An 83,325-nucleotide genomic window follows, 5' to 3' on the forward strand; every position below is an offset into this window, starting at 1 on the left:
GGCGGACAAGTTCACCGAGGCCGGCGTCCCGATCGTCGGCGACGACATCAAGTCGCAGGTCGGCGCGACCATCACGCACCGCGTGATGGCCAAGCTGTTCGAAGACCGCGGTGTCCGCCTCGAGCGCACGATGCAGCTCAACGTCGGCGGCAACATGGACTTCAAGAACATGCTGGAGCGCGAGCGCCTCGAGTCCAAGAAGATCTCGAAGACGCAGGCCGTCACCTCGCAGATCCCGGACCGCGAGCTGGGCGAGAAGAACGTCCACATCGGCCCCTCGGACTACGTGGCCTGGCTGGACGACCGCAAGTGGGCGTACGTCCGCCTCGAGGGCCGTGCCTTCGGCGACGTCCCGCTGAACCTGGAGTACAAGCTCGAGGTGTGGGACTCCCCGAACTCCGCGGGTGTCATCATCGACGCCCTGCGTGCCGCGAAGATCGCAAAGGACCGCGGCATCGGCGGCCCGATCCTCTCCGCCTCCTCGTACTTCATGAAGTCCCCGCCGGTTCAGTACTTCGACGACGAGGCCCTGGCCAACGTCGAGAAGTTCATCAAGGGTGAGGTCGAGCGCTAAAGCGCCGCTCGCTTGTCGATCGAGGGTCCCCGAGGCACTGCCCGGGGGCCCTCGTCGTATGTGAGTCTTGCTGCCATGTCCGTCGTACGTGATCTGCGCGTACTCCTGCGCCTGCGGAACTTCCGCCGCCTGCTCACCGTCCGGCTGCTCTCCCAGTGCGCCGACGGCACCTATCAGGTGGCCCTGGCCACGTACGTCGTCTTCTCCCCGGAGAAACAGACCTCGCCCAGCGCGATCGCCTCCGCCATGGCGGTGCTCCTGCTCCCGTACTCGCTCGTCGGGCCCTTCGCCGGAGTGCTCCTCGACCGCTGGCAGCGCCGCCAGGTCTTCCTGTACGGCAACCTCCTGCGCGCCCTGCTGGCCTGCGGAACCGCCCTCCTCGTCCTCGCCTCCGTACCGGACTGGCTCTTCTACGCCTCCGCCCTCTCCGTCACCGCCGTCAACCGGTTCGTCCTGGCAGGACTCTCGGCCTCCCTCCCCCGTGTCGTCGACGAGGAACGGCTCGTGATGGCGAACTCGCTCTCGCCCACCGCGGGCACCCTCGCCGCGACCGTCGGCGGCGGCCTCGCGTTCGGTGTCCGGCTCCTCGCCGACGGCTCCGACGCGGTCGTCGTGGCCTTCGGTGCCGCCCTCTACCTCTGTGCCGCCCTCGCCTCTCTGCGGATGTCCCGGGAACTCCTCGGCCCCGACGCCGTCCCCGTGCCCCGACCCCTCACCTCGGCCCTGAAGTCGACGGCCCGCGGCCTGGTCGCGGGGATGCGGCACCTCGCCGAACGACGCCCCGCCGCCCGGGCGCTCACCGCGGTGGCCCTCATGCGCTTCTGTTACGGCGCCCTGCTCGTCACCGTGCTCATGCTCTGCCGCTACGCCTGGAGCTCCACGGACTCCGACGGCCTCACTCTCCTCGGTCTCGCCGTCGCCGCGTCCGGGGCCGGCTTCTTCACGGCCGCCGTCCTCTCACCCTGGGCGGTCGGGCGGTTCGGGCCCTTCGGATGGATGACCGTGTGCACGGCTGCGGCCGCCGTCCTCGTGCCGGTCCTCGGGCTGACCTTCACCCCGACCCCCTTCCTCGTCGCCGCCTTCGTCCTCGGGCTCATCACCCAAGGGGCCAAGATCGCGACGGACACGGTGGTCCAGACGGCCGTGGACGACCTCTATCGAGGCAGGGTCTTCTCCCTCTACGACGTGCTGTTCAACGTCGCTTTCGTGGGCGCGGCAGGGGTGGCGGCGCTGATGCTGCCACCCGACGGCCGGTCACCCCTGCTGGTCGTGCTGGTGGCCGTGATCTACGCGGCGATCGCCCTGGCCCTGCGCCGGCAAAGCCGGAAGGGGTGGTGTTTCACGTGAAACACCACCCCTTCAGAGCGTCGACCGGGTCCGTGTTTCACGTGAAACATCGTCCCGTGCGGGCGCCGTACCGACTCAGTCGCGCGCTGCCCACCATTCCTTGAGCGCGGCGACTGCCTGGTCGTGCTCCATCGGCCCGTTCTCCAGCCGGAGTTCCAGCAGGAACTTGTAAGCCTGGCCGATGGCCGGCCCCGGCCCGATGCCCAGGATCTCCTGGATCTGGTTGCCGTCGAGATCGGGGCGGATCGCGTCCAGCTCCTCCTGCTCCTGGAGCTGGGCGATGCGCTCCTCGAGACCGTCGTAGGCGCGGGAGAGCGCGCCCGCCTTGCGCTTGTTCCGCGTGGTGCAGTCCGAGCGGGTCAGCTTGTGCAGTCGCGAGAGCAGCGGCCCGGCGTCACGGACGTAGCGCCGCACGGCCGAGTCGGTCCACTCACCGGTCCCGTAACCGTGGAAGCGGAGGTGCAGCTCCACGAGGCGCGAGACGTCCTTGATCATCTCGTTGGAGTACTTGAGCGCGGTCATGCGCTTCTTGGTCATCTTCGCGCCGACCACCTCGTGGTGGTGGAAGGAGACCCGCCCGTCCTTCTCGAAGCGGCGCGTGCGCGGCTTGCCGATGTCATGGAGCAGGGCGGCGAGGCGCAGCACCAGGTCGGGCCCGTCCTCCTCCAGGTCGATCGCCTGGTCGAGCACGGTCAGCGAGTGCTCGTAGACGTCCTTGTGCCGGTGGTGCTCATCGCTCTCCAGACGCAGCGACGGCAGCTCGGGCAGCACGTGCTCGGCGAGACCCGTGTCCACGAGGAGCCCGAGGCCCTTCCGGGGGTGCGCCGAGAGCAGCAGCTTGTTGAGTTCCTCACGGACGCGCTCGGCGGAGACGATCTCGATCCGACCCGCCATCTCCTTCATGGCCGCCACGACCTCGGGAGCGACCTCGAAGTCCAGCTGCGCGGCGAACCGTGCGGCCCGCATCATGCGCAGGGGGTCGTCGGAGAAGGACTCCTCCGGCGTACCCGGCGTGCGCAGAACCCGGGCGGACAGGTCCTCAAGACCGCCGTACGGGTCGATGAACTCCTTCTCGGGGAGGGCCACGGCCATGGCGTTGACCGTGAAGTCACGCCGGACGAGGTCCTCGTCGATGGAGTCGCCGTAGGAGACCTCGGGCTTCCGGGAGGTCCGGTCGTACGCCTCCGAGCGGTACGTGGTGACCTCGATCTGGAAGCGCTGGACAGTGTCTCCGACGCGGGCGTCCTTCTGGCAGCCGACGGTCCCGAAGGCGATGCCGACCTCCCACACCGCGTCGGCCCACGGTCGGACGATCTTCAGTACGTCCTCGGGGCGGGCGTCGGTGGTGAAGTCCAGGTCGTTGCCGAGCCGGCCGAGCAACGCGTCCCGCACCGAGCCGCCGACCAGCGCGAGGCTGAACCCGGCCTCCTGGAAACGGCGGGCGAGGTCGTCGGCGGCAGGGGACACACGCAGCAGTTCACTGACCGCGCGGCGTTGCACCTGGCTCAGTGCAGTCGGGGTGTCTTCGTTGGCGTTCGGCACAACAGAAAAGGGTACGTGCCCCGGCTCACCGCGATGCCCCCGTTTTCCGCCGGGCGGGGGCGCCCGGCGGCTTCTCCCCGCCGGACGGGGGCGCGCGGTGGTGCCGATGGCGATCGGTCGAAGATCGGCTGGAGCACTCCCCGGCACTTGCCCCCGGCGTGCCTCGTTACCATGCCTGGACACAGCAACCGGGAACCACCGACACCACTGGCACCAGAGACAACGACGAGGACGGGCGAACGCGTGGCCGAGGCGGCAGAAATCCAGGGAACCGGTCCCTCACCTGCCCGCCGATGGCTGCGGCGCACGATCACCGTCGCCTTCGGGGCGCCGCTCCTCGCCGGCCTGCTTCAGGCCCCGGTCGTCGCCGCTCCGACGGCCGCCGAGGACGGCACCGGCTCCAGGACCGTCGATGTGTCACTCGACACGCTGGCCCCGAGCGCTCCCGTCGCGGGCGACACCGTCACCGTCACCGGCACGGTGACCAACCGGGGCAAGAAGACCGTCACCGACGCGACCGTGAACCTGCGGGTCGGACCGAGGATGACGAGCCGCAGCGAGATCGATCAGGTCACGGGGCGCACCGGCTTCCGGAGCGACAGCGACCCCGCTCCTCTCGAGGACGCTCCCACCGTCAAGATCCCCCGGCTGGGAGCCGGCCTCAGCACCGACTTCTCGCTGTCCGTCCCCGTCTCCGAGCTCGGACTCGACGAGGAGGGCGTCTACCAGCTGGGCGTCTCCCTCACCGGCCAGACCTCGGACCGGCAGTACGACCGGGTGCTCGGCATCGAGCGGACCTTCCTGCCGTACCAGCCGGAGGCCACCGAGAAGAAGACCCAGGTCGCCTACCTCTGGCCGCTGATCGCCTCGGCGCACGTCTCGGCACAGACGGCCACGGACGACCAGCAGACCCCGGTCTTCGAGGACGACGACCTGGCGGCCGAGCTGAGCCCGGGCGGGCGCCTGGACCAGCTGGTCTCGCTGGGCAAGAACCTGCCGGTCACCTGGGTGGTCGACCCGGACCTGCTGGCCTCCGTCGACGCCATGGCGAACGGCTACCGCGTCAAGGACGGTGACCTGGCCGCCCCCGGCAGGAACCAGGCCCTCGCCGAGCGGTGGCTGGACGCGCTGGAGAAGGCGGTCCAGGGGCACAAGGTCGTCGCCCTGCCCTTCGCGGACCCCGACCTGGCCTCGCTGGCCCACCGGGGCAAGGACGTCCCCGGCTCCCTCGGACACCTCCAGTCGGCGACCGCCCTGGCGGGCATGACGGTCGAGACCGTCCTCCACGTTCAGGCGTCCACCGACTTCGCCTGGCCCGCCGACGGAGCCGTGGACCCCTCCATCGCGGCGGTCGCGACCTCGGCCGGCGCCGACAAGGTGATCGCCCGCAGCGACAGCGTCCGCGACGACCTCCCCTACACGCCCACGGCCGCCCGCCCCCTCGGCAACGGCAGCACCACGGCCGTGGTGAGCGACGCGCTCCTGTCCACCGCCTTCGACGGCGACATGGTCCGCGCGGAGAGCTCCACGCTCGCGGTCCAGGAGTTCCTCGCCCAGTCCCTGGCGATCACCCTGGAGCAGCCGGAGGACCAGCGCAGCATCGTGGTCGCCCCGCAGCGGATGCCCAGCGTCGCCCAGGCGCAGGCCATGGCGACCGCCCTGGAGGGCCTCTCCGGCCGGCGCTGGACCCAGCCGACCGACCTCCTCGCGGCCGCCGCGGCCAAGCCGGACCCGGATGCCTCCACCACGGTGCCGAGCGGCTCCCGCTACCCGAAGGAGCTGCGTGACCGGGAGCTTCCGGTCCAGGCCTTCCGTGACATGAAGACCACCCGGGACGAGCTGGACGACTTCAAGGTCATCCTGACCCAGCCGGAACGCGTCGTGACCCCGTTCGGCAACGCGATCAACCGCGAGATGTCGACCTCCTGGCGGGGCGAGGCCCGGGCGGCCGCGATCTACCGGAACAACGTCCTGGACTACCTGCAGACCCTCACCAAGGGCGTCCAGCTCGTCGACAAGTCGGACCTCACGCTCTCCGGCCGCAGCGCGACGATCCCCGTGACCGTCCAGAACAAGCTGCTCCAGGGCGTGGACAACCTGCATCTGCGCCTCACCTCCGCCAACAAGAACCGGCTGGAGCTGAACGGCGACAGGTACGCCGAGCTCCCGGTGAAGATCGGCGGCGGGCACAGCCAGTCGGTGAAGTTCACCGCCTCGGCGAACGTCAACGGCCAGGTGCCGATGACGGCCCAGCTCTACACCGAGGACGGCACCCCGTACGGGCAGCCGATGGACTTCACCGTGAGGGTCTCCGAGATCACTCCCACGGTGATGCTCGTGATCGCCGGCGGTGTCCTCCTCCTCGTTCTCGCCGGCGTGCGCATGTACAGCCAGCGCAAGCGGGTGGCCGCCCGGAACGCCGAGGCCGAGGCCGCCGAGGCCGCCGAGCACGGCACCGCTTCGGAGCCCGGTCGGGACGAACCCGGCGAGGAGGAGTCCCCCGGGGACGAACCCGTGCAGCCGAGTGACCCGACACCGGACACCGGACCCGAAAGCGGCGACCCGTCGGGCCCGGGTGAGAAAGTGGACCGTTGAGCGATGTCGTGGCCGGTCGGCCGGGGACGATGAGGTGGGGTAACCATGAACGCGCCGTACGACGGTGACCGCGGCCAGGGCCCGGGCGGCCCGGCGCCGTCCGGTGGGACGCCCGCCGTGCCTCCCGGTGCCGGCCACCCGCCGGTGCCGCCCCCGCAGCAGGGCGCCCCTGCCCCGCAGGGACAGGACCCCTATGCCCAGCACCCCCAGGGCCAGGACCCCTACGCGCAGAACCCGTATGCCCAGGACCCCTACGTCCAGGACGCCTACGCCCACGACCCGTACCGGGCCCAGGACATGTCCGCGCAGGACCCGGTGGCCGAGGCGCTCTACGACCGCGCCTCGCACCCGCCGCCCCCGCCCGGCACCTACCAGGACCCGCACGCGCTCTACCAGCAGCCCGCCGCGCCGCAGCACGCCCCCGACCCCCGGGTGTGGGCGCAGACCCCGGCGCCCGAGCCGGACGGCCCCTCGCGCCACCTGCCGTACGGCGACGACGCGCGCACGGTCCAGTTCACCGGCGTCGACGACCTGGTGACCCGGGCCGGCGAGGAGACGCCCGAGCCGGACGCGTTCGCGCACCTCTACCGGGACCAGCAGGCGTCCGGCCAGGTGCCCCCGCCCACCCCGGAGCCGGACCCGCTGCCCGCGCCCGCCCCCAAGAAGTCCGGCCGTGCCTCCGGACTGCTGAAGTCGAGCGCGGTGATGGCGGCCGGCACCCTGGTCTCCCGGCTGACCGGCTTCGTCCGCAGCCTGGTGATCACCGGCGCGCTCGGCGCGGCCCTGCTCGGTGACACCTTCACCATCGCCTACACCCTGCCGACGATGATCTACATCCTCACCGTCGGCGGTGGCCTCAACTCGGTCTTCGTCCCCCAGCTCGTCCGCTCGATGAAGAACGACGAGGACGGCGGCGAGGCCTACGCCAACCGTCTGCTGACCCTGGTCATGGTGGCGCTCGGCCTCATCGTGGCCCTGGCCGTCTTCGCGGCGCCGCTGCTGATCCGGCTGATGTCGAACACCATCGCCGACGACGCCGCGGCCAACAGCGTGGCGGTGACCTTCGCCCGCTACTGCCTGCCCACGATCTTCTTCATGGGCGTGCACGTGGTGATGGGCCAGATCCTCAACGCCCGCGGCAAGTTCGGCGCGATGATGTGGACCCCGGTCCTCAACAACATCGTCATGATCGTCACCTTCGGCCTGTTCATCTGGGTCTACGGCACCTCCGCCGAGTCCCACATGGGCGTGGAGACCATTCCGGACGAGGGCATCCGCCTGCTCGGCGTCGGCACCCTGCTCGGTCTCGTCGTCCAGGCCCTGGCGATGATCCCGTACCTGCGCGAGACGGGCTTCCGCTTCCGTCCCCGCTTCGACTGGAAGGGCCACGGGCTCGGCAAGACGGTCAAGCTGGCCAAGTGGACCGTCCTCTTCGTCCTCGCCAACCAGGCGGGCGTCCTGGTCGTCACCCAGCTCGCCACCGCCGCCGGTGAGGAGTCCGGGAAGAACGGTGCCGGCTTCCTCGCCTACTCCAACGCCCAGCTGATCTGGGGCATGCCGCAGGCCATCATCACGGTCTCCGTCATGGCCGCGCTGCTGCCTCGGATCTCCCGTGCCGCCCACGACGACGACCCCGGCGCCGTCCGGGACGACATCTCGCAGGGCCTGCGGAACTCGGCCGTCGCGATCGTCCCGGTCTCCTTCGCCTTCCTGGCGCTCGGCGTCCCGATGTGCACCCTGCTCTACGCCTCCAGCGGCGTCGAGGCCGCCCAGGGCATGGGCTTCATCCTGATGGCCTTCGGCCTCGGCCTGATCCCCTACTCCGTCCAGTACGTCGTGCTCCGCGGCTTCTACGCCTACGAGGACACCCGGACGCCCTTCTACAACACGGTGATCGTCGCCGCCGTCAACGCGGCGGCCTCGGCGATCTGCTACGTCGTCCTGCCCGCCCAGTGGGCGGTCGTCGGCATGGCCGCCTCGTACGGGCTCGCCTACGCCGTCGGCGTCGGCATCGCGTGGCGCCGGCTCAGCAAGCGCCTGGGCGGCGACCTGGACGGCACCCACGTGATGCGGACCTACGCACGGCTCTGCATGGCCTCGGTGCCCGCCGCGATCGTCTCCGGCGCCGTCGGTTTCGGTCTGCTGAAGCTGCTCGGCGAGGGCGCCCTGGGTTCGCTCGCCGCCCTCGTGGTCGGCGGGGCGGTGCTCCTCGGCGTCTTCTTCGTCGCGGCGAAGCGCATGCGGATCGCGGAGCTCAACAGCATGGTCGGCATGGTCCGCGGACGTCTGGGACGCTGAACCGGCGATCCCGCACAACCATCGGCGGGAACCGCGTGTCGTGCATAGCGTCCGACTGTGGGCACAATTGGCTTGGCTGTTGGATGTGGCGCAATGGATGGGGAGGCAGGAACGACGGTGGCGGAACGTAGCACGGCTGCCGTCGACGTGGCCGACAACAGCGGTGACGACCCGCTGACCGCCAAGGCGGACACGGCCGCGACCGACGGGGTGGCGGAAGACCAGAAGACGGCGGAGAAGACCGCCGAGGCCACGGAGAACAAGGCGGTCGAACGACAGAGCGGCGAACAGCCTTCCATCACGGCACCCGAACTGCACAGCGGCCACAAACTGGCCAGACGCTACCGGCTGGAGGAGTGCGTCACCCGTCTGGACGGGTTCAGCAGCTGGCGTGCCGTCGACGAGAAACTGCGCCGCGCGGTCGGGGTCCACCTGCTGCCGGCCGACCACCCCAGGGCCCGGTCGGTCCTGGCCGCGGCCCGCTCCTCGGCCCTCCTCGGCGACCCCCGGTTCGTCCAGGTCCTCGACGCCGTCGAGGAGAACGACCTCGTCTACGTCGTGCACGAGTGGCTGCCCGACTCCACCGAGCTGACCGCGCTGCTCGCGGCCGGCCCCCTGGAGCCCCACGACGCGTATCAGCTCGTCAGCCAGGTCTCCCAGGCCATGGCCGCCGCCCACCGCGAGGGCCTCGCCCACCTCCGGCTCACGCCGAGCGCCGTGCTGCGCAGCTCCACCGGCCAGTACCGGATCCGGGGCCTGGCCGTGAACGCCGCCCTGCGCGGCATCACCGCCGAGCGTCCGCAGCGCACGGACACCGAGGCCATCGGTGCCCTGCTGTACGCCGCGCTCACCCAGCGCTGGCCGTACGAGAGCGACGCCTACGGCCTCTCCGGACTTCCCAAGGGCGTCGGCCTGCTCCCGCCGGACCAGGTCCGTGCCGGCGTCCACCGGGGCCTCTCCGAGATCGCCATGCGCGCGCTCGCCAACGACGGGGCCACGGCCTCACGTCAGGAGCCGCCCTGCACCACTCCGGACGAACTGGCCAAGGCCGTGGCGGCGATGCCCCGCGTCAAGCCGCCGGAGCCGGAGTTCCCGCTTCCCGCGCCGCCCGAGTACCAGCGCACCACGTATCAACAGGGCACGTACGGGCGTCCCCAGCCCCGCCCCCAGGCCACACAGCCGGTCGTCGTCCCGCCGCCCCCGTTGCAGAGCCGCACCGGCAAGGCGCTGAAGTGGGCCGTCTCGGCGCTGCTCATCGCCGCGCTGGGCCTCGGCAGCTGGCAGATCGCGGACCGGCTGCTCGGCCAGGACAAGCCCACCGAGACGCCGATAGTGCAGCCCTCGGTCGACGAGAAGCCCGCGCCCTCCAAGCCGATCGCCATCTCGTCCGCCCAGGACTTCGACCCGCCCCCCGGGGGCAACGGCGAGGAGTACCCGGAATCCGTGACGAACGCGTTCGACGGTGATCCGGGCACCTTCTGGCACACCAAGAACTACACCACCGCGCACTTCGGCAATCTGAAGAGCGGCGTCGGCATAGTGCTGGACCTGGGCTCGGCCCAGAAGGTCGGTTCGGTCGACCTGTCGTTCGTCGGGCGCACCTCGGTGGAGGTCCGCACGGCACCTGAGGACGCCTCCTCGCCGCCGTCCACGGCCGAAGGGTTCACCACCCAGGCGTCCGGAGCCGACAGCGAGGTGAAGCTGAAGCTCACCAAGCCGGTCAAGACCCGCTACGTTCTGGTCTGGCTGACGGAGCTGCCCCTCACCGACGGCGAGTTCCGCGGCCAGCTGACCGAAGTCAAGGTCATGAGCTGACGACCACAGGGGAGGGGGCTCACCGTTGGACCGACCGATAGACGACGCCACGGACGACCAGGAACTCCTGGGACGCCATGTCGCCGGGGACCCGGACGCCTTCGGTGAGCTCGTGCGGCGGCACCGGGACCGGCTGTGGGCGGTGGCCTTGCGGACCCTGGGGGACCGCGAGGAGGCCGCCGACGCCGTCCAGGACGCTCTGCTCTCCGCCTTTCGGGCCGCCCACACCTTCCGTGGCCAGTCGGCGGTCACGACCTGGCTCCACCGCATCACGGTGAACGCCTGCCTCGACCGGGCGCGCAAGACCGCTTCCCGCAGGACCTCGCCCGTCGACGACACCGACCGCTTCGAACAGCTCCTCGACCCCCACGAGTCGGCCGAGGCACCCGTGGAGCGCCAGGACCTCCACCGCCAGCTGCTCTCCGCGCTCGACGCGATCCCCGAGGACCAGCGGGCCGCCCTCGTCCTGGTCGACATGCAGGGATACCCCGTCGCCGAAGCGGCCCGTATCCTCGGCGTTCCCACCGGGACCGTGAAGAGCCGCTGCGCACGCGGACGGGCACGCCTCCTTCCGATGGTCACTCATCTGCGCGCCGACACCGTGGGTAACGAGGCCACCGAAGGGGGAAGGAACCGGACGCCGGGGACATCCGTCCCACCGGTGTCGGGGCCGACGGATACCGGACCGACAGATCCAGCTGCTGTGAAGGGCGGAGGTGGGCGCACGTGACTTCCACGGCCGGCAGGGCCGACACCACACAGCACCCGGACGTCTCGGAGATCTCCGATCTGACCGAGGGGCTGCTCTCGCCGACCCGTTCGGCGGCCGTACGACGGCATGTGGACGGCTGTCCCCTCTGCGCCGACGTGCGGTCCTCCCTGGAGGAGATCCGGGGCCTTCTCGGAACCCTGCCGGGGCCGCCCCGCATGCCCGCCGAGATCGCCGGGCGGATCGATGCCGCCCTGGCCGCCGAAGCCCTCCTCAGCGCCACCACCCCGGAGCGCGACACCCCCGTTTCACGTGAAACATCGCCCTCCTCGGCCGAGACCGCTCCCCCCGCACCGCCCGCCCCGGTCGCGGACCGCCCCGCCGGACGCCCTCGGGCCGGCACCGGCCCCGGACGCCCCGGGAGGCCCCGCCGGCGCCGGATCGCGCTGCTCTCCACGATCGGCGCCGCCTTCGGAGCCGTGGTGCTCGGAACGAGCCTGTACCTCAGCCAGGCGGGCAACATGAGCGCCAGTGGTTCGGCTGACACCAAGAAGGCCGACACACTCGCGAGCGCACCCCTCAGTCCCTTCTCCGGTGCGCCCGTCGAGGACCGCGTCCACGCCCTCCTCACCGAGAACCGCGCACCCAAGACCCCCCAGGGGGTCGGGCCCGAATCCATGTCCGCCGAGGCCGAGGGCGACACGTCCCAGCGCAACAAGGACAACGCCGTTCCCGGCTGTGTCCTGGCAGGTGCCGGCCGCGGCGACGGCGTACTCGGCTACGAGCGCGGCGAGTACCAGGGAACACCCGCCTACCTGCTCGTCCTGACGGATCCGGCGGACAGCACAAGGGTCCAGGCCTACGTGCTCGACGCCTCCTGCGCCGAACGGCCCACGGAGAGCGGAAGCCCGGCCGCCGACCTCCTCTTCAGCAGCACGTACCCTCGCTCCTGACCTCTCTCTCCGCCCGGCCGCGGTGCCGCGCGGCGGTCTCGGGAATGCACGCCCCTTAGGATCCGTTGGGTGGGGTGAGAGCGACCGAGACAACCGCCCCCGTAGGCAGTGGCAGTCTGCAGAGACGAGGAAGAAACCCGTGAGCGACGTCCGTAACGTGATCATCATCGGCTCCGGTCCCGCGGGTTACACCGCTGCGCTCTACACGGCCCGAGCGTCGCTGAAGCCCCTGGTCTTCGAAGGTGCCGTCACCGCCGGTGGCGCCCTCATGAACACCACCGAGGTCGAGAACTTCCCCGGTTTCCGTGACGGGATCATGGGTCCGGACCTGATGGACAACATGCGGGCCCAGGCCGAGCGCTTCGGCGCCGAGCTGGTTCCGGACGACGTCATCGCCGTGGACCTGACGGGTGACATCAAGACCGTCACCGACACCGCCGGCACCGTGCACCGCGCGAAGGCCGTGATCGTCACCACCGGTTCCCAGCACCGCAAGCTCGGCCTCCCCAACGAGGACGTGCTCTCCGGCCGCGGTGTCTCCTGGTGCGCCACCTGCGACGGGTTCTTCTTCAAGGACCAGGACATCGCCGTCGTCGGCGGCGGCGACACCGCGATCGAGGAGGCCACCTTCCTCTCGCGCTTCGCCAAGTCCGTCACGATCGTCCACCGCCGGGACACCCTGCGTGCCTCCAAGGCCATGCAGGAGCGCGCCTTCGCCGACCCGAAGATCTCGTTCGCCTGGGACAGCGAGGTCACCGAGATCCACGGTGAGCAGAAGCTCAGCGGTCTGACCCTGCGCGACACGAAGACCGGCGAGACCCGCGAGCTCCCCGTCACCGGCCTCTTCATCGCCGTCGGCCACGACCCGCGGACCGAGCTCTTCAAGGGCCAGCTGGACCTGGACGAGGAGGGCTACCTGAAGGTCGCCGCCCCGTCGACGCGCACGAACCTCACGGGTGTCTTCGGCGCCGGTGACGTCGTCGACCACACCTACCGTCAGGCCATCACGGCCGCCGGCACCGGCTGCTCCGCCGCACTCGACGCCGAGCGTTTCCTGGCCGCCCTCGCCGACAGCGAGAAGCTGGCCGAGACCCCCGCGGTCTGACCCCTTCTCTCTCCCCATCCACACCCCGCGAAATAAGGAGGCTGCCGTGGCCGGCGCCCTGAAGAACGTGACCGACGCAGACTTCGACGAGGTCGTCCTCAAGAGCGACAAGCCCGTCCTGGTGGACTTCTGGGCTGCCTGGTGCGGCCCGTGCCGTCAGATCGCCCCGTCGCTGGAGGCCATCGCCGCCGAGCACGGCGACCAGATCGAGGTCGTGAAGCTCAACATCGACGAGAACCCGGCCACGGCTGCCAAGTACGGCGTCATGTCCATCCCGACGCTCAACGTCTACCAGGGTGGCGAGGTCGCGAAGACCATCGTCGGCGCCAAGCCGAAGGCCGCCATCCTGCGCGACCTGGCGGACTTCGTCGAGCCCACCAAGGCCTGATGCTCCGTCGCTGTTTCACGTGAAACGGCCCGCCCCCGACAGGGGGCGGGCCGTTCTCGTCTTCTGAAGCTAGAGGGGCCGCAGGGCGGGCTCCTTCTGCACGGCGCCGAGGAGACGGTCCAGGGCCATCTCGACGTCCTCCTTCCAGGAGAGCGTCGTCCTGAGCTCCAGCCTCAGCCGAGGGAAGGCATGGTGCGGCCGGACGGTCTTGAAGCCCACCGCGAGAAGATGGTCGGCCGGCAGCACACAGGCAGGCTCCTTCCACCGGGCGTCTCCGAACGCCTCGATCGCCTTGAAGCCCCGCCTCATCACGTCCTTGGCCACGGTCTGCACCATCACCCGCCCCAGGCCCTGTCCCTGATAGCCCGGCATGATCCAAGCCGTCATCAGCTGGACGGCGTCCGCCGCCACGGGACTCGTCGGAAAGGCCGTCGAGCGCGGCACGTAGGCTGGGGGAGCGTAGAGGACGTAACCGACCGGCACCTCGTCGACGTAGACCACCCGGCCACAGGAACCCCACTCCAGGAGAACGCCCGAGATCCAGGCCTCCTTCTCCAGCTCCGGGCGCCCCGCCTTCACCGCCGCCTCACCGCTGACCGGGTCGAGCTCCCAGAAGACACAGGAGCGACACCGCTTGGGGAGATCCGGAAGGTTGTCCAGGGTGAGCGGTACGAGCCGACGCCCCACGGCTGCTCCTCGTTTCCCTTGCCATCGAGCACGGATACGCCTCTTGGAATCGTATCGATCGGACGATCGGGGCGATACCGCTCACAGGCAAAGGGCGGGCCGCGTTCCGGTGAAGACCGGAGCACGGCCCGCCCTGGGCGGCCTCGGAGGAACGGGAGGGGTCAGCCCTCGGCGTCCTGCTCCGCGTTCGTGCGGCCCAGGACCCGCCCCTCACCGGGAGCGAGGGTCGAGAGGATCCGCTCCAGATCGTCCATGGAGGCGAACTCGACGACGATCTTGCCCTTCTTCTGCCCCAGGTCGACCTTCACGCGGGTCTCGAAGCGGTCCGAGAGCCGGGTGGCGAGGTCCGTGAGCGCGGGCGAGACCCGGGCGCCGGCACGCGGCCCCCTCGGCTTGGCCGCGGACGCGGGCTCCTCGGAGCCCATGAGGCTCACGATCTCCTCGACGCTGCGCACCGAAAGGCCCTCGGAGACGATCCGGTACGCCAGCTTGTCCTGGGCCTCCGGGTCCTCGACACCGAGCAGAGCCCGCGCGTGCCCGGCGGAGAGCACGCCGGCGGCGACCCGACGCTGCACCGGCAGGGAGAGCCGCAGCAGTCGCAGCGTGTTGGAGATCTGCGGGCGGGACCGCCCGATCCGCTCCGCGAGCTGGTCATGGGTGCAGCCGAAGTCCTTGAGCAGCTGCTCGTAGGCGTGGGCCTCTTCGATCGCGTTCAGCTGGGCCCGGTGAAGGTTCTCCAGGAGCGCGTCCAGGAGCATCTTCTCGTCGTCGGTGTCCCGGACGATCGCCGGGATCCGCTCGAGGCCCGCCGTCGTCGAGGCCCGCAGACGACGCTCACCCATGACGAGCTCGTAGCGGTCGTCCTCGATCTTGCGGACGACCACGGGCTGGAGCAGGCCGACCTCCTTGATGGAGGTGACGAGCTCCGCCAACGCGTCCTCGTCGAAGACCTCACGCGGCTGGTGCCGGTTGGGGATGATCGCATCGATCGGAAGCTCGGTGAAGTAGGCACCGGCCGGAGGCTCCGGCATGGCCACCGGCTCGGGTTCGTTCCACGTCGGGGCCGACTCAGGGGCCTGCGGGCTCCGCGGCAGCGTCGCCAGCTTCGCGGCGGCCACCCCGCGCTCGATCTGCCGTTCCTGGGGAGCAGCGGGGATCAGCGCACCGAGCCCGCGCCCCAGTCCCCTACGTCGCTCACTCACTGGATCCCCTCCGACATGCTGCGCTGGCTGTTCTGGTGCCCTACATGGGCGTGCTGCGGTTCATAGTGCACGGCGGCCCCCCGCAGGGCGATCTCACGGGCCGCCTCGAGGTACGACAGGGCGCCGCTGGAGCCCGGGTCGTAGGTGAGGACCGTCTGCCCGTAACTCGGTGCCTCCGAGATGCGGACGGACCTCGGAATGCTGGTCCGCAGCACCTCCTCGGCGAAGTGGCTGCGCACCTCGTCGGCGACCTGCGAGGCGAGCCTCGTCCTGCCGTCGTACATGGTGAGCAGGATCGTCGAGACGTGGAGCGCCGGGTTGAGGTGCCCCCGTACCAGGTCGACGTTCCGCAGGAGCTGCCCGAGGCCCTCCAGCGCGTAGTACTCGCACTGGATCGGGATCAGCACCTCTGCGCCCGCCACCATGGCGTTGACCGTGAGGAGGCCGAGCGAGGGCGGGCAGTCGATCAGGATGTAGTCCAGCGGCTGCTCATAGGCCTGGATCGCCCGCTGGAGACGGCTCTCACGCGCCACCAGGGACACCAGCTCGATCTCCGCGCCGGCGAGATCGATGGTGGCCGGAGCGCAGAAGAGACCCTCGACGTCCAGGACCGGCTGCACCACATCGGAGAGCGGCTTGCTGTCCACCAGGACGTCGTAGATCGAGGGGACCTCGGCGTGGTGGTCGATGCCGAGTGCCGTCGAGGCATTGCCCTGCGGATCCAGGTCGATGACCAGGACGCGAGCACCGTGCAGCGCCAGGGAGGCGGCAAGGTTGACCGTCGTGGTCGTCTTGCCCACGCCGCCCTTCTGATTGGCGACCACCATCACGCGCGTCTCGGCCGGGCGGGGAAGTCCCTCACCGGCACGACCCAGCGCCTCTACTGCCAGCTGGGCAGCACGACCGATGGGGGTGTCGTCCATGGGGGGCGGTGTTTCACGTGAAACATCCTCCCCCACCGATTCGGTTCGGGGACCGGGGACCGGATCGGTCATCGGTCCCGCGATGTTGGCGTCGGACCGCAAGGATTCACTCTCCTCGGCTTCAGGCTCGCGATGAGGAGAGCCTGCCATGCTTTCGGGGTCGTGAACCAGCGAGGTCGGGGGTTCTGTGGGTGAATCCACCTCTGTGGACAACTCCGTAACCCTCACGGGTGGCTTCACGCGGGGTCGACGGTCCCGGGGCGTGGCAGCCGCGCGACCGCGGCCGATGATTCCCTGCAGCAGTGAGCGACGTTTCACGTGAAACACCATGCCGCCGCCGGCCGGCCGGGACCGCTCGACACTCCGAAATGGTACGTATGGGACGTTCAGCGGCGCCGACGGGTCTTGCTCGTCCGGGCGGCCTTGGCCCGCTTGGCCGCGAACCGCACACCACCGGGGCTCTCGCCGACCTCCACCCGCACGACCGTGGACAACGGATCGACGATGCCCTCGCCCACCTGAAGCACCGAGGTCTCCACCACACCGAGCCGGGAGAGCGCGGCGCGAGCACCGTCGAGCTCCTCCTGCGCGGTGTCGCCCTTGAGCGCCAGCATCTCTCCGTACGGACGCAGCAGGGGAACGCCCCAGCCGGCCAGCCGGTCGAGCGGCGCCACGGCGCGGGCGGTCACCACGTGCACGGGCGTGATCTTGCCGAGCATCTCCTCCGCGCGACCCCGCACCACGGTCACGTGGTCGAGGCCGAGCAGCTCGACGACCTCCTGAAGGAAGTTCGTCCTGCGCAGGAGGGGCTCCAGGAGCGTGATCTTCAGATCGGGCCGGACCAGGGCCAGGGGGATGCCGGGCAGACCGGCGCCCGAACCCACGTCGCAGACGGTGACGCCCTCGGGGACGACCTCCGAGAGGACGGCGCAGTTCAGCAGGTGACGCTCCCAGAGACGCGGGACCTCGCGCGGGCCGATCAGACCGCGCTTCACGCCCGCGTCCGCGAGCAGCTCCGCGTACCGCACGGCCTCCGGGAAGTACTCGCCGAAGACTGTCCGCGCCTGCTCCGGCGCCTCGGGGAGCTCCGCTGCCTCCGTCACGGGAACCGTCCTTCCGTACCGCACGCCTCGCGTGCGAGCGCACTGTGGTGGCTGACTATCAAGGCTGACAAAGATCGGCCCCGCCTGCGAACAGACGGGGCCGACACTACGTGAGGGGTCAGGCCGGGAGCACAACGACGAAGCGCTGCGGCTCCTCGCCCTCGGACTCGCTGCGCAGACCGGCGGCGGCGATCGCGTCGTGCACGACCTTGCGCTCGAACGGCGTCATCGGGTCCAGCTTGACCGGCTGGCCGGTGGACTTCACCTCGGACGCGGCCTTGGCGCCCAGCTCGGCGAGCTCGGCGCGCTTCTTGGCCCGGAAGCCGGCGATGTCGAGCATCAGTCGGCTGCGGTCACCGGTCTCACGGTGCACGGCGAGCCTGGTCAGCTCCTGAAGCGCCTCCAGGACCTCGCCGTCGCGGCCCACGAGCTTCTGCAGGTCGCGGCTGCCGGAGTCGCTGATGATCGAGACCGCGGCCCGGTCCGCCTCGACGTCCATGTCGATGTCGCCGTCGAGGTCGGCGATGTCGAGCAGGCCCTCGAGGTAGTCAGCCGCGATCTCACCCTCCTGCTCCAGGCGGGTCAGGGTGTCGCCACCCTCGGCGGCGGCGGAGGTGGTGCCTTCCGTCACGGATGGACTCCTTCTTGCTTCTGGGAGGCTTACTTCTTGGAGGACGGGTGCTTGGGCCGCTGCTGGCCCTTGCGCTGACCGGACTTGCCCTGGCGGTTGCCGCCCGAGGTGGCGCGGCTGCGGCCGGAGGACTGACCCTGCGTGTCGCCCTTGCCGGGGGTCTCCGGCTTCTTCTCCAGCGAGGTCTTGGGCTCGGCGTCCGAGCCGGCGTCCTCGGTGGCCTCCGCCGCCTCGTCGGCCTCGGAGCCCTTGGTCTGCTGGGCGGCGGCCTGACGCTGGGCCTTGGTCTGGCGCTTGGGCTGCTGGCGCCTGGCGGCGGCACCGCCCTCGGCCTCGGCCGCGATCGTGTCGCTCTTGATCACGGTGCCGTCCGCCTGGGCGGCGAAGCCGGCCTTGGAGAGGCCCGCGAAGAAGCGGCGCTCGTTCTCGTTGCGGTCGCTGCCCTTGGCGACGATCACCTTGACGACGCTCTTCCGGCGGCGGCCCTTGACCTCACCGCTGTGCGTGATGCTCTTCAGCAGGCGCTGGAGGTAGGCGTCCTGGGCCTTGCTACCGGGAGTCGGGTTCTGGTTGATCACGTACATCTGCTGACCCATGGTCCAGACGTTGGTGGTCAGCCAGTAGACGAGGACACCGACGGGGAAGTTGATGCCCATCACGGCGAAGATCACCGGGAAGATGTACATGAGCATCTTCTGCTGCTGCATGTACGGGGTCTTCACCGAGAGGTCGACGTTCTTCATCATCAGCTGGCGCTGGGTGAAGAACTGCGAGGCCGACATCAGGACGATCATGACCGCGGTGACGATGCGCACATCGGTGATCGAGGCGCCGAGGGCCTCGACCTTCTCCGCGCTGTCCGTGAACTTGGCGGCCAGCGGAGCACCGAAGATGTGGGCCTGACGGGCGCTGTCGAGCAGCGACTGGTTGATGACGCCGATCGTCTTGCCCTCGGCGATGTGCGAGAGCACCGAGTACAGGGCGAAGAAGAACGGCGACTGCGCCAGGATGGGAAGGCACGAGGAGAGCGGGTTGGTGCCCGTCTCCTTGTACAGCTTCATCATCTCTTCGGACTGACGCTGCTTGTCGCTCTTGTAGCGCTCCTGGATCGCCTTCATCTTCGGCTGGAGCGCCTGCATGTTCCGCGTCGACTTGATCTGCTTCACGAAGAGCGGGATCAGGCAGATGCGGATCAGCACCACGAGGGACACGATCGAAAGTCCCCAGGCCCAGCCCGTGTCAGGGCCGAAGATCGCCCCGTACATCTTGTGGAACTGGACGATCACCCATGAGACAGGTGTGGTGATGAAGCTGAAGAAATTGGCAATCGTGTCCACTAATCAGGCTCCTTGAGCATTGGGCGAGGTCTCGGCGGCCGGGCTCGTCTCGGTGGGGGACCCGCCCTCGTCACCGCGCAGCGCGTTCCGCAGCATCTCGTGCCAGCGGGGGCGCTTGCGCGGGGGGACGTGATCCACGCCGCCGGGCGACCACGGGTTGCACCGCAGGAGGCGCCAGGCGGTCAGGGCCGTGCCCTTGATCGCGCCATGCCGGTCGATGGCCGTGAATCCGTAGTGGGAACACGACGGGTAGTACCGGCAGACGGGGCCCAGAAGAGGGCTGATCGTCCACTGGTACAGCTTGATGAGAGCCAGCAGCGGGTACTTCATCGCGTGCCCCCTCCCAGCAGCCGCTGGAGAGCGGCGTCCAGGTCTCGGGCCAGCTGTGCGTGGTCGGCGTCGCCGGCTCCGGGCAACGCCCGTACGACCACCAGGCTACCGGGGGGCAGCGCGGCAATGCGGTCACGGACGAGATGGCGCAGGCGTCGCTTCACCTGGTTGCGTACCACCGCACCGCCCACGGCCTTGCTCACGACGAAACCCGCACGCGTCGGGGGAGCGCTCTCCCCAGGCGCGTGCGGGTCCGTTGCACCGCTGCGTAGGTGGACGACGAGGAGCGGGCGACCGGCCCGGCGACCTCGGCGTACCGCGGTTGCGAAGTCCTCGCGCCGCCTCAGCCGATTCTCGGTAGGCAGCACGTCATGACCTGTTTAAGTGGATCAGGCGGACAGGCTCGCGCGACCCTTGGCACGGCGGTTCGCCAGGATGGCGCGGCCGGCACGGGTGCGCATGCGCAGGCGGAAGCCGTGGGTCTTCGCGCGACGACGGTTGTTCGGCTGGAAGGTGCGCTTGCTCACTCGGGGGCTCCAGAAATGATTCGTAGATGGCGGGACATCGCCTGGCTGTCACCGTGCGCCCACGAGTAGCTCGCAATACGCCCGAGTGCACCGCTTCACGATCATTGACCATGATCTTTGCCCATCGGAGGCAGGCGGCAGCAGCCATCGACAACTCGACCTGGTTACGGTACGCGCGGCTACGCCATCCGGTCAAACCGACCTGTCGGCACCCCCCATTGTGCACAGGCTGTGGACAACAACTTGAACCGCGTCATCCGCCCCGACTACCGTGGACGACCTCCACAATCTTTATTCCGTTCTGTCCTCACCTGTCCTCGACGGACCCGTCCTCATGGACTTCGACCCACTGTCCCCGTGCACCACACCATCGTGGGACCTGCGAGAAAGCGTGCCCTGTGGCTGACGTACCTGCCGATCTTGCCGCAGTGTGGCCACGCGTCCTCGAGCAGCTCCTCGCCGAGGGACAGCAGGGGATCGAGCCCAAGGACAAACAGTGGATCGAGCGCTGCCAGCCGCTCGCCCTGGTCGCGGACACGGCCCTGCTCGCCGTGCCCAACGAGTGGGGCAAGCGGGTCCTGGAGGGCCGGCTCGCCCCGTTGATCAGCGAGAACCTGAGCCGTGAGTGCGGCCGCCCGATCCGGATCGCGATCACCGTCGACGACTCCGTCGGCGAGCCGACCCCGCCGGCGCCCCTGGTGCAGCAGCCGCAGCAGTCCCGCTACGACGAGCGCGCACAGCCCGAGCCGTACGAGAAGTACGAGGGCTACGGCCACCGGCCGATGCCCGACGACGGGCTGCCCACCGCACGCCCCGCCTACCCGGACTACCAGCAGCAGCGGCCCGACCCCGGAGCCTGGCCGCGCACCCAGGAGGACCTCTCCTGGCAGCAGCCGCGGCTCGGCGGCTACCAGGAGCGCGCCCCGTACACCGGCCCGGAGCAGTCCCGGCAGACCCGCTACGACGAGCCGGCCCGCGGCTACGAGCAGCAGCGGCCCGAGCGCGCCGAGCTGCCCGACCCGCAGAACCACGGCCCGCGTCCCGGCCCCCGCCCCGGCGGCGTCCCGGTCCCCGGTCCGGGCGGTGTGCCGGGCGGCGGCCACGGCTCGCCGTCCTCCTCCGGGCAGGGCGCCGGCGCTCCGGGCGAGCAGCACGCGCGGCTGAACCCCAAATACCTCTTCGACACGTTCGTCATCGGTTCATCGAACCGGTTCGCGCACGCGGCCGCCGTCGCGGTGGCCGAGGCGCCGGCGAAGGCGTACAACCCGCTCTTCATCTACGGGGAGTCGGGCCTCGGCAAGACCCATCTGCTGCACGCGATCGGACACTACGCGCGGAGCCTCTACCCGGGCACGCGCGTGCGCTACGTGAGCTCCGAGGAGTTCACCAACGAGTTCATCAACTCGATCCGCGACGGCAAGGGAGACGCCTTCCGCAAGCGCTACCGCGACGTGGACATCCTGCTCGTCGACGACATCCAGTTCCTGGCGAGCAAGGAGTCGACGCAGGAGGAGTTCTTCCACACCTTCAACACCCTGCACAACGCGAACAAGCAGATCGTGCTCTCCTCGGACCGGCCGCCCAAGCAGCTGGTCACCCTGGAGGACCGGCTCCGCAACCGCTTCGAGTGGGGCCTCACCACCGACGTGCAGCCGCCGGAGCTGGAGACCCGCATCGCGATCCTCCGCAAGAAGGCGGTGCAGGAACAGCTCAACGCCCCGCCGGAGGTACTGGAGTTCATCGCCTCCCGGATCTCGCGGAACATCCGTGAGCTGGAGGGCGCGCTGATCCGGGTGACGGCCTTCGCGAGCCTCAACCGGCAGCCGGTGGACCTCGGACTCACCGAGATCGTCCTCAAGGACCTGATCCCCGGCGGTGAGGACAGCTCGCCGGAGATCACGGCCCCCGCGATCATGGCGGCCACGGCCGACTACTTCGGGCTGACGGTGGAGGACCTCTGTGGATCCTCGCGCAGCCGCGTCCTGGTGACGGCCCGGCAGATCGCCATGTACCTGTGCCGTGAGCTCACGGACCTGTCGCTGCCGAAGATCGGCGCGCAGTTCGGCGGCCGCGACCACACGACGGTGATGCACGCGGACCGGAAGATCCGTGCCCTGATGGCGGAGCGGCGCTCCATCTACAACCAGGTCACCGAGCTCACCAACCGCATCAAGAACGGCTGACGCCGGGCCTCCGGGCCTCCAGGGCGCCCAGGGACACCTCCCTGGGCGCCTTTCGCCGTTCCCGGAGGCGCCTTCGACCGTTCTCGAAGGCGCCGTCTACCGCTTCCGGGAGCACCGTTCACCGCTTCCGAGAGCACCGTCCACCGCTTCCGGGGGCGCCCTTCGCGGCTTCTGGGGACGCTCTTCGCGGCTGCCGCCGTCCCCAGCCGACCCGAGCCTGTTCGATTACCGCGTTCCGGTGGCAGGTTCTCCACAGATTGCGGGATGATCACCCGTCCACAGGGTGGGGACTGTCGAGTTATCCGGATTGTGTCCACAGGGCTGCCTGGTGACAGGTCATCACGGCAGGTCAGACCCTTGTGGAATTGTTGGCAAACGATTTCCACAGGCTGTGGATGAATCCTTCGTCCACAGGGCGGCTCGAGGGTTGTCCACCGGCCGCCCACAGGGAGGAGTCGGTTGCCCACAGCTTCTCCACACCGCTGTCCACTGTTCGGCAACGAAACACGTCTGCTCACTGAGACGAGTGAAAGCGGTCACACCAAGGGAGACGTTTGGGCTGTGGGGAACCTGGGGAAAGCTGGGGACAGCACTGGGGAGAACTCCCCGTGGCCTGTGTACCGGCTGTGCAGAACTTTCGAGTGTCCACAGAGACCCCTGGTTGTCCACGGGCTCCGCCCACAGGTCCGGTGGACAAAAAACTGGGCTTGACCTGGGGAAACGACGTTATCCACGGTTTCCACAGGCCCTACTACTACTCCCACATAGAGTTAGCCCGGAATTCGCTTCGAAGTGGGACCTGTGCACAACTCGGCGCCGGAGCTCCGTCGCGCTCTCGTCTCGACTTGACCCCGAGCAGCACCGAGTGTCGGTGGCGTGCGTCAGACTGGTTCCCGCAGTCGACGAAGAGCCAGCAACAGCAGGAGGCGGTTCCGGTGAAGATCCGGGTGGAGCGCGATGTACTCGCGGAGGCGGTGGCCTGGGTGGCCCGCAGCCTTCCGGCCCGTCCGCCGGCGCCCGTGCTCGCGGGCCTTCTCCTGAAGGCCGAGGACGGCGCCCTGAGCTTCTCGAGCTTCGACTACGAGGTCTCGGCGCGGGTCTCGGTCGAGGCCGAGGTGGAGGAGGACGGCACCGTCCTCGTCTCCGGCCGGCTGCTCGCCGACATCTGCCGCGCCCTCCCCAACCGTCCCGTGGAGATTTCCACAGACGGTGTACGGGCGACCGTGGTCTGCGGCTCCTCCCGCTTCACTCTCCACACCCTGCCTGTGGAGGAGTACCCGGCGCTGCCGGAGATGCCCACCGCGACCGGCACCGTCCCCGGCGAGGTCTTCGCCTCCGCCGCCGCGCAGGTGGCCATCGCGGCCGGCCGTGACGACACGCTGCCCGTCCTCACCGGCGTGCGCATCGAGATCGAGGGCGACACGGTCACCCTGGCCTCCACCGACCGCTACCGCTTCGCGGTCCGCGAGTTCCTGTGGAAGCCGGAGTCCCCGGACGCCTCCGCGGTCGCCCTGGTGCCCGCGAAGACCCTCCTGGACACGGCCAAGGCGCTCACCAGCGGCGACACGGTGACCCTGGCGCTCTCGGGCTCCGGCAAGGGCGAGGGCCTCATCGGCTTCGAGGGCGCGGGCCGCCGCACCACCACCCGCCTCCTGGAGGGCGACCTCCCGAAGTACCGGACGCTCTTCCCCACCGAGTTCAACTCGGTCGCGGTGATCGAGACCGCCCCCTTCGTGGAGGCCGTGAAGCGTGTGGCCCTGGTCGCCGAGCGCAACACCCCGGTCCGCCTGAGCTTCGAGCAGGGCGTGCTGATCCTGGAGGCCGGCTCCAGCGACGATGCACAGGCTGTGGAGCGCGTGGACGCGCAGCTGGACGGCGACGACATCTCGATCGCCTTCAACCCGACCTTCCTGCTGGACGGCCTGAGCGCGATCGACTCCCCGGTCGCCCAGCTCTCCTTCACGACCTCCACGAAGCCGGCGCTGCTGAGCGGCAAGCCCGCGCTCGACGCGGAGGCGGACGAGGCCTACAAGTACCTGATCATGCCGGTGCGGCTCTCCGGCTGACGCTCCTCCCGGGGGCGTCGCCTGAGCGGCTGACCCCACAGGTGTGCACCCGGGTGCGGGCGTAGGCTCGGACCCGGGTAAACCGCACACGACGCTTAAGGAATCTCTGATGGAGCTTGGTCTCGTCGGTCTCGGCAAGATGGGCGGCAACATGCGTGAGCGCATTCGCCGCGCAGGCCACACCGTCATCGGATACGACCGCAACCCGGCGCCGGCCCGGGGCCACGTCCCCGGCCGGTGAGGCGGTCCCGCGGCTCGTGGACCTGCGCCTCGCCACGGGCGCGGGGAGGGGTGGGGGTACGCGGACCTTCCGGAGGGCGGCACCGCATGGCGGCGGTCGACGGCACGGTCGACGCGCCGGCACGGCCGACGGGCGCGGGCACCGGCGACGGTACGGCCGACGTGCGACGGTGTCGCGGCCGCCGACAGCTGTCGGCGGCGCTCGGACGGGCGACGGCTCAGGCCGGTACCGGGCCGTTCGGGGCCTGCGTCGCGGGCGGCGGAGCGGCGGGCGCGCCCAGCGGGGGCGCGGGGTGCTCCGGCGGGGCCGGCTGGTGGACGAGACGGAACCGGTGGTGCTCCCGGCCGAGCACCCGCCCGGTGGAGTCGGTGAAGCGGCCCGTGACCTCGTAGACGCCGCAGTTCGCCCGCCCGACGGGCAGCCGCTCGGGCGGCAGGTGGACCTCGTACGGCCCGCCCTCCCGGTATCCGCCGAGCGTGGTCCTGGCGGTGCCGACCACCCTCCCGGCGTATCTGCGGGTCTCCTCGAAGACCAGTCCGTCGATCGCCTCGCCCACGCGGAAGGCGAGGGCGACGCTCATCGTCCCGCCCTCCGGGACCTCGACGGGGTCGCCGTCCCCGTCCAGGGGGAGCACGGCCGTCCCCCGCTCCTCCTGGGCCAGGCTCACGCGCATCAGCTCGAAGGGTGACATGACGTTCTCACGTCCTCTCGGCGGTGTCCGGGCGGACGATGACGACGGGACAGGGCGCGTGCAGGGCGCACTGCTGGCTGACGGAGCCCAGGAGCAGGCTGGTGAACCCGCCGCGGCCCCTGCTGCCCACCACGAGGAGTTCCGCGCCCGCCGCCGCCTCCGTCAGCACCTCGGCCGGGTTGCCGGGCACCACGTGCTCGCGCAGCCGCACGTCGTCGGCTCCGACGAGGACGGTCTGGATCTCGTCGGCCAGCGCCCGCTCCGCCTGGACGCCGTCGAAGCCGGCGTCCACCGGCGGGGCCGACCAGCCCGCGGCTCCGGGCAGCTCGTGCGCCGCCACCGCGTCCACGGTAGCCCCGATCAGCCGGGCGTGGCGTACCGCCCACCGCAGCGCCTCGTAGGAGGCCGGGGACCCGTCGATCCCGACCACCACGCGGCGGCCCTGCCCCTTGGCGTCCATGCTCGGCTCCTTCCTGCTCCCCGGCGGCTACCCCGGGCGCGAAGCCGTAGACCCCGTGGCGGACCGGACGCGCTCCGGATGTCAGAAACGGGTGAAAAGGGGCAGGAGTGAAGTAGGAGATTTCGGCCACGGAGGCATCCGGCGTCAGCGGTGTCCGGATTCGTGCGCGAGGAGGCGGGTGAGCCCCATGGAGGCTGTGGGCCGAACGGAAGGGGCGAGGGCCTCGCGGGAGGACCGCCTCCTGGTGGTGAGCCGGCACGGCGGACCTCCCGGGACCGTCCTCCTGGCACTCGACGGCGAGCTCGACCACGACACCGTGAGACCCCTCCGGAAGGCGCTGGAGGAGAGCACGGGGGCCGTGCGCGTCGTGGTCGACTGCGCGAGGCTGCGGTTCTGCGACTCGACCGGTCTGAACGTGCTCCTGCGGACGCGGCTGCGGCTGCTCACCGCGGGAGGGAGGGTGGACCTGGCCGGGCTGCGGTCGCCGGTGCGCCGCATCTTCGAGATCACCGGGGCGCTGAAGGTCTTCCGGGTGTACGCCGACGCCGACGCCGCCCTCGCGGACACCGGCGCCGGGAGCTGACGCCGGGAGGGCACGGAAGACGCGAGGAAGATTCCGCGCCGCGCGATTCGGCGGGCCGCCGCGGGGAAGCAGCCCTTCATGACCGGCCCACCCATCCGGCATGCGACCGCTCGTACCCGCCGCTACGAGCTGGCGGAGGGCGACGGAGTGGTGCGGAAGTGCCGTGATCTCGCCCGGCGGGCCCTGAGCGAATGGTTCGGGGCCGCCGGGGAGCCGGGGCGGGTCGCCGTCGAGGACGCCCTGCTGCTGGTCTCCGAGGTCGTCACCAACGCCTTCACCCACGGTGGCGTCCCGTACGAGCTGCGGCTCGACGGCATCGACGGCCGGCTGTGGGTGCAGGTCAGCGACACGAGCCCGGTACGGCCCCGGCCCCACGGGCGGCACCACCCGAGCCTCCCCTCCGGACACGGGCTCTACCTCCTGGAACGGCTGGCGGCGGCCTGGGGCTGCGTCCCCCGGGCCCACGGCAAGGCCGTCTGGTTCGAGGTGGAGGTGACGGGACGGCCCGACTCGCCGGATGAGGCCTAGAGTGGAAGGTGATGCGGGATCCCGGCGCATCCTGCGCGGGACCCGCGCCCCTCTTCCTGTGCGAGGTCGTTCATGACAGAGCACGGTTCCACTCCGGAGGCGACGGCTCCGCAGACGGAACTCGGCGAGGACGGCCTCGGGCAGCTGCTCGCCGGGCTGACCGCCGTGCGGGAGGGGGACCTGTCGGTCCGGCTCCCCGTCGCCGCGGACGGCATCCTCGGCGAGATCGCCGGCGTCTACAACGACATGGTCGGCCACCTCTCGCTGGTCACCTCCGAGGTCACCCGGGTCGCCGACGAGGTCGGCGCCCAGGGGCTGCTCGGCGGCCGGATCCGCGAGCCCCGCTCGCGCGGGGTGTGGCGCGAGCTCACCTCCGGCGTCAACACGATGGCCGACAACCTCACCTCCCAGGTCCGGTCCATCGCCCAGGTCGCCACGGCCGTCGCCGGCGGAGACCTCACGCGGAAGATCCGGGTGGACGCGCGCGGCGAGATCCTGGAGCTGAAGGAGACCATCAACACGATGGTGGACCGGCTGTCCTCCTTCGCCGAGGAGGTCACCCGGGTCGCCCGCGAGGTCGGCACGGAGGGCAAGCTCGGCGGCCAGGCCGAGGTGCACGGCGTCTCCGGCACCTGGAAGGACCTCACCGACAACGTCAACTCCATGGCCGACAACCTCACCAACCAGGTGCGGAACATCGCCCAGGTCACCACCGCCGTCGCCCAGGGCGACCTGACCAGCCGGATCGACGTCTCGGCGCGCGGCGAGATCCTCGAACTCAAGACCACCATCAACACGATGGTCGACCAGCTGTCCTCCTTCGCCGCCGAGGTCACCCGCGTCGCCCGCGAGGTCGGCACGGAGGGCAAACTCGGCGGCCAGGCGGAGGTGGAGGGCGTCTCCGGCACCTGGAAGCGGCTGACCGAGAACGTCAACGAGCTCGCCGGGAACCTCACCCGCCAGGTCCGCGCCATCGCCGAGGTCACCAGCGCCGTCGCCGAGGGCGACCTGACCCGGTCGATCACCGTCGACGCCCCCGGAGAGGTCAGGGACCTGCGCGACAACATCAACTCGATGGTCGAGTCGCTGCGCGCCACCACCCGGGCCAACGAGGAACAGGACTGGCTCCAGACCACGCTCGCCCGGACCACGGGCCTGCTGCAGGGCACCCGGAGCCTGCCCGAGATCGCCGAGCTGATCATGGCCGAAGTGCCGCCGCTGATCGGCGCCCAGTACGGGGCCTTCTTCCTCGCCACGGACGGCGAGAAGGGCACCGAGCTCGTCATGACCGCCGCCTACGGCTCCCCGGACGACCCGGACGACCCGCCGCGCCGCTTCCGGCTCGGCCAGTCCCTCGTCGGGCAGGCCGCCCGGGACCGGCGCCCCCTCGTGGTCGAGCGCGTGCCCCCCGGATACACCACCATCGCCTCCGGAGTGGGCTCCGGCGACCCGGGCATGCTGGTCGTCCTGCCCCTCGTGGTCGAGGAACAGGTGCTCGGCGCCGTCGAGTTCGCCTCGCTGTCCCCCTTCTCGCCCCTCCGGCGGGAGTTCCTCGACCGGTTCACGGTCAGCGCGGGAGCCGTCCTCAGCTCCCTGGTCGCCAACCTCCGCACCGACGAACTCCTCGGCCAGTACCGCCAGCTGGCCGACGAACTGCGCTCCCGGTCCAAGGAGTTGCAGATCGGCCAGCAGGAACTCCAGCGCTCCAACGCCGAGCTGCAGGAGAAGGCCGCGCTCCTGGCCGACCGCAACAAGGACATCGAGTCGAAGAACCTGGTCATCGAACAGGCGCGCCAGGAGCTGGAGGCCCGGGCCCAGCAGCTGTCCCGCACCTCCATGTACAAGTCCGAGTTCCTCGCCAACATGAGCCACGAACTGCGCACCCCGCTCAACAGCCTGCTCATCCTCGCGCGGCTGCTCGCCCAGAACGCCGAGGGGAACCTGACGGAGAAGCAGGTCGACTACGCCGAGGTCATCCACTCCGCCGGCTCCGACCTCCTCCAGCTGATCAACGACATCCTCGACCTGTCGAAGGTCGAGGCAGGCAAGATGGACATCAGGCGGGAGCCGTTCCACCTGAGCCAGCTGATGGAGTACCTGGAGGCGACCTTCGGGCCGGTCGCCGACGAGCGGCACCTCCGGTTCACCGTCACCCTGGCGGACGACCTGCCCGAGGCGCTGAACAGCGACGAGGCGCGCATCCGTCAGATCCTGCGCAACCTGCTCTCCAACGCGCTGAAGTTCACCGAGGAGGGCAGCGTCTCGCTCACCGTCGAGCACGCGTCCTCCGCCGAGATCCCGCCGACCATGGCCGGGACCGGACACGTCCTCGCCTTCCGGGTCGCCGACACCGGCATCGGCATCCCCGCCGAGCAGCTCCAGCACGTCTTCGAGGCCTTCCAGCAGGGCGACGGCACGGCCGTCCGGCGGTACGGGGGAACCGGCCTCGGGCTGTCGATCAGCCGGGAGGTGGCCGGCCTCCTCGGCGGGGCCATCCAGGCGCAGAGCGTCGCGGGGCAGGGCAGCACCTTCACGTTCTACCTGCCGGTGCCCCGGCCCGCGGAGCTCGCCGCGGCCGGGGCGGCCTCCGCCGCGCGGGCGCTGACCGCCCCCGGCTCCTCCGCCGTCCGGCCGGACGGCGTCGGCTCCCCGGACGGGCTGGCGGGCCGGACCGTGCTCGTGGTGGACGACGACGCGCGCAACGTGTACGCCCTCACCGCCGTCCTCGAAGGACGCGGCCTCCACGTCCTCACGGCCGACGGCGGCCGTGCGGGCCTCGACGTGCTCGCCGCCCACGACGAGGTCGAGCTCGTGCTGATGGACGTCATGATGGCCGGGATGGACGGCTACTCGGCCATCGAGGCCATCAGGCGGCTGCCGGACCGCTCGGGCCTCCCCGTCATCGTGGTCACCGCGAAGGCGATGCCGGGCGACCGCGCCCAGGCCCTCGCGGCGGGCGCCGACGACTACGTGTCGAAGCCGGTCGACGAGGAGGAACTGACCGACAAGATCCGCAGCTGGCTCGCCGGCTGAAGCGCGCCCGTCCGCCGCGGAGAAGCCCCGGCGGCGGGCGTCAACGGGCCGGCGGCCGGCCCCGGACCCGTACGGCGACGATGCTGGTGTCGTCGTCGGTGTCCCCCGCCGCCGTGGCGAGCAGGGCGTCGACGAGCGTGTCCGGCGCGTGGCCCGCGAGCCGCTCCGCGTCGCCGGCGAGCCGCGCCAGGCCCTCGTCGAGGCCGTCGTGGCGGCGCTCGATCAGCCCGTCGGTGTACAGCAGCAGGGTGTCCCCGGGGCGCAGCCCGATCCGCTGCTCGCGGTAGGCGTACGAGGGCACCGCGCCGAGCAGCAGGTCCCGGGGCGGTTCGAGCAGCCGCGCCCGGCCGTCCCTGAGCAGCACCATCGGCAGGTGTCCGGCGCTCGTCCAGAGCAGGCCGCGGTCCTCGGCGTCGTACAGGGCGCAGACGGCGGTCGCGGTGACGCCGCCGCCCGTGCGCAGGGTCACCTCGTTGAGCCACTCCATCAGCCGCCGGGGCGAGCGGCCGGTGAAGGCGAGCGCGCGCTGGGCGTTGCGGAGCGCCACCATGCCCGTGACGGCGTCGATGCCGTGGCCCGCGATGTCGCCGACGGCCACGAGGATCTTGCCGCTGGGCAGCGCGAGCACGTCGTACCAGTCGCCGCCGACCCGGTACTCCTTCGCCGCCGGCCGGTACCGGGCGGCCACCACCAGGTCTCCGGGCATCTCCTGGAGGCCGGGCACCTCGGGCACGATCGCCTGCTGGAGCTGGAGCGCCAGCTGGTGGCGCAGCTCCGACTGGTCGTGCAGCGCGGTGAGGTGGTCGAAGGTCGCGGTGAGCGCGGCCTCGGTCCTCCGGCTGTCCGACACGTCCTGGTACACCCCGGCGAGGCCGGTGACGGTGCCCTCCGCGATCAGCGGCTCGGCCGCCACGCGCACATGGCGTACGGTGCCGTCGGGGAGCACGACCCGCAGGACCGCCTGCCCGCCCGTCTGCCGCTCGGTCACGGCCGCCACCAGGTCGGCGAGGGCCTCGTGGTCGTCCGGGCGCACCCGGTCGCGCAGGCCCGCGAACGGCACCGGCGGCTCGTCCCGCGCCATGCCGAAGATGCCGTACGCCTCCGGTGACCACACCGTCCCGCCGCCGGTCAGGCTGTCCTGGAAGGGCGCCACGCTCTGCAGCCGGGCGACCGCCCGGGCCGCGGCGAGCCCGGTCTCGCCCACGGTGTGCCACATCACCACGGCGTGCCGCCCGCCGGCCGGCAGCACCCGCACGTCGAGGAGCGGCGGGTCTCCCGGCCCCGCGGTCACCGGCAGCCGTGCGGCCCGCTGGGTGCGCGCGGTCCCGGCGGCGCGGCGCGCCATGCGCGCCAGGTCGGCGTGGACGAGGGGGAAGGCGCGTGCCAGGGAGGCGGCGCCCCCGGGCGGGACGCCCCCGAGCGCGGCGGTCGCCTCGTCGTTGAGGTGCTCCACGGTCGGCTCCCCCGACGTGTCGGACACGGCGAGCAGCATCGCCGGCTGGGCGAGGGAGTCGAGCACGTCGACGAGGACGGGGGCGGTCGGCGGCGAGTCGGGGCTGTCGAGCACGGTGCCGGCCACGCCCATGAGTCCGGTGAGGGCCCGGCGGGCCGTCGCGTCGAGCGCCGTCGGGCCCGGCCAGCCGACGAGGGCGAGGCCGACGGTCCTGTCGCGCCGGCGCAGCGGGAGCAGGGCGCGGGCGGCGCGGGCGGCGGGCCCCGGGAGGAGTTCGCCGGCGGGCGGCCCGTCCTCCAGCCAAACGGGCGCGTTCTCGGCGAGGACGGTACGGAACGACTCGGGGGCGGCGGGCGGGATCCACTGCCAGGCGGCGGCCTCGGCGGCTCCCGTCCCCGCGGAGCCGGCGAGCCGCAGGCAGCCGTGGTCGACGCACCGCCACAGCCAGAGGGCGTCCGCGCCGAGCGGGGCGAGGCCCTGCTCCAGGAGGGTCCGTGCCGCTTCGCCCACCGTGTCGGCGGTCTCCGCGGCGGCGGCCGTCCGGCGGGCCCGGCGCGCCTCGGAGGGACCGCCCCAGGCCCCGCCCTCCTCCTCGGGGTCCGCGTTCTCCGGAGGGACCACCGGCGCAGTCCCGCCGTCGCCCACGGCCGCGCTCACGATGTCCGCGGCGAGGTCCTCCACGGACAGGCCGGTCGCCTGCGCGAGGGCGGAGAGGTACTCGGCCGCTTCGGAGGAGGGCAGCCGCAGCTGGGCGGTGAGCACGCCGGCGGCGAGATCGAGCAGGTGGCGTCGGACGAGCTGGTCGCGCAGCCAGCGGTTCTCGGCGGCGAGTGCGGGGAGGCCGCGGTCCGGCCGGACGACGGACGGGGATCCCCTGGAGTCTGCGAAAGCGGTCAAGTGGGCCTCCGTCCCGCCTGGGTGCGGGCGTCCGGAGTCTGCGGGTGGGTCCGATCCGGATTCTACTCGCGCGTTCACGTTCGCGTTCGGGTCCGTGACCGCTCGCGGGCGGCGGGGTCAGGCGGCGGGGGTCTCGACGAGTTCGTCGCGGGTCATGGTGGAACGGCCCCGTGTCCCGGCGTCCGCGGCCTTGTCGTACAGGCTCGGCCTTCGAGTGGCCCCGGAGGTCCTGGACGGGCTTCCGGGCCCGGCTCGGGGCGGACTTCCGGATCCGGCCCCGGGCGGACTTGCGTACCCGGCCCCGGGCGCCCTCCCGGCCCTGACTCCGGTCCGCGGCCGGGTCTCCGGGAGCCGCCGCGCGCGGGGTCCACGCCGGCGCACAGGGCCTCCACGAGGTCGATGACGTCCGTGGACCCGGCCGGCTGTCCGGCCTCTTCCACGGTCTCCCCGGCCCGCTTCGCCTCGATCGGCGCGACGGCCTTGTCCCGAAAGGCGTCCCTACTCCTCGTAGAACCCGACCGCCAGGCCGACCGGCTCGAACGCCGGGTTTCCCTTCCGCATCGGCCGTGTCACCGCCCTCGCCTGTCCCGTCCTCAGTCGGCCGGCTCGCCCGGCGCGGGGTGCCCGGGGTGGACCGTGCCGTCGCGCGCCCCGCCCCGGGGGGCCGAGCCGGCCTCGTCGGTGTCCGGCGGGTTCCCCTCGTCCTTCCCGTCCGGCAGGGGAACGGACAGCGGGTCCTCCGCCATGGCCTGCTGGTCCTCGGGATCCCGGGGAAGCGGCTCGTCCGGCCCCGGCTTCCGATGTTCGCTCATCCTGATCGCCTCTCTTCCGGCATCCCGCTCTCCTCGCTTCCGGCCCCCCTTCACAGGGGCGGCGGAACGCCTCCGTCGAGTCCGGCCTCTCCCTCCTCGCTGAGCGGCATGAGCGCGATGCACTCGGCGTCGATCCGGTCGGCGACCTCCGTCAGCGCGCCGACCAGCGCCTCGACCGTCTCCGGTTCGAGGCCCGAGTCCTCGTCGTCGGCCGAGGCCGTCCAATGGGACGCGAGGTGCCGCAGCAGGAGGGTCACTTCGTCGGCGGGCAGCAGGAGGGGACCACCGGGGACGTGGACGAGGGACATCGACGCGTTCATGGGGAACCGACCTCCGCGGTAGGGGACGAGCCTCAGGGCGTCAGGTCCGCGGGGGCCCCTTCCGGGGCGTCCGCGCGGACGATGACGACGGGACAGGACGCGTGCACGGCGCACTGCTGACCGACCGAGCCCAGGAGCAGGCTCGCGAAGCCGCCCCGGCCGCGGCTGCCGACGACGAGCAGCTCGGCGCGGGCCGACGCCTCGACCAGGACCTCGGCGGGGTTGCCGCGGACGACGTGCCGCTCCAGCGGCGGCACCTCGCCGATCAGGGAGAGCACGGAGTCGAGTTCTTCGGACAGCTCCTTCACGGCCTGTTCCTCGTCGAACGTGGCGTCCACGGGCGGCGCCGACCATCCCGTCGCGCCGGGCACCTCGTGGACGCCGACGACGTCCAGGGTCGCTCCGGTCCGACGCGCCTGCCGGACCGCCCACCGCAGCGCCGCGTACGACGAGGGCGAGCCGTCGACACCCACGACCACGCGGGAAGTGCCGTCGCTGGAGTCCATGACCGTGCCTCTTCTCCCGATCGGGCCCGAGGGGCGGACGGGACGCCGGTCCCGTCCTCTCCTCCCGGCCGACTACCCGGTGCCCGGCCTCGTACGCCTGGTGCCGTCCGTGCGCGTGCCCACGCGTGAGTGCCGGACCGTGCGGGTAGACGCGGAGCCGGAGGAGGGTGGGGCGGCGGAGGAACGCGCCGGACGCGGGGGCGGTCAGCGGAAGGACGTACGACCATGCTGTTCCTGCTGGGCCTGCTGCTCCTCGGGGCGACCGGCGCCTTCATCGGGCTGGTGATCTCGGAGAACACCGGAGGCCCCGACCGGACCGTCATGATGCTGGACAACCGGATCGCCACGATGGACGGCCTCGCGATCTTCCTCGCCGGCATGGCGCTGGCCGTGATCGTCGGCCTCGCCTGCGCCATGATGGCGGCGGGCGCCGCACGGGCCCGCCGCCGCCGGGCCCTCGGACGCCGCGTCCACGAGCCGGCGGAGCCGCGCTCCCGTCCGGGGGACGGCGGTCCCCGCGAAGAGCGGGACACGGCGTCCCGTACGGAGGACGACACCGGGGCCGCCGGGGGACGGCGCCCCCGCCGCCACCACTTCCGCTTCGGGCACTGACGACGTCCTCGTGCACGCCCTCCCGCCCCGGAAGGCGGGGGCGGCGCGAGGCCCGGCACGGTCGGAAAGGACTCGGTCATGACCGCACCACCCACCACCCCCACCACGCTCGGCCCCGACAGCGACCTCTCCCGGGTCTTCGAACTCGCCCAGCAGCTACGGGTGGACTCGGTGCGCGCCAGTACGGCCGCGGGCTCCGGCCACCCCACCTCCAGCCTGTCCGCGGCCGATCTGATGGCGGTCCTGATGGCCCGCCACCTCCGCTACGACTGGACGGCGCCCGACCAGCCGGACAACGACCACCTGGTCTTCTCCAAGGGGCACGCGTCGCCCCTGCTGTACGCGATGTTCAAGGCCGCCGGGGCGATCGGCGACGACGAGCTGATGACGACGTACCGCCGTTTCGGCCACCGCCTCCAGGGCCATCCCACGCCCGAGCTGCCCTGGGTGGACGTGGCCACCGGCTCCCTCGGACAGGGCATCGGCTACGCGGTGGGGATCGCGCTCGCGATCCGGGACCTGGAACGGCGGTCCTCCCGGGTCTGGGTGCTGTGCGGTGACAGCGAGACGGCCGAAGGCTCCGTGTGGGAGGCCCTCGACAAGGCCGGGCACCACCGGCTGGCCAACCTCACCGTCCTGCTCGACGTGAACCGCCTCGGCCAGAGCGGGCCCACCGAGCTGGAGTGGGACACCGACGCGTACGCCCGCCGCGCCGAGGCCTTCGGCTGCCGGGCGATCGAGGTCGACGGCCACGACCTCGAAGCGATCGACCTGGCCCTGGCCGAGGCCGCCGACGGACGGGCGCCCACCGTCGTCGTCGCCAGGACCGTCAAGGGCCGTGGCGTGGCGGAGGTGGCCGACAAGGCGGGCTGGCACGGCAAGGCGCTCCCCGAGGACCTGGCCGAACGCGCCGTCGCCGAACTCGGCGGTGCCCGCGACCTGCGGGTGCGCGGCCCGCGCCCGCCCGCGCACCCCGCTCCCGCCCACCCCGACGGCCGCCGTGCCGTTCCGGTGGAGCTGCCCCGCTACGAGGTCGGCGACGAGGTCGCCACCCGGGTCGCCTTCGGCGCCGCCCTGGCCGCCCTCGGTGCCCGCCCCGAGGTCGTCGCCCTGGACGCCGAGGTCGGCAACTCGACCCATGCCGAGGAGTTCGGGAAGGCCCACCCGGAGCGGTACTTCCAGACGTACATCGCCGAGCAGCAGATGATCGCCGACGCCGTCGGCATGGCCGTGCGCGGCTTCCGCCCGTACGCCACGACCTTCGCCGCCTTCCTCACCCGCGCGCACGACTTCGTCCGGATGGCCGCCGTCTCCCGGATCACGATGGCGCTGTGCGGGACGCACTGCGGGGTCGAGATCGGCGCGGACGGCCCTTCGCAGATGGGCCTGGAGGACCTCGCCATGATGCGCGCCGTCCTCGGCTCCACCGTGCTGTACCCCTCGGACGCCACCTCCGCGGCCGCCCTGACCACGGCCATGGCCGACCTGGACGGGATCTCCTACCTGCGCACCACCCGCGGGGCCTACCCCGTCCTCTACGACGGTGACGAGACGTTCCCCGTGGGCGGCTCGAAGACCCTGCGCGAGGGCCCGGACGACCAGGTCACGCTCGTCGGCGCCGGCGTCACCCTGCACGAGTGCCTGGCGGCCGCCGAGGACCTGGCCGCCGACGGGGTGCGGGCCCGGGTCGTCGACCTGTACTCCGTCAAGCCCGTCGACATGGACACCCTCGCCCGTGCGGCCCGGGAGACCGGCGCGCTCGTCGTCGTCGAGGACCACCATCCCGAGGGCGGGCTCGGCGAGGCCGTCCTGTCGGCCCTCGCCGTGGGTGCCGGCCGGCCCGCCCCGCCGCCGCACGCCTTCGTCCACCTCGCCGTCACGGAGCTGCCCGGCTCGGGCACCACCCCCGAGCTCCTCGACGCGTGCGGCATCTCCCGCACCCAGATCGCCGGGGCCGCCCGGGCGCTGGTCGCGCGGTAGGCACCCCCGGCCTCCCGCCTTCGGTCTCCGGTCGTGAATTCCTCCTTTCCGATCATTTCTGTCGGTTGGGCGGGCTCTGCGTGTTATCACCCCCGCACGGTCCGCCGTACGCGACCATGACGGACGCCGAAACCGTCACGATGAGCGGAAGAAGGACCCACGTGCCCGGCAGCGAGAGCGAGAACCCGGCGATCCCCTCGCCCACCCCCACCGAGACCCGGCCCAAGACCAACAGGGACTGGTGGCCGAACCAACTGGACCTGCAGGTACTCCACCAGCATTCGCCCCTCTCCGATCCGATGGACGCGGACTTCGACTACGCGAAGGAGTTCGCGGACCTCGACGTCGACGCGCTGAAGCGGGACGTCATCGCGGTGATGACGGACTCCCAGGACTGGTGGCCCGCCGACTACGGCCACTACGGGCCGCTCTTCATCCGGATGAGCTGGCACGCCGCGGGGACGTACCGCATCGCGGACGGCCGGGGCGGCGGCGGCCAGGGAGCCCAGCGCTTCGCCCCGCTCAACAGCTGGCCGGACAACGCGAGCCTCGACAAGGCGCGCCGGCTGCTCTGGCCGGTCAAGCAGAAGTACGGGCGGAAGATCTCCTGGGCCGACCTGCTGGTCTTCGCCGGCAACTGCGCCATGGAGTCCATGGGGTTCAAGACCTTCGGGTTCGGTTTCGGACGCCCGGACGTCTGGGAACCCGAGGAGATCTTCTGGGGTCCCGAGGACACCTGGCTCGGGGACGAGCGCTACAGCGGCGACAGGGAACTCACCGGCCCCTTCGGTGCCGTGCAGATGGGCCTGATCTACGTCAACCCGGAGGGCCCCAACGGCAACCCGGACCCGATCGCCGCCGCCAGGGACATCCGGGAGACGTTCGGGCGCATGGCGATGAACGACGAGGAGACCGCCGCGCTCATCATCGGCGGCCACACCTTCGGCAAGTGCCACGGCGCGGTCAGCCCCGAGTACATCGGCCCGGAGCCCGAGGCCGCCCCCATCGAGCAGCAGGCCCTCGGCTGGCGGAACTCGTACGGCAGCGGCAAGGGCGCCGACGCGCTCACCAGCGGACTCGAAGGCGCGTGGACGAACGAGCCCACCAGGTGGGACAACGGCTATCTGGACAACCTGTTCCGGTACGAGTGGGAGCTGACGACGAGCCCCGCCGGCGCCCACCAGTGGACCCCCAAGGACGCGGCGGCGAAGGACACCGTGCCCGACGCGCACGACCCGTCGAAGCGGCACGCCCCGATGATGCTCACGACGGACCTCGCGCTGCGGATGGACCCGGTCTACGCGCCGATCGCGAAGCGCTTCCACGAGAACCCCGACGAGCTCGCGGACGCGTTCGCCAAGGCCTGGTACAAGCTGCTGCACCGTGACATGGGCCCGCTCTCGCGCTACCTCGGCCCGTGGATCCCCGAGCCGCAGATCTGGCAGGACCCGGTCCCCGCCGTCGACCACCCGCTGGTCGGGGAGGCGGACGTCGCCGCCCTCAAGTCCAGGATCCTCGACTCCGGGCTCTCCGTCTCCCAGCTGGTCACCACCGCCTGGGCGTCGGCCGCCAGCTTCCGCGGCACCGACAAGCGCGGCGGCGCCAACGGGGCGCGGATCCGGCTCGCGCCGCAGAAGGACTGGGAGGTCAACTCCGGTCCCGAGGTGGCCCGGACGATCGAGACCCTCGACGGGATCCGCCGGGACTTCACGGGTGCGTCCGGTGCGCGGATCTCGCTCGCGGACCTCATCGTGCTCGGCGGCTGCGCGGCCGTGGAGCGGGCCGCGCGGAACGCCGGGTACGACCTCACGGTCCCGTTCGCGCCGGGGCGCACCGACGCCTCGCAGGAGCAGACCGACGTCGAGTCGTTCGCGGTCCTCGAACCCCGGGCGGACGGCTTCCGCAACTACCTCCGGGCGGGAGAGAAGCTGTCGCCGGAGACCCTGCTGCTCGACCGCGCCAACCTGCTGACGCTGACCGCCCCCGAGATGACGGTGCTCGTCGGCGGCATGCGGGCCCTCGGCACCGGGTTCGGGCAGTCGTCGCACGGGGTCTTCACCGACCGGCCGGAGACGCTGACCAACGACTTCTTCGTCGGGCTCCTGGACATGGGCACGGAGTGGAGGGCCTCGACGTCCGACGAGAACGTCTTCGAGGGCCGCGACCGTGCCACGGGCGAGGTGCGGTGGACCGCCACCCCCGTCGACCTCGTCTTCGGTTCGCACTCCCAGCTGCGGGCCCTCGCGGAGGTGTACGCGTCCGCGGACGGGGGCGAGAAGTTCGCGCGCGACTTCGTGGCCGCGTGGGACAAGGTGATGAACCTCGACCGGTTCGACCTGCGCTGAGCACGGCGCCCGGCCGGCCCGCGGGCCGGCCGGGCCTCCTCGCCCCTGGTCCTGCTACGCGTCGGCGCCCGGGACCCCCAGCGGGTCGTCCGGGGCGTTCTTCCACTCCCTCGTCCGGGCCGCCGTCAGGTGGTGAGGAGCCGGTTGAAGAACGAGCGGTACTGGCGCAGGGCCGTGCGCAGGTCCTCCGTGTCGACGTCCTCGCCTTCGCTCCACTGGCCTTCCAGGTCCTTCTTGCGGTCGGCGAAGGTGGCGGCGAGCCTCCGGATCACCTCGGTGACCAGCTCGTCGGCGTCGTGCACGGCCCCGCGGGGGTCGTCGACGAACCGGCCCTGCACCTCGCGCCAGCGCGTGCGGAACGCCTCGTCGGCCTCGGCGTCCAGGAGGCGCGGCAGCTCCTCCCCGGTGCCGGGTCCCGCGTCGGCGGCGGGTCCCGCGTCGGTATCGGACCCCGTGTCGGTGTCGGACCCCGTGTCGGTGCCGGGTCCCGTCACATCAGTACCGGCCCCCACCCCAGTACCGGCCCCCGTCGCATCAGTACCGGCTCCCACCTCGGTACCGGCCCCCGCCTCGCGCAGCTCGGCGCCGCGCCGCCCGGCCTCACGCGCCTCCGCCTCACGCGTGTCGGCGGCGGTGTTCCCGCGGATGTCCTCGTCGGCGTGCGTACCGGCCGGGAGGTCGGTGCTCTCGCCGGGGTACATGGGCGGCGCGTCGGTGCCGTCGGCCCGTGCCGGTGTGTCGTACTCGCGTCCCATGGCGCGTCCTCCTGGTCAGCTCCGGCCCTGTCCGGGCGCGTCGCCGTTCGAGAGAAGCTCGTCGAACAGCGCCCGGTAGTGGACCATCGCGCCCCTCAACTGCTCGGTCGTGGCCTGCCGCGAGAAGCTCAGGGCGTTGATCTCGTGCGCCGCCTGATAGTGCTCCAGGGTGCGGCCGTGCTCCACGGAGAGGTCCCGCATCTGCTGCTCGAAGCCCTCCGTGGGATAGCCCCGCTCGCGCATGAGCGAGGTCACCAGCGTGTCCGCGTCGTGCACCGCGCCGTCGGGACGGTCCACGAACTGTTCCTGCACGCTGCTCCACTGCTGGGCGTAGCGCTCCCGCGCCCCGCTCGACAACGGCTTGATGTCCAGGTCCTCGTGGCGCTTCTCCCGCTCCCCGAGGTCGTGCTCGGCGGCCCGCCTGCTCCCGGCGTCCTCGACGGCGCGGTCGTACTCGGGTCCGAAGCGCTCCTGCAGCCGACGGCGGCGCCGCCGGTCCAGGGCGATGGCCAGCACGATCAGCGCGATCACCACCACGACGGGTATGACGATGGCCAGAATCGTTCCTGTCGACATCGGCCTCGCTCCCTCGGCTCTCGGCTGTGTCCACGGCGGCTGCCCAGGCGCGCCGGACTGAAACGGCCGCCGGGTGCCGGGCGTCTGCCTGGTGGTGTCGACACCAGGTGCGGCACACCCTCCCTGGGGCCGCCGGACGCTGCCACTGTCGTCGCATGACCCAGCACACCACTCTGATCACCGGCGTCACCACGGGGATGGGGCGCGCGCTCGCGCTCGATCTGGCGCCCCGCGGCGGCACCCTCCTCCTGCACGGCCGGAACGCCGAACGGCTTGAGGCCGTGGCCGCCGAGACCCGGGCCGCGGGGCCCGGCACCACGGTCCGCACCTATCTCGCCGACCTCTCCGACCTGGACCAGGTGCGTGCGATGGCCGCCCGGATCAGGGCGGCGGAGCCGCACCTCGACGGGCTGGTCCACAACGCGGTGGCGGGCGGCGGCTCGCGGCCGCTCACCCGGGAGCTGAGCAGCCAGGGCCATGAACTCCGCTTCGCGGTGAACCACTTGGCACCGTACGCGCTCACCCGCGCCCTGCTGCCCCTGCTCACCGCCTCGGCTCCGGCGCGGGTCGTCAACGTCGCGTCGATCGGGCAGGAGGCCGTCGATTTCGACGACGTGATGCTGGAGCGGGGCTACGAGGGTCTGCGCGCCTACTGCCGGAGCAAGCTGGCCATGATCATGGCGACCTTCGAGCTGGCCGCCGAGCTGGAGGACACCGGCGTCACGGTGAACGCCCTCCACCCCGCCCACCTGATGGACACGCCCGCCGTCCGCGCCTACGGCCTCACGCCCGTCACCACCACGGAGGAGGGCGTCCGTCCCACCGTACGGCTGCTCCTGGACCCGGAGCTCGCCGGTGTCACCGGCCGTTACTTCGACCGGTTCACCGATGCGCGGGCCCACGAGCAGGCGTACGACGCCGAGGCGCGCGAGCGGCTGATGAGGCTGACGCACGAGCTGACGGAACGGGCCTGGCTTCCCGATCCGGCCTGATCCGGGGGCGGGCCCCGGGCGGCGTCCGGACGGCCGTCACTCCCTTGGACGGCGCACCGCGCCGCGGCGGTCACCACGCAGCAGACTCGCTCGGAGTGATCCCCCGTGAAGGAAGGGAAGCATGGCCGAGAAGCCCACCATCGTCCTGGTCCACGGTTTCTGGGGCGGCGCCGCCCACTGGGCGAACGTCATCGTCGAGCTGAACAAGCGCGGCCACGACAGGATCCGCGCCGTCGAGAACCCGCTCACCTCCCTCGCCGACGGCGCCGAACGCACCCGCAAGATGATCAAGCAGGTCGACGGCCCGGTCGTCCTCGTCGGCCACTCCTACGGCGGCGCGGTCATCACCGAGGCCGGCGACCTGCCCAACGTGAAGGCCCTCGTCTACATCGCCGCCTTCGCACCGGCCGAAGGCCAGAGCCCCGGCCGGATCAGCCAGGAGAACCCGCCGGCCGCCTTCGACAACATCGCCCCCGACTCCGACGGCTACCTCTGGATCAAACAGGACAAGTTCCACGAGAGCTTCGCCCAGGACCTCGCACCCGACGAGGCGCTCGTCATGGCCGTCACCCAGAAGGCACCGCTCGCCTCCACCTTCGGCGACAGCGTCACCGCACCGGCCTGGCGCAACAAGCCCGTCTGGTACCAGGTGTCCACCCAGGACCGCATGATCCACCCGGACAACGAGCGCCGCATGGCCCGGCGCGCCAACGCCCGCAAGATCGTCGAACTCGACGCGAGCCACGCCTCCCTGGCCTCCCGGCCCGTGGAGGTCGTCGACCTGATCGAGGAGGCGGTCCGCGAGACCGTCGGCTGACCGGGCCGCACACCGGTGTCGCCGCCGTGCACCCGCGCGGCGGCGGCGTGCGGGCCTGACGGGTGACGCTCGCGCGGGTCGAGGGCACCCCGGGCCGCCGCGCGGCCCCCACCGGCCAATACTCCGGCCATGAGACCACCTCGCGCCAAGACCGGACCTCTCCGGTCCGCTTCCCGGTCACGCCGTGCCGCGGTCACCGCCGTCGCCGCGCTCCTCGCCCTCTGCGCCCCGGCCGCGGCGGCCGGCGCCCCGGCGACCGACGCCCGCCCCCACCGGCCCTGCGTGGGCTCCCGGGTGCCCGACCGCGGTCCGGCGCGCGACGTCCTGCGGATCGCCGAGCGGGCCAAGGCGGAGATGGACCTCAAGTCCGTGATCCTGCGGGTCACCGTCGACGGCCGCGAGGTCGTCACCACCGCGCTCGGCGAGTCGATGACGGGCGTTCCGGCCACCCCCGCCATGCACTTCCGGAACGGGAACATCGCGATCAGCTACATGGGCACGGCGCTGCTGCGACTGGTCGACCGGGGCGTGGTGCGCCTCGACGACCCCGTCGCGCGCTGGCTGCCCGGCCTCGAGGACGGCGACCGGATCACCCTGCGGATGCTGGCCGCCTCCACCACCGGTCTCGTCGACTACGTCCGGCTGCCGGAGTTCCAGCGGGCCGTCTCCGCGAACCCGTTCCGCCAGTGGACCGCCGACGAGCTGGTGCGGCTGTCGACGGGCAAGGAGCGCTGGTACGAGCCGGGCACCAACTGGAGCTACTCGCACGCCAACTTCGTCCTCCTGGGCGCCGCCCTGGAGAAGATCACCGGCACGCGCCTCGACGTCCTGCTCCGGCACGAGGTCCTGGGCCCGCTCGGGCTGCGCGAGACCCGCAACGGTTTCACGCCCGACATCCCCGCACCCGTCCTGCACGCCTTCACGTCCGACCGCGGGACGTACGAGGAGTCGACGTTCTGGAACCCCTCGTGGACCACCGCCCCGGGCGCGGTGGAGACCACCGACATCTGTGACCTGGCGAGCTCCGCCGCCGGCATCGGCTCGGGCCGGCTGCTCTCCCCGTCGTCCTACCGGGAGCTGCTGGACCCGGGGACGGTCGGTCTGGGCCACGCCACCGCCAAGTGCCCGGCGACGGTCTGCCTCGCGCAGACGGAGGCCACCCACTACGGCCTGGGGCTGCTCGTGCTGGGCGACTGGGTGTCCCAGCACCCGTTGTTCTTCGGGTACTCGGCGTCCCAGGCGTACCTGCCGTCCGAGCGGCTGGCCGTCGCGGTCTCGACCACGAACGGCCCGGCCGCCCCGTCGGGCCACTCGGCCCACACGATCGCCCAGCGGATCGCGGCCGCGCTGGCCCCGGCCCATCCCATTCCCGACTTCGGCTGACGGCCGCCTCAGACCGCCGCCGGGTCCGCGTCCGGCGTGTGCCCGGCGGTCTCGGCGGCCTCCGCGGCGGTGTGGAAGGAGGCGAAGGTGAAGGCGCGCGGGGACGGACCGTGCGCCCGCAGGTCCGCCAGCCGTTCGACGGCCTCGTCGACGGTCGGGACGTGCCCGGCGGGGACCCACCAGAGCACCAGGTGCGCCTCGACGTGCCGGTGGAACCAGTCACGGCGCTTCCGCATGACCTCCAGGTGCCCGCTGCGGTAGGCGAAGTCCCACAGGGCCTCCCGGGTCTGCCAGACCGACAGGTTGACGATGACGTCGTCGCCCAGCGGGCGCAGTCCGGTGGCGTCGGCCTCCCCCTCGCCCATGAGCCGCCACACGAAGCCGGGGGCCTCGTCGGCGGCGGCGTTGACCGGGTCGAGCATCTCGACGAACGGCGCCACGCGCGGGTCGTCGAGGGGGTGGAGGAGCCTGGAGACGTTGAGCTGGGCGAGGTGGGCGGAGTGCCGGGCCGTGGTCATGGCCTCATCCCAGCACGCGCCGCTTTTCTATGTCAATCTCCATTGTTTTTAGAAGCCTCGACCACCACGCAGCACTCCCCCGGCCGCGCGTCCATGCGGGCGCCGACGGGTCCCCCCGCGCCGAGCAGCCCTTCGAGGAGCGCGAGGTTCATGCCGCAGACGAGCGGCGGAAAGCTCTCGGCGACGGAATGGAAGGGACAGTTGCGCATCCGGACGACATCCGTCGCCGCCCCCTCGGTGTCCTCCCGGTACGGCTCGTAGCCGCGCGCCGCCAGCGTCTCCACGGCCTCTTCGAGGCTCCCGCAGGGTCCCGCCGAGCCGCGCAGCGCCTCGCCCCGGCGGCGCGCCGCCGCGCAGAGACCGGCGTCGAGCCCGGCCTGCTCGGCGGCCTCCGCGAGCAGCTCGGCGGCGGTGCGGTAGTCGCGGGCGGGCAGCGACACCGTCCGCTCGCCACGGGCCCGCACGTACACCTTGGCGGGACGGCCGGCCCCCGGCCCCGACCGTCCCGACAGACGGCGGCTGCCGCTCTCGAGCAGCCCGGCACCGGTCAGCCTGTCCAGATGGTGCGCGGCGAGGGTCCGTGCCACCCCCGTCGCCTCGGCGGCCTCGTTGCGGCCGACCTCGCGGCCCTGGGCCACCACGTACTCGTACAGGCGGCGCCGTACAGGATCCTGCAGCACCGCGATCGCGTCGATGTCCTCCACGGGACCAGTCTAGGAACAACACGGATTGGCGATAGAAGGACGGACCGCTCGGGCCGGGACCGGACCACCGCGACGCGGCGCAGCGCCGTGAGGACGGCGTCCGCGACGCGACCCGGTGTCCGCCGGGGGAGGAAGCCGTCCCGCGCCGGCCGCGCGGTCGCGTGTTACGTTCGCGCCTCGACGGACGACCGGGAGCGTGTGGTGGCGGAAGCGACGAGGCCGGAGCCGGACGCGGGGCCGCGGCTCCGGAGGCAGCCGCGGCAGGCCCGCAGCCGGGCCAGGGTCGAGGCCGTCCTCGGCGCGGCCGACCGGATCCTGGCCCGGGAGGGGTACGAGGCGCTGACGATGCGGCGGATCGCCGAGGAGGCGGGCGTGCCGGTCGGCAGCATCTACCAGTTCCTCCCCGACAAGGGCGCGGTGGTGGACGCGCTCGGCCGGCGGTACCTGGAGGCCTTCGAGACGGCCGTCGACGAGCTCGTCGAGCGGGCGGTCGGGGGCGGACTGACCGATCTGGTGGACACGATGGTCGACGTCTGCACCGAGCTGTTCCGGTCCCAGCCGGGCGGCATGGCGCTGTGGGCCGGCCGGCACCTCAGCCCCGAGCTCGCCCGTGCCGACGAGGCGAGCAACGAGCTCATCGCCGAGGGCCTGCGGCGCATCGTCGAGCACCTGACCGGCGTGGCCGGCGGCGAGCGGGTGCGGCGGGCGGCCCGGATGGCGGTGTGGGCCGCCAACGCCGTGCTGCACGAGGTGTTCAAGGGCGACGGCGAGCCGGACCTGGAGACCGTGGACGAGCTGAAGCGGATGCTGAACCGCTACTGGGAGGACCTGCGCGACCGGCTGACGACCGAGGAGGGGTGCCCCCCGGGGAGCGCGGGATCCGCCCCGTCCCACCCATAGAACGTGAACACACGTTCATGTTACGGTGCGGCCCACCTCGGACGGCAAGCCGGCAGTGAAGGCAGGTGCCCGTGACAACCAGCGCCACCGATCCCACCCGACTCCCCCCGCTCCCGGCCGACTTCGTCTGGGGCGCCTCCACCGCCGCGTACCAGATCGAGGGCGCCGCGGACGAGGACGGCAAGGGGCCGTCGATCTGGGACACCTTCGTGCGGCGCCCCGGAGCCGTCCGCGACGGCCACACCGGCGACGTCGCCTGCGACCACTACCACCGGTTCGACGAGGACGTGGCGCTGATGCGCCGGCTCGGGCTCGACGCGTACCGCTTCTCGGTCTCCTGGCCCCGCGTCCTGCCGGCCGGCGCGGGCAAGGTCGAGCCGCGCGGCCTCGACTTCTACGACCGGCTGGTCGACGCGCTGCTCGACGCCGGGATCGAGCCCACCCCCACCCTCTTCCACTGGGACCTGCCGCAGGCCCTGGAGGACGAGGGCGGATGGCTGAACCGGGGGACCGCGCACCGGTTCGCCGAGTACGCGGCGGTGACGGCGGACCGGCTCGGCGACCGGGTGAAGCGGTGGATCACCCTGAACGAGCCCTTCGTGCACATGTCCTTCGGCTACGGCTTCGGCGTCCACGCCCCGGGCCGCGCCCTGCTCCTCGACGCGCTGCCCGTCGCGCACCACCAGCTGCTCGGCCACGGCCTCGCGACCGCGGCGCTGCGGGCCGCCGTCCCGGACGCCTCGGTGCTGATCGCCAACAACTGCACGCCCGTGCGGCTGCGCACGGACGCCCGGTCGGACGCGGACGCGGCGGCGGCCTCCGCGTACGACGCCCTGCACAACCGTCTCTTCAACGACCCGGTCCTCCTGGGGAGTTACCCGGACCTTTCGGCCTACGGCGTGACCGAGCCGAGCTGGGGGGGAGTGGTGCGCGACGGCGACCTCGCCACCATCGCCGCGCCGCTCGACGGACTGGGCGTCAACTACTACAACCCGAGCTGGGTGACCGCCCCGGCCGATCCGGCGGCGGGTCTGCCCTTCGATCTGACCGAACCTCAGGAGACGTACGGGAGGACCGCGTTCGGCTGGCCGGTCGTCCCCGACGGGCTCACGGAGCTGCTCACCGGTCTCGAGGCCCGTTACGGCGGGGTCCTTCCGCCGGTGTGGATCACCGAGAACGGCTGTTCGCAGCCGGCCGGCACGGACGACCGGGAACGCGTCGACTACCTCGCCGGACACATCACCGCCGTCGCGGACGCCGTGGCCCGGGGGGTGGACGTGCGCGGCTACTTCACCTGGTCGCTGCTCGACAACTTCGAGTGGGCCGAGGGCTACCACCAGCGTTTCGGCCTGGTCGAGGTCGACTTCGCCACCGGACGCCGCACGCCCCGGGCGAGCTTCGCGTGGTACCGCGACCTGATCGCCTCCCAGCGGACCCGATCGTCCTCATGACCCGGGCCCGCGCGGAGGACGCGGCGGACGGGACCGGCCACGCCGCCGTCCTCGCCGAGCCCACCGTCCCGGTCGGGGCCGGGTGGACGGCGGGCCTCTCGCTGGCCACCCTCGCCGTCTTCATGGCCTTCATGACGCCCATCCAGATCCTGCTGCCGCTCCAGCTGGCGCACATCGACCCGCACGGCAAGAACGCCGCGCTGTCGCTCGTCACCGGCCTCGGCGCGCTCGTCGCGGTCCTCGCCAACCCGCTCGCCGGGGCGTGGTCGGACCGGACCACGAGCCGGTACGGCCGCCGCCGGCCCTGGATCCTCGGCGGCGCCCTCGCCGGGGCGGCGGGCCTCGCGGTGACCGCCGCCCAGCACACCGTGGCGGGGGTCGCCGTCGGCTGGTGCCTCGCGCAGGCGGGCCTCAACGCGATGCTGGCCGGCGTCACCACCCCGATCGCCGACCGGGTGCCGCTCGGCCAGCGCGCGCAGGTCTCCGGCTGGACGGGCCTCACGCAGTCCGTCGGCCTGGTCCTGGGCGCGCTGATCACCACCCTCCTCGTCACCGGCGTCCGGTCCGGCTACGTCACGCTGGCCCTGCTCACCGTCGCGCTCGCCCTCCCCTTCGTGCTGCGCCAGACCGAGCCGGCCCTGCCGCGGGCGCTGCGCCCCGCCTTCGACGCCGGCGCCTTCGCCCGCTCCTTCTGGCTGAGTCCCCGGCGGCACCCCGACTTCGGCTGGGCGTGGCTCACCCGGTTCCTGATCAACCTCGGCAACGCCCTGGGCACCCTCTACCTGTTCTACTTCCTCGCCGACGCCGTCCACTACGGCGACCCCGGCACCGGCGTACTGATCCTCACGGTGGTCTACACCCTCTGTGCCGCGCTCACGGCCGTTCCCGTGGGCGTGCTGTCCGACCGCGCCGGCCGCCGCAAGGGCTTCGTCGTCCTCTGTTCGCTGATCATGGCCGCCGCCGCGCTGCTGCTCGCCCTGCTCCACACCTGGCCGTCCGCGCTCGCCGCCGCGGCCGTCCTCGGGGCGGGGTACGGCATCTACCTCGCCGTCGACCAGGCCCTGGTCACCGAGGTCCTGCCCGCGGCCGCCGACCGCGCCAAGGACCTCGGCGTCATCAACATCGCCAATTCCGGCCCCCAGGTCCTCGCCCCCGCCCTCGCCTCGCCGGTCATCGCCCACCTCGGCGGTTACACCGGTCTGTACGTGACCGCGGCCCTGGCCATCCTCCTCGGAGGCCTCCTCGTCGGCCGCGTCCGGGGCGTGGCCTGACGCCTCCCGGCAGGACCGGACCGCATCCCAACTGCTGAAATTATTCATTCAGAGTATTGATCCCTGTTGGCCCCTATGCGAGATTCGGCGCACCGCAGTGCGGGACGACGGCTGCGGTCCGTCCGGATCCACAGGAATCGCTGCCGGGAGAGGTCTTCGAGATGCCGGTCCGACACACACCCGGGGAACGACTCGCGATGGAGAGGCGCACCATCGAGGTCATCCCCGACGCCGAGCGGCACGGCACGCCGCGCAGCCAGTTCACGCTGTGGTTCGGCGCCAACATGCAGATCACCGCGATCGTCGACGGCGCGCTGTCCGTCGTCTTCGGCGCCGACGCGCTGTGGGCGATACCGGCGCTGCTGATCGGCAACGTGCTCGGCGGCATCGTCATGGCGCTGCACTCCGCGCAGGGCCCGCGCCTCGGCGTTCCGCAGATGATCTCCAGCCGCGCGCAGTTCGGCGTCCACGGCGCGGTCCTGCCGCTGCTCCTGGTGATCCTCATGTACCTCGGCTTCGCCGCGACCGGCAGCGTCCTGGCCGGCCAGGCCCTGTCCGAGCTGCTGCACGTCGACGACACGCGGGTCGGCATCCTCGTCTTCGGCGTGCTGACCGCCGTGGTAGCGGTCACCGGCTACCGGCTCATCCACGCCGCCGGCCGGGTCGCCACCGTCGTCGGCGTGCTCGGCCTCGGCTATCTCCTCGTGCGGGTGTTCACGCAGTACGACGTCGGCGCGCACGTCGGGCTCAAGGGCTTCGAGACGGCGACGTTCCTGCTCGCCGTCGGGCTCGGCGCCGGCTGGCAGCTGACCTTCGGCCCGTACGTCGCCGACTACTCGCGCTACCTGCCGCGCGACACCAGCACGCGCGCGACCTTCTGGTCCACGTTCGCCGGCTCCGTGATCGGCTCCCAGTGGGCCATGACCCTCGGGGCGCTCACCGCGGCCGTCGCGGGCAAGGCCTTCCTCCCCGACCAGGTGGGCTTCCTCGGCGGCCTGGCCGGGCCCGCGGCCCTCGCCTTCCTGATCTACCTGGTGATCGTGGTCGGCAAGCTGACCGTCAACTGCCTCAACGCGTACGGCGGCTTCATGTCGATCCTGACGACCGTCACCGCCTTCGACGGCCGCTCGCGGATCTCGGCCGCCGCCCGCGCCGCCTACATCGTCGGCTTCACCGCCGTGTCGGTCGGCATCGCGCTGGCCGCCAGCGCCGACTTCCTGAACAACTTCAAGAACTTCGTGCTGCTGATCCTGATGGTGTTCACCCCGTGGAGCGCGATCAACCTGGTCGACTACTACCTGGTGTCCCGCGAGCGCGTCGACATCCCCGCCCTGTACGACCCGGACGGCCGCTACGGGCGCTGGAACGTCACCGCGCTGACCTGCTACCTCGTGGGCGTCGCCGTGCAGATCCCGTTCCTGGCCACGAAGCTGTACACCGGCGCGATCACGAAGAGGCTCGACGGCGCCGACATCTCGTGGATCGTCGGCCTGGCCGTCACCGCGGCGCTGTACTGGCTGTGGGTGCGGCGCACCGCCGACCCGCCCGCCGAGACCGTGCATCCGGCCGCCGACGGCGACCGGCCGACGGCGACCGTGGGCTGACCCGTACTCACCTCACCGGCACGACATCCGCCCACAGGGCGGCGGCGTCGGGCGAGAGCGGCGTGACCGCTCGGCCCGGCGCCTCGTCGTCCTCGTCCCACCACACGCCCTGCCCCGCGGCCAGCGGGCCTTCCCCGGCACCCGTCCGCCACTGGCCGCGCAGCACGTGGACCACCCCGGCGCGGCCGACGGCCGGCACGACGGGCCCGGTGACCCGGTCCACCCGGACCGCCGCGCGGCCGCGCCGCACCATGATGTTGAGGACCCGGCACGCGCCGCCCCGCAGCTCGGCGGCGAGTTCCAGGTCGCCGGGGAACGCGAGGGGCTCCTCCGCGCGCGCCGTCCGGTCGAAGACGCCGGGCGCCGTCAGCCGCACGCCGTCGCCCGCCAGGAGGGTCAGCGTCCGGTCCACCCCGGGAAACGCCGAGAACGGCCCGTCCCGGTCGATGTCGGCGACGCTCGCACGCCACCGGAACTCCTCGGCGCCCACCGGCCACGAGACGATCTCCCGGGTGGCGCCCCCGCCGTTGCGCCACCGGCCCGCCGTCAGGGTCTCGACATCGAAGCGGTGCATGGGGACTCCCGGGCTGCGTGCGGTACGGGTGCGGGTCACCCGTGCGGCCAACGATAGAGAGGGCCACGGACCGCATCCGGGCGGGTTCGTCCTCGCCCGGCCCGACGAACGGCCGGGGCCGTTCCGGATCTCTCCGGAACGGCCCCCCGGTCCGCGGCTTCGGAAAGCCGGGACCGACCCGCCGCGGCCGCGTCAGACGCCGGCCCGGCGCCTTCCCCGTACGCGGCGCGGGTACGGGAAGAGCCGCGGAGGGCGCTTCGCGGCCACGTCCTCCATCCAGCCGAAGGTCAGCACCAGCAGTCCGGTCAGGGGGATCGCCACCAGCAGCGGGAACCACTGGCTCATCAGCAGCCACTGGAAGTGCTCGTAGAAGAAGCCGACGGACCAGAGGGGGTCGATCAGCGGGATGGCGGCCACCAACGCGACCTGGTGCCAGAGGTAGACGCTGACCGCTCGTGAGTTGAGCAGGCTGATCAGGCCGTTCCAGCGTTCCAGCGGTCGGGGCCACTGTTCCCAGGAGGGACTGACGTGGAGCAGGAGGGCGACGAAGCCGAAGGACCACAGGGCCTGGGCGATCGGCCAGCTCTCGATGTCGGTGTGCACGGTCGGATCGACCGGTCGGGTCTGCAGGTACCACCAGCCGGCCACCATGATCAGCGGCGCGACGGACGGCAGGACGTACTGCGGGATCTTCTTGAGCAGGCCCTCCTGGTGGGCCATGCCGAGGATCCAGCAGGAGCCGAACATGGCGAAGTCGCTGAGGTTCTCCCAGACCCGGCCGTAGAGGAACTCCTGGTCGATGAAGAACGTGTTCAGCACGATCGTCAGCGCGATCGGCGCGGACAGCGTCACCACCGGCATCCGCCGCAGCGCCCACAGCAGCAGCGGTGAGAGCAGGACGTACCAGAGGTACGCGCGGAGGTACCAGAGCGGGACGACGACCTGCACCGCCCAGCCCTGCCCCACGAGATGGTCGAAACCGTTCAGTGATTCGGCGTACGGCGGAGTGCTCAGCGGCACGAGCCAGAACAGCAGCTTGCCCCACCACCAGTTGGGATGGCCCTCGGCCTCGGGCCCCCAGCCGTCGACGATCTCGAGGGTGAGGACGACCGCGCCGAACAGCCACATCGGCGGCAGCAGCCGGCGCAGACGGCCCCGGATGACGCCCAGGGCGGGACGGCTGAGCGAGCGTGTCATCAGCGACCCGGCCAGCGCGAACATCACGCCCATCGACGGGAAGACGACGGGCAGCCAGAACCAGCCGAAGTTGTGGTAGATCACCACACGGACCAGCGCCAGCGCGCGCAGCAGGTCGAGATAGCGGTCCCGGCCGCCCTTGCGCGGGGACGGTGTCGACGGCTCCGGCTCCGGCCGGGACTCCCGCCGCAGAGCGGTGGGGATCCTCAGCTGGACGGTGTCCTGGTTTCCCCTGAACTCGAAGGATGCGGTCATGGTCAGGCCTCCACCGGTGCGGCGACCTCGCCGGTGCGCCGGAGCTTCTGCCAGCGCAGCCGGCCACCGGTCAGCGCCGTGATCGTGGACTGCAGCAGGACGATGTACATCAGCTGTCGGTAGACCAGTTGCTGGATCGGCAGGCTGATCAGGTGCAGGGGCTTCTCGCCGTCGAGCCGGAAGGCGTACCAGGACAGCACGGCCTGGAGCAGGATGAAGCCGCCCCAGCTGGCGAGGGTGATCGGGGCGTCCGCGAACAGCACGCCGTACAGCAGGAACATGTCGACCAGCGGCGCGAGCAGCGGGGCGACCACGCCGAACATCACGACGAGGGGCAGCCCGAGCCGGCCGAAGCGCCCGGCCGGGCCGCGGGCGGTCACGGCGCGGCGGTGCTTCCACATCGCCTGCATGCTGCCGTAGCTCCAGCGGTACCGCTGGGACCAGAGCTGCTGGATGCTGGCGGGGGCCTCGGTCCAGGCGCGGGCGCGCTCGGCGTAGACGATCCGCCAGCCGTCGCAGAGCACCGCCATGGTGATGTCGGTGTCCTCGGCGAGGGTGTCGTCGCTCATCCCGCCGACCCGCTGCAGGGCCTCCTTGCGGAAGGCGCCGACCGCGCCGGGGATGGTCGGGATGACGTTGAGCATGTCGTACATCCGGCGGTCCAGGTTGTGGCCGAGGACGTACTCGATGTGCTGCCAGGCGCCGATCAGGCTGTCGCGGTTGCCGACCTTGGCGTTGCCCGCGACCGCGCCGATCCCCGGGTCGCCGAAGGGCTGGACCAGCTCGCGCACGGTGGACGGTTCGAAGACGGTGTCGCCGTCCATCATCACGATGATGTCGTGCGACGCGGCCGCTATGCCGGTGTTGAGCGCGCTGGACTTGCCGCCGTTGACCTTGCGGATCAGCCGGACGAACGGCAGGTTCATCTCCTCGACGATGTCCGCGGTGCCGTCCGTGGAGCCGTCGTCGATGACGATCACTTCGATCGGATGGTCACTGGCGATCAGGGAGTTGAGGGTGTTCGCGATGCACTCGCGCTCGTTGTACGCCGGGACGAGGACGGTGACCGGCTCGGTGACGGGTGGTCCCCACGCGTCCCGCCGCCGGGAGCGCCGGGCGTGGAGCGGCGCGAGGACGAGCATCAGCGCGAACCGGCCGAAGTTGAGGAAGCCGACGACGGCGAGCAGCGCGACCAGCGCCGGCAGGGTGAACACGGCGGCCTCGCTGGCCCAGATGAAGCACTTGCCCGCCCACAGCTGGTAGCCGTGCACCGGCACGGTGGCGTTGGTGGCGCCGAGCGCCTCGGAGACGGTGGCGAAGCGGTACCCCTCGCCCTTCAGCTTCACGATGATCTGCTCGAGCGCGGCGAGGGTCTCGGTACGGTCGCCACCCGCGTCGTGCAGCAGGATCAGCTCGCCCTCGCCGGGCTTGCGCGGCATCGCCGCCTTGACGATCGCGTCGACGCCGGGCCGCTTCCAGTCGTCGGTGTCGCGGTCGATGAACGCGGTGAGGTAGCCGTGGGAACCCACGTACTTGATCACCGGGTAGTTCCAGTCGTCGAGCGCCGAGGCGTCGGAGGAGTACGGCGGGCGGAACAGCGCGCTGTGGACGCCCGCGACGCCGGCCAGCGCCAGTTGCGTCTGCGCCAGCTCCCAGCTGATCCGGGCGTTGGACTGGTACGCCAGGTCGGCATGGGTGAAGGTGTGCACGCCGATCTCGTGGCCGCCCGCGACGATCTGCCGGATCAGTTCCGGGTGGCGCGTGGTCATCGCGCCGGTCACGAAGAAGTCCGCGCGGACGTCGTGGGCCGCGAGCACGTCCAGGATCTTCGGGGTCCACTCCGGCGAGGGGCCGTCGTCGAAGCTCAGGACCACGGTGCGCTTGGGGATCCGATAGCTCACCGGGTTCTTGTTCTTGTCGCCGCGGGCGTCGATGACCGGGCCGCCCTTGAGCAGGTTCTCCGGCACGGTCGTCTTGTCGACCGAGGTCGCGACCCGGGTGTCGTGGAACGCCTCGTTGGTGGCGAGGCCGCGCAGGACGAGGAGGCCGAGCAGGCAGGCCAGCAGGGACAGCGGCATGAAGAAGCGCAGCGGCGGCGCAGCCAGTCGGCGCGGTCTCAGCAGGGACTGCCGACGACGCTGGTGGCGGGACAAGGGCGCTCCTGGAAATGGGTGGTGCGGACGATCAGACACGCCCGGCCGGCCCACAGGCGTTGCTCCGGTCGGCACGATGGTCGCGGTATGTCATGGAATGTCGCGGCGTTCGGCGCGATGGCCGAACTTTTCGGGCGGGGCGTCGCGGAGCGCGCCCTCTAGAGCCAGGAGGGCGACAAGGGTCCCCTGGCGGGCAGGTACGAGGGCTTCGGCGGTATCTCCATCGCCGGGGCGTCCGACTGCATGCCGATCAGGCTGCTGCCCATGGCGGCCGCCAGGACCGCGCCGATCACGGAAACCGGCCAGCCGAAGCGCCGCAGCAGACGGCTGCGGAGGCCCGACTGGTCGACGAACACCGGTGCCGGAGCGGGCTCCTCGAAATACGATTCGGCCACGCCGGGCTGTGCCGGGTATATCGATCCGCGTTCGAAGGGCGTGGCGACTTGGCGCATCTTGTGTGGCCTTTTTGTGCAGGGACGTAGACCGCCGAAGCGTAGAGCGGACCGTAGCGCATGACCTGAATCGATTGGGGCGTGATGCACCTTTTTGACATGATCCGTTCGAACTCCGTAATCGGATCGGTATGTCGACGGGGGCGCTCCGGCCCGCGGACGGAGGAGTCGCGCACACGTGGCGGGTTGGCCAGAACCCTTCGCTAGGATGACCCCCCGAATCATGTGATCAGTGATTGATCCTCGTGCAACGGGCGTGTCCGAATACCGCCTTTACGCCCCAAGGAGCCCGTGTGAGCCAGCCCCGCCGCACCTCTCGTCGCCGCGCGTGGGCCGTGCTCACGCTGCCCGCCCTCCTGTGCGTACTCGCCGCGTGTTCCGCCGGCTCCGCCGCGTCCGGCGGGGGCGCCGACGCCGCCCCGCCCGCGCAGGAGGCCCCGCCGACCCCGTCCGGACCGCCGGGAACCCTGTTCGACAACTTCCACTACAGCGGCGCCGACGACCCCGCCCTCGCCGACCACGGCTGGGAGATCCGCACCGGCGGCGGCGGCCCGGGGATCAAGGACACCTGGTCCGCCGACGGCGCCGGCTTCCCCTCCGACACGACCGCCCAGGGGGGCAGGGTCCTGCGGCTGCGGTCCACCACCGACGGCACCGAGCAGGGCACCCGGCAGGTCGAGGTGCAGACCACCGGCAAGAACTTCTTCACGGGGACCTTCGCCGCCCGGGTCCACTTCGGCGACGAGCCCACGAGCGGCCGCGACGGCGACCACGTCGTCCAGACCTTCTTCCCGATCTCCCCCGCGGACTCCTCCGAGAACTACAGCGAACTCGACTTCGAGTACCTGCCGAACGGCGGCTGGGGTTCGGTGGGTCCGCAGCTCGACAACGTCAGCTGGTACAAGGCCGACCCGCCGGACCGGGTCCACAGCACCCTCAAGCGGCGCCTCGCGGGCTGGCACACCCTGATGATCACCGCCATGGACGGGAAGGTCACCTACTCGCTGGACGGCGAGAAGCTGTTCACCAGCTCCGGCAAGTACGTGCCGCGCGAGAAGATGGACATCCACTTCAGCAACTGGTTCATCGACCTCCCCTTCACCGGTGGCCCGCGCACCTGGGACGTGAAGGTCAACTGGGTCTACCACAAGGTCGACGAGGCCGTCTCCCCGGCGGACGTCCAGAAGACGGTGGACGGCTTCTACAGCGCCGGCACCGACTACGTCAACACCGTGCCGAAGGCCTGACCGCGCCCGCAGAACCGTTCCTCCCCCGTCCTCTTGTCAGCGGGTTCAACCCTCCATACCTTTGTGCAGCGAGTTCCCGGCTCAGCGGGCCCACCGGCCCGCCTGGGCCGTTTCCCCGCTCCTCAGCGCACGACAAACCATGGAGGCGTCACATGCCCTTAGCCGTGCCGGGTCTTCTGGAAGCCGACGGAATCCGCGATGCGGGCCCGCTGGAGATCGACGACGAGGCGATCGCGTTCGAGGACGACGACCGCAGCGACCGCGAGCACACCGCGTGTCTCGCCGACCCCTGGGTGACCGCCACCACCCGCTTCGCCTGCGACCTGAACTCGTAGCGGTGGCCGTCTCCATCGCCGGCCGCAGCGGCTGGTCGGACGACACCTGGTCGTATCTGAACGATCCGCGGATGCCGGCGATGGAGCACGGCTGGAAACTGCACGTCTCGGCGCGCCCCGGCGAACTCGACGCCGTGACCCGGCTCGTGCTCCCGGTACTGTCCCGGCACGTCTGCCACGCGAAGTTCGCCCGTGACCCGGAGACGCTGCGCCGCCTCAACTCCGGGGTGGTGAGCGCCGGAGCCGTCGGCAAGGCGATCACCGTCTACCCCGTGGCCGACGCCGTGGTCGAGGTCGCCCGGGAACTCGCCGCCGTACTGCGCGACCGGGAGGGCCCGCGGATCGTCAGCGACCGGCGGGTCGACCCGAGGGCCCCCGTCTACTACCGCTACGGCCCCTTCACGGGCGACTACCGGACCGGCCGCAGCGGGCGGCTCGAGTCCGTCATGACCGGGCCGGACGGCCGGATCTTCGACGGCCTGGCCGTCGGCCGCTACCGGTGCCCGCCCTGGGCCGAGGACCCCTTCGCGAGCGGCCCCGGACCCGGCGACGAGCAGTCCGCGCCCCGCTTCGGCGGCGGACGCTACACGGTCACCGCCGGCATCGCGCGCGCACCCCGGGGCAACGTCTACCGCGCGGTCGACCTCACCCTCCGGCGGCCGGTGGTGGTCAAACAGGCGAGGGCCTTCATGGGCGAGGACGAATACGGTACGGACGCCCGCCACCGGCTGCGCAACGAGCGCACGGTCCTCACCGCGCTCGACGGCGTCACGGGCGTGCCCCGCGCACTGGACTACTTCGCCCACGAGTCGGACGAGTACCTGGTGATGAGCAGCTGCGGCGACCGGGACCTGCGCGGGGAGGTCCTGCGGAACGGCCCCTACCGGGACGACGGCACCGGTCCGGCGCGCGCCCTGTCCGCCCTCGCCTCCCGGCTCCTGCGCGTCCTGGACGCGGTCCACGGCCGGAAGGTGGTCGTCCGCGACCTCAAGCCCGACAACGTCGTGCTCGACGACTCGGGACCCGGTCACTGCCACGTGATCGACTTCGGGATCAGCGAGTGGGACGGCGCCGGCCCGGGAGGATCGACCCCCGGATACAGCGAGCCGGTTCTGCACGCGACCGGACCGGCCGCCCCCGCCGACGACCACTACGCCCTCGGCGCGACCCTCTTCTTCGCCGCCACCGGCCTGGACCCGGTGATCGTCGACACCGACCACGAGGTCAACCGGGACAGGACCCTGGCCTGCCTGGCATGGGCACTGCCCGGGCGCGCCCACCGGGACATCCGGTCGTCGATCACCGGCCTCCTGAGCTTCGACCCGGTCGTACGGACCGCCGCCGCCGACCGCCTGCGCACCGGCACGGCCGGAACCGCACGCCGGCCCGCGCGTCCCCGGATCGACAGCGACCTCCTGGACGAGATCGTCGAGCACACGACCGCGTACTGCGTCGGTGAAGCGCACGCGATCGTGGACCCGGTGCGGGCCGCGCGGCTGAACGTCCCCACCTCGATCGACGTCTACGGCGGCAGTTCGGGACTCGGCCTCGAACTCCTCCACCACGCGCACCGGCCCCAGGTGCGTTCCGCCGTCACCGCGCTGGCGCGGTGGACGGCGGAGCAGTCCAGGAACCTGCCGCCCGGCTTCTACACGGGACGCACCGGCGTCGAACTCTTCCTCGCGGAGGCGGAGTCGGGTACGGACACGGACGCGGACGCTCGGCCCGGGCACCCCGTCCTGCCGGAGCGCGCCCCGGACGGCGGGCCTCCGGAGGCGGACCTGATCGCGGGCGCCGCCGGAATCGGCCTCGGCCGGCTGCTGCTCGCCCGGCACGCCCTCCGGGCCGGTCACCCGCACGCCGCGGACCGGCACCTCGCCGTCGCCGCCGACTGCGACCGGATGCTGGCGTCGGGCACCGCACGGCTGACCCCGACGGGTTCGGAGACGGCGGGCGGCGCCGCGCTCCGCGAGGGCATCGCGCACGGCGAGGCGGGCGTCGCCTGCTTCCTGCTCGAGTACGGCGGCGCGACCGGGGACCCGGACGCGATCAGCCGCTCCGAGAAGGCGGCCGCGCGTCTGGCCGCCGTGACCCCGGACGTCATCGCGGCGGCCGCCGAACCGGGGGCGACACGCCGCTACGGTTCGTGGTGCCGGGGCCTGGCCGGCATCGGGACCGTGCTCGTCCGGGCCGCCGAACGCCTCGACGAGCCCGCGTACCTCGATCTCGCCCGGCGGGCCGCGCGCGCCTGCGCCGCACTGGCACCGCGGATGCCGCTGGTCACGCAGTGCTGCGGACTGGCCGGGGTGGGCGATCTGATGGTGGACGTCGCGGAGGCGTCCGCGTCCGAGGAGTTCCGGGACGCGGCCGAGACCGTCGCCCTGCTCATCCTGAGCCGCAGCGGCGGCACGTGGTCCCGGCCGGTGTTCCCGGACACCGGCCTCACCCGGCCGAGCGCCACCTGGGCCGGCGGCTCCGCGGGCGTGCTGGCCTTCTTCAGGCGGCTGCGCGACGGCGGCGGTCCGCGGCTCGGCCTCGTCGCCTGACCGTGCCGCGGGCGTCGCGGCTCTCTCCCCCCGGGCCGGGGTCCGTCCCCGGTCTCCCTCCGCCCGGAGGAGCATGACCGACCCGGCCCTGGTGACGGCGGGACCGGACTGCGGCAGGCCGGCCCGGCCTGCGGTGGGGCGGCCCCGAAGGAGCCGCCCCACCACCGAGGCGTCCGGGACACGCGGCTCAGAGCCGGGGGCCCAGCTGCCCACAAGCCGTGACGAACGAGATCAGTTCGTTCACCTTGTCCGACTTGGCGTCCACCGCGCGGTTGACGACCTTCACCAGGTGGTCATAGGCCTCGGTGTGGTCGTACCGCGCCGTGTCGGCGATCTTCAGGGCCCAGCGCCAGTACCCGCGAATGGTGTCCGCGAGCGGCATCCGGAACTCGGCGATCACTTCGCGGATCGGGTCCACCACCGCGTCCCCGTGACGTTCCAGGTAGCGCCCGACCATGTCCGCGAAGAACGAGAAGTGCCGGGCCTCGTCCCTGCTGAGCCGGACCAGGACCTCCTTCAGGACCGGATCGCCGACGACCTGGCGCAGGTGCTGGTAGTAGATCTGGGTGGCCTTCTCCTGCACCAGGGGGTAGACGAAGAACTGGACCGCCTGCGAATAGGGCAGTTCGAATTTCTTCCGTCCCTCGTCGGCCAGCGAGGCCCAGAGGTCCTGCTGCTCGGCGATGCCGGTGGCCAGCTGGTAGCGGGCCAGTGCACGTGCGTGGGTGTCCTCCTCCTGTGCCCAGCGGACGGTGAAGTGGTACAGCTCCCGGTTGTGGATGTACGTCTCGCGATCGACGCTGTCGTCCACCGGGAAGTTCTGCTCGTACAGCGCGAAGTAGCCGGGCAGGTGGTCCTCGATGATGGTGACGAACTGCACCGCCGAACGCTCGCCATCGGTCAGCCGGCCGGCGTCGGCCCGGGACCAGTCGAAGCTGAAGTCGGTGTCCCAGCGCTTCGCCGGGGGCGAGGTGCGCAGGAAGGCGCCGACCGCCGCGTCCACGTCCGTGGCGGGCAGCAGCGGTCCGCCGACCTGGGCGGGCCTCCACCTGGCGGGTATGGCGTCGGTCTCCGTCAACGTGCCCTCCATCAGCGGGATTTGGCGAGGGTCAGTGCGTAGTGCTTGGTGGTGTAGCCCCATCCCGCGTTGGCCGTCTTGAGATAGCGGGTCAGCTGCTCGGACAGGCCGGGCTCGATCTCGTCCAGGCGTGCCGCGTTGCGCTCCACGTTGGCGAGCCAGTCCTCGATCGTGCGCCAGTAGCCCTCGGTCAGGTCGTCCACGGCGACGACCGAGAACCCGGCGTTCTCCGCGCCGCGTACCAGGTCGGAGAGCGGACGCATGTCGCCCCAGCCGAAGATCGAGTCCCGTACGAACACGGAGTTCTCGCGCTCGGCGAACTCGGCGCGCTTGGCGTCGTTGCGGTAGCAGCTCTCGGACACGTACATGCGGCCGCCCCGCTTGAGCGCCGCCCAGGCCTTGCGGTAGACCGCGTCCAGGTCGGGCATGTGGACGATCGACCCGAGCATGGTGATCGCGTCGTAGGAGCGCGGTTCGAGCTCCAGGTCCTCGATCTGCCCGATGCGGGTGGTCACCTGGCCGGTCAGGCCCATCGCGGCGGCCTGCTCGGCGATGTAGGCGTGCTGGTTGGGCGCGGGGCTGATGCCCGTCGTGGTCGCGCCGTACTCGGCCGCCATGAAGAGGATCAGGGAGCCCCAGCCGCAGCCTATGTCGAGCAGTCGACCGCCCTGCCGGATGCCGAGCCGGTCGGCGACGTAGTGCAGCTTGTTCTGCTGGGCCTGGTCGAGGGTGTCCTCGTCGGTGCGGTAGATCCCGGCGCTGTACTTGCGGGTGCGGTCGAGGTACAGCTCGAAGACCCTGGGGTCCTGGTCGTAGTGCTGGTTGGTCTTCGGTTCGGCCGGTTCGATGTGGTCGACGGTCATGGGCGGTCAGCCCCGCTCGGCGATGAGGGCGGCGACGGCGTCGGCCACGTCGTCGATCGTCTTGAAGCCGAAGACCTGGTCGTCCTCCAGCTCGATGTCGTACGCGCGCTCGATCCGGGCGACGGACCGCAGCACCTTGACCGAGTCGGCGCCCTCCACCGAGGTGAGGTCGCGGTCGGGGGTCAACTCGGCGGCCGGGCGGCCGAACTCGGCGGCGACCAGGTCGGTCACGGTGCTGATGATGTCGCTCTTGGTGGGGGCCTGGGACATGCTCGTTCTCTCCTCGTACGGTGTCTCTGCGGAAGGGTCGTGCTCGGCGCCGGCCGTGCTCGGTGGTCAGTCGTCGCGCAGCGCGGACAGCGCCTCGTCCACCAGCCGGGCCTCGTCGTCGGACATCGCCATCCGGGCCTTGGTCTGCTCCGGCGTCACCGGCTGGTAGGAGCCGGTGACGAAGACGACGGCCTGCCCGGCGGCGTCGGTGATCTGGGCGTGTGCCGTGTGCGGGCCCTTGTCGCCCGCCACCGCGTCGGTGCTCGCCGTGCAGCGGTACGTGGCGCCGATCCGGAGGGGCTCGACGTAGCGGGTGCGCATGCTGGTGGTGAAGACCGAGACGCCCAGGCGGAGCACCAGCAGATTGCCCATGATCTCGTCGCAGACCGTGGCGGACATCCCGCCGTGCACCACGCCCGGGTAGGACTCGAAGGTGCGGTCGAACTCGAGGGTGCATTCGATGCCGCCGTCCGGCGTGTGCCGGAACTGGAGCCGCAGACCGCGCTCGTTGGCCGGCGAGCAGCCGAAGCACTGGTAGTCCGGCAGGACCCGCCAGGGCAGCTCGACCGGCTCGCCGCCCCGCGGGTCCGCCTCCGTGGTGGGCGCGGTCACGCGGCGATCACCTCGGCCAGCGCGCGGCGGACCTTGCCGTTGCTCGACAGGTCCATGTCCACGATGGTGCCGAACACCTTGCGGATCTTCCCCTGGAGCTCCAGCAGCTCGTCGGCGTCGGCGATGCGCTCCAGGAACAGCTCGAAGGCGGTGTCGATGGTCTCGTGGTCCTCCAGCTCGGTCAGCTCGCTCTTGAAGATGCCCACGGGGTGCTTGATGCGCTTGTCCGAGGTGTAGACGTAGAGCGTCTCGAGGACCGAGGCCGTCTCCTCGGGGTGCCGGAGCAGCCGCTCCTTGCAGTAGTGGATGAACTCGCGGGCGTGCCCGGCCTCGTCCCGGCTGGCGTTCAGGAGAAGGGTGTTGAGGACCGGCTCGTCGACCGCGCTCGCCACCCTGCGGTAGATGTGGTTCACCGTCAGCTCGGAGATGATGTTGGTGGCCAGGGTCGCGGACGGGGTGATGCCCGGGGCGTACGGGGCCCGCATGGCCGCCACCGCCGCGTCGTCCACCTTCTCGCCGATGGCGTCGAGCCAGGCCTTGAACATGTAGTGGTGCTGGACCTCCTGGTTGCCCCAGACCACGGCGAAGGTCGAGAAGTCGTAGTCGTCGACGAACTCGTTGAGGAAGCCGTGCACGGCGGCGATGACGTTCGACTCGCCCATCACGGCGCTCTTGGCGATCGTCACGTACTCGGGCTTGACCTTGTCCTTGTCGACGGCGGAGAAGTCGATGTCGGTCAGCTTCCAGTGGTTGCGCTCGTACTGCGTGAAGACGTCGTAACTGTGCATCGGTTCATCCCTTGGTCGTGGCAGTGAGCTGCGGCGGTGAGCCGGTTTCAGCGGCCGTTCGCGAAGTCGCTCCTGGCGGCGAGCCGCTGGAGCTTTCCGCTGGTGGTACGCGGCAAGGTGTCCGGGGCCACGAGCACGACGTGCAGGTCGTGCAGGCCCAGGGCCTTGCGGACCAGGGCGCGCAGGCGCTCGGCCGAGGCGGGGTGCTCCGCCTCGGGGCGGTCGGTCTCCGCGACGAGGACCATGAACTCCCGCTCGCCGTGCCGCTCCTGGCCGCGGTCGCGCTCCTGGTGGACGAAGGCCACGCAGCGGCGTCGGTGCACGGCCTCGTCGGTCCGTACGGCGCTCTCGACGTCGTCCGGGTAGTAGTTGTCGCCGCGCAGGATGAGCATCTCCTTGCGGCGCCCGGTGATGTGCAGTTCGCCGTCGGCGAGGTAGCCGAGGTCGCCGGTGCGCAGCCAGCCGTCGGCGGTGAACGGCTGGGTCAGGGTGCCGGCGTCGTCGACGTACCCCGCCGTGACGGACGGGCCGCGCAGCTGCACCTCGCCGACCGACCGGTCGTCGAGCGCGACGCCGCCGTCGCTGTCCGGATCGGCGATCCGGAGGTCCATCCCGAGCACCGGGCGGCCGACGCCGACCAGGCCGCGCGCCCCCGGTGCCGTCCGCTCGACCGGTACGGCGACGCCCCGCTCGGCGAGCGCCGCGCGGTCCACCCAGTCGAAGCGCGGACCGCGCCCGAGCGGTGGGAAGGTCACCGCGAGCGTCGCCTCCGCCAGGCCGTACACGGTCAGCATCACGCGCGGGTCGAAACCGGCCGGGGCGAAGTGCCCGAAGAACGTCTCGAGCGAGTCCACGGCGATCGGTTCGGCTCCGTTGAACGCCACCCGCCAGCGGGACAGGTCGTACGACGCGGCCTCGTCGGCCGGCACGGCCTCCACCAGGTAGTCGTAGGCGAAGTTGGGCATCGGGCTGACGGTGTAGCCGCCGTCGGCGAACTGCCGCAGCCAGCCCGCGGGGTCCTTGACGAAGGCCGAGGGCCGCCAGATGGTGCAGGGCACGCCGGTCAGGATGCCGGTGAGCGTGCCGAACAGGCCCATGTCGTGGAAGAGCGGCAGCCAGCTGGAGTTCCTGTCGGCGGGCGTGAGCCTGATCCCGTCGCGGATCGCGCGCAGGGTGGCGAGGACGTTGGCGTGGGTCAGACGGACGCCCTTGGGGTGCGAGGTGCTGCCCGAGGTGTACTGGAGGACGATCTCGCACTCGGCGGCCACGTCCGCGCCGCTCACCTCGTCCGCCTCGTCCTGTCCGCCCTGGGCCAGGATCTCGGCCGCCCCGAGCACCCGGCGGCCCGGGAGCGCCTCCTCGATGAAGGGCAGCATCTTGGCGAGGCGGCTCGAGACCACCACGTCCTTGATCCCGGCGTCGTCGAGCACGCCGACCAGCCGGGCGGCGCCCTCCCGCGAGTGCATCGGCAGCGGACACACGCACGCGCCGAGGCGGCTGAGCGCGAAGAGGATCAGCAGGAAGTCCGGCTCGTTGGTGGACAGCGCGCCGACGCGGTCTCCCCTTCCTATGCCCAGGCCTTGCAGGTGTGCCGCGATCCGCCGGGACCGCGCGCTCAGTTCGGTCAGGCTCAGCGCTGTCCTGTCGGCCGGGAAATCAACGGTGACCTCCCCGTGTTCGACGGCGATCTCGTCAAGGGCGGTGTGCAGTGTCGGTTCGTCCATCGGCTTCCCCCTCTCGTACGACGGCGTACGACGGCATGCGTCACCAGGACGTCCATGCCGCCCGTACGGCGTTGATGTCGATGCCACTGGTGTCGTCGTCGACCAGTGGCCTTGCGTGTGTCGAGGTGCTGGGGCGCAGCTCCCAACGGCCGTCGGTGCCGGTGTGGTGCGGCGTCCACCAGGAGAGGCGGACGGCGGCGGGCACCGTTGCCGCGGTGACCGCCAGGTGACGGCCGCCGAGGTCCACCACGCGCGTGCGCAGTCCGGCCGGCCGGCCGCGCCAGGTGGCCTCGGCCCACTGCCGGCCGGGGTGGCCGGTGAAGTGGATCGTGGAGAGTCCGGCGCGCAGCCCGTGTCCGAGCGCCTTGGCCACGCTCTCCTTGGCCGCCCACAGGCGCCGTGCCCCGTCCGGTTCGGAGAGGAGCGCGCGATCGGCGCCGCCGCAGAAGCGGTCGGCGACCTCGCGCAGCGCGTCCTCTCCGGTGTCCTCGACGTCGATCCCGCACGGGCCGGTGCCGAGCACCAGCGCGAGCAGCCCGCTGTCGTGACTGACGTTGAAGCACGGCCACCGCGTCGGCGTCCCGGCGGGCCGTGGGCGGCCGTCGGCGTCGGTGACGACGGACACCCGGTGCGCGGGCAGGCCGGTGGCCCGGCTCAGGACGGCCCGGACGAGCAGCCGGGACGCCTGTGCCTGGGTGCGCCTGCGGCCCGGAGCGTACCGGTCGCGCAGCGCCGCGCGCTCCGGCTCGGGCAGCTCGGGCGGGCCCTGTTCCGCCGCCGCGTACACGGCGGACAGAGCCGCGAGGTGGATGTGGAGGGATGGGGCATGGTGCGGTCCGGCGCCCGTTGGTGGTGCCATGTGGTCCCCGCCGGCGGTGCCGTGGACTATGCCGGTGTCCGACCGCCGGCCGTGGCGGGCAGCGTGGCAAGTCCGCGGAACTGCAGGTTGTCGGCGCGCCAGTGGTACGGGCGGGCCTCGTCCAGTGCGAGTTCGGGCACCCGGCTGGTCAACTCCCGCAGGACGCAGGCCCCTTCCAGTCTGGCCAGGCCGGCCCCGATGCAGAAGTGCACGCCGGTGCCGAGCGCCACGTGCCCGGTCTCGGTGCGGGTCACGTCGATGCGGTCCGGGTCGCTGAAGTGCGCCGGGTCGCGGTTGGCCGATCCCCTTACCAGGTAGACCAGTTGGCCTTCCTTGATGGCCGTGCCGTGCAGTTCGATGTCGCGGGTGACCAGGCGGTGGGTGAGCTGCACCGGGCCGTCCCAGCGGAGGATCTCCTCCACGGCGGCCGGGATGAGCTGCGGCTGGGCCTTGATCAGCTCCCACTGGTCCCGCTGGGTGAGGAGCCCGCGCAGCCCGTTGCCCATCATGTCGACGGAGGTCTCGTACGTGGCCACCAACAGCAGCAGCAGGTTCGAGCAGAGCTCCTCGTCGCCGAGCCGCTCGCCGTCCTCCTCGGCCTGCACCAGGCGGGAGATCAGGTCGTCCTTGGGGTCCCGTCTGCGCTCGGCGATCACCGCGCCCAGGTAGTCCATCATCTGCTGCAGCGACCGGACCGCCGGACCTTGCGTGCCGAGCAGGTCGGGGGCTCCGCCGAGGAAGATCTTGATGGTGTCGCACCACTGGGTGATGAGCGCACCGTCCTCCTCGGGAAGGTCGTAGAGGGCGAGGAGCACACCGGCCGGCACCGCGTAGCTGAGGTCGGGGATCAGGTCGAAGCCGTCCGCCTTCTCCAGCATGGCGTCGACGAGCCGGGTCACGATCCCCGCCACCCGCGGTTCGAGCAGCCGTACGTCGCGCGGGCTGAAGCCCTGGTTCATCAGCTTGCGCACCCGGGTGTGCTGGGGCGGGTCGAGCATCCACATCCACTGCTCGGCGAGCGAGAGGAAGCGCCTCATCGCGGGAGAGGGATCGGCCCCGCCACGGGCGGCGAGGAGGTGGATGCGCCGGGACGAGAAGGTCTCGTGATCGCGCAGCGCCGCGTTCACGTCGTCGTAGCGGGTCAGCAGGAAGCCGTTGAGCTGGTCGTCCCAGTGCACCGGATCGTGCTCGCGCAGCAGCGCGTACGTGGGATAGGGGTCGGCGAAGACCTCAGGGGTGAGCAGCTTGAGGCCACTGGTGGGGAGTTCGACGGACATGGGTCAACTCCCCTCGTCCGCAGGGGCGTTCAGCAGGCCGTCGGCCATCGTGCGGGGCATCTCGGCGATGCCGGTGCCGGTCAGCACGGGAGTGCCGGCGCCGTTGACCACGCTGATCTCGCAGGTGATCAGCGCCTGGTCCGCGGGCGGCTCCACGGCCTCGGCGGAGTCTTCCCCGGCGTCGGTCCCGGTGGCGCGGACGGTCGCCGTGACGGTGTCGCCCGCGTAGACCGGGGCGAGGAAGGTGAGGGAGAGGTCCCTCATGTGCACGCCGGGCTCGGCGAGCAGGGGAACCACGGAGAGGGTGAGCGCACCCTGGGCCATCCGGCGGTCGCCGTGTCCACCCATGTGGTGCGCGCCCAGGTCGCCGGTGAGGCGAGCGCAGACGTCGATGTCTTCGGCGCGTAACGTGCGCGTGTTGGTGCGGGTGGTGCTCACGGCAGAACCATCCGTTCTCTCGAAGCGCTGTGCGTGACGATCGCTGCGGGTTACGCGCTGACGATGAGGCCCTTGCTGCGGCCGGTGATCACGACCTCGTCCCCGCACCGGATGCGTGCGTCGAAGGCGATCTTGGTCATCCCGTCGGTCGGCTCCAGGCGGGTGACCTCCAACTCGGCGACGATCTCCTCGTTGCGCCCCAGCGGCCGGGTGGCCCGCCAGTCCATGCGCTGCGAGAGGTAGTCGAGGTCACCGCCGAGCTTGGTCAACGGCGCGACGGTCAGTACGTACGGCAGGTGCTCGGGCAGCGATTCGGTCGGCGCGCCCGCCAACTCGTAGTAGTCGTGCACCTCTTGGTCGGTGTACTGCTTGGCCCAGGTCAGCACGGTGCCGACGGAGATGTCTCCGTGGACGGCGTTCTTGATGGCGATGGACGACAACATCCCCTCCAGTACGGGAGACCGACGTGGCGAAAGATGGCCGGTCGCTACCTACTGGTAGGTAGCGGCCCGTTCGAATCATGCCTCACGGGGCGGTCGCGCGTGAAGGCGTTCCATGATTGTGCCCTGCGTCACATGTGGCCTGATCGCTGCCGCGCCGGGACCGCTCGCACCGGACCGGACCGGGGACGGCCGGGGCGAGCCGGATCGGCCTCAGCCGACGAAGTGGAACGCCGGCCGGGGGTGCATCAGGAAGTCGTGGTGGGAGATGTTCCACGCGTACGCGCCCGCCAGGGCGAACGCCACCCGGTCCCCCGCCCGCAGCCCCGGCGCCGGAACGTGCCGGGCGAGGAGGTCCTTGGGGGTGCACAGCTGGCCGGTGAGGGTGACCGTTCCGGACCGGGCGGCGGGCCGGGGCCACGGGTGGGGCCAGGCGTCCACGGGCAGCACCGAACAGGGCTGGTCGTGGCCCTTGGTCGCGGGGGTGCGCAGGTGGTGGGTGCCGCCGCGCACCACGGCGAAGTCCTCGCCGTGGCTGCGCTTCACGTCCAGGACCTCGGTGGCGTACCAGCCGCAGTACGCGCTCAGGGCACGGCCCGGCTCGATGCGCAGGGTCAGGTCCGGGTGGTCCTCCACGAGGCGGGCGAGGCCCTTGCCGTAGGTGGACCAGTCGAAGCGGCGGTCGGGGGTCGTGTAGTCGACGTGCATGCCGCCGCCGACGTTCACCTCGGCGAGGCGGACGCGGTGGCGGCCCGCGAGCTCCGTGGCCCAGCCGACCACCGACCCGGCGACGCCGATCTGCTCCTCCGCCTCCAGGCCGCTGGCCAGGTGGGCGTGGACGCCCAGGAGCCGCAGGTGCGGGAGCGTACCGCCGGTCAGCAGGGCGACGGCGGTGTCGGCGTCCGAGGGATCGAGGCCGAACGGGGTCGGCCGGCCGCCCATGGCGAGCGAGCTGCCCTCCAGGGAGGCGGCGGACAGCGGCAGGTTGAAGCGGAGGAGGACGCCGACCGGTGTGTCCGGTGCCCGGCGGGCGGCCAGATCGGCGAGCACGCCCAGTTCGTGGAGGCTCTCGACGTGGAAGCGCTCCACGCCGAGGTCCAGGGCCGCGCTGATCTCGGCCGGGGTCTTGCCGGGGCCGCCGAAGGCCAGGGGCCGTCCTGGAACCGCGCGGTTCACGTGGGCCAGCTCGCCGCCCGACGACACCTCGTAGCCGTCGGCGTACGGCGCGAGGGCGGCGAGCAGCTCCGGTTCGGGGTTGGCCTTGGCGGCGTAGTAGAGCTCGACGCGCTCGGGCAGCGCGGCCCGTACGGACGCGGCGTGCTCGCGCAGCGCCGCCAGGTCGTAGACGTAGGCGGGCAGGCCGTCGGAGGGCAGGTCGAGGACGAGGTCGCGCACCGGGCGGGTGAGGGCGGTCATCGGGCGTTGCTCCACGAGTCGTCGGCGGCCTCGGACAGCACGTCCTCGGCGAGCGGGGAGGGCAGGCGGACGTAGCCGGCCTCTCGGTCGGCCTTGCGTTCCCAGCGGGTGAGGAGGTTGGCCTTGGCCGGCAGCGGCACGCCGGCGAGGAGGGCGGCGAGCCGGGGCGGACGGCCGTGGCGGTCGGCGTACTCCTGGAGCGTGGCGCGGACCTGGGCCCACAGGGCGGGCTCGGTCTCCGGGCACAGATCGGCGACGGCGGCCAGCATCTCGGCGATGTGGTTGACGAACAGGCAGTACGCGACGCGGTCCCAGCCGCGCTCCGCGTCGTACGTCAGGGGACCGGCCACCTCGGCGGGCAGCGTGGCGAGGGTCTCGGCGTGGTGCTCGGGCACCAGCTTGGTGCCCTCCAGGTCGCGGAAGACGACCTGCGCGGGCATGCCGTCGTCGTCGACGCAGACGACCACGTTCTGCAGGTGGGGCTCCAGGACCAGGCCGTGGTCGAAGTAGGCCGCCAGGACGGGCGGGACGAGGAGCCTGAGGTAGGCGGTCCACCACTCCAGTGCGGCGCCGGGGCCGGCGCCGTCGAGGAGGCGGGAGATGTGGCCGGGGCCGCTGGGGTACTCGTCGGCGACGGCGGCGGCGAGGAGGGGGGTGGTGCCGGGCAGGATCCGGGCGGCGAGCCCCTCGCGGACGATCACGCCGAAGCCTTCGAGCAGGGCGCGGTCGGGGACGCCGTCGGGTCCGGGCAGGGCCAGGCTGCGGTAGGCGGGCTCGCGGAGCATGGCGCTGCCGGGGAACCGGTCGGTGAGCCCGTCGAGGACGGGGGCGAGGAGCCGGGTCAGGGCCACGGCGCCGGTGAGCTCGTAACTGGCGTTCTTCCGCAGGCAGTTGGTGATGCGGACGTTCAGGCTGAACTTGAGGAAGGTGTCGCCGTCGTAGAGGGTGCGCACGGAGGCCGTGGCGGCGAAGGGGTCGCCGCCGGTCCCCAGGTCCAGGACGTCGCCGCGGTCGAGTGCGGCACGCAGGCCGGGGTGGTCGCTCAGCATCTCGTACTGCCACGGATGCGCGGGCAGCAGCCGGTAGCCCTCCGGCACGCCGTCGGCGAGCCGGTCCAGGGGCGCGAGGGCGGCCGGTCCCGCGGTCTCCTCGATGACCAGGCTCTCGCGGACGGCGAGGTGGCGCAGCGGGAAGACGGCGCCGACCTCGGGGGCGTACGCGAGCCAGGAGGCGGCGTCCCCGGTACGGGCTTTGGGGGTGGGGTGGAAGCGGTGCCCGAAGAGCAGGGACTGCTCCGAGGCGAGGTAGGTGTCCCGGGCCGCCGCGCCGCTCGCGCGGGCGTCGAGCGCGGCCGTGACGGCCTGGTGGCTGGAGGCGATCTGGTCGAGGAACTCGTCGTTGCGCACGCCGGTGCGCAGCGACAGCTCGTCCTGGACGTGTTCGGCGAGGCGCCGCCAGTCGATGTGCTCCCAGTCGCCGTCGCGCTGCTCGTGGACGGGGCCGGTGAAGCGGTGCGCGCCCAGCAGGGACGTACGGCGCAGCGCCACGCGGAGCAGCACGCCGCGGCGGGGCAGGCGCAGCAGCAGGTGGCCGTCGCTCGCGGCCGTCTGGTGCTCCGGTCCGGACACCTCGCGCAGCAGGCAGTTGAGGAGGGTGTGCGCCACGGCCGTGTCCGCGTCGGGGAGTCCGGCCGGGGCGGCGGGGCGGCGGGCGGCGCCCTGGGTTCGGGGCAGCGACATCAACGGCTCCAGCGGTGGCGGAGGGCGGTCACGACGGGGAAAGCGGTGGGAACGATCGTGGCCAGGGCCACGGCGGTGCCCGTGAGGACCGGGGCGGCCGGTCCGAAGAAGCTGTTGCCGACGGCGGCGGCGATGCCCGCCGCCACGGCGCCGGCCTTCGAGAAGAACTCGAGCGAGCCGAACATGCTGCCGGGAGCTCGGCCCTTGGCGCAGTCGGCGGCCAGCACGGAAAGGCAGACGAGCCCCAGGGTGAGGCCGGCTCCGAGCACGAGGCGTACGGCGGTGAGGGCGGCGAGCGAGTCGGCCGCGCCGTGTCCGGCGAGACCGAGCGCGATGCAGAGGAAGCCGACGGCCAGGCCGAGCCGGGGACGGGGGTGGAACGCCTTGTGCACCGCCATCGCCGTGGCCAGGTAGCACAGGTGCGGCAGGGCGAAGAGGACTCCGGAGACGGCCGGGGAGGTGCCGGGAAGCCGTTCCTCGATGAGCGAGACGAGGTAGGGGAAGGAGATGACGGTGGAGAAGACGAACGCGAACTCCAGGGCGTAGAGGCCCCGGAGGGAGGCCGCCGGTGCCGTCTCCGCCTCCGGTGCCGGGGCCGCCTCCGTGTCCCCGTCCGTCTCCGGTGCCGACGCCCGGGTGCGCCGCCCGCTCCGCGACTCCGGCAGCGCGCAGATCAGCAGGGCGGCGGTGAGCGGAAGCACCGCGAGCAGGGCGTACTGCCGGTGCGGGGACAGCCAGGGCGACAGGGAGCCGACGACGATCGGCGCGACGACGAGGGCGGCGCGCGCCGCGCCCTGCATGAGGGTGAGCGCCTTCGACAGGGCCGGCCCTTCCAGCGCCGCGCCCAGGTAGCCGTTGGACGCGGCGAACGTGCCGCCGAGGATGCCCTGGAGGACGAGCGCGGCGGTGAAGGTGACGATCGAGTCGGACCAGCCGGCGAGGAGGAACGACACGGCGAGCCCGAGCTGGGCGCGCAGCAGCAGCCGCTTGCGGCCGTAGCGGTCCGCGAGACGGCCCCAGAAGGGCGCGCCGACGGCGCCGAAGACGGTCGGGACGATGTAGAGCACGCCGGCCCAGCGGGCGGTGGGATCGCCGAGTCCGGGCAGGATCTGGGTCAGGAAGGGCGGCAGGCCGAGGGCGGCGAAGGACGCCACGAAGTAGCACCCGGCCACGGCGTGCACCTGACGACGGGCGAGTAACGGCGCGTTCGTGACGGGCACGACGGACACGCCCGTACGTTTCGTCGGGGCCGATGTGGTGCTCATCGACCTTTCTCCCTCAGGTAGTTGGGACCGGTTGTGTAGTGCTTGTTGATGTCGGCGGCGCCCGACCGTTCCTTGGACAGCAGCGTTCCGGCGGTGACCATGGCCTTGACCGGGAGTTCCGGCGCGTCCAGGAGGTGCGCGCGGAGTACGGCGCCGGGCTCGCCGGGACCGGTTCCCAGCCGTTCGACGGCTTCGGTGAGCCGGTCCCGCACCAGCGCCAGCAGTGTCGGAAGCGGGGCGCGGCCGTACCGGGCCAGGCCGAAGGCGTAGGCGCCCGCGCACAGGTGGACGGTGATGGTGGTGAACAGGTCGGTGACGGCCCGGTCGTCGTCGCCGAGGACGCGGGGGTCGTCGAACGCCGCCGGGCCGGTCGCGTCGGCGCCCAGGGCGTCGGTCAGGCGGCGGGTGTTGATGCGCGGGCCGTCGTTGTCCTTGAGCAGCAGCCGGAGCCGGCTGCCGCCGTCCGTCTGCCGGTCGAGGACGAGCGAGATGTTCTGCTGGTGCGACTCCAGGGCGATGCCGTGGCCGAAGAGCGTGGTCTGCCAGTCGAGCAGCAGGCTGAGCACGGCGTCGAGCAGGGCCACCGGGTCCCCTCCGTGGAACCGGTCCGCGAGGTGATCGATCACCAGCCGGCCTCCGGGGGCCTCGCTGAGCAGCGCCGCCATGGGGACGACGACGGAGTCGTCGAGGCCGGCCGGGTAGCGGCGGCACAGGACGGCGAGGAGCTCGTGTCCGGCGTGTGCGTACACCGTCTCATCGGCGTGCAGGATCGTTTCCCGGAACCGTGGCTCCCGGGCGATCACGGTTTCGAGGAGTCGCTGACCCGCCGCGCCGTCCACGAGTGTTCCGGGCTTGATGGTGCGTCGGTTGCGCAGCCCCAGGGTGGCGGTGGCCAGTGGCAGCTTGAGGTGCAGGGACGGTTCTTCGGCCAGGGCGACGGTCCGCATGGAGAGCGTCGGCACGACCTCCAGATACGGGCGGGGGGCGAGCACCGCGCGCTCGTGCAGGCCGGACGCCCGCAGCGCCTCCTCCAGCGGCGCGCCCGCCGTCAGCGGATGGACGGGCAGCGCGAGATGGGTGCGGGCGAGCCCCGGCAGCCCCAGGTCGGCCGGCGAGGGCCAGCGGGCGGGCAGGCGTCCGACGCCGTCCGGAACCGTGACGGCCTCACGGGGGACGGCGACCCAGCGCAGGGCGAAACGGGGGTGGAACTCGGGTGCGTAAGCCCGTACTTGGCCGTCGTCCAGGCCCGAGCGGCCGCGTGCCGTCGGATACACGGGATGGTCGAGACGGGCGGCGAGGGCGTCGTGCGCGAGCCCGCCGGCGTAGCCGGTCCAGCGGGCCGGGTCGTCGCCGTAGAGGCCGGTGAGCCGGGCGGCGGTCTCCTCGCGGGTCCGCTCGTGCAGTCGCATGGTGGCGAGGGTCTGCCGGCACTCCTCGGCGTACGCGTCGAAGCCGGGGTGGTCGACGGGCTCGGCCAGGGCCTTGAGGGCGGCGAGGACCGTGTCGTACGTGGTGAGCGTGCTGCCGTCCGACTCCCGGACGAGCAGCGGGAGCCGGGCCGCGTGGGTGCTCTGGAAGCCGTCCTCGGTGACGGGCATCAGCAGGGCGTCGGCGTCCTCGGTGGCGCGGCGCAGCCATGGGCCGTCCGTCCGCCGGACGAGGGTGCTCCGGCTGCGCAGTCCGACGACGTCCTCGCGCAGCAGTGCGGACAGCACCCGCAGCAGGAGCTCCCGTTCGGCGGTGCCCCGGTCGCGGGCCGCCTCGGCGAGGCTCGTCACGGCGCGATCTCCCAGCGCTGCGCGGCCAGGAAGTCCGCGGCGACCCGGTCGACGGTCGCCTGGTCGGTTCCGGTGGCCCGCAGCACGCCGAGGTAGTCGCGGTTGGTGTGGTGGAGCTCGTGCCGCTCCCCGATCCCGCGCAGCGGGCGGTAGGTCAGCTTCACGCCGTCGACGTCGAGGTCGACGGGGCCGGGGGCGGACCGAAGCGTTCCGGCGGTTTCGGCGCAGGGGTACTCCAGGCGGGCGGCGCCGTCGGCGCGGGCCCCGAGGTCGGCGGGGAGCGGCTCGCCGAGGTGGGTGCGCAGGATGTGCTCGAAGAGCGGGATGCCGAGGAGCTGGGCGAGCAGCAGGTCGCACTGGTCGCCGATGGCCCGGTAGTTGACCTCGATGAGGCGGGCGCGGCCCTCGTGGACGACGAACTCGGTGTGACAGGCGCCGAAGCCGACGCCGAGGGCGTCGAGCTGGGCGAGGACCTGCTCGACGACGGGCTCGGGGTGGGCGGGGACGAAGGTCAGCCGCTCCTCGACGAAGTACGGCGGCGGCGACAGCTCGGTGTGGAATCCGCCGAGGACATGGCGGAGGCGCCCGTCCCCCAGCGTCTCCAGGGTGTACAGCTCGCCGGCCAGGAACTCCTCCACCACCAGCGTCACTTCGGGGCGCCGGGCCTGTATCTCCTTGCAGCGGACGAGGAGTTCTTCGGCGTCGTGGACGAGGACCACGTCCTCGCTCGCGACTCCCTCGCGCGGCTTGACCACGCACGGGTAGGGCACGTCGAGCGGGGCGAGCGCGGAAGGGTCCTGGCCGGCCGGGAGTTCGGCCGACCGGACGGTGTCGGCACCGGTCAGCGCCAGGTGGCGGCGCATGTGCGCCTTGTCCTTCGTGCGCAGGGCGGCCCGCCAGTCCTTGGCGGGCAGGCCGAAGTACTCCGCCGCCAGCGCGGCCTGCGTCTGCAGGTGGTCGCTGTTGGTGAAGACCGCGTCCGGCCGCTCACCGGTGGGGATCCGGGTGATGACGGCGCGGAAGTCGCGCACGTCGCACTCCAGGACCTCGATGTCCGGGCAGGCCCGGCGGTGGGGGTCCGGCTGGTCCGTCAGAACCGTGACGTCGAGGCCGAGCCGGGCCGCCGCGGGGAGGAACCCTTCGGTGACCGAGTCGGTGGGGTTCAGGGCGAGCAGGTACAGCCGCATGGGAATGCCGGGGCCTTCCGGAGAGGGGAGGGTGCGGGGCACGTCCGCGCGCACACGCGGCCCGTGACGCCGAGTTTAGGTTAGGCAACCCTAAGGAATCAACCCGCCCGGCGGCAACGACGGTGAGAACGCGCCCTTTTGGCGTGTCGATCTCTCCCTGCCCCAGCCGACGCTAAGGTAAGCCTGACCTCACTTAGTTGCGCAAAGGAGCTCCGATGAGCGAGGCCCCGGGGGCGTGGACCTCCGCGACGGGCACGGCCGAGCGCCGCACCCCCGCCGAGGCGTGCGCCCTCACCGGCACCTACCGGCGCGTCATCGCCGTCTGCGACGCGCTCGACGCCCGGCTCGTCGATCCGTACGCGCCGGACGATGCCGCCGCCCTCATGCCCGACGGGTCCCGACTGGCCGGCGACCCGGACGTGCTGGACGCCTTTCTCGACGCCTCGGCGGCCCGCATCACCGCCCGGCACGGCCACGCCCCGCGCAGGGACGTCGCGGCCTCGCGGGCGCTGCACGACTACCTGTGGTCCGTCAGCCTGCTGATGAGCGGCGCCTGGTACCGGGACCGCCGCGTGCCGCGCATCTCACCGCGCGACGTCCGCGTGGACCTGACGACGGGCGCGATCGGCGTCGTCCCCCGTCAGGAGTTCGCCTGTCTGCCGGACGACCCGGCGGCCACGGACGCCGCCGCCCGGATCGTGGGCCACGAAGAGGAGTTGCGCGCCGAGTTGCGCGCCGCCGTCGTCGATCACGTGGGCCCGCTGCTGGCCGCGATCGGCCCGTCGGTCCGGCGCGGACCGCGCGCCCTGTGGGGCATGGTCGCCGACGACCTGCTCTCCGGTCTCTGGTACCTCGGCCGGATGACGAACCAGGAGGAACGCGCGGTGCGGGCGGCGACCGAGCTGCTCCCGACGGCGATCCCGCCCTTTCCGGGAGGTGCGGACTTCCGGCGCCTCACGGGCCGCGACGGCCGCCGCCACCCGACCCGCACGCGCCTCGGCTGCTGCCTGTACTACACGATCGAGCCGGAACGCGCCTGCCTGACCTGCCCGAGGACTTGTGACGCCGAGCGGCTGCGCCGGCTCGAGGAAGAGGACTGAGCTCCGCACCGTACGGACGGCACACGCGCACGGCGGACCTACGGCGGACCTACGGCGGAAGGCCGGTGCCCGCGGTGTCGATCCACCGCCGGCACCGGCCCGCCCGGTCTCGGACCCCGATCACTTCGCCGGGTCGACCTCGAAGATCTTCGCCATGTCATCGAGCATCAGGTCGGCACCCTGAAGCGATACGGAGGTCATCCAGACGGCGTCCTCGACCTCGTGGACGTTGCCCTTCTCCACCGCGTGCAGGCGCTTCCACAGCGGGTTGGCGAGGAACTTCTTCTTCCGCTCCTCACCGCCCGAGAACGTGGTCATGAAGATGTGGTCCGCGTCGGCCTGGGCGATCTGCTCCTCGCTGATCTCGATGTTGAACTCCTTCTGGTCCTGCTGGTTGGCGGGACGCGCGAGGCCCATGTCGGTCAGGACGATGCCGCTGAACGTCTTCGGCAGGTAGATGCGCGTCGGACCGTCGAGGAAGCGGACCAGGGAGTAGGTCTGCTTGGGGTTCTTGGCGTTGATCGCGTCACCGATCTTCTTGGCTCGCGTCTCGTACGCCGTCAGCGCGGCCTTGGCCTTGGCCTCCTCACCGAGCGCGGTGCCGAGGAAGGTGACGTTCTCCTTCCAGATCGGACCGGTGGTCTCCACGAAGACGGTCGGCGCGATCTTGCTCAGCTGGTCGTAGAGGTCCTCGTGCCGCACCGTCGCCGACACGATGAGGTCGGGCTTGAGGGCCGCGATGGCCTCGAGGTTCGGGCTGTCGAGGGGGCCGACGTCCTTGGTGTCCTTCACCGCGTCGCCGAGGTAGGGCGGGAAGCCCTTCTGGTCGCGGTACGAGCCGATGCCGCCGACCAGCGGGGCGTCCAGCGCGACGACGGCCTCGACGAGGCTGTTGTCCAGCGCCACCACGCGTCGGGGCTTCGACTTGATCTCCGTCTTGCCCTTGTGGTGGGTGACGGTGCGAGGGAAGCCCGCGTCGGAGGTCGCGGCCGGCTTGTCGGCGGCAGGCTTGTCGTCGCCCTTGTCGCCTCCGCAGGCGGCCACGGAGAAGGCCAGGGCGGCGGTGAGCAGGGCAGCGGCGAACCGGCCGGGCCGGCGGCGCTGGGCGAGGGTGTTCATGGGTCTCCCATACACGGACTGTTGCGACAGGCAGGACGGAACAATCGCCCAACTGACGCTTAGGCAAGGCTTACCTATGAGGGCGTTGTGAGAATAGCGCCTGTGCGTGACCGGATCCATACGGTGGGGTACTCGTACCCGCAACCGTTAGGCATGCCTTACCTTGTGCAGGTGTCTGTGAAGCCCGTCGCCGAAGGTGCGGCCGCCGCGCCCCCGTTCGCCCCACCGCCCGGCCGGAGGCCACCGCGCGTCGCCGCGCGTGCCGTCGTCGCGGTCCTCCTCGTCACCGCGCTCGTCGCCGCGGCCTGCGCCTCGCTCGCCATCGGCACCAAGTCCGTGCCGCTCTCCGACGTCCTGCACGCGATCGGCGGCGGAACGGAAGGCGACGCGGTCGTGATCCGTGAACTCCGCATGCCGCGAACCTTCCTGGGCCTCCTGGTCGGGCTGGCGCTCGGCGCCGCCGGGGCCGTCGCCCAGGACATCACCCGCAATCCGCTGGGCGACCCCGGCCTCATCGGCATCAGCGCGGGGGGATCGTTCGCCGTCGCGGTCGGCATCGGGGCCTTCGGACTGACCAGTTCGTACGAGTACATATGGTTCGCCTTCCTCGGCGGAGCGCTCGCGGGCCTGGTCGCCTACGCCGTCGGCGGCACCGGCTACGGCGGCGCGACGCCGGCCAAACTGGCGCTGGCCGGCGCGGCCGTCACCGTCCTCCTCGACGCCGGCACCAACACCCTGGTCCTGCTCGACGTCCGCACCCTCGACCAGTACCGCTTCTGGGCCGTGGGCTCGCTCGCCGGACGCGACGCACAACTCGGCGTGGAACTCGTGCCGTTCATCGCCGTCGGCCTGCTGCTCGCGATCGGGCTCAGCGGCCGGCTCAACGCCCTGGCCCTCGGTGACGACCTCGCCACCACCCTCGGCACCAAGGTCCGCACCACCCGCCTCCTCGGTGCCGTCACGGTGATCCTGCTGACCGGCGCCGCCGTCGCCGCGGCCGGGCCCGTCACCTTCATCGGGCTGGTCGTCCCCCACGTCGTCCGGGCGTTCACCGGGCCGGACGCCCGCTGGCTGGTGCCCTGTTCGGCGCTCGGCGGCGCCACGCTGATGCTGAGCGCCGACGTCGTGGGGCGCATGGTCGCCCGGCCCGGCGAACTGGAGGCCGGAGTGGTCACCGCGATGCTCGGCGCCCCGTTCCTCGCCGCGCTCGTCAAGCGCGGCAAGCTCAAGGAGCACACCCGATGAGCACCCCGCAGACGGCCGTTCCGCGTCCGGCCGCCCTCCGCGTGGAAGTCGGCCCGTTCGGCGCCGCCGTCCGCCTCCGCGTACTCCTCACCGTCGTCGTGCTGGTCCTGGTGGGCTTCGCGGGCCTCGTCGCCTCGGTGTCGCTCGGCACCTACGCCATCCCCGTCGGCGACGTGCTCGGGGCCGTCCTCGGCACCGGCGACGGCGCGGCCGACCTGATCATCCAGCAGCTGCGGCTGCCCCGCGCCCTCACGGCCCTGCTGGTCGGCGCGGCGTTCGGCCTGGCCGGCGCGGTCTACCAGGCCGTCACCCGCAATCCGCTCGCCAGCCCCGACCTCATCGGCATCTCGGCCGGTGCCGGCGTCGGCGCGGTCGGCGCCATCCTGTTCGGCGGCGTCACCGCCGCGGGGGCCGCGACGTTCGGCGCGGTGCCCTTCGGAGCGCTGGCCGGCGCGCTGCTCACCTCCGCCGTCATCTACCTGCTGGCCTTCCGGGACGGCACCGTCACCGGCTACCGCTTCGTGCTCGTGGGCATCGCCGCGAACGGCGCTCTGGTCGCCCTCACCCGCTGGATGCTCGCCCGCGCCGACATCGACCAGGCGTCGCGGGCCATGGTGTGGCTGACCGGCAGCCTCAACGGACGCGGCTACGAGCACGTCCAGTGGGCCGGGATCGCCCTGGCGCTCCTGCTTCCGCCGACCATCGCGCTAGCCCGCCCGTACCAGCTCCTCCAGTACGACGACGACACGGCCCGCAGTCTCGGCGTCCCGCTCCGGCACGCCCGCGTCGCCCTCCTCGTCCTCGCCACCTGCCTGACCGCGCTCGCCACCTCGGCGGCCGGCCCGATCGCCTTCATCGCCCTCGGCGCACCGCAGATCGCCCGCCGGCTCGCGGGCACCCCGGGCATCCCGATGGTGTGCAGCGCCCTGACCGGCGCCGTCCTGCTCGTCCTCGCCGACCTCGCCGCCCGGACCGTCCTGGACCCGACCGAGCTGCCCGTCGGCGTGCTCACCGGCGCCGTCGGCGCCCCCTACCTGCTGCTGCTCCTCGCCCGCACCAACCGGGCCGGAAAGGGAGGCTGACATGACCTCACAGCTCACCGACGCCGTCGCCGCCCTCGCCGGCACCGGACTGCGCCTCGGGTACGGCGACCGCGTCGTCGCCGAGAACCTCGACCTGGCCATCCCGTCGGGCAAGGTCACCGCGCTCGTCGGCCCCAACGCCTGCGGCAAGTCCACCGCCCTGCGCGCCCTCGCCCGCCTCCTGAAGCCGGCCGGCGGCACCGTCCACCTGGACGGCGAGGACATCGCCGGCATGTCCGCCCGCGACTTCGCGCTGCGCCTCGCCCTGCTCCCCCAGGCCCCCAGCGCCCCCGACGGCATCACCGTCCGGGACCTGGTGGCCCGCGGCCGCACGCCGCACCAGCGCTGGTGGCGCCAGTGGTCCTCCGCCGACGAGGCCGCCGTGGACGCCGCCCTGGCCGCCACCGGAGCCATGGACCTGGCGACCCGGTCCATCGACGAACTCTCCGGAGGCCAGCGCCAGCGCGTCTGGATCGCCATGGCCCTCGCCCAGGACACCCCCGTCCTGTTGCTCGACGAGCCCACGACCTATCTGGACCTGGCCCACCAGGTCGACGTCCTCGAACTGGTCGCCGAACTCAACCGCACCGAAGGCCGCACGGTGGTGATGGTCCTCCACGAGCTGAACCTCGCCTGCCGCTACGCCGACCATCTCGTCGCCATGCGCGACGGCCGCGTCATCGCCGCCGGTTCCCCCTCGGACATCGTCACCCCGGTCCTGGTGCAGGAGGTCTTCGGCCTGCGCGCCGCGGTCATCGCCTGCCCGGTCGCCGGCACACCCCTGGTCGTACCGGAAGGCGGCCGCCGCACCGAGCCGGTGTGACGCCGCATCACCACACCCCTGCGAGGGGCAGGGCGCCCGCGCGGTGCCCCTCGCAGGAGTACGGCGGCTCAAGGCCGCCGGGTACGGGCACCTGACCCGACGCCGCCCCCTCCCCCGCCCCGGCGTGCTCAGCGCACCCCGGCCCCTGCCCGGTCCGATCGCGGTCGTCCACCGACGCGGTCGAGGCGAGTCGGTCCCCGACCGGTCCCCGAAAACGATCGAGGGGCCGTTTCAGATCTCTCTGAAACGGCCCCTCGATCTGCGACTCTTTCGAGTCGGGACGACAGGATTTGAACCTGCGACCCCTTGACCCCCAGTCAAGTGCGCTACCAAGCTGCGCCACGTCCCGATGCGCGTCTCCGCGGGGTTTCTCCCGCGTCGCCGTGCAGGGAAAACATTACCTCACTCCGGAGGGTGGGATGACGCACGGGCTGTCACGGCCTCCGGGACGAGGAGGTCGACGCCGCAGGTGGCGGCCAGGGCGGTGGCTTCGGTGAGGGCATCGGCGGAGTCGGTGGCGTGGGCGAGGTCGAGGCGGGCCCGGGCTTCCTCGTAGCGGGACGGCGACGCGGCGAGGTGCTCGACGGCCCGCTCCAGGAGGCGGCGGGACTCGGAGGGGTCGGCGAAGAGGGCCAGGCAACGGAGGGCCTCGCCGAGGGCGGTGTGCGTGCCGAGGCGCTCCGCGTGGGCGTGGGCCTCGCGGGCTATCCGGGCCGCGCGGTCCGGGTCGGTGGGTGCGAGGGCGCGGGCGAGGTCGAGCGGCCAGGGGGCCCAGACGATGTGGTGGCGTCCCCGGACGGTCAGTGCCTCGGCGGCGCCCTCCAGGGTGGACACGGCCTCTTCGACGCGGCCTTCGGCGAGCAGCAGCCGGCCGAGGACGCTGGGGCCGTCCGGCAGCACGATCGCACCCGGCCACGGCGGGCCGAAGGAGTACCGGTCGGCGACGGCGCGCGCCTCGGCCGTACGGCCCCGGGCGACGAGGGTGTCGATGAGGAGGCAGGCGGTGTCCCAGTGGACGGGGAGGCCGTCGCCGACGCGGTCGGCCAGCCGGAGTCCCTCCTCCAAGTGGTGCTGGGCGGTGGGCAGGTTGCCCCGGCGCCGGTGGACCAGGCCCAGGAGGGTGTGGGCGAAGGCGAGGTGGGCGCCGCTCCAGCCGGAGATCTCGAAGGCCCGGACCGCCTCGGTGAAGAGGGCCTCGGCCCGGTCGGGGCGGTCCGCGAAGGCGTAGGCGATGCCGGTGAGGGCCGGGATCTCGAAGCCCCATTCCTGATCGGTCCAGCTGAGGCCCCGGGCGGGTGCGCCGTCGACGAGGGCGCGGTCGCAGAGCCGTACGACCTCGGCGGCGGGCTCCCCGCGCATCATCGCGTCGAAGCCGCGGATGGTGATGAGGGCCCGCTCCGAGTTGTCGGCCCCGGTGAAGCCCGCGGTGAGTTCGGCGAGGCGGCGGGAGCGGTCCGGGCCGTCCGCCTCGGCGGCCTGGAAGCCCTCGTACATGAAGTGCGCGACCTGGAGCCGTCGTCGGCCGGTGCCGGGCGGTGTCCGGGCGTGCTCGACGGCGGCGGCCCGCGCGGCCTCCTGGAGCTGGTTGTTGTGGGCGAGGGCCTGGGCGAGCCGGAAGGTCGCGTCGATGCGCAGGTCGTCGTCGAGGCCGGGCAGGTCGAGCGCGGAGCGCAGGTGGTGGACGGTGGCGGCGGGCGCGGTGAGCAGGGAGGCGCAGCCGAGCTCGTACAGGACCCTGGCGTACGTGTCGGGGCCGGGCGGCTCGATGAGGGCCCGTTCCAGACAGCGGCGGGCCGCGTCGGGGGCTCCGACGGCGAGGTGCTCGACGGCGGCGGCCCGCAGTCCGCTCACGACCTCCTGGTCGTCGTCGGGGTGCACTTCGAGGAGGTGGCGGGAGACGGCGGCCGGTCCGCGGCCCGCCTGGGCGAGCGCCCAGGCCGCGCGCCCGTGCATGGCGGTCCGCCTCGCCGCGGGCACGGAGCCGTACACGGCCGTCGCGATGAGCGGATGCGTGAACTCCAGCGGCGGGACGGGCACGAGTGCCAGTCCGTTCCGGCCGGTCGTCGGGGCCGTCACGATCCTGGCGGCCCGGAGGCGTTCGGTGTCCTCGGCGATCTGCTTCGCGCTCATTCCGGTGAGCGCCGCGAGGAGCTCGGGCGTGCTGTCCGTGCCGAGGACCGCCGTCGCCCAGGCGAGCTGGGTCGGGCCGCTGCCGAGCTCCTCCAGACGGGCGACGAGTCCGCCGCCGCGGGCGCCGGCGCCGAGGTCGCGGAGGAGGCCCGCGGAACCGGCGACGGGTTCGAGCATCCGGTCGCGCGCCTTGGCGAGCAACTCGACCGTCTCGTACGGGTTGCCGGAGGTCACCGTCCACAGTTCGTGACAGAACGGCTCGTCCGCGTGCCCGCCGAGGGCGTCCCGGGCGAGCTCGGCGGTGGCTCCGGAGGTGAGGGCGTGCAGGCCCAGGGTGAGGACGGCGCGGTTCGCGAGCGCGGCGAGCGTCGCGGACGCGCCGGGGCCGCGCGGCTCGCGCACGAAGGGACGGTGGGCGAGGACGACGAGGGCGGGCAGCCGGCCGTCGTACCGGTTCCGGGTGAAGGCGTCGAGCCAGGCCAGGGACTCGGCGTCGGCCCAGTGGACGTCGTCCACCAACAGCACCGGGGGCCGGTCCCGCAGCCGGGCCGCGAGGCGGTCCAGGAGCCGGGCGAGGCCGAGCAGCACGCCCTGCGGGTCGGCGGGCGCGTCCGAGGACGGCGGGGCGATTCCGAGCGCCGGGGCCAGGAGGTCGAAGTGGTCGCCGAAGAGCTGTCGCACCTCGTCGGCCTCGAAGCCGTCCAGGGCGGGCTGGAGCAGCTGACGGGTGAGGTGGAAGGGGACGGAGGTAAGGGTCTCGCCGCCGCGGGCGGTCAGGACGGTGCACCGGTCCCGGGCGGTGCGGTGGATCTCGGCGAGGAGCGCGGTCTTCCCTATGCCCGCATCGCCCCGGTAGACGAGTATGCCGCCGCGTCCGGGGCCGCCGGCCCTGGCTCCGGCGACGAGTTCGTCGACGGCGTGGGCGGCCGCGGCGAGCTCCGCTCCGCGTTCGAGCAGGCCGCCCCGCTCCGCGTCGGAGGCGTCCGGCGCGAACGACGTTGCGGGCGGCGACTGTTCGGGATCCGTCGGCACCGGTGACTCACTCCCCACACACACGAACTGTTGGTCATGACGCTACCGGTACCGCCACCCGCGCGGACCGGAACAGCGCCGGACCGACGAGCCTAGCGCTCGTGATCGTCCGGGGGGCGACAATGGACGGGTGAACCGGACAACGGGTGACCAGGTGGGGCGTGGCGGGGCCGGCGGCAGGGACCGCGACGAGGCGGGGCGCGCCCGGAGCGCCCGGCCGCGCGACGGACTCGGCCGTCCGCTGCCCTACGGGGCGGAGGGGGTGCCACGGCAGCCCGAGGGGGTCGTGCGCGGTCCTGACGAGACCCTGCGCGAGGCGCAGCGGCTGCTCGACGCCGGGATGCCCTTCCACGCCCACGAGGTCTTCGAGGACGCCTGGAAGTCCGGCCCGGAGGCGGAGCGGGACCTCTGGCAGGGGCTCGCCCAGCTCGCCGTCGGCCTGACGCACGCGGCCCGCGGCAACACGGCGGGCGGCGCCCCGCCCCCCCCCCCCGGGGCGCCCCCCGCCCCCCGGCGGCCCGCCCCCGGGCGGGGGGGCGGGGGGGGCGCCGCGC

72 protein-coding genes, 1 tRNA gene and 2 pseudogenes are annotated in these 83,325 nt (G+C 72.1%); 33 read left to right on the top strand and 42 right to left on the bottom strand.

The window, feature by feature from the left end; all coding sequences use genetic code 11:
* Positions 1-574, top strand: a pseudogene (locus K7G60_RS18240) (inositol-3-phosphate synthase); the annotation flags it as partial.
* Positions 575-649: 75 nt separating this feature from the next.
* Positions 650-1,921, top strand: coding sequence for an MFS transporter (locus K7G60_RS18245; protein WP_225801987.1), 1,272 nt, complete (start codon positions 650-652; stop codon positions 1,919-1,921).
* 75 nt (positions 1,922-1,996) lie between these two features.
* Here K7G60_RS18245 and K7G60_RS18250 read toward each other — a convergent pair whose 3' ends face one another.
* Entirely contained in the window at positions 1,997-3,463 is a 1,467-nt protein-coding gene (locus K7G60_RS18250) for a CCA tRNA nucleotidyltransferase (RefSeq protein WP_225801988.1), read from the bottom strand.
* A gap of 243 nt (positions 3,464-3,706) precedes the next feature.
* On the opposite strand from K7G60_RS18250, the gene K7G60_RS18255 reads away from it, so the two are divergent.
* From K7G60_RS18255 to trxA, 7 genes are all read left to right on the top strand, one after another.
* Entirely contained in the window at positions 3,707-6,058 is a 2,352-nt protein-coding gene (locus K7G60_RS18255) for a DUF6049 family protein (RefSeq protein WP_225801989.1), read from the top strand.
* 45 nt (positions 6,059-6,103) lie between these two features.
* Positions 6,104-8,356, top strand: coding sequence for a murein biosynthesis integral membrane protein MurJ (gene murJ, locus K7G60_RS18260; protein WP_225801990.1), 2,253 nt, complete (start codon positions 6,104-6,106; stop codon positions 8,354-8,356).
* 117 nt (positions 8,357-8,473) lie between these two features.
* Positions 8,474-10,171: a protein kinase family protein gene (locus K7G60_RS18265; protein WP_225801991.1), complete on the top strand. Its 1,698-nt coding sequence runs from the start codon at positions 8,474-8,476 to the stop codon at positions 10,169-10,171.
* Positions 10,172-10,196: 25 nt separating this feature from the next.
* On the top strand, positions 10,197-10,901 hold the full coding sequence (sigM, locus tag K7G60_RS18270; protein ID WP_263986049.1) for an RNA polymerase sigma factor SigM: 705 nt from the start codon (positions 10,197-10,199) through the stop codon (positions 10,899-10,901).
* The gene (locus K7G60_RS18275; protein ID WP_225801992.1) at positions 10,898-11,833 is read left to right on the top strand and encodes a hypothetical protein; all 936 of its coding nucleotides are present in this window, start codon (positions 10,898-10,900) and stop codon (positions 11,831-11,833) included. Before sigM ends, K7G60_RS18275 begins: the two co-directional genes overlap by 4 nt.
* 139 nt (positions 11,834-11,972) lie before the next feature.
* The gene (gene trxB / locus K7G60_RS18280) at positions 11,973-12,938 is read left to right on the top strand and encodes a thioredoxin-disulfide reductase (RefSeq protein WP_225801993.1); all 966 of its coding nucleotides are present in this window, start codon (positions 11,973-11,975) and stop codon (positions 12,936-12,938) included.
* Between the two features lie 46 nt (positions 12,939-12,984).
* On the top strand, positions 12,985-13,326 hold the full coding sequence (gene trxA, locus K7G60_RS18285; RefSeq protein WP_225801994.1) for a thioredoxin: 342 nt from the start codon (positions 12,985-12,987) through the stop codon (positions 13,324-13,326).
* Between the two features lie 69 nt (positions 13,327-13,395).
* Here the strand turns inward: trxA and K7G60_RS18290 are convergent, their stop codons facing one another.
* The 9 genes from K7G60_RS18290 to rpmH all read right to left on the bottom strand — a co-directional run bounded on the left by K7G60_RS18290 (position 13,396) and on the right by rpmH (position 20,066).
* Positions 13,396-14,013: a GNAT family N-acetyltransferase gene (locus K7G60_RS18290; protein ID WP_225801995.1), complete on the bottom strand. Its 618-nt coding sequence runs from the start codon at positions 14,011-14,013 to the stop codon at positions 13,396-13,398.
* A gap of 161 nt (positions 14,014-14,174) precedes the next feature.
* Positions 14,175-15,215 carry a ParB/RepB/Spo0J family partition protein gene (locus K7G60_RS18295; RefSeq protein ID WP_225801996.1) on the bottom strand — a complete coding sequence of 347 codons (1,041 nt, stop codon included), beginning with the start codon at positions 15,213-15,215 and terminating at the stop codon, positions 14,175-14,177.
* Entirely contained in the window at positions 15,212-16,288 is a 1,077-nt protein-coding gene (locus K7G60_RS18300; RefSeq protein WP_225801997.1) for a ParA family protein, read from the bottom strand. Before K7G60_RS18300 ends, K7G60_RS18295 begins: the two co-directional genes overlap by 4 nt.
* Positions 16,289-16,524: 236 nt before the next feature.
* Positions 16,525-17,241: a 16S rRNA (guanine(527)-N(7))-methyltransferase RsmG gene (rsmG, locus tag K7G60_RS18305; protein ID WP_225801998.1), complete on the bottom strand. Its 717-nt coding sequence runs from the start codon at positions 17,239-17,241 to the stop codon at positions 16,525-16,527.
* Positions 17,242-17,359: 118 nt separating this feature from the next.
* A complete protein-coding gene (locus K7G60_RS18310; protein WP_225801999.1) occupies positions 17,360-17,872 on the bottom strand; it encodes a R3H domain-containing nucleic acid-binding protein in 513 nt (170 codons plus the stop codon).
* A gap of 29 nt (positions 17,873-17,901) precedes the next feature.
* Positions 17,902-19,209 carry a membrane protein insertase YidC gene (gene yidC, locus K7G60_RS18315; RefSeq protein WP_225802000.1) on the bottom strand — a complete coding sequence of 436 codons (1,308 nt, stop codon included), beginning with the start codon at positions 19,207-19,209 and terminating at the stop codon, positions 17,902-17,904.
* Positions 19,210-19,212: 3 nt separating this feature from the next.
* Positions 19,213-19,539, bottom strand: coding sequence for a membrane protein insertion efficiency factor YidD (yidD, locus tag K7G60_RS18320; RefSeq protein ID WP_225802001.1), 327 nt, complete (start codon positions 19,537-19,539; stop codon positions 19,213-19,215).
* A complete protein-coding gene (gene rnpA, locus K7G60_RS18325) occupies positions 19,536-19,907 on the bottom strand; it encodes a ribonuclease P protein component (protein WP_225802002.1) in 372 nt (123 codons plus the stop codon). The genes yidD and rnpA overlap by 4 nt, the downstream gene beginning before the upstream one ends.
* 21 nt (positions 19,908-19,928) lie before the next feature.
* Positions 19,929-20,066 (bottom strand): 50S ribosomal protein L34, encoded by a 138-nt coding sequence (gene rpmH, locus K7G60_RS18330; RefSeq protein WP_015659252.1) that lies wholly within the window; start codon positions 20,064-20,066, stop codon positions 19,929-19,931.
* Between the two features lie 398 nt (positions 20,067-20,464).
* Here rpmH and dnaA point away from each other — a divergent pair, with 398 nt between their 5' ends.
* From dnaA to K7G60_RS39175, 3 genes and pseudogenes are all read left to right on the top strand, one after another.
* Entirely contained in the window at positions 20,465-22,249 is a 1,785-nt protein-coding gene (gene dnaA / locus K7G60_RS18335) for a chromosomal replication initiator protein DnaA (RefSeq protein ID WP_225802003.1), read from the top strand.
* A 935-nt stretch (positions 22,250-23,184) separates the two neighbouring features.
* The gene (gene dnaN, locus K7G60_RS18340; protein WP_041130169.1) at positions 23,185-24,315 is read left to right on the top strand and encodes a DNA polymerase III subunit beta; all 1,131 of its coding nucleotides are present in this window, start codon (positions 23,185-23,187) and stop codon (positions 24,313-24,315) included.
* Between the two features lie 43 nt (positions 24,316-24,358).
* Positions 24,359-24,541 (top strand): annotated as a pseudogene (locus K7G60_RS39175) (NAD(P)-binding domain-containing protein); the annotation flags it as partial.
* Between the two features lie 232 nt (positions 24,542-24,773).
* On the opposite strand, the gene K7G60_RS18350 reads toward K7G60_RS39175, so the two are convergent.
* Entirely contained in the window at positions 24,774-25,247 is a 474-nt protein-coding gene (locus K7G60_RS18350) for a rho GDP-dissociation inhibitor (RefSeq protein ID WP_225802004.1), read from the bottom strand.
* A gap of 7 nt (positions 25,248-25,254) precedes the next feature.
* The gene (locus tag K7G60_RS18355; protein ID WP_225802005.1) at positions 25,255-25,707 is read right to left on the bottom strand and encodes a universal stress protein; all 453 of its coding nucleotides are present in this window, start codon (positions 25,705-25,707) and stop codon (positions 25,255-25,257) included.
* A gap of 187 nt (positions 25,708-25,894) precedes the next feature.
* Between K7G60_RS18355 and K7G60_RS18360 the strand changes: the two genes are divergently transcribed.
* The 3 genes from K7G60_RS18360 (at position 25,895) to K7G60_RS18370 (ending at position 29,851) form a co-directional block, all read left to right on the top strand.
* The gene (locus K7G60_RS18360; RefSeq protein ID WP_225802006.1) at positions 25,895-26,290 is read left to right on the top strand and encodes an STAS domain-containing protein; all 396 of its coding nucleotides are present in this window, start codon (positions 25,895-25,897) and stop codon (positions 26,288-26,290) included.
* A gap of 78 nt (positions 26,291-26,368) precedes the next feature.
* A complete protein-coding gene (locus K7G60_RS18365) occupies positions 26,369-26,818 on the top strand; it encodes an ATP-binding protein (RefSeq protein WP_225802007.1) in 450 nt (149 codons plus the stop codon).
* A 72-nt stretch (positions 26,819-26,890) separates the two neighbouring features.
* Positions 26,891-29,851 (top strand): HAMP domain-containing protein, encoded by a 2,961-nt coding sequence (locus tag K7G60_RS18370; protein WP_225802008.1) that lies wholly within the window; start codon positions 26,891-26,893, stop codon positions 29,849-29,851.
* Between the two features lie 40 nt (positions 29,852-29,891).
* Here the strand turns inward: K7G60_RS18370 and K7G60_RS18375 are convergent, their stop codons facing one another.
* The 4 genes from K7G60_RS18375 to K7G60_RS18390 all read right to left on the bottom strand — a co-directional run bounded on the left by K7G60_RS18375 (position 29,892) and on the right by K7G60_RS18390 (position 33,839).
* On the bottom strand, positions 29,892-32,201 hold the full coding sequence (locus K7G60_RS18375) for a SpoIIE family protein phosphatase (protein ID WP_225802009.1): 2,310 nt from the start codon (positions 32,199-32,201) through the stop codon (positions 29,892-29,894).
* 593 nt (positions 32,202-32,794) lie between these two features.
* Positions 32,795-33,013 carry a hypothetical protein gene (locus tag K7G60_RS18380; protein WP_225802010.1) on the bottom strand — a complete coding sequence of 73 codons (219 nt, stop codon included), beginning with the start codon at positions 33,011-33,013 and terminating at the stop codon, positions 32,795-32,797.
* Between the two features lie 50 nt (positions 33,014-33,063).
* Positions 33,064-33,333: a DUF6213 family protein gene (locus tag K7G60_RS18385; protein WP_225802011.1), complete on the bottom strand. Its 270-nt coding sequence runs from the start codon at positions 33,331-33,333 to the stop codon at positions 33,064-33,066.
* 32 nt (positions 33,334-33,365) lie between these two features.
* The gene (locus K7G60_RS18390) at positions 33,366-33,839 is read right to left on the bottom strand and encodes a universal stress protein (RefSeq protein WP_225802012.1); all 474 of its coding nucleotides are present in this window, start codon (positions 33,837-33,839) and stop codon (positions 33,366-33,368) included.
* A gap of 225 nt (positions 33,840-34,064) precedes the next feature.
* Between K7G60_RS18390 and K7G60_RS18395 the strand changes: the two genes are divergently transcribed.
* The 3 genes from K7G60_RS18395 (at position 34,065) to katG (ending at position 38,776) form a co-directional block, all read left to right on the top strand.
* On the top strand, positions 34,065-34,451 hold the full coding sequence (locus K7G60_RS18395; protein ID WP_225802013.1) for a hypothetical protein: 387 nt from the start codon (positions 34,065-34,067) through the stop codon (positions 34,449-34,451).
* Between the two features lie 78 nt (positions 34,452-34,529).
* Positions 34,530-36,431: a transketolase gene (locus tag K7G60_RS18400; RefSeq protein WP_225802014.1), complete on the top strand. Its 1,902-nt coding sequence runs from the start codon at positions 34,530-34,532 to the stop codon at positions 36,429-36,431.
* Positions 36,432-36,592: 161 nt separating this feature from the next.
* Entirely contained in the window at positions 36,593-38,776 is a 2,184-nt protein-coding gene (katG, locus tag K7G60_RS18405; protein ID WP_225802015.1) for a catalase/peroxidase HPI, read from the top strand.
* Positions 38,777-38,901: 125 nt separating this feature from the next.
* Here katG and K7G60_RS18410 read toward each other — a convergent pair whose 3' ends face one another.
* A complete protein-coding gene (locus K7G60_RS18410) occupies positions 38,902-39,531 on the bottom strand; it encodes a hypothetical protein (protein ID WP_225802016.1) in 630 nt (209 codons plus the stop codon).
* A gap of 15 nt (positions 39,532-39,546) precedes the next feature.
* Positions 39,547-40,107, bottom strand: a complete 561-nt coding sequence (locus K7G60_RS18415; protein ID WP_225802017.1) for a hypothetical protein — start codon at positions 40,105-40,107, stop codon at positions 39,547-39,549.
* Positions 40,108-40,262: 155 nt separating this feature from the next.
* Here K7G60_RS18415 and K7G60_RS18420 point away from each other — a divergent pair, with 155 nt between their 5' ends.
* The 3 genes from K7G60_RS18420 (at position 40,263) to K7G60_RS18430 (ending at position 43,299) form a co-directional block, all read left to right on the top strand.
* Positions 40,263-41,099 (top strand): SDR family NAD(P)-dependent oxidoreductase, encoded by an 837-nt coding sequence (locus K7G60_RS18420; RefSeq protein WP_225802018.1) that lies wholly within the window; start codon positions 40,263-40,265, stop codon positions 41,097-41,099.
* 121 nt (positions 41,100-41,220) lie between these two features.
* Positions 41,221-41,916, top strand: coding sequence for an alpha/beta hydrolase (locus tag K7G60_RS18425; RefSeq protein WP_225802019.1), 696 nt, complete (start codon positions 41,221-41,223; stop codon positions 41,914-41,916).
* Positions 41,917-42,045: 129 nt separating this feature from the next.
* Positions 42,046-43,299 carry a serine hydrolase gene (locus tag K7G60_RS18430; RefSeq protein ID WP_225802020.1) on the top strand — a complete coding sequence of 418 codons (1,254 nt, stop codon included), beginning with the start codon at positions 42,046-42,048 and terminating at the stop codon, positions 43,297-43,299.
* Between the two features lie 8 nt (positions 43,300-43,307).
* On the opposite strand, the gene K7G60_RS18435 is transcribed toward K7G60_RS18430, so the two are convergent.
* Both K7G60_RS18435 and K7G60_RS18440 read right to left on the bottom strand, forming a co-directional pair.
* Positions 43,308-43,817: a DUF3291 domain-containing protein gene (locus K7G60_RS18435; RefSeq protein WP_225802021.1), complete on the bottom strand. Its 510-nt coding sequence runs from the start codon at positions 43,815-43,817 to the stop codon at positions 43,308-43,310.
* Positions 43,818-43,849: 32 nt separating this feature from the next.
* On the bottom strand, positions 43,850-44,521 hold the full coding sequence (locus K7G60_RS18440) for a metalloregulator ArsR/SmtB family transcription factor (RefSeq protein WP_225802022.1): 672 nt from the start codon (positions 44,519-44,521) through the stop codon (positions 43,850-43,852).
* A 201-nt stretch (positions 44,522-44,722) separates the two neighbouring features.
* Between K7G60_RS18440 and K7G60_RS18445 the strand changes: the two genes are divergently transcribed.
* The 4 genes from K7G60_RS18445 to K7G60_RS18460 all read left to right on the top strand — a co-directional run bounded on the left by K7G60_RS18445 (position 44,723) and on the right by K7G60_RS18460 (position 49,747).
* Positions 44,723-45,421, top strand: a complete 699-nt coding sequence (locus tag K7G60_RS18445; RefSeq protein ID WP_225802023.1) for a TetR/AcrR family transcriptional regulator — start codon at positions 44,723-44,725, stop codon at positions 45,419-45,421.
* Between the two features lie 65 nt (positions 45,422-45,486).
* Positions 45,487-46,872, top strand: coding sequence for a GH1 family beta-glucosidase (locus K7G60_RS18450; protein WP_225802024.1), 1,386 nt, complete (start codon positions 45,487-45,489; stop codon positions 46,870-46,872).
* Positions 46,869-48,143, top strand: a complete 1,275-nt coding sequence (locus tag K7G60_RS18455; protein ID WP_225802025.1) for an MFS transporter — start codon at positions 46,869-46,871, stop codon at positions 48,141-48,143. The genes K7G60_RS18450 and K7G60_RS18455 overlap by 4 nt, the downstream gene beginning before the upstream one ends.
* Positions 48,144-48,304: 161 nt before the next feature.
* Positions 48,305-49,747, top strand: a complete 1,443-nt coding sequence (locus K7G60_RS18460) for a cytosine permease (protein ID WP_225802026.1) — start codon at positions 48,305-48,307, stop codon at positions 49,745-49,747.
* A 7-nt stretch (positions 49,748-49,754) separates the two neighbouring features.
* Here the strand turns inward: K7G60_RS18460 and K7G60_RS18465 are convergent, their stop codons facing one another.
* The 4 genes from K7G60_RS18465 to K7G60_RS18480 all read right to left on the bottom strand — a co-directional run bounded on the left by K7G60_RS18465 (position 49,755) and on the right by K7G60_RS18480 (position 54,321).
* Positions 49,755-50,321 (bottom strand): HutD family protein, encoded by a 567-nt coding sequence (locus K7G60_RS18465; RefSeq protein ID WP_225802027.1) that lies wholly within the window; start codon positions 50,319-50,321, stop codon positions 49,755-49,757.
* Positions 50,322-50,513: 192 nt separating this feature from the next.
* Positions 50,514-51,773 (bottom strand): acyltransferase, encoded by a 1,260-nt coding sequence (locus K7G60_RS18470; RefSeq protein ID WP_225802028.1) that lies wholly within the window; start codon positions 51,771-51,773, stop codon positions 50,514-50,516.
* Positions 51,774-51,775: 2 nt separating this feature from the next.
* A complete protein-coding gene (locus K7G60_RS18475; RefSeq protein WP_225802055.1) occupies positions 51,776-53,851 on the bottom strand; it encodes a bifunctional polysaccharide deacetylase/glycosyltransferase family 2 protein in 2,076 nt (691 codons plus the stop codon).
* A 233-nt stretch (positions 53,852-54,084) separates the two neighbouring features.
* Positions 54,085-54,321: a hypothetical protein gene (locus tag K7G60_RS18480; RefSeq protein WP_225802029.1), complete on the bottom strand. Its 237-nt coding sequence runs from the start codon at positions 54,319-54,321 to the stop codon at positions 54,085-54,087.
* Positions 54,322-54,671: 350 nt separating this feature from the next.
* Here K7G60_RS18480 and K7G60_RS18485 point away from each other — a divergent pair, with 350 nt between their 5' ends.
* The 3 genes from K7G60_RS18485 (at position 54,672) to lanL (ending at position 58,506) form a co-directional block, all read left to right on the top strand.
* Positions 54,672-55,625, top strand: a complete 954-nt coding sequence (locus K7G60_RS18485; protein ID WP_225802030.1) for a glycoside hydrolase family 16 protein — start codon at positions 54,672-54,674, stop codon at positions 55,623-55,625.
* 152 nt (positions 55,626-55,777) lie between these two features.
* Positions 55,778-55,960, top strand: coding sequence for an SflA family class IV lanthipeptide (locus K7G60_RS18490; protein ID WP_225802031.1), 183 nt, complete (start codon positions 55,778-55,780; stop codon positions 55,958-55,960).
* A gap of 2 nt (positions 55,961-55,962) precedes the next feature.
* On the top strand, positions 55,963-58,506 hold the full coding sequence (gene lanL / locus K7G60_RS18495; RefSeq protein WP_225802032.1) for a class IV lanthionine synthetase LanL: 2,544 nt from the start codon (positions 55,963-55,965) through the stop codon (positions 58,504-58,506).
* A gap of 187 nt (positions 58,507-58,693) precedes the next feature.
* Here the strand turns inward: lanL and K7G60_RS18500 are convergent, their stop codons facing one another.
* The 15 genes from K7G60_RS18500 to K7G60_RS18570 all read right to left on the bottom strand — a co-directional run bounded on the left by K7G60_RS18500 (position 58,694) and on the right by K7G60_RS18570 (position 74,240).
* Complete coding sequence (locus K7G60_RS18500; protein WP_225802033.1) at positions 58,694-59,584, bottom strand: acyl-ACP desaturase; 891 nt, start codon at positions 59,582-59,584, stop codon at positions 58,694-58,696.
* Between the two features lie 11 nt (positions 59,585-59,595).
* Positions 59,596-60,447, bottom strand: a complete 852-nt coding sequence (locus tag K7G60_RS18505) for a cyclopropane-fatty-acyl-phospholipid synthase family protein (RefSeq protein WP_225802034.1) — start codon at positions 60,445-60,447, stop codon at positions 59,596-59,598.
* A 6-nt stretch (positions 60,448-60,453) separates the two neighbouring features.
* On the bottom strand, positions 60,454-60,717 hold the full coding sequence (locus K7G60_RS18510; protein WP_225802035.1) for an acyl carrier protein: 264 nt from the start codon (positions 60,715-60,717) through the stop codon (positions 60,454-60,456).
* A 66-nt stretch (positions 60,718-60,783) separates the two neighbouring features.
* The gene (locus K7G60_RS18515) at positions 60,784-61,329 is read right to left on the bottom strand and encodes a PaaI family thioesterase (protein WP_225802036.1); all 546 of its coding nucleotides are present in this window, start codon (positions 61,327-61,329) and stop codon (positions 60,784-60,786) included.
* On the bottom strand, positions 61,326-62,117 hold the full coding sequence (locus tag K7G60_RS18520; protein WP_225802037.1) for a ferritin-like domain-containing protein: 792 nt from the start codon (positions 62,115-62,117) through the stop codon (positions 61,326-61,328). The genes K7G60_RS18515 and K7G60_RS18520 overlap by 4 nt, the downstream gene beginning before the upstream one ends.
* A 47-nt stretch (positions 62,118-62,164) precedes the next feature.
* Positions 62,165-63,841 carry an AMP-binding protein gene (locus tag K7G60_RS18525; RefSeq protein WP_225802038.1) on the bottom strand — a complete coding sequence of 559 codons (1,677 nt, stop codon included), beginning with the start codon at positions 63,839-63,841 and terminating at the stop codon, positions 62,165-62,167.
* 40 nt (positions 63,842-63,881) lie between these two features.
* Positions 63,882-64,700, bottom strand: a complete 819-nt coding sequence (locus tag K7G60_RS18530) for a 4'-phosphopantetheinyl transferase superfamily protein (RefSeq protein WP_225802039.1) — start codon at positions 64,698-64,700, stop codon at positions 63,882-63,884.
* 26 nt (positions 64,701-64,726) lie between these two features.
* A complete protein-coding gene (locus K7G60_RS18535; RefSeq protein ID WP_225802040.1) occupies positions 64,727-65,977 on the bottom strand; it encodes a cytochrome P450 in 1,251 nt (416 codons plus the stop codon).
* Between the two features lie 3 nt (positions 65,978-65,980).
* Entirely contained in the window at positions 65,981-66,415 is a 435-nt protein-coding gene (locus K7G60_RS18540; protein WP_225802041.1) for a hypothetical protein, read from the bottom strand.
* Between the two features lie 50 nt (positions 66,416-66,465).
* Positions 66,466-66,858 (bottom strand): hypothetical protein, encoded by a 393-nt coding sequence (locus tag K7G60_RS18545; RefSeq protein WP_225802042.1) that lies wholly within the window; start codon positions 66,856-66,858, stop codon positions 66,466-66,468.
* A 210-nt stretch (positions 66,859-67,068) separates the two neighbouring features.
* Positions 67,069-68,271, bottom strand: coding sequence for a type III PLP-dependent enzyme (locus tag K7G60_RS18550; protein WP_225802043.1), 1,203 nt, complete (start codon positions 68,269-68,271; stop codon positions 67,069-67,071).
* Positions 68,268-70,010, bottom strand: a complete 1,743-nt coding sequence (locus K7G60_RS18555) for an IucA/IucC family siderophore biosynthesis protein (protein ID WP_225802044.1) — start codon at positions 70,008-70,010, stop codon at positions 68,268-68,270. Before K7G60_RS18555 ends, K7G60_RS18550 begins: the two co-directional genes overlap by 4 nt.
* The gene (locus K7G60_RS18560; RefSeq protein WP_225802045.1) at positions 70,010-71,275 is read right to left on the bottom strand and encodes an MFS transporter; all 1,266 of its coding nucleotides are present in this window, start codon (positions 71,273-71,275) and stop codon (positions 70,010-70,012) included. Before K7G60_RS18560 ends, K7G60_RS18555 begins: the two co-directional genes overlap by 1 nt.
* Positions 71,272-73,053, bottom strand: a complete 1,782-nt coding sequence (locus K7G60_RS18565) for an IucA/IucC family protein (RefSeq protein WP_225802046.1) — start codon at positions 73,051-73,053, stop codon at positions 71,272-71,274. Before K7G60_RS18565 ends, K7G60_RS18560 begins: the two co-directional genes overlap by 4 nt.
* Positions 73,050-74,240 (bottom strand): acetyl-CoA carboxylase biotin carboxylase subunit family protein, encoded by a 1,191-nt coding sequence (locus K7G60_RS18570; RefSeq protein ID WP_225802047.1) that lies wholly within the window; start codon positions 74,238-74,240, stop codon positions 73,050-73,052. Before K7G60_RS18570 ends, K7G60_RS18565 begins: the two co-directional genes overlap by 4 nt.
* Positions 74,241-74,455: 215 nt before the next feature.
* Here K7G60_RS18570 and K7G60_RS18575 point away from each other — a divergent pair, with 215 nt between their 5' ends.
* Complete coding sequence (locus K7G60_RS18575; RefSeq protein ID WP_225802048.1) at positions 74,456-75,340, top strand: (2Fe-2S)-binding protein; 885 nt, start codon at positions 74,456-74,458, stop codon at positions 75,338-75,340.
* Positions 75,341-75,460: 120 nt separating this feature from the next.
* Here the strand turns inward: K7G60_RS18575 and K7G60_RS18580 are convergent, their stop codons facing one another.
* Positions 75,461-76,459 (bottom strand): ABC transporter substrate-binding protein, encoded by a 999-nt coding sequence (locus K7G60_RS18580; protein ID WP_225802049.1) that lies wholly within the window; start codon positions 76,457-76,459, stop codon positions 75,461-75,463.
* 171 nt (positions 76,460-76,630) lie between these two features.
* On the opposite strand from K7G60_RS18580, the gene K7G60_RS18585 reads away from it, so the two are divergent.
* From K7G60_RS18585 to K7G60_RS18595, 3 genes are read left to right on the top strand one after another with little or no spacing between them, the layout of a single operon-like run.
* Positions 76,631-77,704 carry an iron ABC transporter permease gene (locus K7G60_RS18585; RefSeq protein ID WP_225802050.1) on the top strand — a complete coding sequence of 358 codons (1,074 nt, stop codon included), beginning with the start codon at positions 76,631-76,633 and terminating at the stop codon, positions 77,702-77,704.
* On the top strand, positions 77,701-78,786 hold the full coding sequence (locus tag K7G60_RS18590; protein WP_225802051.1) for an iron chelate uptake ABC transporter family permease subunit: 1,086 nt from the start codon (positions 77,701-77,703) through the stop codon (positions 78,784-78,786). Before K7G60_RS18585 ends, K7G60_RS18590 begins: the two co-directional genes overlap by 4 nt.
* Before the next feature lies 1 nt (position 78,787).
* Positions 78,788-79,609: an ABC transporter ATP-binding protein gene (locus K7G60_RS18595; protein ID WP_225802052.1), complete on the top strand. Its 822-nt coding sequence runs from the start codon at positions 78,788-78,790 to the stop codon at positions 79,607-79,609.
* Between the two features lie 275 nt (positions 79,610-79,884).
* Here the strand turns inward: K7G60_RS18595 and K7G60_RS18600 are convergent.
* Both K7G60_RS18600 and K7G60_RS18605 read right to left on the bottom strand, forming a co-directional pair.
* A tRNA-Pro gene (locus K7G60_RS18600) sits at positions 79,885-79,958 on the bottom strand.
* Positions 79,959-80,011: 53 nt separating this feature from the next.
* Entirely contained in the window at positions 80,012-82,696 is a 2,685-nt protein-coding gene (locus tag K7G60_RS18605; RefSeq protein WP_225802056.1) for an AAA family ATPase, read from the bottom strand.
* Between the two features lie 205 nt (positions 82,697-82,901).
* Here K7G60_RS18605 and K7G60_RS18610 point away from each other — a divergent pair.
* Positions 82,902-83,325, top strand: a 424-nt coding sequence (locus tag K7G60_RS18610; RefSeq protein ID WP_225802053.1) for a DUF309 domain-containing protein, incomplete at its 3' end; no start/stop codon positions are given.

It is taken from the genome of Streptomyces sp. NK15101 (assembly GCF_020400725.1).
In the GTDB taxonomy this organism is placed as follows: domain Bacteria; phylum Actinomycetota; class Actinomycetes; order Streptomycetales; family Streptomycetaceae; genus Streptomyces.

Bases quoted from the DNA above. Each gene is read 5' to 3' on its own strand.
- K7G60_RS18245 (WP_225801987.1), top strand. From the start codon at position 650: ATGTCCGTCGTACGTGATCTGCGCGTACTCCTGCGCCTGCGGAACTTC.
- murJ (WP_225801990.1), top strand. From the start codon at position 6,104: ATGAACGCGCCGTACGACGGTGACCGCGGCCAGGGCCCGGGCGGCCCG.
- K7G60_RS18300 (WP_225801997.1), bottom strand. From the start codon at position 16,288: ATGGCAGGCTCTCCTCATCGCGAGCCTGAAGCCGAGGAGAGTGAATCC.
- yidD (WP_225802001.1), bottom strand. From the start codon at position 19,539: ATGAAGTACCCGCTGCTGGCTCTCATCAAGCTGTACCAGTGGACGATC.
- K7G60_RS18350 (WP_225802004.1), bottom strand. From the start codon at position 25,247: ATGTCACCCTTCGAGCTGATGCGCGTGAGCCTGGCCCAGGAGGAGCGG.
- K7G60_RS18355 (WP_225802005.1), bottom strand. From the start codon at position 25,707: ATGGACGCCAAGGGGCAGGGCCGCCGCGTGGTGGTCGGGATCGACGGG.
- K7G60_RS18360 (WP_225802006.1), top strand. From the start codon at position 25,895: ATGGAGGCTGTGGGCCGAACGGAAGGGGCGAGGGCCTCGCGGGAGGAC.
- K7G60_RS18365 (WP_225802007.1), top strand. From the start codon at position 26,369: ATGACCGGCCCACCCATCCGGCATGCGACCGCTCGTACCCGCCGCTAC.
- K7G60_RS18370 (WP_225802008.1), top strand. From the start codon at position 26,891: ATGACAGAGCACGGTTCCACTCCGGAGGCGACGGCTCCGCAGACGGAA.
- K7G60_RS18380 (WP_225802010.1), bottom strand. From the start codon at position 33,013: ATGAGCGAACATCGGAAGCCGGGGCCGGACGAGCCGCTTCCCCGGGAT.
- K7G60_RS18385 (WP_225802011.1), bottom strand. From the start codon at position 33,333: ATGAACGCGTCGATGTCCCTCGTCCACGTCCCCGGTGGTCCCCTCCTG.
- K7G60_RS18390 (WP_225802012.1), bottom strand. From the start codon at position 33,839: ATGGACTCCAGCGACGGCACTTCCCGCGTGGTCGTGGGTGTCGACGGC.
- K7G60_RS18395 (WP_225802013.1), top strand. From the start codon at position 34,065: ATGCTGTTCCTGCTGGGCCTGCTGCTCCTCGGGGCGACCGGCGCCTTC.
- K7G60_RS18400 (WP_225802014.1), top strand. From the start codon at position 34,530: ATGACCGCACCACCCACCACCCCCACCACGCTCGGCCCCGACAGCGAC.
- K7G60_RS18410 (WP_225802016.1), bottom strand. From the start codon at position 39,531: ATGGGACGCGAGTACGACACACCGGCACGGGCCGACGGCACCGACGCG.
- K7G60_RS18415 (WP_225802017.1), bottom strand. From the start codon at position 40,107: ATGTCGACAGGAACGATTCTGGCCATCGTCATACCCGTCGTGGTGGTG.
- K7G60_RS18420 (WP_225802018.1), top strand. From the start codon at position 40,263: ATGACCCAGCACACCACTCTGATCACCGGCGTCACCACGGGGATGGGG.
- K7G60_RS18425 (WP_225802019.1), top strand. From the start codon at position 41,221: ATGGCCGAGAAGCCCACCATCGTCCTGGTCCACGGTTTCTGGGGCGGC.
- K7G60_RS18430 (WP_225802020.1), top strand. From the start codon at position 42,046: ATGAGACCACCTCGCGCCAAGACCGGACCTCTCCGGTCCGCTTCCCGG.
- K7G60_RS18435 (WP_225802021.1), bottom strand. From the start codon at position 43,817: ATGACCACGGCCCGGCACTCCGCCCACCTCGCCCAGCTCAACGTCTCC.
- K7G60_RS18455 (WP_225802025.1), top strand. From the start codon at position 46,869: ATGACCCGGGCCCGCGCGGAGGACGCGGCGGACGGGACCGGCCACGCC.
- K7G60_RS18460 (WP_225802026.1), top strand. From the start codon at position 48,305: ATGCCGGTCCGACACACACCCGGGGAACGACTCGCGATGGAGAGGCGC.
- K7G60_RS18465 (WP_225802027.1), bottom strand. From the start codon at position 50,321: ATGCACCGCTTCGATGTCGAGACCCTGACGGCGGGCCGGTGGCGCAAC.
- K7G60_RS18470 (WP_225802028.1), bottom strand. From the start codon at position 51,773: ATGACCGCATCCTTCGAGTTCAGGGGAAACCAGGACACCGTCCAGCTG.
- K7G60_RS18475 (WP_225802055.1), bottom strand. From the start codon at position 53,851: ATGCCGCTGTCCCTGCTGGCCTGCCTGCTCGGCCTCCTCGTCCTGCGC.
- K7G60_RS18490 (WP_225802031.1), top strand. From the start codon at position 55,778: ATGCCCTTAGCCGTGCCGGGTCTTCTGGAAGCCGACGGAATCCGCGAT.
- K7G60_RS18505 (WP_225802034.1), bottom strand. From the start codon at position 60,447: ATGACCGTCGACCACATCGAACCGGCCGAACCGAAGACCAACCAGCAC.
- K7G60_RS18510 (WP_225802035.1), bottom strand. From the start codon at position 60,717: ATGTCCCAGGCCCCCACCAAGAGCGACATCATCAGCACCGTGACCGAC.
- K7G60_RS18520 (WP_225802037.1), bottom strand. From the start codon at position 62,117: ATGCACAGTTACGACGTCTTCACGCAGTACGAGCGCAACCACTGGAAG.
- K7G60_RS18525 (WP_225802038.1), bottom strand. From the start codon at position 63,841: ATGGACGAACCGACACTGCACACCGCCCTTGACGAGATCGCCGTCGAA.
- K7G60_RS18530 (WP_225802039.1), bottom strand. From the start codon at position 64,700: ATGGCACCACCAACGGGCGCCGGACCGCACCATGCCCCATCCCTCCAC.
- K7G60_RS18535 (WP_225802040.1), bottom strand. From the start codon at position 65,977: ATGTCCGTCGAACTCCCCACCAGTGGCCTCAAGCTGCTCACCCCTGAG.
- K7G60_RS18545 (WP_225802042.1), bottom strand. From the start codon at position 66,858: ATGTTGTCGTCCATCGCCATCAAGAACGCCGTCCACGGAGACATCTCC.
- K7G60_RS18550 (WP_225802043.1), bottom strand. From the start codon at position 68,271: ATGACCGCCCTCACCCGCCCGGTGCGCGACCTCGTCCTCGACCTGCCC.
- K7G60_RS18555 (WP_225802044.1), bottom strand. From the start codon at position 70,010: ATGTCGCTGCCCCGAACCCAGGGCGCCGCCCGCCGCCCCGCCGCCCCG.
- K7G60_RS18560 (WP_225802045.1), bottom strand. From the start codon at position 71,275: ATGAGCACCACATCGGCCCCGACGAAACGTACGGGCGTGTCCGTCGTG.
- K7G60_RS18570 (WP_225802047.1), bottom strand. From the start codon at position 74,240: ATGCGGCTGTACCTGCTCGCCCTGAACCCCACCGACTCGGTCACCGAA.
- K7G60_RS18575 (WP_225802048.1), top strand. From the start codon at position 74,456: ATGAGCGAGGCCCCGGGGGCGTGGACCTCCGCGACGGGCACGGCCGAG.
- K7G60_RS18580 (WP_225802049.1), bottom strand. From the start codon at position 76,459: ATGAACACCCTCGCCCAGCGCCGCCGGCCCGGCCGGTTCGCCGCTGCC.
- K7G60_RS18590 (WP_225802051.1), top strand. From the start codon at position 77,701: ATGAGCACCCCGCAGACGGCCGTTCCGCGTCCGGCCGCCCTCCGCGTG.
- K7G60_RS18595 (WP_225802052.1), top strand. From the start codon at position 78,788: ATGACCTCACAGCTCACCGACGCCGTCGCCGCCCTCGCCGGCACCGGA.